The organism is Leptolyngbya sp. FACHB-60, assembly GCF_014695775.1.
GTDB lineage: Bacteria > Cyanobacteriota > Cyanobacteriia > Phormidesmidales > Phormidesmidaceae > Nodosilinea.
The window spans coordinates 1-115,343 of record NZ_JACJOX010000011.1 but is presented as its reverse complement, the minus strand read 5'-3'; the positions used below and the strand labels follow the sequence as shown (position 1 = coordinate 115,343).

106 protein-coding genes, 3 tRNA genes and 1 pseudogene (1 of these 110 running past the window's edge) are annotated in these 115,343 nt (G+C 55.3%); 41 read left to right on the top strand and 69 right to left on the bottom strand.

From position 1 onward, the window contains the following. On the bottom strand, positions 1–242 hold the 5' portion of the coding sequence (rplU, locus tag H6F57_RS03105; RefSeq protein WP_190629501.1) for a 50S ribosomal protein L21. The gene continues 157 nt to the left of window position 1, outside the view; 242 of the gene's 399 nt are visible here — the first part of the coding sequence; its start codon is at positions 240–242; the stop codon falls past the left edge of the window. 291 nt (positions 243–533) lie between these two features. Here rplU and H6F57_RS03100 point away from each other — a divergent pair, with 291 nt between their 5' ends. From H6F57_RS03100 to H6F57_RS03085, 4 genes are all read left to right on the top strand, one after another. Then, positions 534–1,535 (top strand): GDSL-type esterase/lipase family protein, encoded by a 1,002-nt coding sequence (locus H6F57_RS03100; RefSeq protein ID WP_199289865.1) that lies wholly within the window; start codon positions 534–536, stop codon positions 1,533–1,535. A gap of 116 nt (positions 1,536–1,651) precedes the next feature. Further along, on the top strand, positions 1,652–2,695 hold the full coding sequence (locus tag H6F57_RS28260; protein WP_190629500.1) for a DUF4268 domain-containing protein: 1,044 nt from the start codon (positions 1,652–1,654) through the stop codon (positions 2,693–2,695). A gap of 31 nt (positions 2,696–2,726) precedes the next feature. Then, complete coding sequence (locus H6F57_RS03090) at positions 2,727–3,203, top strand: YchJ family protein (protein ID WP_190629499.1); 477 nt, start codon at positions 2,727–2,729, stop codon at positions 3,201–3,203. Between the two features lie 108 nt (positions 3,204–3,311). Continuing rightward, on the top strand, positions 3,312–4,238 hold the full coding sequence (locus H6F57_RS03085; protein WP_190629497.1) for a lysophospholipid acyltransferase family protein: 927 nt from the start codon (positions 3,312–3,314) through the stop codon (positions 4,236–4,238). A gap of 114 nt (positions 4,239–4,352) precedes the next feature. Here the strand turns inward: H6F57_RS03085 and H6F57_RS03080 are convergent. The 3 genes from H6F57_RS03080 to H6F57_RS03070 form a co-directional block, all read right to left on the bottom strand. Next, a tRNA-Thr gene (locus tag H6F57_RS03080) sits at positions 4,353–4,424 on the bottom strand. Positions 4,425–4,437: 13 nt separating this feature from the next. Then, a tRNA-Tyr gene (locus H6F57_RS03075) sits at positions 4,438–4,519 on the bottom strand. 88 nt (positions 4,520–4,607) lie between these two features. Continuing rightward, positions 4,608–4,988: a DUF2203 domain-containing protein gene (locus tag H6F57_RS03070; RefSeq protein WP_190629495.1), complete on the bottom strand. Its 381-nt coding sequence runs from the start codon at positions 4,986–4,988 to the stop codon at positions 4,608–4,610. A 114-nt stretch (positions 4,989–5,102) separates the two neighbouring features. On the opposite strand from H6F57_RS03070, the gene H6F57_RS03065 reads away from it, so the two are divergent. Beyond that, positions 5,103–5,417, top strand: a complete 315-nt coding sequence (locus tag H6F57_RS03065) for a DUF6439 family protein (RefSeq protein WP_190629573.1) — start codon at positions 5,103–5,105, stop codon at positions 5,415–5,417. 26 nt (positions 5,418–5,443) lie between these two features. On the opposite strand, the gene H6F57_RS03060 is transcribed toward H6F57_RS03065, so the two are convergent. The 4 genes from H6F57_RS03060 to H6F57_RS03045 form a co-directional block, all read right to left on the bottom strand. Next, positions 5,444–5,893, bottom strand: a complete 450-nt coding sequence (locus tag H6F57_RS03060; RefSeq protein ID WP_190629493.1) for an ATP-binding protein — start codon at positions 5,891–5,893, stop codon at positions 5,444–5,446. A gap of 499 nt (positions 5,894–6,392) precedes the next feature. Continuing rightward, positions 6,393–7,055 (bottom strand): phycobilisome degradation protein NblB, encoded by a 663-nt coding sequence (gene nblB, locus H6F57_RS03055; protein ID WP_190629491.1) that lies wholly within the window; start codon positions 7,053–7,055, stop codon positions 6,393–6,395. A 159-nt stretch (positions 7,056–7,214) separates the two neighbouring features. Then, the gene (locus tag H6F57_RS03050; protein ID WP_190629489.1) at positions 7,215–7,679 is read right to left on the bottom strand and encodes a CBS domain-containing protein; all 465 of its coding nucleotides are present in this window, start codon (positions 7,677–7,679) and stop codon (positions 7,215–7,217) included. Between the two features lie 83 nt (positions 7,680–7,762). Further along, a complete protein-coding gene (locus tag H6F57_RS03045; RefSeq protein WP_190629487.1) occupies positions 7,763–8,797 on the bottom strand; it encodes a M42 family peptidase in 1,035 nt (344 codons plus the stop codon). Positions 8,798–9,023: 226 nt separating this feature from the next. Here H6F57_RS03045 and H6F57_RS03040 point away from each other — a divergent pair, with 226 nt between their 5' ends. Continuing rightward, positions 9,024–10,385, top strand: coding sequence for a phospholipase D-like domain-containing protein (locus H6F57_RS03040; RefSeq protein WP_199289864.1), 1,362 nt, complete (start codon positions 9,024–9,026; stop codon positions 10,383–10,385). 115 nt (positions 10,386–10,500) lie between these two features. On the opposite strand, the gene H6F57_RS03035 is transcribed toward H6F57_RS03040, so the two are convergent. The 3 genes from H6F57_RS03035 to rsgA form a co-directional block, all read right to left on the bottom strand. Then, positions 10,501–10,809 (bottom strand): isochorismate lyase, encoded by a 309-nt coding sequence (locus tag H6F57_RS03035; protein ID WP_190629486.1) that lies wholly within the window; start codon positions 10,807–10,809, stop codon positions 10,501–10,503. A gap of 5 nt (positions 10,810–10,814) precedes the next feature. Then, positions 10,815–12,371 (bottom strand): gluconokinase, encoded by a 1,557-nt coding sequence (gntK, locus tag H6F57_RS03030; protein WP_190629484.1) that lies wholly within the window; start codon positions 12,369–12,371, stop codon positions 10,815–10,817. Positions 12,372–12,542: 171 nt separating this feature from the next. Beyond that, positions 12,543–13,607, bottom strand: coding sequence for a ribosome small subunit-dependent GTPase A (rsgA, locus tag H6F57_RS03025; RefSeq protein WP_190629481.1), 1,065 nt, complete (start codon positions 13,605–13,607; stop codon positions 12,543–12,545). 335 nt (positions 13,608–13,942) lie between these two features. Between rsgA and H6F57_RS03020 the strand changes: the two genes are divergently transcribed. Further along, positions 13,943–14,386, top strand: coding sequence for a hypothetical protein (locus H6F57_RS03020; RefSeq protein WP_190629479.1), 444 nt, complete (start codon positions 13,943–13,945; stop codon positions 14,384–14,386). Between the two features lie 182 nt (positions 14,387–14,568). Beyond that, the gene (locus H6F57_RS03015) at positions 14,569–15,039 is read left to right on the top strand and encodes a hypothetical protein (protein ID WP_190629477.1); all 471 of its coding nucleotides are present in this window, start codon (positions 14,569–14,571) and stop codon (positions 15,037–15,039) included. A gap of 1,070 nt (positions 15,040–16,109) precedes the next feature. On the opposite strand, the gene H6F57_RS03010 is transcribed toward H6F57_RS03015, so the two are convergent. Then, positions 16,110–17,612 (bottom strand): FAD-dependent oxidoreductase, encoded by a 1,503-nt coding sequence (locus H6F57_RS03010; protein ID WP_190629475.1) that lies wholly within the window; start codon positions 17,610–17,612, stop codon positions 16,110–16,112. 171 nt (positions 17,613–17,783) lie between these two features. Between H6F57_RS03010 and H6F57_RS03005 the strand changes: the two genes are divergently transcribed. Both H6F57_RS03005 and H6F57_RS03000 read left to right on the top strand, forming a co-directional pair. Then, positions 17,784–18,512, top strand: a complete 729-nt coding sequence (locus H6F57_RS03005; protein ID WP_190629473.1) for a tryptophan-rich sensory protein — start codon at positions 17,784–17,786, stop codon at positions 18,510–18,512. A 132-nt stretch (positions 18,513–18,644) separates the two neighbouring features. Further along, entirely contained in the window at positions 18,645–19,289 is a 645-nt protein-coding gene (locus tag H6F57_RS03000) for a Uma2 family endonuclease (protein WP_190629472.1), read from the top strand. A 37-nt stretch (positions 19,290–19,326) separates the two neighbouring features. On the opposite strand, the gene H6F57_RS02995 is transcribed toward H6F57_RS03000, so the two are convergent. The 3 genes from H6F57_RS02995 to H6F57_RS02985 all read right to left on the bottom strand — a co-directional run bounded on the left by H6F57_RS02995 (position 19,327) and on the right by H6F57_RS02985 (position 22,870). Beyond that, positions 19,327–20,649: a pentapeptide repeat-containing protein gene (locus H6F57_RS02995; protein ID WP_190629470.1), complete on the bottom strand. Its 1,323-nt coding sequence runs from the start codon at positions 20,647–20,649 to the stop codon at positions 19,327–19,329. A 205-nt stretch (positions 20,650–20,854) separates the two neighbouring features. Continuing rightward, positions 20,855–22,186: a mechanosensitive ion channel family protein gene (locus H6F57_RS02990; RefSeq protein ID WP_190629468.1), complete on the bottom strand. Its 1,332-nt coding sequence runs from the start codon at positions 22,184–22,186 to the stop codon at positions 20,855–20,857. 144 nt (positions 22,187–22,330) lie between these two features. Beyond that, a complete protein-coding gene (locus H6F57_RS02985; protein ID WP_190629466.1) occupies positions 22,331–22,870 on the bottom strand; it encodes a superoxide dismutase family protein in 540 nt (179 codons plus the stop codon). A gap of 194 nt (positions 22,871–23,064) precedes the next feature. Between H6F57_RS02985 and H6F57_RS02980 the strand changes: the two genes are divergently transcribed. From H6F57_RS02980 to H6F57_RS02965, 4 genes are all read left to right on the top strand, one after another. After that, positions 23,065–26,277: a DEAD/DEAH box helicase gene (locus tag H6F57_RS02980; protein ID WP_190629464.1), complete on the top strand. Its 3,213-nt coding sequence runs from the start codon at positions 23,065–23,067 to the stop codon at positions 26,275–26,277. A 53-nt stretch (positions 26,278–26,330) separates the two neighbouring features. Beyond that, the gene (locus H6F57_RS02975) at positions 26,331–26,540 is read left to right on the top strand and encodes a DUF2281 domain-containing protein (protein ID WP_190629462.1); all 210 of its coding nucleotides are present in this window, start codon (positions 26,331–26,333) and stop codon (positions 26,538–26,540) included. Further along, complete coding sequence (locus H6F57_RS02970; RefSeq protein ID WP_190629459.1) at positions 26,537–26,914, top strand: type II toxin-antitoxin system VapC family toxin; 378 nt, start codon at positions 26,537–26,539, stop codon at positions 26,912–26,914. Before H6F57_RS02975 ends, H6F57_RS02970 begins: the two co-directional genes overlap by 4 nt. 95 nt (positions 26,915–27,009) lie before the next feature. Further along, a complete protein-coding gene (locus H6F57_RS02965) occupies positions 27,010–27,846 on the top strand; it encodes an SWIM zinc finger family protein (RefSeq protein WP_190629457.1) in 837 nt (278 codons plus the stop codon). Positions 27,847–27,914: 68 nt separating this feature from the next. Here H6F57_RS02965 and H6F57_RS02960 read toward each other — a convergent pair whose 3' ends face one another. Then, on the bottom strand, positions 27,915–30,230 hold the full coding sequence (locus tag H6F57_RS02960; RefSeq protein WP_199289863.1) for an FdhF/YdeP family oxidoreductase: 2,316 nt from the start codon (positions 30,228–30,230) through the stop codon (positions 27,915–27,917). 130 nt (positions 30,231–30,360) lie between these two features. Further along, a complete protein-coding gene (locus H6F57_RS02955; protein ID WP_190629455.1) occupies positions 30,361–31,593 on the bottom strand; it encodes a proprotein convertase P-domain-containing protein in 1,233 nt (410 codons plus the stop codon). 544 nt (positions 31,594–32,137) lie between these two features. Here H6F57_RS02955 and H6F57_RS02950 point away from each other — a divergent pair. Both H6F57_RS02950 and H6F57_RS02945 read left to right on the top strand, forming a co-directional pair. Further along, positions 32,138–32,458 (top strand): hypothetical protein, encoded by a 321-nt coding sequence (locus H6F57_RS02950; RefSeq protein WP_190629453.1) that lies wholly within the window; start codon positions 32,138–32,140, stop codon positions 32,456–32,458. Between the two features lie 172 nt (positions 32,459–32,630). After that, entirely contained in the window at positions 32,631–33,317 is a 687-nt protein-coding gene (locus H6F57_RS02945) for an S-layer homology domain-containing protein (protein ID WP_190629451.1), read from the top strand. A gap of 69 nt (positions 33,318–33,386) precedes the next feature. Here H6F57_RS02945 and H6F57_RS02940 read toward each other — a convergent pair whose 3' ends face one another. The 12 genes and pseudogenes from H6F57_RS02940 to H6F57_RS28245 all read right to left on the bottom strand — a co-directional run bounded on the left by H6F57_RS02940 (position 33,387) and on the right by H6F57_RS28245 (position 43,442). Next, a complete protein-coding gene (locus tag H6F57_RS02940) occupies positions 33,387–34,727 on the bottom strand; it encodes a hypothetical protein (RefSeq protein ID WP_190794974.1) in 1,341 nt (446 codons plus the stop codon). A 453-nt stretch (positions 34,728–35,180) separates the two neighbouring features. Continuing rightward, positions 35,181–35,654 carry a hypothetical protein gene (locus H6F57_RS02935; protein ID WP_190629447.1) on the bottom strand — a complete coding sequence of 158 codons (474 nt, stop codon included), beginning with the start codon at positions 35,652–35,654 and terminating at the stop codon, positions 35,181–35,183. Positions 35,655–35,879: 225 nt separating this feature from the next. Then, positions 35,880–35,954 (bottom strand): annotated as a pseudogene (locus H6F57_RS28255) (BrnT family toxin); the annotation flags it as partial. A gap of 191 nt (positions 35,955–36,145) precedes the next feature. Beyond that, positions 36,146–36,886 carry a PTPA-CTERM sorting domain-containing protein gene (locus tag H6F57_RS02930; RefSeq protein WP_190629446.1) on the bottom strand — a complete coding sequence of 247 codons (741 nt, stop codon included), beginning with the start codon at positions 36,884–36,886 and terminating at the stop codon, positions 36,146–36,148. Positions 36,887–37,434: 548 nt separating this feature from the next. Continuing rightward, positions 37,435–37,788, bottom strand: coding sequence for a GFA family protein (locus H6F57_RS28250; protein WP_347279960.1), 354 nt, complete (start codon positions 37,786–37,788; stop codon positions 37,435–37,437). Between the two features lie 204 nt (positions 37,789–37,992). After that, positions 37,993–38,535, bottom strand: coding sequence for a GNAT family N-acetyltransferase (locus H6F57_RS02920; RefSeq protein WP_190629441.1), 543 nt, complete (start codon positions 38,533–38,535; stop codon positions 37,993–37,995). 5 nt (positions 38,536–38,540) lie between these two features. Continuing rightward, positions 38,541–38,939, bottom strand: coding sequence for a DUF2087 domain-containing protein (locus tag H6F57_RS02915; RefSeq protein ID WP_190629439.1), 399 nt, complete (start codon positions 38,937–38,939; stop codon positions 38,541–38,543). 238 nt (positions 38,940–39,177) lie between these two features. After that, positions 39,178–39,804 carry a hypothetical protein gene (locus H6F57_RS02910; protein ID WP_190629437.1) on the bottom strand — a complete coding sequence of 209 codons (627 nt, stop codon included), beginning with the start codon at positions 39,802–39,804 and terminating at the stop codon, positions 39,178–39,180. A 322-nt stretch (positions 39,805–40,126) separates the two neighbouring features. Continuing rightward, positions 40,127–41,098 (bottom strand): class A beta-lactamase, subclass A2, encoded by a 972-nt coding sequence (gene bla / locus H6F57_RS02905; protein ID WP_190629435.1) that lies wholly within the window; start codon positions 41,096–41,098, stop codon positions 40,127–40,129. Between the two features lie 337 nt (positions 41,099–41,435). Continuing rightward, positions 41,436–42,008 carry a hypothetical protein gene (locus H6F57_RS02900; protein WP_206753708.1) on the bottom strand — a complete coding sequence of 191 codons (573 nt, stop codon included), beginning with the start codon at positions 42,006–42,008 and terminating at the stop codon, positions 41,436–41,438. 1 nt (position 42,009) lies between these two features. Beyond that, a complete protein-coding gene (locus H6F57_RS02895) occupies positions 42,010–42,612 on the bottom strand; it encodes a VWA domain-containing protein (protein ID WP_190629431.1) in 603 nt (200 codons plus the stop codon). A 476-nt stretch (positions 42,613–43,088) separates the two neighbouring features. Continuing rightward, the gene (locus H6F57_RS28245; protein ID WP_347279959.1) at positions 43,089–43,442 is read right to left on the bottom strand and encodes a GFA family protein; all 354 of its coding nucleotides are present in this window, start codon (positions 43,440–43,442) and stop codon (positions 43,089–43,091) included. A 394-nt stretch (positions 43,443–43,836) separates the two neighbouring features. Here H6F57_RS28245 and H6F57_RS02885 point away from each other — a divergent pair, with 394 nt between their 5' ends. The 5 genes from H6F57_RS02885 (at position 43,837) to H6F57_RS02865 (ending at position 47,820) form a co-directional block, all read left to right on the top strand. Continuing rightward, complete coding sequence (locus H6F57_RS02885) at positions 43,837–45,159, top strand: hypothetical protein (RefSeq protein ID WP_190629426.1); 1,323 nt, start codon at positions 43,837–43,839, stop codon at positions 45,157–45,159. Positions 45,160–45,534: 375 nt separating this feature from the next. After that, on the top strand, positions 45,535–45,840 hold the full coding sequence (locus H6F57_RS02880) for a hypothetical protein (protein WP_190629424.1): 306 nt from the start codon (positions 45,535–45,537) through the stop codon (positions 45,838–45,840). A gap of 578 nt (positions 45,841–46,418) precedes the next feature. Next, entirely contained in the window at positions 46,419–46,781 is a 363-nt protein-coding gene (locus H6F57_RS02875) for a hypothetical protein (protein WP_190629422.1), read from the top strand. Positions 46,782–46,988: 207 nt separating this feature from the next. Then, the gene (locus tag H6F57_RS02870; RefSeq protein WP_190629420.1) at positions 46,989–47,390 is read left to right on the top strand and encodes a hypothetical protein; all 402 of its coding nucleotides are present in this window, start codon (positions 46,989–46,991) and stop codon (positions 47,388–47,390) included. Positions 47,391–47,397: 7 nt separating this feature from the next. Continuing rightward, positions 47,398–47,820 (top strand): HNH endonuclease signature motif containing protein, encoded by a 423-nt coding sequence (locus H6F57_RS02865; RefSeq protein WP_190629418.1) that lies wholly within the window; start codon positions 47,398–47,400, stop codon positions 47,818–47,820. 32 nt (positions 47,821–47,852) lie between these two features. Here the strand turns inward: H6F57_RS02865 and H6F57_RS02860 are convergent, their stop codons facing one another. From H6F57_RS02860 to H6F57_RS02840, 5 genes are all read right to left on the bottom strand, one after another. Then, complete coding sequence (locus H6F57_RS02860; RefSeq protein WP_190629416.1) at positions 47,853–48,356, bottom strand: plasmid segregation centromere-binding protein ParR; 504 nt, start codon at positions 48,354–48,356, stop codon at positions 47,853–47,855. A gap of 104 nt (positions 48,357–48,460) precedes the next feature. After that, on the bottom strand, positions 48,461–49,600 hold the full coding sequence (locus tag H6F57_RS02855) for a ParM/StbA family protein (RefSeq protein ID WP_190629414.1): 1,140 nt from the start codon (positions 49,598–49,600) through the stop codon (positions 48,461–48,463). Between the two features lie 551 nt (positions 49,601–50,151). Next, positions 50,152–51,786, bottom strand: coding sequence for a chaperonin GroEL (groL, locus tag H6F57_RS02850; RefSeq protein ID WP_190629412.1), 1,635 nt, complete (start codon positions 51,784–51,786; stop codon positions 50,152–50,154). Positions 51,787–52,156: 370 nt separating this feature from the next. After that, positions 52,157–52,468 carry a co-chaperone GroES gene (groES, locus tag H6F57_RS02845; RefSeq protein WP_073609036.1) on the bottom strand — a complete coding sequence of 104 codons (312 nt, stop codon included), beginning with the start codon at positions 52,466–52,468 and terminating at the stop codon, positions 52,157–52,159. 241 nt (positions 52,469–52,709) lie between these two features. Next, complete coding sequence (locus H6F57_RS02840) at positions 52,710–53,054, bottom strand: Dethiobiotin synthetase (protein WP_190629410.1); 345 nt, start codon at positions 53,052–53,054, stop codon at positions 52,710–52,712. Positions 53,055–53,272: 218 nt separating this feature from the next. On the opposite strand from H6F57_RS02840, the gene H6F57_RS02835 reads away from it, so the two are divergent. From H6F57_RS02835 to H6F57_RS02825, 3 genes are all read left to right on the top strand, one after another. After that, positions 53,273–54,469 carry a DegT/DnrJ/EryC1/StrS family aminotransferase gene (locus H6F57_RS02835; protein ID WP_190629408.1) on the top strand — a complete coding sequence of 399 codons (1,197 nt, stop codon included), beginning with the start codon at positions 53,273–53,275 and terminating at the stop codon, positions 54,467–54,469. 113 nt (positions 54,470–54,582) lie between these two features. After that, complete coding sequence (gene crtB, locus H6F57_RS02830) at positions 54,583–55,467, top strand: cyanoexosortase B (protein WP_190629406.1); 885 nt, start codon at positions 54,583–54,585, stop codon at positions 55,465–55,467. Between the two features lie 30 nt (positions 55,468–55,497). Further along, positions 55,498–56,214, top strand: a complete 717-nt coding sequence (locus H6F57_RS02825; RefSeq protein WP_190629405.1) for a cyanoexosortase B system-associated protein — start codon at positions 55,498–55,500, stop codon at positions 56,212–56,214. Here the strand turns inward: H6F57_RS02825 and H6F57_RS02820 are convergent. The 5 genes from H6F57_RS02820 to H6F57_RS02800 form a co-directional block, all read right to left on the bottom strand. Next, positions 56,211–56,435: an NfeD family protein gene (locus H6F57_RS02820; RefSeq protein ID WP_190629403.1), complete on the bottom strand. Its 225-nt coding sequence runs from the start codon at positions 56,433–56,435 to the stop codon at positions 56,211–56,213. The genes H6F57_RS02825 and H6F57_RS02820 overlap by 4 nt on opposite strands. Before the next feature lie 199 nt (positions 56,436–56,634). After that, a complete protein-coding gene (locus H6F57_RS02815; RefSeq protein ID WP_199289862.1) occupies positions 56,635–57,891 on the bottom strand; it encodes a SpoIID/LytB domain-containing protein in 1,257 nt (418 codons plus the stop codon). A 405-nt stretch (positions 57,892–58,296) separates the two neighbouring features. Continuing rightward, entirely contained in the window at positions 58,297–60,213 is a 1,917-nt protein-coding gene (locus tag H6F57_RS02810; RefSeq protein WP_190629401.1) for a hypothetical protein, read from the bottom strand. Between the two features lie 35 nt (positions 60,214–60,248). Continuing rightward, a complete protein-coding gene (locus H6F57_RS02805; protein WP_190629399.1) occupies positions 60,249–60,956 on the bottom strand; it encodes a hypothetical protein in 708 nt (235 codons plus the stop codon). Between the two features lie 171 nt (positions 60,957–61,127). Beyond that, entirely contained in the window at positions 61,128–61,544 is a 417-nt protein-coding gene (locus H6F57_RS02800; protein ID WP_190629397.1) for a nuclear transport factor 2 family protein, read from the bottom strand. A gap of 104 nt (positions 61,545–61,648) precedes the next feature. On the opposite strand from H6F57_RS02800, the gene H6F57_RS02795 reads away from it, so the two are divergent. Next, on the top strand, positions 61,649–62,560 hold the full coding sequence (locus H6F57_RS02795) for an ABC transporter ATP-binding protein (protein ID WP_190629565.1): 912 nt from the start codon (positions 61,649–61,651) through the stop codon (positions 62,558–62,560). A 169-nt stretch (positions 62,561–62,729) separates the two neighbouring features. Here the strand turns inward: H6F57_RS02795 and H6F57_RS02790 are convergent, their stop codons facing one another. Continuing rightward, the gene (locus tag H6F57_RS02790) at positions 62,730–64,046 is read right to left on the bottom strand and encodes a lipid-A-disaccharide synthase (protein ID WP_199289861.1); all 1,317 of its coding nucleotides are present in this window, start codon (positions 64,044–64,046) and stop codon (positions 62,730–62,732) included. Between the two features lie 844 nt (positions 64,047–64,890). Between H6F57_RS02790 and H6F57_RS02785 the strand changes: the two genes are divergently transcribed. Next, positions 64,891–65,697, top strand: a complete 807-nt coding sequence (locus H6F57_RS02785; RefSeq protein WP_190629393.1) for an SDR family NAD(P)-dependent oxidoreductase — start codon at positions 64,891–64,893, stop codon at positions 65,695–65,697. A gap of 81 nt (positions 65,698–65,778) precedes the next feature. Here the strand turns inward: H6F57_RS02785 and H6F57_RS02780 are convergent, their stop codons facing one another. After that, a complete protein-coding gene (locus tag H6F57_RS02780) occupies positions 65,779–66,222 on the bottom strand; it encodes a Fur family transcriptional regulator (RefSeq protein WP_190629391.1) in 444 nt (147 codons plus the stop codon). Between the two features lie 42 nt (positions 66,223–66,264). Here H6F57_RS02780 and H6F57_RS02775 point away from each other — a divergent pair, with 42 nt between their 5' ends. Beyond that, positions 66,265–66,501 (top strand): hypothetical protein, encoded by a 237-nt coding sequence (locus tag H6F57_RS02775; RefSeq protein WP_190629389.1) that lies wholly within the window; start codon positions 66,265–66,267, stop codon positions 66,499–66,501. 468 nt (positions 66,502–66,969) lie between these two features. Next, the gene (locus H6F57_RS02770; RefSeq protein WP_190629563.1) at positions 66,970–67,434 is read left to right on the top strand and encodes a hypothetical protein; all 465 of its coding nucleotides are present in this window, start codon (positions 66,970–66,972) and stop codon (positions 67,432–67,434) included. A 134-nt stretch (positions 67,435–67,568) separates the two neighbouring features. Here the strand turns inward: H6F57_RS02770 and H6F57_RS02765 are convergent, their stop codons facing one another. Continuing rightward, a complete protein-coding gene (locus H6F57_RS02765) occupies positions 67,569–68,696 on the bottom strand; it encodes a sensor histidine kinase (protein WP_190629387.1) in 1,128 nt (375 codons plus the stop codon). A gap of 642 nt (positions 68,697–69,338) precedes the next feature. On the opposite strand from H6F57_RS02765, the gene H6F57_RS02760 reads away from it, so the two are divergent. Next, positions 69,339–71,180 carry a sensor histidine kinase gene (locus H6F57_RS02760; RefSeq protein ID WP_190629385.1) on the top strand — a complete coding sequence of 614 codons (1,842 nt, stop codon included), beginning with the start codon at positions 69,339–69,341 and terminating at the stop codon, positions 71,178–71,180. Between the two features lie 147 nt (positions 71,181–71,327). Further along, positions 71,328–71,810, top strand: coding sequence for a cupin domain-containing protein (locus H6F57_RS02755; protein WP_190629383.1), 483 nt, complete (start codon positions 71,328–71,330; stop codon positions 71,808–71,810). Positions 71,811–71,869: 59 nt separating this feature from the next. On the opposite strand, the gene H6F57_RS02750 is transcribed toward H6F57_RS02755, so the two are convergent. From H6F57_RS02750 to H6F57_RS02720, 7 genes are all read right to left on the bottom strand, one after another. After that, complete coding sequence (locus tag H6F57_RS02750) at positions 71,870–72,775, bottom strand: M48 family metalloprotease (RefSeq protein ID WP_190629381.1); 906 nt, start codon at positions 72,773–72,775, stop codon at positions 71,870–71,872. 133 nt (positions 72,776–72,908) lie between these two features. Continuing rightward, the gene (locus H6F57_RS02745; protein WP_190629380.1) at positions 72,909–73,376 is read right to left on the bottom strand and encodes a nuclear transport factor 2 family protein; all 468 of its coding nucleotides are present in this window, start codon (positions 73,374–73,376) and stop codon (positions 72,909–72,911) included. Positions 73,377–73,524: 148 nt separating this feature from the next. Continuing rightward, positions 73,525–73,968, bottom strand: a complete 444-nt coding sequence (cynS, locus tag H6F57_RS02740) for a cyanase (protein WP_190629377.1) — start codon at positions 73,966–73,968, stop codon at positions 73,525–73,527. Positions 73,969–74,205: 237 nt separating this feature from the next. After that, a complete protein-coding gene (locus H6F57_RS02735; protein ID WP_190629376.1) occupies positions 74,206–75,114 on the bottom strand; it encodes an ABC transporter ATP-binding protein in 909 nt (302 codons plus the stop codon). Beyond that, entirely contained in the window at positions 75,111–75,950 is an 840-nt protein-coding gene (gene ntrB, locus H6F57_RS02730) for a nitrate ABC transporter permease (RefSeq protein WP_190629373.1), read from the bottom strand. Before ntrB ends, H6F57_RS02735 begins: the two co-directional genes overlap by 4 nt. 96 nt (positions 75,951–76,046) lie before the next feature. Next, entirely contained in the window at positions 76,047–77,687 is a 1,641-nt protein-coding gene (locus H6F57_RS02725) for an ABC transporter substrate-binding protein (RefSeq protein ID WP_190629372.1), read from the bottom strand. Positions 77,688–77,911: 224 nt separating this feature from the next. Next, on the bottom strand, positions 77,912–78,697 hold the full coding sequence (locus H6F57_RS02720) for a response regulator (protein ID WP_190629561.1): 786 nt from the start codon (positions 78,695–78,697) through the stop codon (positions 77,912–77,914). Positions 78,698–79,028: 331 nt separating this feature from the next. On the opposite strand from H6F57_RS02720, the gene H6F57_RS02715 reads away from it, so the two are divergent. Both H6F57_RS02715 and H6F57_RS02710 read left to right on the top strand, forming a co-directional pair. Then, positions 79,029–80,246 (top strand): PAS domain-containing sensor histidine kinase, encoded by a 1,218-nt coding sequence (locus tag H6F57_RS02715; RefSeq protein WP_190629558.1) that lies wholly within the window; start codon positions 79,029–79,031, stop codon positions 80,244–80,246. A gap of 151 nt (positions 80,247–80,397) precedes the next feature. Further along, on the top strand, positions 80,398–82,617 hold the full coding sequence (locus tag H6F57_RS02710) for a family 10 glycosylhydrolase (protein ID WP_199289857.1): 2,220 nt from the start codon (positions 80,398–80,400) through the stop codon (positions 82,615–82,617). A gap of 84 nt (positions 82,618–82,701) precedes the next feature. On the opposite strand, the gene H6F57_RS02705 is transcribed toward H6F57_RS02710, so the two are convergent. Beyond that, positions 82,702–83,205 (bottom strand): helix-turn-helix transcriptional regulator, encoded by a 504-nt coding sequence (locus tag H6F57_RS02705; protein WP_190629371.1) that lies wholly within the window; start codon positions 83,203–83,205, stop codon positions 82,702–82,704. Between the two features lie 294 nt (positions 83,206–83,499). Here H6F57_RS02705 and H6F57_RS02700 point away from each other — a divergent pair, with 294 nt between their 5' ends. The 3 genes from H6F57_RS02700 (at position 83,500) to H6F57_RS02690 (ending at position 84,914) form a co-directional block, all read left to right on the top strand. Continuing rightward, positions 83,500–83,751 (top strand): TIGR03643 family protein, encoded by a 252-nt coding sequence (locus H6F57_RS02700; RefSeq protein WP_190629369.1) that lies wholly within the window; start codon positions 83,500–83,502, stop codon positions 83,749–83,751. A 4-nt stretch (positions 83,752–83,755) separates the two neighbouring features. After that, complete coding sequence (locus H6F57_RS02695) at positions 83,756–83,944, top strand: hypothetical protein (protein WP_190629579.1); 189 nt, start codon at positions 83,756–83,758, stop codon at positions 83,942–83,944. 178 nt (positions 83,945–84,122) lie between these two features. Next, positions 84,123–84,914 carry a hypothetical protein gene (locus H6F57_RS02690; RefSeq protein WP_190629367.1) on the top strand — a complete coding sequence of 264 codons (792 nt, stop codon included), beginning with the start codon at positions 84,123–84,125 and terminating at the stop codon, positions 84,912–84,914. A gap of 47 nt (positions 84,915–84,961) precedes the next feature. On the opposite strand, the gene H6F57_RS02685 is transcribed toward H6F57_RS02690, so the two are convergent. The 4 genes from H6F57_RS02685 to H6F57_RS02670 form a co-directional block, all read right to left on the bottom strand. Beyond that, positions 84,962–86,221 carry a glucosyl-3-phosphoglycerate synthase gene (locus H6F57_RS02685; protein ID WP_190629366.1) on the bottom strand — a complete coding sequence of 420 codons (1,260 nt, stop codon included), beginning with the start codon at positions 86,219–86,221 and terminating at the stop codon, positions 84,962–84,964. 113 nt (positions 86,222–86,334) lie between these two features. After that, positions 86,335–87,828, bottom strand: a complete 1,494-nt coding sequence (locus tag H6F57_RS02680) for a glycosyl hydrolase family 57 (protein ID WP_190629364.1) — start codon at positions 87,826–87,828, stop codon at positions 86,335–86,337. A 418-nt stretch (positions 87,829–88,246) separates the two neighbouring features. Beyond that, the gene (locus tag H6F57_RS02675) at positions 88,247–89,263 is read right to left on the bottom strand and encodes an endonuclease/exonuclease/phosphatase family protein (RefSeq protein WP_190629363.1); all 1,017 of its coding nucleotides are present in this window, start codon (positions 89,261–89,263) and stop codon (positions 88,247–88,249) included. Between the two features lie 53 nt (positions 89,264–89,316). Next, positions 89,317–90,642 carry a mechanosensitive ion channel family protein gene (locus tag H6F57_RS02670; protein WP_190629361.1) on the bottom strand — a complete coding sequence of 442 codons (1,326 nt, stop codon included), beginning with the start codon at positions 90,640–90,642 and terminating at the stop codon, positions 89,317–89,319. Between the two features lie 78 nt (positions 90,643–90,720). On the opposite strand from H6F57_RS02670, the gene H6F57_RS02665 reads away from it, so the two are divergent. The 3 genes from H6F57_RS02665 to H6F57_RS02655 all read left to right on the top strand — a co-directional run bounded on the left by H6F57_RS02665 (position 90,721) and on the right by H6F57_RS02655 (position 96,404). Further along, complete coding sequence (locus H6F57_RS02665; protein ID WP_190629359.1) at positions 90,721–91,653, top strand: SDR family oxidoreductase; 933 nt, start codon at positions 90,721–90,723, stop codon at positions 91,651–91,653. 207 nt (positions 91,654–91,860) lie between these two features. Beyond that, positions 91,861–93,060, top strand: a complete 1,200-nt coding sequence (locus tag H6F57_RS02660; RefSeq protein WP_199289855.1) for an efflux RND transporter periplasmic adaptor subunit — start codon at positions 91,861–91,863, stop codon at positions 93,058–93,060. A 119-nt stretch (positions 93,061–93,179) separates the two neighbouring features. After that, positions 93,180–96,404, top strand: a complete 3,225-nt coding sequence (locus tag H6F57_RS02655; protein ID WP_190629355.1) for an efflux RND transporter permease subunit — start codon at positions 93,180–93,182, stop codon at positions 96,402–96,404. 124 nt (positions 96,405–96,528) lie between these two features. On the opposite strand, the gene H6F57_RS02650 is transcribed toward H6F57_RS02655, so the two are convergent. Together H6F57_RS02650 and H6F57_RS02645 are read right to left on the bottom strand one after the other, a co-directional pair. After that, a complete protein-coding gene (locus H6F57_RS02650) occupies positions 96,529–97,731 on the bottom strand; it encodes a bifunctional oligoribonuclease/PAP phosphatase NrnA (protein WP_190629554.1) in 1,203 nt (400 codons plus the stop codon). Between the two features lie 388 nt (positions 97,732–98,119). Next, positions 98,120–98,620 carry an HNH endonuclease gene (locus H6F57_RS02645; RefSeq protein WP_073606362.1) on the bottom strand — a complete coding sequence of 167 codons (501 nt, stop codon included), beginning with the start codon at positions 98,618–98,620 and terminating at the stop codon, positions 98,120–98,122. A 181-nt stretch (positions 98,621–98,801) separates the two neighbouring features. Here H6F57_RS02645 and alr point away from each other — a divergent pair, with 181 nt between their 5' ends. Beyond that, positions 98,802–99,998, top strand: a complete 1,197-nt coding sequence (gene alr, locus H6F57_RS02640) for an alanine racemase (protein WP_190629353.1) — start codon at positions 98,802–98,804, stop codon at positions 99,996–99,998. Here alr and H6F57_RS02635 read toward each other — a convergent pair whose 3' ends face one another. From H6F57_RS02635 to rnhA, 7 genes are all read right to left on the bottom strand, one after another. Continuing rightward, positions 99,999–100,535: a peroxiredoxin family protein gene (locus H6F57_RS02635; RefSeq protein ID WP_190629351.1), complete on the bottom strand. Its 537-nt coding sequence runs from the start codon at positions 100,533–100,535 to the stop codon at positions 99,999–100,001. It abuts the gene before it with no gap. A 57-nt stretch (positions 100,536–100,592) separates the two neighbouring features. Next, on the bottom strand, positions 100,593–101,198 hold the full coding sequence (locus H6F57_RS02630; RefSeq protein WP_190629349.1) for a peroxiredoxin: 606 nt from the start codon (positions 101,196–101,198) through the stop codon (positions 100,593–100,595). A 199-nt stretch (positions 101,199–101,397) separates the two neighbouring features. Continuing rightward, positions 101,398–101,469 (bottom strand) — tRNA-Met (locus H6F57_RS02625). A 179-nt stretch (positions 101,470–101,648) separates the two neighbouring features. Next, the gene (locus H6F57_RS02620; RefSeq protein ID WP_190629348.1) at positions 101,649–103,847 is read right to left on the bottom strand and encodes a peptidoglycan DD-metalloendopeptidase family protein; all 2,199 of its coding nucleotides are present in this window, start codon (positions 103,845–103,847) and stop codon (positions 101,649–101,651) included. Positions 103,848–104,637: 790 nt separating this feature from the next. Beyond that, positions 104,638–105,141, bottom strand: a complete 504-nt coding sequence (locus tag H6F57_RS02615) for a tRNA (cytidine(34)-2'-O)-methyltransferase (protein WP_190629345.1) — start codon at positions 105,139–105,141, stop codon at positions 104,638–104,640. Between the two features lie 240 nt (positions 105,142–105,381). Further along, the gene (gene gshA / locus H6F57_RS02610) at positions 105,382–106,533 is read right to left on the bottom strand and encodes a glutamate--cysteine ligase (protein ID WP_190629343.1); all 1,152 of its coding nucleotides are present in this window, start codon (positions 106,531–106,533) and stop codon (positions 105,382–105,384) included. Between the two features lie 127 nt (positions 106,534–106,660). Beyond that, entirely contained in the window at positions 106,661–107,155 is a 495-nt protein-coding gene (rnhA, locus tag H6F57_RS02605; RefSeq protein WP_190629341.1) for a ribonuclease HI, read from the bottom strand. 168 nt (positions 107,156–107,323) lie between these two features. Between rnhA and H6F57_RS02600 the strand changes: the two genes are divergently transcribed. Beyond that, entirely contained in the window at positions 107,324–107,755 is a 432-nt protein-coding gene (locus H6F57_RS02600) for a hypothetical protein (protein ID WP_190629303.1), read from the top strand. Positions 107,756–107,836: 81 nt separating this feature from the next. Beyond that, positions 107,837–109,807 carry a DNA polymerase III subunit gamma/tau gene (locus H6F57_RS02595; protein ID WP_190629301.1) on the top strand — a complete coding sequence of 657 codons (1,971 nt, stop codon included), beginning with the start codon at positions 107,837–107,839 and terminating at the stop codon, positions 109,805–109,807. 89 nt (positions 109,808–109,896) lie between these two features. Here H6F57_RS02595 and H6F57_RS02590 read toward each other — a convergent pair whose 3' ends face one another. The 6 genes from H6F57_RS02590 to H6F57_RS02565 all read right to left on the bottom strand — a co-directional run bounded on the left by H6F57_RS02590 (position 109,897) and on the right by H6F57_RS02565 (position 115,054). Further along, positions 109,897–110,250, bottom strand: a complete 354-nt coding sequence (locus H6F57_RS02590) for a phenylpyruvate tautomerase MIF-related protein (RefSeq protein WP_190629300.1) — start codon at positions 110,248–110,250, stop codon at positions 109,897–109,899. Positions 110,251–110,384: 134 nt separating this feature from the next. Then, positions 110,385–110,867, bottom strand: coding sequence for a flavin reductase family protein (locus tag H6F57_RS02585; RefSeq protein ID WP_190629298.1), 483 nt, complete (start codon positions 110,865–110,867; stop codon positions 110,385–110,387). Positions 110,868–110,989: 122 nt separating this feature from the next. After that, a complete protein-coding gene (locus H6F57_RS02580) occupies positions 110,990–111,625 on the bottom strand; it encodes a peroxiredoxin (protein ID WP_190629296.1) in 636 nt (211 codons plus the stop codon). A gap of 277 nt (positions 111,626–111,902) precedes the next feature. Further along, on the bottom strand, positions 111,903–112,217 hold the full coding sequence (locus tag H6F57_RS02575) for a DUF6464 family protein (protein WP_190629294.1): 315 nt from the start codon (positions 112,215–112,217) through the stop codon (positions 111,903–111,905). Positions 112,218–112,926: 709 nt separating this feature from the next. Then, on the bottom strand, positions 112,927–113,460 hold the full coding sequence (locus H6F57_RS02570) for a DUF3122 domain-containing protein (RefSeq protein ID WP_190629292.1): 534 nt from the start codon (positions 113,458–113,460) through the stop codon (positions 112,927–112,929). Between the two features lie 106 nt (positions 113,461–113,566). After that, on the bottom strand, positions 113,567–115,054 hold the full coding sequence (locus tag H6F57_RS02565) for a tetratricopeptide repeat protein (RefSeq protein ID WP_190629291.1): 1,488 nt from the start codon (positions 115,052–115,054) through the stop codon (positions 113,567–113,569). Between the last annotated feature and the right edge of the window lie 289 nt (positions 115,055–115,343).

Genomic DNA, 115,343 nt, shown 5'->3' with positions numbered 1-115,343 from the left:
TTGGGCTGCATCTTGTAGACGATAACCTTGCGGCCACGCAGATGGCTGACTACGCTGCCCACCACGGTTGCCCCTTCAACGACGGGCTGACCCACCACTGATTCGCCATCGTTGCTGACAAACAGCACTCGTTCTAAGATGACTTGGTCATCGACATCTAGGGCCAAGCGGTCTACGTCGTAGAAGCGACCCGGCTCTACCCGCAGCTGCTTTCCACTGGTTTCAACAATTGCGTACGTCATTCTTTTACCTCATAACCGCCGTACAGGTGCCAACGACCCCAAGACTGGGGCTCCGCTGGGGGAGGCGTTAGCCTTAGGAACCTGATCCGAGCGCATAAACACAGTCTTTCATTATTACGAAGCAGTTCCAGCTCTGTCAAGGGGGAAGACAGGTTGTCTGGGGCTGCGATCGCGGTGAATTTCGGTTTGTCTGTCGCCTTGCGGCATAGATAGCCCAAGAATGCTGCTATTTCATCCTGATGGGCATCGGGCTGGCCTGGAAAACTGAGTTGGATGTTGAGGCACGTGAGTATGGATGTTTGGCTATTGGCGGCCCAGCTGGCGTTGGGCGGCGGGGTGCTCCCCTTAGTGGCGGATACAGAGGCACCTCTTTACAGAAGAGATATCGCTAGCACGGCGCTGCCCTTAACTAACCCAGAACCGTGCTCCCCTGCTGTCAACCCTAACGATGCTGGGGCCTGCCCCGCAAACGGGGGCAGTATGGCGACGGCAGCCTCGTCGTCGCCTCGGTCGATGGGTGCTGCCCGTATGTCCAGCCCCGAGCAGATTACGACTCCTGGCCGCCGTCCCATCTTTCCCCAGGTCGATCCTGGAGCTCGCCCCGTTACCGGTGCACAACTATACCAGTTTCGTACCGCTGCCCTTCAGGCCGGAGAGATCTACGCACAGGTGGCCCCATACCGCTACATAAACCGGTGGCAGCGGGCGTTTGTCTCCCCTACCCATGGCGACTGGCAGGCGCTGCTGGCGGCAGAGGCGGCCGCTGTGGCCCGCCGCCAGCAGCAGGCCCCGCTAACGGTGATGGTGGGGGATTCGCTGGCGCTATGGCTGCCGATAGACGAGCTACCCGCTGACCAACTGTGGCTGAACCAAAGTATTTCGGGGGAGACCACGACCCACATGCTGGGGCGACTGCACTATTTTGCCGATACCCAGCCCCAAACCATTCACCTGATGGCAGGCATTAACGATCTGAAGAATGGGGTACCTGAGGCTCAGGTGGTCGACAATCTTTACCGAATGATCGCCCGTCTCAAGCAGCAGCATCCCCAGGCGCGATTGGTGGTGTATTCCATTTTGCCAACGCGGCTGCGGGAGGTGTCGAGCGATCGCATTCAGCGAGTCAACCAGCGCTTGGCGGCCCTGGCGGTTCACCAGGGGGCGACCTATGTGGATCTGTACACCAGCTTCAGCGATCGCCAGGGGCTACTGCGGGTAGACCTCACCACCGATGGGCTGCATCTGAGTTCTCAGGGCTACACCCTGTGGCAGGCGGCGCTAGTCAGCTATTAATTGGCTCTATAGTTGGGTGCGTCTCAGAGGAAACGCTGTCAGGATAAGGCATCGCTGTGGGTCGATGGCGCGCCATAATAGGATCAACTATTGCCCTTTGCCAGAGCGAATCACCTGTGCCTAAGCGAGCTGCCAAACCAAAGCTGGGACGACTGCAAAAACTCGACCCTACCGACTATTGGCAGACCCAGGCCGATTTTCAGCAGTGGCTCATTGAGGCAGAGACCCTAGATCTGCTGGGCGAAGCGGCTGGGCTGAGTTTAGACCCACCAGAGACGGATTCCCTCGCTGAGCTGGGCTATGCCCTGCTGAATGAGGCCGACACCGGGTCGCTGGTTTTAGTGGTAGCTCACTTAGAAGAGCCTGACTTACTCGAACTGGGCCAGCTGCTGGCTTGGGCTGCCGCCGAGAATGCTAACGCGGTGCTCTGGGTCGCCCCCGATTTTTCTGAGGCAGCGGCGCTAACTTTTGACTGGCTTAATCAAAGCAGTGAGATCACGTTTTTAGGACTGACCGTAGAGCTCTGGCAGATTGGCAAGGCGGCCATGGCCGCCAACTTTATACCGATGTGCGGAGCTGTAGACGATAGCGAAGCGGATTTAGAAGCCGAAGACACTGAGGACGTTGCCCCCAAGGAGCCGGAGCTACTGACGCCTCTACAACAGCAGAATCTAGAGTTTTGGAGCGGGTTATGCGATCGCATGGATCGCCAGGGCAGTTTGGTTAAGCCCGGTTCGCCCACCCCTGAAGCCACCATTGGCTTTGCCATCGCCCGAGCTGGATTTCGCCTCAACGCCATTCTCGACCGCGACCACGGCAGCCTCTACACCGAGCTGCTGCTCTCAGGCATTGACGCCCAGCCCCACTTTCACCTGCTGGCCGAAGAGCGCGAGGCCATTGTCGACGAAATGGGCCTGCCCCTGATCTGGGACGGCACCGGCGATCAGGCTTGTATGGTGGCTAGCACCCTTGCAGAGGTGGATTTAGACAATCGCGATCGCTGGCCCGATTACCAAGCTTGGTTCTGCGACTGCCTAGAGCGGTTCTACGAAGCCTTCTTTGACCGCATCAAGCGACTCGACGCCAACGGCTATCAGCCCCTGCCCAAGCGGGCGGCTATGACAGATACGCTGGTTTTGCCGGCGCGGCCTCGGGGGTAGAGAGCTAGGAGAGTGGATGGGTGCGTAGCGCATGGGGATAGGAGCTACTGATCGGTGTCCTTGCGGCAGTGGGGACTTTGGGGATTGTTGTCAGCCTTATCTACTAGGTAAGGCTGAGGCACCGACAGCGGCGGCGCTGATGCGATCGCGTTACACGGCCTATTACCAGGGCGACATTGACTATCTGATCGCCACCCATCACCCGACTCAGCGGTACGGGGGGCAGCGGGCCGCCATCGGGCAGAGCGTGGCGACGACCACCTGGTTGGGGCTGCGAGTAATTGCCACCGAGGCTGGACAGGCGGCTGACAGCAAAGGCGTTGTCGAGTTCATTGCCTACTATGCAGACCCTCGACCTGGTCAGGTGCATGAGCGATCGCGCTTTGTGCGGCAAAAACAGCGCTGGTTCTATGTGGACGGAGATGCTCTGCCCCCAGTAGAGCCCAAGCGCAGCGATCCCTGCTGGTGCGGCAGCGGCCAAAAATACAAAGCCTGCCACGGCTGCTGAGGGAAATTTGAAGAATTATCGGAAACGTTAGCCATCCTCTGGGGCGACATTCCATACTCATAGCAATCTTGTCCTGCAGCCTTGTCAGGATGCACCTGGGCCGCTGCTATGACCGACACCCTAAAACCCGCTGAGCTACCCGCTGCATTGACGCCAGAGGCCATTGAGCGGGTGCGGGAGGGGGTAGCCACGTCGCAAAACCCAGCGGTGCGCCAGTGCATTGCGATCGATTTGGACGAGCTGAGTGCGATCGCCCAAGGCACCGCCGATCGGCGCGTGAGCGGTCCCATACGCCGTTGGGTTATGCGCCGCTTTATCAAAGCCTGCTTTCGGGTGCGCATCGAGAATCCAGAGCATATTCCCACCGAGCCCAATGTGCTGACTGCTAACCACCTCAGCCATTTAGACCCGTTCTTGCTGCTGGCCTTTTGCCCCCCCATCCCCTACTACTACATCCTGGGCGATGCCCGCACCCTCTACAACAAATGCTGGAAGCGCTGGCTGATTGGCTGGGCAGGGGGCGTGATTCCCCTAGAGCGCTGGTGGAAGGAAGAAATGGCCGTAATGGCCGCCGCCGACAACGGGCAGGATGATCTCAAACCCCTGGCGGACAAACTTCGAACTCATGTACCCAACGGCAGCTCAATTCAGCAAATGCGGCAAATCGATCAGGCGGTGCAGGCTTTACTGGCCCGTGGCGACGGCGTCATGCTCTTTCCCGAAGGCCGATTGGGAGAACAAGAGGGGCACATGCATACCCTGCGTCGCGGTACCGTGCTCTACGCCATGCGATCGGGGGTACCGATCTACCCGGTGGCGATTATCGGTACCAAAATTCTCTATTTGCGTAAACCAATTACTCTGCGGTTTGGCCCAGCCGTGCATGTGCCCCATCAAGCCCGACCCAAGCGCATCGCCATTGATGCCGCTCTGGCCGAGCTAGAACAAGCTTTTCAGGCGCTATTGCCGTCTCACTATCAAGAGCCCCAGGGGCCGCAGCCATTACGCCACTGGCTGAACCATCTATTCTGGTAAATACTTGCCCTGAGGAATTGAGGGCGATCGAACGGGATCCACCCATCACAGACTGGCAACTAAAACCCTCGCGCCAGTGTGCAGAGCACAACTACTCTAAGCAAAATCTTGGAAAGCCCTTAACGAGATTTGAACTCGTGACCTCTCCCTTACCAAGGGAGTGCTCTACCACTGAGCTATAAGGGCAAGTTGTCGTGGATGGGCCGGGCTGGATTTGAACCAGCGTAGGCGTAGCCAGCGGATTTACAGTCCGCCCCCATTAACCACTCGGGCACCGACCCGCTCTATCCACGATTTTTAATCCTAGCATGGAAGGGGAATTACTTTTGGGCAACTTAAAAAAGTTCTGCCTATTTTTTATTGGTAAGTTTATCGGGCGTAGACAAACCAGGCCAAAGCCCAGCCCAGCAAGAGCCCCAGCCCACCAAACCGCACCGCCTGCCAGAACGGTTCTTGCAGATGCTGCCACGATACAACTCGGCTGGCCAGCTCCAGCTCAAAGTTATCAGCGGCTTCCTGTAAACGAATTACTTCCTGGGCCGAGTGCTGGACGTCCTCCTGCGCACCGTCTGCTGGAATCTGCTGAAGCTGTAGCAAATTAGAGACGCCGACCTTAAGCTGGTGTAGGCGTGCTTCTAGCCCCTCTAGCTGGTGCATAAGCTCCGCGAGAGAACGGGGCGATTCGTCGGCACTGCTGCCTAGGGCGCCTCGCTGGCTGTGAGATTGCTTTTGCCGGTAGCCTAGTTTCATTGTGCAAAATAGAGAAATAGGGATGTCTACCCAGCAGGGCTGCTGGGGCAGGGTATATCTTCTAGTTAACCCCAACTGGTTTCAGTAACTATGGCTTTTTCGTTTGATCCGTCGATGACGCCCCAGGCGATCGCCCGGGCTGCTAAACCGGCTGCTGAGCTAACCGACCTGGAGCTGGCTCAAATACTAGCGGAGCGTTTAGCGGTTAAACCCGCTGACTGGCACCGCCTCAGCCGCGATCGCCGGGTGCGTGCCAGCGAACAGCTGGCTGCGGCCCTAGTATTTTTGCTCAAGCAAAATTCTGAGGAGGCTCTGGTGCGGGTTGAGCAGGCCGCAGGCTGGTTGAATCGCAGTTTGCAAGCGCCCCCCTGCCCTACCCACGGCGATCGCAAAACTCGTCTAGCCGAGCACGGCGGCTCACAAACCTAACCTGTAATATTGCTTGGCGAAATTAATTAGCAAATGAGCGGTAGCCGACGGGGCTGCCGCACTACTTTGCTCAAGTGCAGCTCTCGGCCCTCGTTGTACCAGGTCACCTGGTCAAATATTTGGTAAAGAATATAGAGGCCGCGACCGCATTCTCCAGGGTTGAAGGTGCAGTTGTCATCAACGGCTTCATCGCAGCTACAGGGATGGCTAAACCCGCCCCCTTGGTCAGTAATCACCCACCATAAATGAGATGCTGATGTAGTATATTTAACCGAAATGCACTTAGCCGGATCAAGGCGATTGCCGTGCTTAGCCGCGTTGACAAGAGCTTCCTGTAAGCCTAGCCGCACCTCGGCCTGCCAAGTCGCAGGAACGTCTCTTAGCAAAAGCTCTAGAACAGGCTGCAAATATAGAGTAGAGACGAAACTCAACGTGTCCCACTTTTTCTGCTGTGCAGATGGAGAAGTTGCTATCACTCAGGCCATCTCCAATGTCTTGAGTTTAATAGTGACTAAAACCTCTGACCCGTAGTTCAGAGATTAACCAGTAAAAACGAATGTGTAACGGTCAATAAAATATTTATATTTTTCGTGGCTTGCTCAAAGTTTGCTTTTATGCAAACCCTCTAACAACACTTCCCCAAAAAGTCTTAACCAAAATAGTAGTTAGGCTAGAAACTTGTGGAGATGAAATTGTTGCAAGCGAGCAGTACAACCACTATTTCACTATAGCAAACTTTGCCAGGGCTTCGTCAACGGGAGGTAGCTTTTAAGGCAAACCGCTATTTCAGTACGCCTTTACCTGCATAGGATGCCGGTGAGCAGCATGTTTGAGCCTGCCTAACCTGCGGCACAGCAAACACAACTCTATCTACGCTAAACACGATCGCTAAGGCATGGGAATGCAACCTGAAAAGAAGATTGCGTAATGTTAAGTAACTTAAAAGCGTGAATTTACCTTGGCAAAAATCTTTTTTTAGAGGCCTAGGTGCTGTTTGGCCGTGCTAGCGACAATATCAGACTCATCACTGGTGAGCTGTTGGAGGGCCGATTTAGCATCGGGCTCAGAGAACTGGGCCAGGGACTGCACTAAGCGGTGGCGCACCTGCCAGTCAGGATGGGTGGTGTAGTTGAGCAGCAGTGGGAGGGCACGGCGATCGCCCAGTTCGCCCAGGGCACCAATGGCAGCGGTGGCGATCAGCTCATTGTCTGAGCTTAGAGCCTCTTGCAGGAGGTCAAAGGCCTGGGGCTCGCCCAGCTCACCTAGGGCTGCCACGATGCTAAATTTCACCAGCCACTCGTCGGTGTTGTGGTAAAGCGTAGCTAGCTGAGGGTAGGCACTTTTGAGCTTGAGCCCGCCAATGGTGTCGGCGGCGGCGGCTTGAACATCAGGGTCAGGGTCTTCGGTAAGCGATCGCCGCAGTAAGGGCTCTACGGTGGCTATGTCTTGCTGCCCCAAACTGGCAATCTGGCTAATGGCGGCGTAACGCACTCGAGCATTGCCGTCGTTAGCCGCTAGTTGCACTAGCTCAAAGGCATCGGAGGAGTCCAATTCGCGCATTTGGTTGACCGCCCGCAGCCGATCCCCGTAGTCGTCGGAGTGGAGCAGTTCTCGAACCGAGTTTGGGGTGATAGCCATTTTTGTAGAGATAAATACAAATCTGCTCTCTCTACTATCGGCCATTTTGGGGATCGGCGATAGGGGTAAGGGTGGGGCAGGGAGAGAAGATGAGTGAGGTCAGGGCGATGAGGAGGGTTGATCCCCTTACCGCCTCGTCTTTCCCATCGCCTCATCTTTCTAGGTATAGCTATTGGCCATTTCCCGCACAATGTCGCCTCGGGTGAGGATGCCGACTACCTGGTCGTCAGGATTTACCACAGGCAGACGGCGCACCTGCTTGTCGTGCATCAGGTGGGCGGCTTCGCGGAGGGATTTGTCAGGGGTAATGGTGACGACGTGATCGGTCATGACGTCTTTGACTAGTTGGCCCAGGGCTTTGTGGAGTTCCTGGTTGTACTGGGTGGGGTTCTTTAGATAGATCACGCTGTCGAGCAGCATGATGTAGGCGGGCATGTCGACCCCAGTGGTTTGCCACATCAGATCAGACTCTGACAAAATGCCCACCAGATTGTTGTCTGCGTTGATGACCGGTAGGCCGCCCACGTGGTTGTCGGCCATCAGCTGAATGGCATCCTTGAGCACGGTGTCGGGGGCTACCGAGATCGGGTTTGAGGTCATTACATCCGCGACGGTTTTGGCCATGGGGTTATTTCGATACTGGTTTGATGGGTGAGCTGACGGAATTTATTTCATTCTAGAAAAGGTTGTCGCTAACCGGGGGGCTGTCACAGGTCGTTACAGTAGTGCTCTAGGATGTCGGCGCAGTGGGCGATCGCCCCTAAATGCGCGATTTCATACCCGTGGGTGTTGTGGGTGGGGAAACTGAGGCAGGCGGCCCGCGACACATGGCCAAACTTCATGGCGATCGAGCCATCGCTGCCAAAGCCACTGATGATCGCCATTTGTACCGGCAAGTTGTGCTCTACGGCGGCCCGATGTAGATCGGCGTTTAGCCCCTCATCGTAAAGGCCGTAGGCATCTTGGCTGAGGAGGACAGGTATTTCCCCCGCCTGAATGGGATATTCTGCCGCCAGAGGGCAGATCTCTAGGGCAATTAAGGCTTCTAGGCGGTGACGCTGGGAGAAATAGAGGGCACCGATCGCCCCCACTTCTTCTTTGGCCGAAGCAACCAGATATACGCTTACGGCCGGTGCTTTCAGCCGCTCAGCAAGCATCAGCAAAATTGCCAGAGAGGCTTTGTTGTCGAGGGTATAGCTGGCGATGTGGTTGCCCATGCGAAAGGGCCGCTTGCGGTGCTTGCCCACCACCACCCTGGTGCCGGGGCGAATGCCTGCGGCGGCGAGTTCTTCAGGCGATCGCTTAGTCTCAATCCAGGCAGTCTCCCAGGTGACGGGCTGGCTCTCCTGCTGGGCCTTCTGGGGCGACTCGTGGGAGACGTGGCGTGAGCCAAAGCTCAAAATGCCGCTAATGGTCTGCTGATCCCCGAGCAGATCCATCACACCCTCGCCATAGACCCAGGCAAACGAGCCGCCCAGCTTGCGCACCGACAGCCGACCGTCAGCGTAGATGCTCTTGACCAGGGTGCCGATCTCATCTTTGTGGGCGGTGATTGCAATGGCCCGGCTGTTGTCGCGCCCTGGAATTTTGGCAATGATGTTGTCGGCCTCATCGCGCCAGTGCTCTACCCCCAAGTCGGCCAAGTCAGCCATCAAATGTTGGTTGATTTCGTCCTCCGCACCGCTAGGCGAATGGCACATGACTAGGTCAGAGATTTTGGTAAATAGAGCGTCGTAGGACATGAGTAAAGGTTTCAAAGTTGGAATTCAAGGTTTAGGCAACGACCTTGAACCTGACACCTTAAACCTTAAACCCTTTCTCCAGCCTCGTTAGCCAACGCTTCCCCTTGGGCTTTCTAAAAGCAGAATTATTTTTTTAAAGCTTGTGCATCAATCACGTAAGCCTTTCTGGCCTAAATCTCCTTGGGTGCGCTGGGGGGTCGGGTTTGGGATTGGGCTCCTGCTGTTTGTGGGAGTCAGTAGCCAGTTTCACAGCCAGGCTACGCTGCCCACGCTCGCTCCTCTACCGCAGGATCCGTATATTCGGGCGTACTTTAATCAAAACCAGGCGGCGACCTATACCGACCCCTACCGCAACATTACTCGGCACGGGGATAATTTGGAGCAGGTGGTGATTGACGCGATCGCCACCGCCCAATCGTCGATTGACATTGCTGTGCATGAGTTTTCGCTGCCGGGGATTGCCCATGCCCTCAGCCAGCAAAAGGCAGCTGGGGTAGAGATTCGGGTAGTAGTCGAAAACACCTACAGCACGCCGATGGCAAAGCGGGGGAACCCAGCGGCGATCGCCCAGCTTGATGAGCACGACGAGGCCAAGGCCAGCGACCTGTACGCTTTTATTGACGCCAATCAGGATGGGGTGCTGAGTGACGGGGAGTTGCGCGATCGCGATGCCCTGACCATTCTGGCTGAAGCCGGTATTCCTCTCATTGATGACACCGCCGACGGCAGCAAGGGCAGCGGCCTGATGCACCACAAGTTTATGGTGATTGACGGCCGCATCGTCATTAGCGGCTCGGCGAACTGGACCTTGAGCTGCACCCACGGCGACTTTTCGGATCCCGATAGCCGGGGGAACGCCAACAGTATTTTGGTCATCGACAGTCCACCGCTGGCCCAGCGGTTTCAGACAGAATTTAGCACTATGTGGGGCGACGGCCTCGGTGGCCTACCCGATAGCCTATTTGGCCTGCAAAAACCCTATCGCACCTCGGCTTTGGTCTCGACCCCTGGCTCGGTACTGGAGGTGCAGTTTTCGCCGACCTCAAAGACTCAGCCCTGGGCCCAGAGCGTCAACGGGCTGATTGCCAAAACCCTGGGGCAGGCAACTCAGAGCGTCCACCTGGCCCTGTTTGTATTTTCTGAGCAGGCGATTAGCAACCAGCTGGTACCGGTTGCTAACCGGGGCGTGCCCATCAAAACCCTGATCGACCCTGGCTTTGCCTACCGCAGCTATAGCGAAGGCCTTGACATGCTGGGGATCACGATCCCTGACCACCGCTGCAAGCGAGACAGCAGCGTGCCCTGGGCGAATCCGATTACCACTGTAGGAGTACCGGCTCTGCCCTCTGGCGACAAGCTGCACCACAAGTTTGCGGTGCTCGACCAAAACATTGTGCTGGTCGGCTCGCAAAACTGGAGCCAGGCGGCCAACACCACCAACGACGAAAACCTGCTGGTGATTCGCAATGCCACGGTGGCGGCTCACTTTGAGCGCGAGTTTCAGCGCTTGTACGACGGGGCAGAACTGGGCATGACGCCACAGTTGCAGGGAGCGATCGCCCGACAGCAGGAAAAATGCGGGTTGTAGTCCCTGCCCCTAGGCCACGTTTCTAACCGCGATATTGGGGCAAGGCAGCGACTATCTGGCAGAGCAATGAGTGGGCAAAGGGACTGGAACCAATCGGCCCATCGCCGACTCAGCATCATGTCTTGGTAATGGAGTTTCGTTGCCAGTGCTTCAGTTCTTCAGCGATGAAGTGGTTGACCAGGTCGCGGTACAGGGCTTCGATCGCATCCCCATTCAGCCCTTCTTCCTCGGCCCACGCCCGACGCTGCTGAAGCATGGCCTGAAAGCGATCGGGGGCCTTGACCGCAGTCTCGCTGGTTTTGAACTGAGACGCCGCTTTGACGTAGGCAAAGCGCTGGCCCAGCAGGGCAATCACCTGGCGATCGAGCCGATCAATTTCGGCGCGAATTTCGGCCATGTTTTGGCACTGGTCGGGAGTGTGCATGGGGTTCAGGGTAAGACGATGTTGCCTAACTCGGCTTGTAGGGCGGCGATCGCATCATACTCTCGCTCAAACACTCCGGTCAGGTGCTCAAACACCGGCAATACCTTTTGGTAAACCGTCACATTTTCAGGGATTGGCTGATGGCGGTAGGTTTCGCCAATCATCGCTGTCACTGCATCTAGCGATGGCACTCGGCCCAGGGCATAGAGGCCTAGCACGGCGGCCCCCAAGCATGAGCTTTCGTAGTGTTCAGGAACTGTCACCTCGCGATTAAAGATGTCAGCCATCATCTGCCGCCACAGGGCTGCTTCGGCAAAGCCCCCCGTCGCTTGAATCAGGGTAGCTGGGCCAGCAAAATCTTCTAGCGCCTTGAGCACCAGGTAGAGGTTGTAGACAATGCCCTCCAGTACCGATCGCACCAGGTGCGACTTGGTGTGTTTGACGCTAAGGCCAAAGAACGAGGCCCGCGCGTTGGCATTCCACAGGGGCGCTCGCTCGCCCATTAGGTAGGGGTGAAACAGCAGCCCCTCCGAACCGGGAGACACAGTCCCGGCCATGGTCATCAACAGGCTATAGACGTCTTGGCGCAGGCGTTTGGCGGTAGCTGCCTCGGCATCGGCCAGCTGGTCGCGCACCCAGCGCAGGGCAATGCCGCCGTTATTTACCGCGCCGCCAATTACCCAGTGGTGCTCGGTGAGGGGATAGCAAAACAGGCGCTCTTGGGGGTCGGTGATGGGGCGATCGACTACAGCTCGCACAGCACCGCTTGTGCCTACGGTTACGGCCACTCGGCCCGGGGTCACTGCCCCCACCCCCAGATTCGACAGCACGCCATCGCTGGCCCCAGCAATTAGCGGGGTCTCAACCCGCAGGCCCATGGCCCCAGCCATAACAGGCTTCAGCCCAGTGAGCACGGCGGTGGTGGGCACCAGTTCCGATAGGGATGAGCGATTGACTCCGGCGATCGCCAACGCCTCCGCATCCCAATCCAGCGTGTCTAAATTCAGCAGCCCCATGGCCGTGGCAATGGAATGGTCAACTACATAGCGGCCCAGCAGCCGGTAAAGCAGGAATTCTTTAATTGAAATAAACCGCGCCGCCTGCTGAAACAGTTCGGGCCGCTCGTGGCGCAGCCAGATGAGTTTGACCAGGGGCGACATCGGATGAAGGGGCATGCCCGTGCGCCGATAGACGGCGTGGCCATTCATCTCGGTCTTGATCCGCTTTTCCCAGCCAGCGCTGCGGTTGTCGGCCCAGGTGATGCTGCGGGTGAGAGGCTGGTCGTCGGCATCGACCAAGATCAGGCTGTGCATCGCCGAGCTAAAGCACAGCCCCAACACCTGCGCCGGGTCGAGGGCGTGGGTATCGACCAGCGCCCGTACGGTTTTGACCACAGCAGCGAAAATCTCTTCGGGGTCTTGTTCGGCGGTGGCTATGTTGGGGGTGTAAAGGGGGTAGGTCACCAGAGCTTTACCCACCACCTGCCCCGATTCGGTAAAAAGCACCGACTTGGTGCTGGTGGTGCCAATATCGACCCCGATGATGTAGTTCTGGTTGGTCATAGAGTAATAGCCTGATACAGCAGCGATCGCTCGGTGCACTTCATCAGGCTATACCCCAGCGGCACTGAAGACAAAATCAATGCCGCGTCAAAAAACACCGCAGGCCGCCAGCCCGGGCATACCCAGTAGGTATGCCCGGGCCAACCGGGGTTCACTAGGGAGTGAGCGGCTCTAGCCTTTGTGGCGATCGCGCATCGCCTTGTGAATCGTCTTCCACCGCCGTTTGCTGTTGATAGCAGCGCGGGCATCGTGCCTCTGGTCGAGCCACTGCTGCTCGCGCTGGAGTTTGTGGTAGCTGTGCAGGCGATCGCCGCTTAGATCGCCTGCTGCAACGGCCCCCTCCACCGCACAGCCCGGCTCTCCCTGGTGCCGACAGTCCCTAAACCGACAGTCCTCAGCTAGGGCCTCGATATCGGCAAAGGTGGCCTCTAGCCCCTCGCTAGTGGTCCAGAGCTGTAGCTCGCGCATGCCCGGCGTGTCAATCAGCAGCGCCCCCGATGGCAGGGGCAGCAGGTGTCGCCCGGTGGTGGTGTGCCGTCCGCGGCTGTCATCCTCGCGCACGGTTTGGGTGGTCTGCTGCTGACTGCCCAAAAAGTGGTTGGTCAGCGTAGACTTACCCACCCCCGATGAGCCAATCAGCGCCACGGTTTGCCCCGCCCCTAGGTAAAGGGCGAGCTGTTCTAACCCAACTCCCGTAGCGGCGCTAACGGCGTGAACCGGCACGCCGATGGCCACAGATGCAGCCTGATCGAGGCAATCTGCCAGATTGTCGCAAGTATCGGCTTTATTCAGCACCACAACGGGCACTGCCCTGCTCTCCCAGGCGGCTACCAGGTAGCGCTCAAGGCGGCGCAGGTTGAAGTCGCCGTCGAGACCGGTCACCAAAAACACAGTGTCCACATTAGCGGCCACCACCTGCCCCTCGGTTTTGCCGCCCGCCGCCTTGCGCACAAACTCACTCTGGCGCGGCAGCACCGCATGAATGACGGCGTGGGCACCCTCATCCTGCCGCTGCATGACCACCCAATCGCCCACCGCTGGGAAAGATTGGCTGTCGGCTGTCTGGTGACGAAACTGCCCAGCAATTTCTGCTGACAGTTCTCCTGCTGGGGTTAAGAGCTGGTAGGCACCGCGATGCTCCAGTGCCACTCGGCCCGCTTCAAAACCGGCCTTTGCCCAAGGGGCAAACGCCTGTTCGCAGGTGGTGCTCCACCCGCCTAATTCAGTTAAGTTCAAGGGTTTTTCCTCAGATGAAGCCTGCGTGGGGCAAGGCTTCATGCGGTCGACCCAATATCAGGTGCCGCCTAGCCTTGCCGGAAAAAATGATGGTTGCCGCACAATACCGACTCAGCCATAGGTCACCTCCTTGACAATCACTTAGGGGCTTTGCCCATGACTAGGGCCGCCCACCTTCAAGCCTACAACTCCGATCGCCGCGATCGCGGCAACTCGGTCGACTTTGCAGCAAATCTATAAATATTGGAGAGCTCGCTAAGACTCTGGCTCGTTCAGGGAACACTAGCGCCCAGAGCACTTTCTATAGCAAACTAGCGACTGTTTAAGGGATAGTGATGATCAATGTTACTGCGGCTATCTTGTTAGCGCTTGGCATAACACTAGATTCTTTAGGAGAAAACTATACGCTTTTGGCGGCGATCGGTATTTTGTTCGCCATGGCGTTCTTTCTATTAATGTATCTGCAATATCCGGTTATGTTTACCGGCGCGGCGCGATATCCCTTAGCTAGAAAGTGTTTCCCACTCATCCGTTGGGCTGTCTTTGGCATTTACTTGGTTGACCTGTCTACCACGCTCATGCGCTACTACGACGGTCCTGCCTTGAGCGTTTCTGTCCACGCCTACAGCATTTGGGCTGGGGTTTATTTGGTGGCCTATAGCTTAGCTATTTTGACTGGGCCACCCAAGCAGCGGCGGCGCAAGAAGATTTTTCGCCACTCCCAATGGCGGCGGTGGGAAGGGCAACTGGTTCCCATTCCGATCTCATCGCGGCATTAGGCCAGCATTTAGGAATGTGGGGAGCTTGCATATTGCCCAGGACGTTTGATCGCCAGACTAGAGGATTTGCTGAGTGGGTTGAGAGCTAGCACAACTCGATTCTGAGACTAGTGGAGATGGATTGCGGAATAGCTGACTTATAGAGTGAAGTTATCCCTCAGATGTCCCCCAAGCCTTAAGTCATGTCTGCCTCCACTCCTCGGCAACCCAACCCTGAGGGAAACGATTTTGCCCAATACTTTCCCCATCAAGAGCCCATTCAATATGGGGTTAATGTTCCGGCTCAATCCGGTTCCTCTTGCCCAGACCCTAACCTTCCTAACGCCATGGACCCCATGGGTGCCATCGAAGCCAGGGGCGAAGTCTATCGAAACCTGAAAACCTCCTACGCTCCCTGGTGGGCGGTGATCACCAGTTGGTTAGTGCTGGGGCTACCTGGTTTTTTTCTGGGCGGCCTCGCGATCGCCTTTGGCCTTCAGCAACTCCACGTTTTGCTAGAAGCCTTTACTGATGTCCAGGGCTGGCCAACTTTTTGGAGCAGTATTTTCATGCTGCTGTTGTCCCTACTTCTATTTGGCATGGGAAGTTTGCTCCTGCTGATTCCCATGCGCAGCACTCTGATCAAACTCGACCGTCGGCAAGCTAAACGATAAAAGGCACTGACCTCGTCGATGTGCTCCGTTTCAAAAGCAACCGAAAGTTGCTTTTTGGGGAAACAAACAATATTCACAACGGTTACCAGCAGCACGTTGATTTATCAGTAGAAGGTGCGGAGGGCACTGCTCTCCACACCCTCGGGCAACCAGAAGCTCGGTAACCCCTGCAACCCCTGCCGCACCCAGCGATTAACCGATCGCAGCGCCTGAATATGCGGCCATCGGGAATCACGGGCAAAATCTTAGCGGGCTGCCCCTGCCTCAAGGTCGCAATCACCTGGTTCGCCGCCTCTCGCCCCGTCACATAGGCCTTCTCCTGCGGCCAACGGTCGTAATGGGTGACGATTCAATCATCCGCTATGAGCAGGTTATTGATGGGTGTTTTGGATAACCTCTAACCTCACTATCAGTAACTCTCCTGATCAAGTCGTATCGCGAGGTAACTTACTCTCATCTGACAACCATGCTGTCTGTTAACTCTCAGCTGCACAAAACACCGTTCTAGCCTCATACCATTCTCTAGGAGTAGTCGAAGGCGATAACAAACTTACCCTTTGAGAGAATCGTAACTACTCCTATAGAGCCTGCAAAACGAAGTCTGCCCATGTCCAAAATTGAATGAACAAGTTGATGCAATGCTGAGAAAATAGATATGGCCAAGTCAGTACGTTCCCGATGCAAATGCGGCCAGACTACTACAGTTCAGAACAATTTCTGCAAAGAATGCTGGAGCTTGCTGTGGTGGCAGGCGATCGATCTGTCTATGAAAGGAGAGCTTCGAACCCCTGTTTCTTTAGGATTCGATAGCATAAGCTAGCACAACCATCTCAGGGTCAATGGTTTAGCCGCGTAGTAGGTCGATTTGGATAGATTCGCTATCTTGTGGTCAAAATAGTGGCAAACGTAAGAACCTTTCAGAAGTGACGCGATTCAGCGTGCATCTCAGCTTTGTAAACGTGCTGCATCATTTTCGTCTAACTCGGTGCCAGGAGCGTCGTTCAAAAGCTGCTGTGACAATGGTATTTAGGCCTTGAGATGCTGTAAGGGTGGCCAATGCTCGCCAAGCGCTAGGGTAGCCAAAACTGGGGTAACCCCTGCAACCCCTGCCGCACGAAGCGATTGACCGATCGCAGCGCCTGAATGTGAGGCTCATCAGGAATCACCGGCAAAATCTTGGCGGGCTGCCCCTGACCCAGCGTTGAAACTACCCGGTTTGCGGCTTCCAGCCCCGTCACGTAGGCTTTTTCCTGCGACCAAGAGCCGTGGCGGGTGACAATCCAATCGCCCGCCATAAACAGGTTGTCGAAGCTAGTGGTGGTAGGCAGCAGGTAGCGGTAGCTACCGGGGGCAAAGTGAGTCACCCCCTGGGGAATGCGCACGACGCTGTGATCGACAATTTTGGCCTCGCCAAAGGCGGGAATGCACCCCGCGAGATCCTGCTGCACTTGCTTGAGCACCTGGTCGTCATCCAGCGCCAGGAGCTGGTTGGCGTGGTAGTAGTCGGCCTCAACCACTGTGCCCGGTTCGTCGCGATACTCGTCGTGGATAGCGTTGAGGTCAAAGAATGTCCACCCCGTGGTGGGGTGAAACCCAAAGCAGGCGTTGGAGGGTAGGGGAATATCGACTTTGCGATCGAGCCACAGCCGCGCCGCCAGCACGTCGATCGCTCCCAGGTTGCGAATGTTGCTGAACTCAGGGCGCGCCCTCAACCCCGCCGACTGCTCCACAATTTTCTTTAGCCCGCTGATGCCCACGGCAAACACCACGGCATCGGCCTCAAACACTTCGTCGCCGCAGACTACCGCCGTCACCCGGTTGTCCCCGACCGTCACATCCGACACCCGATGGTTGGCCAAAATTTTGCCCCCCGCCCGCTCGATCGCCTCGGTCCAAGGCCGAAAGATCTGCGCCCCCACTGTGCCCCGACACCAGCGGACATCAAAATCGGGCTGGTGGGCCAGGATGAAGTAGTAGAGCATTCCTAGCGCCGCTGCTGCCGAGCACTGCTCTCCAGGGGCAAACAACCCGACCAGCAGCATCGGCTCAAACGATTCGTGGTAGAGCCGGGCCGATACGCCATACTGGCGAAACAGCTCGCGGGCGGTGATGCGATCGTACTTTTGCCAGGCCTCGTCAGAGTTGTCGAAGTCGATTAGCGCTTGCAGCAAGGGCAGGGCCGAGAGGCGATCGATCAGCGGCAGGCGCTTGAAGTCGGTATAGAGAAACGTGCCTAGCGGTGTCGGCAGGTAGGGCTGCTCCTGAAATAGCGGCGACTCGACCTCTAGCCCGTGGGGCGAATACTGGGCCGATCGCGTCCACTCTGTAAAGGGCTGAATGCCCAAATGGTCGGTGAGGGCAAAAATGTTGCGATACGGGTACCAAAACCCGTGGATGCCCGCCTCGACGGCGCGACCCTGGGGCGTTTGCCAGCCCGCTACCAGTCCACCAGGGTAGGCTCCGGCTTCTAGGAGCGTAACGGCGTAGCCCTGCCGCGCCAGATGATAGGCAGATCCCAATCCGGCCCAGCCTGCCCCGACTATCACCACCCGCTTTTGTGCTGTGTTTTCCATTGTTCTTGCCCCCGTTGCCCATAGACCTCCTTTACTCTATCGGTAGCGATGGCCTGTAGGGGTTAGGATCGGGGGATAGGTATTGCGATCCTCGGCTTTCCTCACCCCCAACCCCTCTCCCCGTGGGAGCAGGGAGCAGAGCTATCTTCATAAACCACTCTTTTTAGGCAGATGAGTAGTAAAAAAATTGTGAAAAGCGGCGTCAACCGGGTGATGGGGGTCAACGAGGCCACCCGCGACACCACCATCCAGACCAATTTGGCCAATCCTAGTTGGGACAAGAAAGCCACTCTGACCTATCTAGGAGCGACGATCGCCCAGGTGGCAGCGATGACCGCATTATTGTGGGCTATGGATGTGGCCTTCGGGTACTTCAACCTGGATGCCCTAGCTCCCTGGACAACAACTGCGATCGCCTGCGCCTTTTTTGCCTTTGTGACGCTGCGATCGCGCCTGTTCTCTCTGCTCGACAATACGCGCAACAGCGGTCGCTACACATCGCTTCAGCGTCCGGGCTGGGCACCGCCACCGTTGGCCTTCCCCATTGTGTGGATGAGTATTGCCGTGCTGCGGGTGGTCTCGGCCTATTTGGTGTGGTCGGCGATGGGGCAAACCTTTTTGAGCTGGCCGCTAATTCTCTACGTGGTGCACCTCAGCCTGGGTGACACCTGGAATACGATTTTCACGGTGGAGGGTCGTTTGGGGGCTGCGGTGCCGATGGTAATTGTGGGGCCGTTGCTCTCGGTGGCGGTGGTCACGGTTGGCTATTTTCAAGTGGTGCCGCTGGCGGGATGGATTATTTTGCCGTCGCTGGTGTGGCTGGCGATCGCTACCGCCCTCTGCATCAGCCTCTGGCGCTTGAACGGCCAGGAACCCCTATATCCAGTCGCATCGGTCTGATTTGGCTATCTTTAAGAGGTAGGTTGGGTGAAACACAGGGCCACCCAACGCTAGCCTGAGTTTTGTTGGGTTCTGCTAGCGTGCTACCCAACCTACAGGTCGACTTTTGTTTTCTCTCTAGTGAAAGCACCCATGGTCACCCTTGAGCTACGCCAGATTGAGGTACCTCTGGGCAAGAGCCTGGTGCTGCGCGACGTGAGCTGGGCCGAGTTCGAAGCCATCTTGGCCGAGCTGGGGAACCACCGCAGCACCCGCATCGCCTATGACAAAGGCTTTTTAGAAATTATGGCCCCTCTGCCAGAGCACGAGTACTTTAAAGAGACCATTGGCGATGCGGTCAAGGACATGGCCGAAGAACTCACTGTGGAGTACGCCAGTTATGGTTCAGCTACCTGGCGGCGCAAGGCTCAGCAAGCAGGCATCGAACCCGACAACTGCTTTTACTTCCAAAATGAAGCGCTGGTGCGCGGCAAGCTAGAGTTTGATCTCGATCGCGACCCACCCCCCGATCTCGCCCTCGAAATCGATCTCACCAGCAAATCACTCGATCGCTTTCCGATCTATGCGCGGCTGGGCGTACCAGAAATCTGGTGCTACGACAGCGGTGTGTTGACGATTTACTTGCTGGAAGGCGATCGCTATGGGGTGTCAGAGCAAAGCCGAGTGTTTCCCACGCTGGATATTCGCGCTCTGCCTCAGCTAATTGAATCGCAGCGATCGGCGGGTCGGCTAGCGCTACGGCGATCGGTCAGAGAATGGGTGAAAGGCCAATCGTAGGGTGCATTCGCGGAGCAATGCACCCTACGAAACCGAATCAAGGTTGAATCATATCTCGGGTCAAACCTATTTTCTCTCCCAGATCCAGCACGTTTGCGGTGAAGTCGTTGACGTTGCCTGCAAAGGTAGCGGCTCCCCCCGCCAGTGTTGTGGTTGCTGCTCCTGCTGCGATCAGCCGTTGGAGGCGTTTGCCAATGCGCTTCGGCTCTTGCTTTTCGGGCTTGTTGAGATCGCCTTCCAGGTCGTCTAGCTCCATGAGCACATCGTCTTTTTGCTCTGGGGGAAAAGTTTGAGCCGAAGTCCGAAGCGCGGCAATGAGCTGGCTGATGGCCTCGTTGTTTTGGTTGATGTAGGCGGTCATTTGCCCCTGGTTGGTACCTGCCACATTGCCCACCGGAGCATAGAAATTTTGGTCGCCCATAGGTCTTAACGCTAAAGTTTGAACTACGCCCATCATCTCTCGATATACCTTGAGTTGCCCTTCGGCTTCCCGTAATGAGAGTTGAACTGAATACAACTGCTTCTCAGTGGTTTCAATATGGCCTTTAAGCTGTTCCAGCTCTACTCCTGTCTCTTCCGCTTCTACTTTCAGGCGGACTATCAAAGCTCCTTCCTTCTCCTCAATGCCTTGGATACCGATATCCTGTTGGGGATATCGCTGTCGTAATTCTTGAAAAGACTGAAAAAAGGCTTTCCAATCGATACCCTCGGTGAAGGTAATGTCAATGGTTTCTAAGGCACTGGCAATGATTTGAAATCGCTGGGCGAATTCACCTGGGGCAAATGTGCTTTCAACGTCTACAGGGAGACGGCCTGAATATTGCTGTTTCTCATCGTCATAAGTGCGAAAAACATAGTCGCATTTTATATTTTCCAAAATAGTTGAGCTGCTGATTTGCCAATCTGCAATGCAAGCACCTGTAAGTGTTGCCTGAGTGAAATTGGTATGGAGTACTTGAGACCCATTGAGGTTGGCACCACTTAGGTTGGCACCACTTAAGTTGGCACCGATGAGATCGGCAGCACTGAGATTGGCACAGGTAAGGTCAGTGTCGATGAGGTCGGCGTATCTAAAGTTGGCGGAGATAAGGTTGGCGGAGGTGATGTCAGCAAAGCGAAGGCCGATGAAGCTGAGATCGGCACCCATGAGAATGGCGGATCTGAAGTTGGCACTGTAGAAGTTTGCGTCGCTTAGGTTTGCACCGAGTAAGTTGGCACCGCTTAGATCAGCGGCGATGAGGTCGGCAGAGCTGAGGTTGGCAGAGCTGAGATCTACCTTAATGTCGGGATTTTTCTTTCTCCACGCATTCCATGTCTTACTACCTTGATTTAGCAAAGCAACCAGTTCTTTATATGCCATCGCTGTTAGGCCTGCATCGTCACCTCACCCTAGACTACGCGCTGCCGCTCATCCGTTCCATATCTTTTTTGTGGCTTGTGGTCAGAAGCTGGTCAGATTTCTTTAAAGCTGTATTGGTGGATCAGCCCAAATCCTGGAAGCTTTGTATGATAGGCATCCTGCCTGTCTTGGCCAGGCAGGCAGGATGCCTATCTCACAAAACTTTTTAGGACTCTTGCTGGTCTGACCCCTCGGCGACGATCGCGCTGATGGTATCGATCGCCCCCTGGCGAAAGGTGAGCGTGTAAATCTCTGTGGGCATTTCGATACCCGCCTCTTGCAAACTCTCTTTAATCGCTTGAGAGGCTGCTGAAGTCACCTGCAAATATGACTGACGGCGAGAATTTACCCAAAACCGCACCTCCAGTTTGACAGTGCTGGGTGCCAAGTCTTGCACCAAAACCAGCGGCGGTGGCTCTGGCTCAACGCCTTTAATCTGTGTAACCGCCTCAACAATCACCTGGCGGGCGGCGTTGATATCGGCATCGTAGTCGATACCAACCACGACATCGCTGCGGCGCACGGGGGAGTCAGTATTGTTGACCACACTCTTTTGAAATACCTGCTGATTGGGGATGTAGACCAGCCGCCCATCGTAGGTGCGCATAGTGGTAGCCCGCAGCTGAATTTGCACCACGGTGCCCTCGTAGCTGCCAATCACCACCTGGTCGCTAATGCGAAACGGGCGGGCTGCCAGCAAAATCACCCCAGAAATATAGTTGCTGAGCACGTCGCGCAGGCTAAAGCCAATCGCCACGCTGGTCAGCCCCAGGGTGCCGAGTAGCGTACCAAAGTTTAGGCCCAGCACCCCCAGGGCTACCACGCTGCCCAGTACCCAAACGCCGCCATAGCAGAGACGGCCAATCAGAATTTCGGTGCCGCGATCGCCCTCAGTTTGCTCGGCCCACAGGCGCCCCACCCGCCGCACACCCTTGGCCACTATCCAGGTCAGACCCACCAGCAAGATCGCCCCCACCAGCGACGGCAGCAGCACAATCGTGTCATCTACTAGCTGCCGAGCCGTTCCGTTGAGCCGTTGCAGTACGTCAACGGCTAAATTGGGTTGGGCCAGCACTCTATTGAGGCGATCGGCCCACTGCTGGGCCAGCTCTTCAACGGTGAGGCCAAAATCGGCGGCATCTTGCTGGGTCACCGTCATTAGCACCCGGTTGTTTACCGTCAGCAGAGCAATCTGGCGCTCATCATCCACCTGCACGGCAACTGGCTTGAGTTCCTGAGCCTGACTCAGCAGCCCAGCGATGCGGCGGTTGATAATCTGGGCGCGATCGCTGGCAGTCAACCCCGTTAAGCTGCCCACCTGAAACACCGGCTGGCCCCGCACCAGCACATCGGCAAAAAACAGCCTATCTTCGGCGCGATCGGGGGTTGGTGCTGGGGATGCAGGCAAGGCCGGCAAAGCAGGAGCTTCCTCAGGGTTGGCCTCATCCTGAGCCTGAAGCCGAGCGCTCGGAACAACGAGGATAAGAACCAGGAGCATTCCCCCTGCCCATGGCCGCCAAATCTGCTGAAAAATGCTAGCCTCTCTCTGGTGTGGCACTCATTTAGGTCATTTCTGACAAACATCTTCTCAATCGGTGGACACGGCCTACCACTCAACCTAAGCCACCGCTTTTCCAGTGCGCTACTTAATCACCGCACAGGCAATGCGCCCGCCGGAACCCCCAATGGGTTGAGAATAGTGGTCATCCTTGTCGGTGTGGATGATCAGCGCCGTGCCATCGTCATCCAGCAGCTTGGCGGCTCCCGCATCGAGGGCCACCAAATCGCTGTATAGCTCTACGTCCACCGTGCCATCGGCGGCGACTACTAGGTTAGGCAAATTGCCTTCATGGGGGCCATCGGGGTTGCGAAACCCGTGGGGCTGGTCGAAGGGGTTCACATGTCCGCCTGCCGATTTAAATGCCGCCAGATCTGAACAGTCCCCTACGGCGTGGAAGTGCATACCGTGGTAGCCGGGAGGCAAATCTTTGGCCTGAATCTTCACCAATACCCCTTTGTGGCCCTGCTCGACCTCTACTGTGCCAATAGCGTTGCCGCTGTTGGCAATTAAATCAGCTTGGGCAATCAGCGCATCGGCATAGGCAGGGCGAGCCAGCAGGGTTAGGGCACCCAGGCACAGGGCCAAACAAAGCAGCTGAAATCGATTGAGAAAGGCAAGCATAGGTCTATCCGTAGTATCTGCGGTAGATCTTAAGGGATTGAATTGCTGGGTAACGGCAGACCCTACGCTTTTAAGGCTTCCGTGGTAAAACTTAAGCATTGCTATATGTGTCAGAACGAGACGGCTAATCGTCTTCTTTGTCGGGGCTAAACGGGTTGGCCTAGCTTCGATCGCACTCCTGTCGGGATGGAATCATGAAAATTCTCCACGGCACTTGGATACCGCAGCCCGCCACCAACTTTGTACAAGCAGGGGCCTTTTACCTGTGGGTAGAAACGGAGGCTAAAAGCCGTCGCCGTCTGTCGTCAGAGACCCATCCCTGCCACCTGCTCGAACCCGACCTAGCAGAGGTGCTCAGCGATGAATTGGGGCTGAAGTCGCCCGATCGCCGCCCGATCGCCACCTTCATCACCCCTCGCACCTTTCTGCTGCCTACGGTGGATGGTCAGCCGCTGCCTTCCCTAGAGCTATCGCGCTATTTAGAAGTAGACATTCCAGAGCGCTTTGACTGGCAATATTGGCAGGTCGATTGCTACCGGCTACCCGTTTTGGCTGATGTGATTAGCCTGCTGAATAATCTGCACTTTCTCGCTGTCTACAATTTGGCGGAGGTGCAACTGGGGGCCGATCTGCTGTTTTGGTACCACTACACCCAGGCTTTTAAGCAGGTGATTCTGCGCGATCAGTATATTCCGGCCCTGAAGTATCGACAGATAGAAGTCCCGGCGACTACTAGGCGTAAAGCCGCGCAGACGAAGGCAACTAAAAAGCAGACGGCAAAATCAGAGCCAGAGTTTGAGATTTATCCGGGATGGGAAATTGTTGGCGATCGCTACAACGACGATCTGCAAACCTACATCGACTACATGCCGCTGCTCTGCGTAGCCGGGTTTGAGGAACCGCCCCAACGGTCATCCCAGACGCCCACCTTCTACGATCGCGCCACCCTGCTGCGCCACTTTTCTGAGTGCTGGCTGAACGAACTGGTGCGGGGTACGGTGTTTCCCCAGAATTTTCTCAAACCAGTAGAAGGCACGCTCATTCAGGATTGCCTACAGGCTGACCTTCAGCGTCCCCAAAAATCGACGGCGGCGCTGGAGCGCTATCAGCAGTGGCAGGGATGGCGCGATCGCATCGTTCGCACCCAAACCGATCAGACCTTTCATCTCTACTTTCACCTGCAAGACCCGGTTAAACCAGAAGAACCCTGGCAGCTTCTCTTTCAGGTCGCCCCCAAACACGACCCGTCCCTCAGAGTCTCTTTGGATGACTACTGGCGCATGCGTCCCAAGCAGCAGGCCCAGGTAAAAACCCAGCTCGGCGGTGACTTTGAGCAGCACTTACTTATGAACCTGGGCTACGCCGCCCGCATCTACCCCGACCTGTGGCGCGGGCTAGAAACGGACGAGCCTGTGGGGATCTATCTGAAGCTCGACACCGCTTTCACCTTCTTGAAAGAATCTGCCTGGGTGCTGGAGGATGCTGGGTACAAGGTGATCGTCCCCGCCTGGTGGACGCCCAAGGGCCGCCAGCGGGCCAAAGTGCGGCTGAGGGCCAAGGGCAAATCCCTCGGCGGCAGCGACAAATCTAAGGGCTACTTTTCCTACGACACCCTGGTGCAGTATCACTACGACCTGGCGATCGGCGATCAGCCCGTCACGGAGCAAGAGTGGCAGCAGCTCGTCAATGCCAAGTCGCCCCTGGTCAAGTTTCGCGGTCAGTGGATGGAGCTAGACCAGGACAAAATGCAGCAAATGCTGGAGTTTTGGCAACAGCAGCAGGCGGAAAACCCCGAGATGAGCCTGCTCGACTTCATGCGCCTGACCAGCGGCGCGACTGACGACAGCCTAGAGGTGGAGTTTGATCGCGACGACGCCCTGACCACTATGCTCACCCAGCTCAGCGACAAAACCCGCCTCGAACTCACCCCCGACCCTGACCAGCTCCAGGGTTCTCTGCGCGACTACCAAAAGCGCGGCCTCTCCTGGCTGCATTACTTAGAAAACCTGGGCTTGAATGGCTGCTTGGCCGACGACATGGGCCTGGGCAAAACCGTGCAGGTGATCGCCCGCCTGATTCAAGAGCGAGAAGAGATGGCCCAGAACGGTAATCAACCCCTGCCGCCAACCCTGCTGATTGCCCCCACCTCCGTTGTCGGCAACTGGTACCACGAGATCGAAAAGTTTGCGCCGCATCTGCGGGCGGTAGTGCACCACGGCGGCGATCGCAACCAAGACACCAAAGCCTTCAAAGCCCTCTGCCGCGACCACGACGTGGTGATCACCTCCTTCACCCTGGCCCGCAAAGACGTCAAGTTGCTAGAGGGTGTTACCTGGCACCGCATCGTGCTCGACGAAGCTCAGAACATCAAAAACCCCAAAACCGCCCAGACTAAGGCCATTCTTAAGCTCAACGCTAACCACCGCCTTGCCCTCACCGGCACCCCGGTCGAAAACCGCCTGATGGATCTGTGGTCAATTTTCAACTTTCTGAATCCCGGTTACCTGGGCACCCAGACCCAGTTTCGCAAACAGTTCGAGCTGCCCATCCAAAAAGAAAACAGCCCCGCCCGCTCCGCCACCCTCAAAAAGCTGGTGGAACCCTTCATTCTGCGGCGGCTCAAAACCGACCAATCGATCATCAAAGACCTGCCCGAAAAGGTCGAGCAAAAGCTATTCTGCAACCTCACCCCCGAGCAGGCCTCTCTGTACGAAGCCGTGCTCAAGGATGTCACCGAACAGCTCGAAACCAGCGAGGGCATCCAGCGCAAAGGGCTCATTCTTGCCACCCTGACCAAGCTGAAGCAAATCTGCAACCACCCCCGCCAGTTTTTGCAGGATGAGAGTGAGTTCTCGCCGGAGCGATCGCACAAGCTCAGCCGCCTGCTGGAAATGCTCGACGAAGTGGTGGCCGAAGGCGAAAGCGCCCTGGTATTCAGCCAGTTTCGCGAAATTGGCGACGCCCTAGAGCACCACCTGCGCCACACCTGCCACTACAACACCTACTACATCCACGGCGGCACCAACCGCCAAAAGCGCGAGCAGATGATCGCTGACTTTCAAAACCCTGACACCGAGCCCGCTATCTTTGTGCTGTCGCTGAAGGCAGCGGGGGTGGGCATCACTCTCACCCAGGCCAACCACGTCTTCCACTTCGATCGCTGGTGGAACCCCGCTGTGGAAGACCAGGCTACCGATCGCGCCTTCCGCATTGGCCAAAAGAAAAATGTCTTCGTCCACAAGTTCGTTGCCATGGGCACGCTGGAAGAACGCATCGACCAAATGATTGAGGATAAGAAAAAGCTGGCCGGTGCGATCGTTGGGGCCGATGAATCGTGGCTGACGGAGCTGGACAACGACGCCTTTAAACAACTGATCGCCCTCAACAAAAACGCCATCATGGATTGATGCCCTGGATATCTTCCATAATTGATCCAGAACCTTCACGCTGGAGGGATATTATGAACATTGAACAGGCCTTGCTAGAGCAGGTACGCTCGCTCACCCCGGCACAACAGCAAGCCGTTTTAGACTTTGCCGCCTTCCTTCGGCAGAAAGTCCCCGTGGCCCTCAAAGAACCTATTCCTGGTCTACACAAAGATATTCCCTATCGGATGGCTGACGATTTCGATGCCCCCCTGCCAGACGAATTTTGGCTGGGAGAATCATGAAACTCCTCCTCGACACCCACACTTTCATCTGGTGGGATAGAGAACCCAATTTGATTCCGCCAGCAACCCTCCAACTCATGCGCCAGTCACAATTGATCCTGAGTCTGGTGTCGCTATGGGAAATTCAAATCAAAACTCAGCTTGGCAAACTCAATCTCAACTTGCCTCTGGTCGATATCGTGGAGCACCATCAGGAAAACGGCATGGCGCTGTTGGCAATCAACCTGCCACACATTCTGGCGCTAGAGCAACTGCCTCAACACCATCGAGATCCATTCGATCGCCTGCTCATTTCCCAAAGTCGCGTTGAATCTACGGCGATAGTCAGCCGCGACGACATCTTCAAACGCTACGACTGCCAACTCATCTGGTAGCTACATCTCCCTGCAGCCTCGAAGCGACTCTCAACCCTGATTTCCTGCCCGATATGTAGGCTCGCTTACAATGAAGCCAAGACTGGAGACTAGCGATGGCAAACTTTAGCCGCACCTGGTGGGGAAAAAACTTTATCGATGCGATCGAGCGCCTGACCGACTCGGGCCGGTTGCAACGGGGTCGCTCCTACGCTAGAGGTGGCAAGGTCAAAAGCTTCGAGATTGACGGCGGACTGGTTACTGCTAAGGTGCGTGGGTCGGTGAACCCCTACTTTGGGGTAACTACAGAACCGACGTACATCACCACCATCGATTTTGCGCCCATCAGCAAAGCCAAGTGGACGGCTGCGATCGCCCTCATCGCCTCCAAAGCCAGCCTAATCTCTCGGCTGCTGCTCAACGAAATTCCTGACAACATCGAAGTCAGCTTCAAAACCTTGGGGCTCAACCTGCTGCCCGCCAGCGACAAAGACTTCAAGACCGAGTGCTCCTGCCCCGACTACAGCAACCCCTGCAAACACATCGCCGGAGTCTATTACCTAATCGCCGCCGAACTCGATCGCGATCCCTTCCTGCTATTCGAGCTGCGGGGTTTGCCCAGGGAAGACCTCAAAGCCGAGCTGGCCAAGTCGCCCCTCGGACAAGCGCTCTCGGCAGAACTTTCGGCCCAGCAGCGGCCCCCCACCCCTGTAGAGCATTACTACACTCAGCCGCAGACCATCAAAGCGTCGTCCCCTAGCCTAAAAGAGTTTTGGCAGGGAGAAAAGCGTCTGCCGCAGACTATTGAGGTAGCCACGCCATCAGCCGTTCCGGCTATATTGGTCAAAAAGCAGGGCGACTTTCCCGCCTTTTGGACTCGCGACAGCTCGTTCATCGAAGCAATGGAGGGTTTGTACGATCGCGTACGCAGCAAAAACAAAGACCGCCTGTAAAATGTAGGGCGGGCACTGCCCACCACTCGTAAGGGCCATTCGACCTGGGATTTCGGCCCATACTTCTTCTATACAGCTCCAGCAAGGACCGCCACAGGCACTCGTTTGTAGGCCGGAGTGCCCGCCCGCTTCTCAATCCGCGCCTTCATCAACACATTTGCTTCGGGGTAAAACATCAGTGCTGCGCCCGATCGCACCTCCCCGTAGATAATCTCAATGTTATCGAGCTGCCCCGCATCGCCCCGCACGCTCACCCGCTGGTGTTCGGCAAAGCCTGCTCGCTGGGCGTCCAAAGGATTCATCAAAATGCAGTGGCGGTGGGGCATGCCCCGATACTCATCGGCTTCCTTATAAACCACCGTGTTGTGCTGGCCATAGCTGCGTCCGGTGATCAATGCCAGCACTAGGGCGGGCTGCTGGGCAGTGAACTCCGGGGGCAAGCCAAAATCTTGCAGAGTGGGCAGCGTCAGGGTAGGCAGCGGGGTTGGCTGCATCTCCGCTTTGCCCGAGGGCGTAGGAAACTTGGGTTCCAAAAGGATCCGCCCGCTAATGGTGAACTCGGCGTTGGTGTCGTCAATGTCGCCAATCTTTTCGTAGCCGGGAATGGTTTGGGCGATGAGCTGGCGCACGTAGCAGGTGTCGTGCAACCGCCGCCAGTCGATTGGCTGGTCACCATGGAGGCGGTGGGCCAGCTCCGCTAAAAAGTCGACTTCGGAAACCAGGTCGGCCTCGGTAAGGTGGGTTTTGCCGGGGCTATTGAGCCGCACAAAGTTGTTGCCCGACTCTACAGTGGTCTTGTGGGGGTTCTCGAACCGGGCGTAGACCGGCACGATGATCGTGTTCTGCCGCGCCAGCCCGTGGAAGTGGCCCTGGTTGGGCTTGGTGGCTAGGTACATAATCGTGTCGATGTTGCTGAGGGCGCGTTTAGCCTGAGTCAGGTCAGGGTTGGCCCCGTAGAGGTTGCCGCCCAGACACAGCAGCGTATCGACCTCACCGCGATCGCTGGCTTCAATCAAAGCGCGGGCATCGTAGCCCGGTTCTCGCTTGAGCGATTTGCCCAGTAGTTTCTCCAGCGCCTCGCGAATGCTGTCTTTGAGGTGGGCCGTCACCCCCATCGAGCCAAAACCCTGCACGTTGGAGTGGCCGCGAATGGGCATCATGCCCGCGCCAGGCTTGCCGACGTTTCCGGTCATCAGGGCGGTATTGGCGATGCTAAAGATGTTGTCGACGCTGTTGGCCTGGTGGGTGATGCCCATGGCCCAGGCAAAGACCACATTTTGGCAGCTATGAATCATCTCCGCAGCGGCGACAATCTCCGTTAGAGTCACGCCACAGGTGGCGATGATCGCCTCCCACCCGGTAGCGGCTACCTGCTCAATCACCGCTTGCCAGTTCTCGGTATGGGCCTTGAGGTAGTCAAACTGCACCCAGCCCCGCTCTAGCAGCACCTTTTGAATGCCCACAAACAGGGCCAGGTCGCTGCCCGGGATCGGCTGCAAAAACAGCGAAGCAATCTCTTCGCCCTGCACCAGCCGCAGCGGATGGGCTGGGGAGCCAAACTTGACCAAACCCACCTCTCTGACCGGGTTGATGGCGAGGACCTTGCCGCCGCGATCGCGCAGTTCGATCAGCTCATTCATCAGCCGGGGATGGTTGGCGGGGGCATTTGACCCCACTAGCACCACACAGTCGGCCTGGCGTAGGCTCTCTAGGCTAACCACTGAGGTGCCCGTGCCAAAGACTTTGTTGAGGCTGACCGTAGAGGGGGCGTGGCACAGGTCAGAACAGTCGGCCAAGTTGTTGGAGCCCAGTGCCCGCACCATCAGCTGGAGCAGAAAGGCCGCCTCGTTGGACGATCGCCCCGAACTGTAGGAGGCCACCCGCTCTGGCGGCAGCGAGAAGGCAGCGGTTGTTAGCTGGTAGATCTCCTCCCAGCTAATCGGTTCGTAGTGGTCAGACCCGGCCCGACGAATCACCGGAAAGCTGAGACGGCCCAGGCGATCGGCCTCGCGGGAGGTGAGCGCTTGCAGTTCTGAGATGGTGTGGCGAGCAAAGAAATGATCGCTCAGGCCCGGTTGCAGCTCTGACGAAATGGCCTGCACGCTTTTCATACAGCGCTGGAGCGGTTCTTCTAGCTCGTTGATAAAGCCGCCGTTTTGCCCCCCGGTGCCCCAGGCGCACGATAGGCAGGCACTTTTGTGGAACAGCGTTTTCCAAATCTGCGGCCCCTGGGGGGAGAGGGTCTTTTGGGCCCAATATTGAATGATCGGCAGGCCACCGCCGATCGCAGGGGCGTTATCAGTGGCGGCTTCACTAGCGGCGCGATCGCTGTTGTTGGCGATAGGGAAAGGCGATTGCTCATCGGTTTGATCAAGTTGGGTCATCGTCAAGCCTCACAGCAGCAGCCATGCCTTCACTATAGCGAGGTTATAAGTGTGACCCCGTCAGGCCGCATTCCATCGGCAGCAACGTGGGGGAAATAGTAGTGGCCCCAAGCAGCGACATTGACCGCGCTTAGTGGGTTTCTACCTGCGGCAGCGTATGGGTACCTAAAATGCCGGCATCGCACATGCGGCACTGCCGACGGCCATAGTTACCCGCCGTATGCACTCCCATCACCGCCAGGGCCAGAGCCGATGGCAGGGTGTAAGCATCTGCGGCAGTGTAGTTCACCGCGTAGCCCAGATCTTCTAGCGAACCCACCGTTAAACGACTGAGCGGATTTGGCCCCAAATTCAAAAAGCCCGTCATCAGCTCATTGCCAAACACGGTTTCTCGCCAGTGGCCATCTCGGGTACCCTGGCCCCCCGTATTCTCTAGCGGTACAGGCGTCATCCCCTGGGCCCCGATCAGCACTGAAAATTCTCGCATCCCGTTTTGACCAACATAGGTCGGGTTGGCCGACCCGGCCCCCACGAGAAGATTCCGAATTTGCCAAATGGTGCCAATCCCAAGCACATGACCCATCTCGTGAATAATCACGTCGAGTAGGCCCCCCTCTGCCTCTAGGCGAGCTAAATCGCCGATGTCAAACTCCATCACTCCGGTGATGGGTAGCCTAGAACCGCTGCGTAGGCGAGTCGGCCCGGCCCGACCTAGCAAACCGTTGGGGCCATCGAGCGACAACCCCCGCGCTTCAATCAAGACATCGTCGATGGTTTCCCCATTGACTACGGCACTGGGCAAATCTCCAATAATGATTTCTGACCACCGGGCAGCAGCAACTTCGAAGACGGCTCGCTGGGTAGCCGTTAGCCCCCCTAAAAAGCGAAGCTGAATGGAGAAATCAGACGGGGTCGGCGGCATCAATGATTGATTACCAACCACCACCTCCAAGGACCAGTGGTTGAGAAATCCTCTGTCTAAAAAGGTTTGGTCTTGAATCTGTAGCGTCCAGGTGCCGTTGGGGTCACTACTTAATAAGGTAGACAAAGGTTGCTGGGGCTGAAATGACCCCTGAAAGGGCGCGGTGCCCTGGGTGATGGGTACTGCGGCCCCATCATCAAAGGTAGTGTCGAAAAAGTTGTCGCCGCTGCCACCCGCATTGCCGACTAGTAAGACAGAGGCCCCACTGGGGGCGATGAGAGAAATTTGCAGATCGCTGGTGTAGGGGTGAACTAAATTGATAGTGATGCTGATGCGCTGGAGCGGTCCAGAGAGGTTGGCGACATCAACTGTGGAGCTAACGTCTGTGGGCGCAAACTGCGAAATCTGTATCGCCGTTTCGTTAGAGAAAACTTGCTTCATAGGGAGCTAGATGCACTTCAAAACTTCAGATGGATGGTACTGCCAAGCTGATGGCTATAGGCGGGGGCAACCAGTTGGGGAATGCGGGAGTTTACTGAGACTGCTCGTATCGCTAACTGAGGTCGAGGCATTGGAAAAGCTATTGAGGCTGGTGAGCAACGCATTGTAATAGGGAGAAACATTGTCTCGTTTGGCCTCAAAGCAATCGCGCAGATTTGTTAATGAAAACAATCCCTGCTCAAACATGGATTGCCCACTACATGAGTTTCGGCGGGCAATGTTGCGTCGCTATCAGTCGATCGCGTTCAGTCATAGCCAAATTCTCTTAACAGCGCTATCCGTCACTATAGCGAGAGCGCTGGAGGCGAGAAACTCGGCCGAAAGTTAGAGAGAGTCCGAGGCAAGTGTCCTCAGCCGAGCGCTTGGGCAAAGGCGAGGCGATCGCAGACAACATTACCTATCAATGCCTTCCGTCTGAGGGAAGACAAAACGTTTTCCTCTTGGCAGGCTATTTATGGAAATGTTACTTGGAGGAGGTTTGTTAATGAACCACTTGAATAAAATTTTGCTTAGCTTTGCCGTTCTAGGTGTGGCAGCTCTCAACACGTCTCCAGCAGCGATAGCCCAAATCGTTGAATTAGGGGATCAAATCGAGTTTGACCTAGGAGGGAACCGCGACCCTGAGTTGCGCCCTCGCCTATCGACTGATGGGGATCAGCTGAATCTTCAAATTGAAGAACAGCCTCAGCCAGAAACCCGCTTACGGTTTGACGGCGATCGTATAGAACTGCGCCAAGAACAGCCTGCGCCCAGAGAACGGCTCAACCTGACCGTACCTATTGAGACCGAAGGGACAGAAGAGTAGTCTGCGATCGCCAAAGATTCAAAGACGCATTTAGAACATCTCGCGTGCCCTAATCCAGTTGAGATGTTTCAGCATGTAGGTTGGGTTGAGCGCACGTAGGCTTTACCTTGTCGCAAAGTAACCCAACCTACCGTTCTCGACCAATTTCTATCTCATCATCGGCTAATCACTCATGCCTATTCAAGCTAAATTTTTGAGCAGATTTATTCCATTCGTGTTCCGCAGCCTGACCGTTGCAACGTTAGCCTCCCTGGTGGCACAGATTCCAGCTCAAGCGCAAACTACGTTTTCAGATGTACCGTCAGATTATTGGGCAGCACAATTCATTCAAGCCCTCGTCGATCGCGGTGTGATTCGAGGCTTTGCCGATGGCAGCTTTCGCCCCAATGATCCGATCACTCGCGCTCAGTTTGCCGTCTTAGTGGATCAAGCATTTGATCAATCGACTGTTCGCAGTGCCGTCCGTTTTCGTGATGTACCTAGCAGCTATTGGGCCGCCAGCGCCATTCAAACTGCTTACGCCGAAGGCTTTCTCAGTGGTTATCCTGGCAATGTCTTTAACCCAGCTCAGCCGATGCCCCGCGCTCAGGTTTTAGTTGCTCTGGCGAGCGGTCTACAGTTTAAGCCGAGTGGAACCAATGCCAGCGTGACGGGTGCCTTCCGTGACTACAATTCAATTCCTTTTTATGCCGATGATGGCGTGGCGGCGACCTTCCGCAACCTCACCGTGAACTATCCCAATATTGATTTTCTCGAACCCAATCGTGCCGCAACCCGTGCTGAAGTTGCGGCCTCAATTTATCAGGGGCTGGTCGCGACTGGCCGTGCTCCTGCGATCGAGTCTCCCTATATTTACTAAGCTAGGGCAAGTTTGAGTGGTGGGGCGGGGTGAGTAACTTGCCGCCCACGCTCTAGACTCCCATATGCCTCATTTTGCGGAGGAGATAGACTGAGTTGCTTGCAGAGCTTGTACTAATACCTCAGCTGCTCGTTCACGATCGGAGGTACCAAACAGCCCTACAACCCAATCCTGTATCTGCGCGAACCGCTGCCCTTGTACCCCAGCCGGTGGCTCAGTATAAGCACGAGCGATCGCAATGAATGCTTCAGCTCGATGCCTCGGATTGGCAATGGATTGAGCCGTTTGCAAAGCAGCATCGAACTGCCCCTGCTGAGCAAATCCCTCTACCACCGAAGGCAGCATCCATGGGATTTCTTCACTCTGGGCCAGCTGCATGGCTTGCTCCGGTTGCCCAGACTCAGCATAGCCCTGCACGATCTCCGGCATAAATCCCTCAAGATTGCCAGTTTGAACGAGTTGCAATGCCTGCTCAGGTTGCCCGGCATCGAGATAGCCGATTGCTACCTCTGACAACATACCTTTGACCTGCTGTGCCTGGACAAACTGCCACGCCTGATCCGGCTGCTTTTCCTGCAAATAGTGTCTGACGATGCCGATCATCACACCGTTACGGTTGGGGTCCGACTCCGCCAGCTTGATAGCCGCCTCTAAATTGTCTGCCGCGGCATAGGCGCTTGCCATATTTCCCAGTGCCGCCTGCCGATAGCTGGTCGGTTGAATTTCCTCGACAATCTGCATGGCCCGCTCGAAGTCGCCGATTTTGGCATAGCCAACAGCTACTTGACCCAGCGCATCTGCATCGGCTTGACTATGGTTGGCATTGGGGACGATGGATTTCCCAGCTTGATAGGCTTCTGCCAGTATCGCCACGGCTTGATCATTCGAACCCACTTGCTGGTAAAGGAGCGCCGCCTCGACGAACTGATTCACGTTGTCGCGGGGAAACGGGTCTGCGGAACGGTTGCGAATTTTGGGAACGGTTTGATCGAGAACCGCGATCGCCCGATCGTTTGCACCTAACTCCGCAAACTGTCGTGCCGTCCAAAGCAGAGCACTTCCCTCTAGTGAAGCCGTTTCGGGGTTTGCGGCATCCATGGTTTCCGCACTTAGAATCGCCTGTTCCAGTACCGCCTTTGCTGGTTCATTGTGCCCTGCTAGAGTCAGATTCATGGCCATACTGTTCAACATTTGTGTTTGGTAGTAGGCACCGTCAGTCTGTTGCGCTTGGGCGATCGCTTCCTCAATCTTTTGCGCTTGGGCGATTGCTTCCTTCAGTAACTCGTCCGCTCGCCGGGATTGTCCTACGTCCAACAAATCAGCTGCAATCTCCGACAGGGCATTTGGGTCACCCATCCCACTAGCTAGCGCGATCGCTAACTCAAACTGCCCCTCATCAGACAATTCCATAGCGCGGTTCATTAACGATTCGGTCGGAGAGGTTCCACTGCTACTACATCCGGTTGCCCCTTGAGCACGGGCGGTTTCAATTGCCTCTGTAACCCGTCGCTTGCCTTCTGCCTCCTGCCCGATCAGCCAATAGCTACCTGCCACCTTTGCCAGAGAATTTGCCTTAAAGCAGGGTCGCATGGCCTCTACTGCCTCTAGGGCCTGCTCGGAAACGGTGGTTGCCTGTTGCGAATCACCCAGCTTTGCATATCGAAAGGCAATGTCTGACAGCAATCTAGCTTGCTGATCGGGAGCAGGTAGGGCGATCGCTTGTCTCGGGGTGAGCATTCCAAGAGCGGGCAGGGCTGCTAGGAGGAGAAGTTTGGCACAGAGCACGTTGGATTTCATAGTGACTTGATAGGAATAGTGAGTTTGAGTAAGAGGCTTATCTAGCAATGCACCCTTGATGCTGAATTAGGCTTGAAACGACGAAAAAAGCCATTTAAGCGACCTTTGAAACAGCCATAGGGTGAGACTGTAAAAGGCAACATTAAGGGCGAATGCCCCAAGACTTCCATAGATATAATCTTCTAGCCCGACCTTGCCCCAACCACTTGTGGGGGAATTAGCTTCCGCATCTTGAACAAACGGTAGGGGAAAGCCTGCCTTTTGCTCGCCAAACCTGCACTGTCCAATTTGGCAGAATTGAGCATCCCTGCAAAGTGTTTCACAATGAGCAGGCTGTTTGTAGCGCAAAGAGGCAATCGTTAACCCCACTGACATCAAGATGATTAGGGTAATCTTGATTCCTTTACGAGCTAAAAGGTTCCTGCTTGTCATTGGGGACTGACTAAGGATGCGAACCTGATATGGATAGCTTAGGGCTACGGAACCTAAGCTATCCTGATCTAACTCAACTCTCATTGAGTTTTCATCTTGGATGGCCATTCAAGAAGCTTTAACCCTAGTCACAAGTGGTGAAGTCAGATCGACTAGATACATTTGATATCTAAGCTCGCTTTTGGTCTTCAGCCTGGTCACGCAACCTGCGTGCATGTTCCTGGCTATCAGTAGTATCAGGTCGGGAACTAACCACCCCAACGGTTTCCCAATAGGTAACAAGTTCTACCCCTGTTTTAGGAAGGTGCTCTGTGGCTGCGGGAGTTTCGATGTCTCAGGGACATCTGCAAAATCAATTTGGTGCTTGCGAATATTTTCAAGGTTTTTCGCTTCGTCCCACTCAAACTGATGAAGGTTGAGTGAATACTAATTAAGCCACTCCCTCATCATCGTGCATTCAATAGGAAACAATATGGTGTAATTGTTCCCCTGATTTCCAACTGCTTGGATGTTGCTTTAGATTAAACTAGGGAGCACCCTGGTTTAACCACAAGATAACGGCCAATTTCGTCTTCATGAAGATACGAGCCAAGAAGAGTTTATTCTAGCTGCGATTTGCCATTGGCTAAAGCTTCTGCCCTGCGTTTACGCCAAATGCCCATGCCCAATCCTAGGAGCCCTGGCAATACGGTTGGAGTAGGAATCATGGCAGGATTGTCCTTAACATCGCCTTCAATTGCAAAGTCTAGCCCTCCAGCAAGCCTGGCCCAAGGCTCTGTGGCATCAAATCTAAATTGGGCACCTCCTTGAGTAGTTCGAGTCCATCCCCAATTATCATCAAGATCAGCACTGGTATCATTCAGGATTGACAATAAATACACTCCTGAGTTCAGACTAAAGGGATTAGACAAAGACAAGGTATAGAAATACACATCGTATTCTGTAATATCTTGATACCCCTGAATACGTTGCACAGAGTAGCTGACATCGCCACTCAAAGTTGTCAAAGGGGCTGTATTTACCAATCCGTCGCTATCAACCCCTTCAATAGTAAATAAACGGACTGAGAAGTTATCGGTAGACGGAGTACGGGTGTTGCTGGGTCCATAAGCTCCACTCCAAAGGATTCGAGTAATGGCAGCATCAGCATTTAAATCGAATCCTGTCCCAAATTCTACTTGAGTTTCACTATCGGGGTCACCACCAAGAAATCCCACTACTTCTAGCGACCGGTTATCGACTAGGGTTGCTGCTTTCGCAGGGGCATTTGCAACCAGGATGGATAGGAAGGCACTTGCGACGATTGAAGTACAGAAAGTACGCCCCAATACATTCATCATTTTAAAGGCTCCTAATTACAGCGGTTGCTAATCTTTCAAGGCGCGAGTTTGCGATGTTCCCTGCTTTCTCCTTGAGGAAGGAGAATTATCAAGAGGCTGATAATACGATCGAGTTGAAGTAGCAACAGAGGCAGTATGGATTGCTGCCCCTGTGTATAAGTACTTAAACACGACGTCTTTATATAACCAGGAAAAATACTTCTATGCTTTAAAAAGCTTCACAAACTAATGTCTTGGGATTGAATGCTGTTTTCTTTTTTAGACAATGCACTGGGATGTGACCTTGGCTTGTCGTCGTTCTCAAGGGATTGCATAGCAATTCAACCTGAAATATTAACAGAGTTAGTAGGTTGAGTTGAGCTAGCGTAGCGGGTTGGCAGTCAAATCCTTCGGAGCTTGTTGGGTTTCCTTCGTCAACCCAACCTATAAGAGATTTGCGATCGCTCTATACGAGTATCTTCGGTGAAGGTTTAAAGGAATATCAAAGCAGTATCTTTGCTTTGCAACTCAATTTGGTTCAGCCCATCGGGCACCAAAGGTATATATCGTTACGCTTGTGTGCCCGGTGAGGGGGACTGGGAAAAGTGTGGCAATTCCTCATTCAGGCAAACCCAGGAGGCTGCGCTTGATGTCCAAATGTCTAGCGCAGGGGAGAAATCGCTTTGCTCGTCAAACGTTGTAAAGCGTATGGATGTGAAATCTGGCATCGCTTCGCCGGTTGTGAATAGGGGACTACCGCAGTTCGGGCAGAAACTTCGCGTTGTCTGAGAGCCACTTGACGCGCGAACAGAGTATTCTTTTGGTGAGCCGGTGACCTTGATTGACTTTGTTGATACGACTACGCCAGATGCGAACGGTGCTCCGCTAGATAGTTGGCAATCACTGCAATGACAATTCAGCATTGCCAGAGGCGCACTGTGACACTCGTAGCGTACGGCACCACAAGCGCAGCCACCTGAAAATGGAACATTCATAAAAGACCTCTTTGCTTGGCTCTTCGTGGAGTCTATTGAGATCTTTAAAGCCTAACGTTCCGCTTCACCCACCGCTGGTAACCTTTCGTTCTCAAGCAACTATCTTAATACGGTCGGTGGGCAAGCGGATTGTTATGCCGTCGCTGCTACAGGACGACTCATCACATAAACTGCATGAATTTTATTGCCAAATTGTCGAGGTTCTGTCTTGCGGATAACCTCAAATCCCAAGCTTTTCCAAAACTGTAAGCCTAACTCGTTGGCTTCAATCGCAGACAATGATACTTGCTTGACTCCCTGTGCTGATACCCAATTTTCAAACGCCTGATAAAACTTTGAACCTAATCCTTGACCTCGTTGCTGGGGACTCAACATCATTAACCCTAACCACCATGTTTGATTGTCTGGGTAGTGTCGAATCGATTCAATCATCCCGATCAGCTCATTCTTTGGATCGAACAACCCCACAATGTATTTGTCCTCTGTCATTTTTCCATCTGGCACAGCATCAAATTCATCACGTGCTGCCGTCGGTGAAGGCGGTTGACCATCGGTTAGAAGAGCAAACTCCGTGCATTGTTCGTAGAGGCTTTGCAGCACTGCCGCATCCCCAAGTTCGAGGAGCTTTGCCGAGTAACCAGGAAGATTTGAAGCAAAACCTGCTAACTCATTCATGCTTGTTATTCATTGCTACGTTTTCTCTCTTCTCGTTGACGTTGTACCTCAGCCAAAACATCACAGGGATGAACGGTTCTGGCTTCTGGCTCTAAGACCAATGCTATTACTGCTTCATTCATCCAGTAGGATGAGCCGGATGGATTTCTGAGGAAAAATTTCAGGTCAATTAGGTAACGCCGTACCGTGACATGATCTAAGCCAGTTGGATCTGTAAATCCTTTCAGCCAGTCTACGAGATGATCATTAACCTCTTTCTCAGAGTATTCTTGCTTTGCGTTAAAACTCGATGCTGCTAACGCCATAAGCAGCTCAGTATCAGAGAACTTCCTAGGTAAATGGTCGATAGGTCCACTACTTAGTAACCTCCCCAGTACCTTCATCACCTGATCCCTTCCGATCACGGATTTCTCCTCTACTTACACTTCCTTTCTTCAAGGTTACACATTTCTTTTATCGAGGCATAACTATGTATTAAGTGTCAGATCTGCTGGATAAGTCCCTTCATGCTCAGCATTATCTGTTAGATTTGCTGGACAACACCCGCTTCTTAAGAAATTAAACATCAAATCTGCCAGTGGAATTTAGTTAGTAGGTTGGGTTGACGTAGGAAACCTAACCTACAAGAGATTTGCGATCGCACTAGCCTCCACCTCCGCCACCATCGCTTACTCTAGGAATTATCTTTATTTCTGTTTTCTCTGCTTGGCAATACTGACAAGCATAAGTAAACAATTCCTGCCCTTCAGTTTCAGCTGTCGCTTTTTCCAAAACCCTAGAAGAGGTCTTGACCATAGTTACTTCGTCACAACTAGAGCATAATCGGAAATCATTTGATGAATCTATGTATGCTCGCAAATGCATAGAGTTTTGGATAGGCTCAGAGCAACAAATCGTACAGTACCAAACTTCAAAGTCAATACTCCCAATTTCTGATGCTAACTGTTCCTTATCTGTCAAAGAATTAACTGGAGCACTTGACTTTGCAAGAGGTTTTTTGCAGGCTATACAGTGGAAAGGTCGAATGGAATGACGTTTTAGAACTATTGCAAACCCCTTTAACAGCGGTCTAGTTAACTCGCGAACCGGTTGAAACAGCGTTGATCCAAAAAATATCAGTGGAATCAAGAATGAGAATGAAGGTGAAAGTATAGGGATCAGAATCAGCAACGATATGGCAAATGCAATATAAATACTTTTATCATGCTCGTCTATACCTTTAATTCTCACATTTGATTTGGGGTCAACAAAGACAGGTTTAAAAACCAAAATTAATCCTATAAAAAGGCTTATGAAGAAGATTAAGTAATACAAAGTATCCTCCTAAAACTTTATTTTTTCTAATCGACCATCTCAAGCCAATCTATCACTCTCTTTAAAGGAGAACCAATTTTTCTCTTTGATTTATATAGAGGTCTTCGCTAACGCTACTGAATAGTGGAATCTAGTTAGTAGGTTGGGTTGGGCTAGCGTTCGTGAAGCGTCTCCCTTAGGGAAAACCTGACACCTGCCGCTGAGATTGTTGGGTTTCCTTCGTTAATCCAACCTACAAGAGATCTGCGATCGCACTAATTGCAGTACTGTTCTGTGCCTATTTGCTCCATTCATCCCATGCTGCTCGCGCAACCTTTGCTATCACTTCTTCGCGTATCGTATCGTTGGCCGTCGAATCTGAAACGAAAACTGCGATTGCTAAATGCTGCCCATTCGGTAGCGTCACAAGTCCCACATCATTTGTTGCGGCCGTCACTCCATCAACGGTGCGCGACGTACCAGTTTTATGTGCTACCACTGTCCCATCAGGCAACAGTCCTTTAATACGTTGTAGACCTGTAGGTGTCTCGGTCATCAACTGTAGTAATAACGCTTGGCTAGATTCTGAAAGCCCTAGCCCTTCATGCAAGGTACGCAATAAGGCGACTGCCCCATCAGGTGTAGCATAGTTGCGGTACTGCACGGCTTTGTCTTGGCCGATTTCCTTTTCCGTGTTGGCAACAACAATGCCATTTACACCGAGGTTACGCAAATGCTGAGTGACGACCTCTGGTCCACCAACTAGCTTTAACAGCACATCACAAGCTGTCCCATCACTTTCAGATACCATGTATTTCAGCAGTTCAGCTAGGCTCAGTTCCACCCCTTGCGGGTTCTCATCTCGAATTGGACTGTGCTGAAGGTCTGAAACGAAATCGCTGGCTTCAACACGAACCTGCTGCTCTAGTCTCAACTTTCCTTGATCGATCTGAGCCAGTACAGCCATTGCGATGGGAAACTTGTAAACACTTTGCATTGGAAATTGCTGATCTCCATTCAAAGTAACTGATTCCCCGGTTTCTAGTACTGTAACTGTAACCCCGACACGCCCTTGAGCAGCCTGAGATATTTGTCCAATTTGATTGCGTAATTCGTTATTTGCATTAGATGCCACAACCTCTTCTAGTGGATCTGTCTGACTGTTTTGGTTGTCTGCTCTGTTGCTGGAATTGTTGCTCGTGCAGCCAGTAGTCAGTAAAGAAAAACAAAATACACAAAGCCAAACGCTTTTAATGGTTGCTCGAATCATCCAACCTAAATTGAAGCAGTGAAGAAGTTAGTAGGTTGGGTTAGCTAGCTCAACCCAACCTACAAGAGATCTGCGATCGCACTAAAACCCCCTGGCAGAAAGGCTTTCAGCTATTGCCTCAGGCCATGCACAAGAAAAAATAATCGTCAACCTGCGGAATGTCGGATATACACGGCTCGTTTCATACACTTCTATCTATGCGGTGTAGAATTTCACCGTTCATCCATATTCTAAATCTGCTATCTGGCTCCCTCGCCCTGCGTCTCCTCTGCCCCAGCAACCGACTCAGCAAGATAACATTGCTTCCTGCTGCGCTTCCTGGTTCCGCAACATCGCCTCAACCAGGCTGACCGCCAACGGAGTGTAGCGCCTCCAAGTAGTCGAGCGCCGCTTCCAACCGCGACTCATATCCGCAGGCAAACTCTTCAAACCAGCGTCCTTCGGTCGATCGGGGCTCAAGTTGCTTCAGCCATGCCTGCGCTTGCCCAGAAAGTTTCGCCCGCCGCTTGAGCCGGAGTTCTTCCAGTCGTCGCTGCTTCTCCTGCGCTTGTTTTTGCCGCCGTTGCTCGGCAGCCTGGAGTTCCTGCTGTTGCTGCATCGCCGCTGCCCGATCGCGTTCCTCATACTGAGATTTCATCTCCGTCAGCAAGGGATTTGATCCAGATTCAACGGGGTGGCTTGACGGAACTGGGCGGGTGGCAGGTTCAGTCGAGTGGTGCAGCAATTTCGTCTGAACAGATTGCCGGGTGTCCTGATCAAGGTCCTGCAACAGGGTATCAAGCGATCGCACCGTTGCCCCTGTATCTATTGCCCCCGTATCCGATCGGACTGGAGTTGAGTTTGTCTGCGCTGTTTCTGGCTTTTCCGCTTCGGCTTTGAGATCGGCAAGCAGTTTATCCACCGCGTCCATATCAATCGCTCACTGCATCCATCAATACTTCCGCGAGGGTCATGTCCGCCATGTCATCCATTGTGATCGTGTCACAAATGTCGAACTTGGCTCCCACGCCTTCCAACTGCTCATCCAATGCCTTAAGAAACTTGGTAACCCCAGAATCCGTCCCTACCTGGATAAACGAGATCGCCAATTCCTCATCTCGCTCCATCTGGCGCGTTGCTTCGATAATCACTTCCATCACCGATCGACGATCGTCCGGTTCGCCATCCGTCACAACCAAGATTGTTTCACCTGCTGGTTTCGTTTTTCCGGCCGCCTTGCGCTGGAAGTAGTTGTTCACAGCATCCATCAGCACCGCAGTCAGATTGGTGGTTCCGACGGGGTCGTTCTCCATGAAGATCTGTTCTACCTTGCTGGAAGTCACATCGTCGTAGCGTTTGAACCGACTGGAGAACAAATAAACCGTAATTCCATCTGGGTCAAACTGCTCACACTTCCGCGCCAGTGCCAGAGTCGATTCTTGAGCAGCGTCCCAGCGGCTTTTTCCACCTGCTTGATCGCAGGTAGACATGCTGCCGCTCTTGTCAAGAATCAACGTATAGTCCCGGTCTTTCATACAACACCTCTCTAACGTAACGTTCTGGTTGGCGCTCAGGCTGGATTTTGCTCTACCAATCTAGCCGCTCGCAGTCCAACCTGGGTAGTCATCTGCAATCCTTTTCCTTGCGGGGGTGAACGAAAATCTCCGCGATAGTGATGGATGAGCAACGAATACTTTGTCTTGCTTCACCCTGCGATGTCTTTTTAGTAAGACGGTAATCGGAAATTAAGGGGCGATCGGTTCAGAATTTGAAGCAATAACTATGTATTAAGTGTCAGATCTGCTGGATAAGACCCTCTATACTCGGCATTATCCGTTAGATTTGCTGGATAACACCCGCTTCTTAAGGAATTAAACATCAAATCTGCCAGTTAAGCTCTGTATTTCGGGGTTTTATTCAGCAAGTTTGAGGGTTAAGCAGGGAAAATGAGGGTGTTATCCGTCAGAAGTGCTGGCTAATACCCCGGTTAGTAGGTTAGGTTGAGCCATCGTTACGCTTGTGTGCCCAGTGAGGGGGACTGCGAAAAGTGTGGTAATTCCTCATTTAGGCAAACCCAGGGGGCTGCGCTTGATGTCCAAATGTCCAGTGCAGGAGAAAAATCGCTTTGGTCGTCAAACGTCGTAAAGCGTATGGATGTGAAATCTGGCATCGCTTCGCCGGTTGTGAACAAGGGGCTACCGCAGTTTGAGCAGAAACTTCGCGTTGTCTGAGAGCCACTTGACGCGCGAACAGAATATTCTTTTGGTGAGCCGGTGACTTTGATGGACTCTGTTGATACGACTACGCCAGATGCGAACGGTGCTCCGCTAGATAGTTGGCAATCACTGCAATGACAATTCAGCATGGCCAGAGGCGCACTGTGACACTCGTAGCGTACGCCACCGCAAGCGCAGCCACCTGAAAATGGAACATTCATAACAGACCTCTTTGCTTAGCTCTCCGTGGAATTTAGTTAGTCGCTTTGGGTTGAGCTAGTGTTCGCGAATCGTCTCCCTCAGGAGGAAATCCAACATCTGCCGCTGAGATTGTTGGGGTTCCTTCGTCAACCCAACCTACAAGAGATCTGCGATCGCACTGGTCGTAACGGCTAAGCTCACCAGACGCAAATAACCTTGACAACTCACTGAGCAACTTGCGGGTTCCAACTCAGCGATTTGTTAGACGTCCCTAGTATCAGGCTTCCTTGCTCAAGATTGCTCTATATTATAACAATATATATATGCAGCAAAGTGTAGAAAATGACTCAAGAGGATAGCGGCTTCTTATTTGTCTGCAATGATCCGACGCATGCCAAGGCGCTAATTAAGTCTATCAGGTGTGACGGAAAATTTAGTGACACGATCAGCAAATTTGAATTTGCCTCTAGCGTTATCGAGCTTTGTTTACACTCTCTTGACGGGAAGAAAGATACTATCACACATGCAAGTATCGCGAGGTTGGGCGGTGCTGCTGCGACTGCTAGACGAAGAGTTTTATTCTCAAACTTTATTTTTTTTAATCCCCCGATAAAATTTACTACTTTAAATGAGGGAGTATTAACTAATTTTGCCGAAAATGTAGTGAAGCCATCAGATGGAGTTGCCAAAAAATTAGAACCAGAACTATGGGAAGCTCTTATTGAGGCAATTAAAAAGTTGCAACCATCTTTAGTGGCCAGTTTTTGTGAGCTTGACAACTTACGTAATATCCTAAATTCATCAATTCAGGATTCAGGCTTACAAGTTGTTGCTCAAGAGAAAGATTCAATTGGATTGGCACTTGACATATTTGGGCTTGATAGGGAAGAAATACTTTTTGCTTGGAGTCCTGTTTCCACAAATAACGAGGTTGCGCCTTATCTTAAAGGCTTGCAAAATACCTTTATACTGGAAGACCCAATGAACTCAAGAGATGCCAGATTCTTTAGTAATTGGCAAGAAATCAGTAACGATATGGTTGGCTCTGCCACTTTTACTAAAGAAGGGCAAAACTTAACTATTTCAAATTTTAATAGGCATAAGGTTGAACAGAATACAGGCGTTGATCTCGTGTATTACCATCACAGATTTGATGCTTATATCATGGTTCAATATAAAAGAATGAAAGTTGAGACTTCCAAAAGATTTAACCGAATTGTATATAGACCTTTACTAGATGAATCTTACAAAAAAGAGATTGAGAAGATGAAGGAGCTTCAAAAAAGCTTTTGCTCATCCGACAATGAAAAAGTGTCTAATTATTTTCAATACAGATTGCACGGTAATCCATTCTATTTCAAACTTTGCTTACCTTTTAGGCTTGAATTAGCATCAACTGATCTCATTAAAGGAATGTATTTCCCGTTGGATTATTGGGAAGTACTAATTGGCTCAGATAAAGTCAGAGGCGAAAATGGAGCTGTTCGTATTGTGTATCAGGAATCCGATAGGCACATTAATAACACTTTATTTATTGAGCTTGTGCAACACGGATGGATTGGGTCAAGGCTAAATGATACTGCAATGATTACGGAAATTATAAAACAATCCTTGGAACGAAAAAGATCTGTAACCTTGGCCCGAAGTAGTGTTGGCCAACGCTAAATCATGGAGGAGAACAACATTTTCCTACAGCCCCTACTCGATCAAGTGAGGGAAACGATCGCCTCAAGCATTTCACTACGGTTGACGAGTTGCTTTTGCGCTAGTACACTCATCCACTAAGCCGTTCGGCCAGAGCGGTTGTTACACAGAACTCGAAAACTTTGGCGCTGCCGGAAGGTGTTACGAGCACCAACCGACAGCTAACCCCGCAAATCTAACCAGCAGATTGCGAGGCTAGGGAGATCGTACCCTAGTCACTCCAGTTTGCACTTCAACTGCGGGTGGCTAGGGTTTTCGCGTTCTGTTTTCCTCACCCTTCCACCCCTTGCGGGGGGCAGGGCTTGCTCACCGCAACCAAAAAAGGAAACAGAACCGATGTTTGAATATCTCGAACCAGACGCCAGCGACAACTCAGAACCCAGCTCCCTGCCGCTGCCACCCAACTCTGGAGCCAAAAACAAAGGGGCTCAGTCTCTAACACCCGAGAAAGTGCGCCACCTGCTCTACGGCAGTTTGGTAGCCATCGATCGCACCATCAAAATCCTCCACTCCCTCGGCTACGCCAACCCCAACGACTGGAGCGACCCCATCCCCGTGCCGCCCAACGGCAGCGAGCCAAAGCACCCTAACGAACCCCAGACCTGGATGGCCATTCTTACCAAAACCATACTGATTGAGTAAGTCTTTTCCTTGCAGCTACCGGGTACCTGCTGTTGTTGGCCAAAATTTGCCTACTGGCAAAGGTACTCGGTAACTGTTTGACAAACCTTAGCGTTCGCGCAGCGTTGCAAAGCAAATCGCGCAGCGTTGCAAAGCAATCTGCGACCTCAGATCATCAATGTGACGGCTCAGCTTAACGATCTACAGGGTCAGATCGCCAATGTGACCTAGCAGATCGACGATCTGAGGGTTCAGCTTAGCAATCTGCGCCCTCAGATCGTTAGTTGCAACCTCCAGCTTGTTAATCTGACCTTGCAGATTGCCATTGCAGCTCAAACTAAAGCGTTGTTGCAGACCCGCTAAGGATTTTTAGCGCTGCATTAATGCTGCTCTCGGCCATTTGGCCGATGTTTGGCTGCGGCTTCCGCTGCGGCGATGCGCGTTTAACCCTCAAGGGCAGCATTAATTTACGCAAAACACCGCCCCAACTGATGCAGAGGCGATTGCCTCAACGCTGCACGCCCATCTCCTGAAAATTCTGCCCTGTCATTGCTACGTCAACCAAGGTCAAACTTTTACCCTATTTGAGGATTTATCCTATGGCTACTATTGATGTAACTCGCCGCCTCCAGACCCGTATTATTCTTCAAGACATCGAATCCTACGAAGGCTTTCGCATCGTAAGAGACTACACCGCCCGCCGCCCAGAAGCTTCCGCCGAGACACTGCAAGCCAACCTAGCCGCGATGCAGGCCAAACAGCAAAAAGAAACTGAACTGGCTGCCATGGCCAAAGCGGCTGCCGACGAAGCCCGCCAAGCCGAGTGGGAATTCCACAACAGCGTTATGGCCATGAAAGAATCGGTGCGGGGTCTGTATGGGCCTGATAGCCACGAAGCCCAGTCAGTCGGCTATAAGAAAAAGTCTGAGCGCAAGCGTCCCCGTCGCCGCCCAGCAGCTTAACGACTGGCACTCACGCTTTAAGCTTACGACCCAAGGCACCTCGGCTTCGTCAAGAGGCCGAGGTGCCTTAGGTTTACCCATGGATACCATTCAAAAGTAATTATCTGCGCTATCCATAAAGCGCTGGAGTTGCGATTTCGCCACTTGACTACAGTGGTAGATATAGAGAGCAGACTACCCGATCTGTCCCTTATAGCGATTCCAACAATGGCCCAAATCACTATCGACATCCCTGACGATCTGGCTCAGCAGCTAGCTCCCTTTCAAAGTCAGTTTTCTGACCTTTTCACTCGGCTCATCGCCACTACCCTGCTCGGCCAGCCTACCCCAGACCAAAGCTCCGCCGCCTCTCCCTCACTGGCCACCTTTGCTACCTACCAAGAAATCCTCGATTTCCTCATCAGCCAGCCTACCTCAGAGCAGATTATCGGCTTCAAAGTCTCTGAGACATCGCAAAGCCGACTGCAAACGCTGCTACAAAGAAATCGCGAGGCCACTCTCACCCCTACCGAATCAGCAGAACTAGATCTCTATGAGCAACTTGACACCCTGATCGGGTTTCTCAAAGCCCGTGCTTTCGCTACCCTCAAGTCGGCTCCCAACAACTAGCACCCCCATGGCTGACTACATTCCAGTAGCTTTGCGGCAGTTAGTTACTCAGCGAGCTTCAGGGGCTTGCGAATATTGCTTGATCCACCAAACCTTTTCCATCTATAGCCATGAGGTAGATCACGCCACTGCTCTCAAACACGGAGGGCGAACGGTTTCAGAGAACTTAGTGCTGGCCTGCCTACCCTGCAATCGCCACAAAGGCTCCGACCTCACCAGCATCGATCCGCTCACAGGTGAAATCACGCCTCTCTTTAACCCGCGTAGCCAAAGCTGGGCAGAGCATTTTCAGCTAGACGGGGGTTACATTCTTGGGCTAACTGCCATTGGGCGAACTACTCTATTTTTGCTCAAGTTCAACGAGCCCAGCCGCCTCCAGCTACGACAAACCCTAGCCGCCCAGGGGCTTTACCCAGGTTTGTCCTTTTAACCATTGCCGTTAGGCCAACTCTTTTTCACCTTCTAAAAATCATCAATCAATCCGCTCAGGCGAGACAGCACGGGATCTTCAGGTACCTCTTCGACCTCTTCTGCATAATGCACATCATCTGAAGCTGGCTGGGGAGACGTCGGAATGGCAGCACCAGAGCCTGCCAGGTGAGCCACCTGGAGAGACAGCTGCGCCAGTTGGGCTTCTAACCGTTCTAGCCGATTCTTCTCTTGGGCAAAAAAACGCTGCTCTACACTGAGCAACTGGGCCTCAAGGCTCTCAATACGTTTGTCTGTATCTGTAGAAGATGGTGGTTGACTAGGATAAGCGTGGTTACTCAGCAAAAGCTGGTGAAGAGCTTCTTTGCAAAGGTTGCTAAAACTCAAGCCCGGCTGTCTAACCAGCTCAGCTTTGACGGCAGCCAATAGATGTTGATCAAACTCACTTTGGCGAAACAGAACCAACTTCTTCGGCTGGCGTAACCACTTCAATACCATCATTCTCATCCTGAAACCATAGTGCCACCCACTGGTCAAAATCTCTTCCCAATCGATGCAGAGTTTGCTTTCCTAAAACACTCATTCAAGCAAACAAAATCAACATTCGATTGAGAAGAGACTAGGCACGGCTAACGCCCAAATCAAGAAGCCTGAGCTGTTGCACGGGCCGCACGGGCTCCTGCCACCTGGGCTTCTCCATAAATATACTGCCCTAGGGCGTTAGCCTGTCGGCTCGGCGTAGCGAGGTGGGCATTGATCTTGGCTTCTTTCAGCAAGCGCTGGATATCTTCCCAAAAGAACTCGCCGCCGCCACCCGTGAGAATGACATCTGTAACCCGCTCTGGCAGCCAAGCCAACAATCGGTTACACATCTCCCGCGAAAAATTCTCTTTGAGGTTAGGCAAAATGTCGTCTAAGTTAGTGGGTCGATTGGCTCCCCGCGGACGGTAGAACCGTTGGCCCTGAGGCTGATTTACAGCAGCGATTAACGCCAAAGACTGGCTGTCGGCTCCCTCAATTTGGGATGCTACCTGCTCATAAAACTGGCTCATAGCAAACGCTTCACTTCTAGAAACGCCACGAGCAAATCTGAAGTTGTCAACCATGATGCAATCTGTGGTTTGATGCCCAATATCCACGATCGCAACGGGCAGCTTGGTAAAGTCAACGTTAATATCTTTCTTCTCTTGCACCTCATTCCATAGAATGCTGCCGTACCCTTCAGGCATGACCCAAACCTTATTGATGTTGATGGTAATCGGTTCACCCCGATAGCTCATCACATGTGGCCCCAGCAGCAAACTCATCAGCTGCTCTTTCTCGCGCTCAAACTGATCCTGAGAATGATAGGGCAGTCCCAGCACTACCGAAATCTCATCCCGCATTTGAAAGTAACCGACACAGGCCAGAACCTTGACTAAAGCATCATTGACTTTAGATTGGCCGACCCCTAAATTAGCGCCAAAATCCTCTGCTAGCTGTCCCATGGCATAGCCGCTGCCCTGGTAAACCATCCAAATGTCAGATAGAGGATCCGTTGCACGGGCCTCGAATGCGCCCCCCTGCACTTGCTCTATCGACAGATGTTTGACATTTGCCGGAATGAAGACAACACCACTCGGATCGCGGCTAATAGAAGTTTTTGTAGAGGTACGCCCCAAATCAACACTGAGAATGGATTTGGACGACACAATGTTTTCCTTAGGTGCTGCGGCATCGCCTGTGGTTCTCACTGGCGATGTCTGGTTCATCGGTATAGAAGCAGCTTGTGACATGGTCATTGATTCTGAACCCTTTATCGAGCATCACAAAAACCACCAACCTTATGACCCCGCAGCAAAGCCAAGTCAAAGATCTTTAGAAACTTTGACGGGGATCAGGTCTTCGACTTGATGGCTAACTGTCCAAGACTCCCAAATCAGCAAAGTGTTCCAGAAAAATTTTTCTTTTTTAAGCTGCACTTCGGCATTCAAATGTCAAGTGTTTAGGTGGCTTTGCGGAAAATCTGTCTATCAGTATTCTCTGACCTTGGCAGGTCAAAAAGAATACAGAGATCCTTCATGAAAGCCGATAACCTCTAAATTCTAGGTCTATTTATTTGATTTCTACAATCATCTATCTGCCGGCAGAATAAGCAAAGAAAAGCTAATGATTTTGGCTTGCGGCTTGCCTGTTTTAATCGGTCTACAGCTCTGCGAATTTGAGGTTTTGAATCCAGCTTGAGCAAGCGCAGTTTCTCACTAAAAAAACGCAAAAAGGGCCCGGCTAATTCAATTAGCCGGGCCCTTTTTGCATACTTCAGACAATCCGAATCTAGACTGCCTGAGCAGGTTTAGTAGTCGAAGTCGCCGCCCATGCCAGCGCCAGCGCCAGCGGCCGGAGCCTTAGGCTCGGGCTTGTCAACCACAATGCATTCGGTGGTTAGCACCATCGAGGCGATGGAGGCCGCGTTTTGCAGCGCCGAACGGGTCACCTTGGCGGGGTCCACAATACCAGCTTCGAACATGTCGATGAACTGGTTGTTGGCCGCGTTATAGCCAATGTTGAAGTCTTTCTCCTTCACCTGCTCAACGATGACGGCTCCGTTGTAGCCCGCATTTTCAGCGATGCGGCTGAGAGGGGCGGTGAGGGCGCGAGTGACAATTTGGGCACCCAGCAGCTCTTCGCCGCTGAGGTTGTCGCTGGCCCAGGCTTCGAGCTGGGGAGCCAGGTGAGCTAGGGTGGTGCCGCCGCCGGGGACGATGCCTTCTTCAACGGCTGCCTTGGTGGCGTTGATGGCGTCTTCGAGGCGCAACTTGCGGTCCTTCATCTCGGTTTCGGTGGCAGCACCGACCTTGATTACGGCTACACCGCCGGAGAGCTTAGCCAGACGCTCTTGCAGCTTTTCTTTGTCGTAGGTCGACTCAGTTTCGTCGATCTGGCGACGGATCTGCTCGCAGCGGGCCTTGACATCCTTCTCGTTGCCTTCGGCGACGATGGTGGTGGTGTCTTTGGTGATAGTGAGACGACGAGCCTGACCCAGCATGTCGAGCTTGGTGTTGTCGAGCTTGAGGCCGGTGTCTTCGGAGATCACCTGGCCGCCAGTTAGCACGGCAATGTCTTCAAGCATGGCCTTGCGGCGATCGCCAAACCCAGGCGCTTTCACCGCAGCCACATTCAGCACGCCGCGCATGCGGTTGACTACCAGAGTGGCCAAAGCCTCTTTCTCAATGTCTTCAGCGATAATCATCAGGGGCTTGCCGGAGCGGGCCACCTGCTCCAGCACAGGCACCAGATCTTGCACCAGGGCAATTTTCTTGTCGGTGATCAGAATGTAGGGCTCATCGAGCACCGCTTCCATGCGCTCGGTGTCGGTGACAAAGTAGGGCGACAGGTAGCCCTTGTCGAAACGCATCCCTTCGGTGACCTCCAGTTCGGTGGTCATCGACTTGCCCTCTTCCAGAGAAATCACGCCTTCGCGACCGACTTTATCCATGGCATTGGCAATCATTTGGCCAACTTCATCGTCGTTACCGGCGGAGATGGCACCCACCTGGGCGATCGACTTGGAATCGCCAACGGGACGGGCGTGCTCAGCAATTTTTTCGACTAGAAATGCGGTGGCTTTGTCGATGCCGCGCTTCAGTGAAATGGCGTTGGCCCCAGCGGCGACGTTGCGCAGACCTTCTTTGACGATCGCATGGCCTAGCACCGTCGCGGTGGTGGTGCCGTCGCCAGCGGCGTCGTTGGTTTTAGAGGCCGCCTGGCGCAGCAGAGAGACGGCGGTATTTTCAATATGATCGTCTAGCTCAATTTCTTTAGCAATGGTGATGCCGTCGTTGACGATTTGGGGTGCGCCATACTTTTTCTCTAGCACCACGTTGCGACCTTTGGGGCCGAGGGTCACGGCTACGGCTTCGGCCAGAATATCGAAGCCACGCTCAAGGGCGCGACGAGCATCTTCGTTGTATGTGATCGTTTTAGCCATTGGTAAATAATCCTCCTAACAAAAGGTGAATTGTTGAACTAACTGCGTTGTGTTTAGAACGTTATTGGGTGTGTCAGGCGTCGGCATAGCCTGAGCTTGGCTCATAACCTGACGCACCAAGCTTGGCTCAAGGAAAGCCCCGAATGGATGGGACATTTCCTTGTGGGCAGAGCCTTAAGATCTAGGATTGGACTTTGTGGGATAGCCGTCTCGGCTGTCCACGATCAGGCAGGATGCCTAACCTACAAACCGTGGATTGAATAAATCCTTAGTCCTCAACGCTATGCCTTCTACGGATTAGTCTGCGATCGCCCCGGTCGATGGTGGGCGCTGCCCACCCTACGGGCCAAAATCGTCAATCCCAATGAGCCTAGCCGAGGGCAGCCAGAATGTCGGACTCGCGCAGCAGCACGTAGTCGTCAGTGCCAAGCTTGATGTCGGTACCGGCGTACTTGGAGTAGAGCACCTTGTCGCCGACTTTGACTTCCACCGGCTGGAACGAGCCGTTGTCATCGCGCTTGCCGGGGCCAACCTGCACCACTTCACCCACCTGGGGCTTTTCCTTAGCGGTGTCGGGTAGCAAAATGCCGCCAGCAGTTTTTTCTTCGGCTTCGCTGACTTTGACCAAAATGCGATCGCCCAGAGGCTTCACAGTAGATACACTCAGGGTGACTGCGGCCATAATGTACCTCCAAAGGTTTGCTTAGTGAATGTTTGAATCGAGACGCGTTAGCACTCCCGCATCCTGAGTGCTAATTTAGCTGCCCAAAAGTTACCTCGGCAATTCTCTGGGAGGTGTGGTTTGCCGAACCTACCCTAGGAGGCTTGCCCTACAAGAGAGGGAAAAGTTTTGAGTTCTTAGTTTTGAGTTCTAGGCCCCAGCCCTAATTAAAAACTCAACATTCAAAACTCAAAACTTTCTTTCACCCTTGCCACTCGCCAAACACAATCGACTGCGCCGCCTTGCCAATTCGCCCTAGGTCTTCATCAAGCAGCGGTGGCCACACAACGCCAGCCTTCTGCCCCTGGGCGTAGAGCTGGCGGCTTTCGTAAGAGAGAATGAAGAGGGCTTGCGTGAGGGTGCGATCGAGGGTGGGCTCGTTCTTTAGGCCTTCAAACAGGGCTTTGAGGGCGAGCAGCAGAGAGGTGACCTGCCCCGGTACGGGCGGTTTGCCCTGGCGCAGGCAGGCGATAAAGGTATCGGGCAGGTCTTCTCTGGTGCCGAGGGTTTGGCGGACGACAAATTCGCGAGAGGTTTCAAAATCCATAGGGGTACGGTAGCTGAATAGGGTGATTTAGCCCCGCGTGTGCTGGTGGTTGCTATTGAGTCGACGCTAAGTTTGACCCAGTTTACCGCCTGGGCGGATTTCAGCAGCATTGAACTATAAACGGTGCCTCGCTTAAGTTGATAAGGCATTGCAGTATGCGGGCAAGCTGAGCGTAACTGGCGATCGCCCGTTGTTCACCCAAACCTACGCAGGTGAGTATGACCATCCCTTCTCCACTGGCAGCTCCTTTGGCGGTTCCGTTTGTCGATTTGACCTGGCAGCATGGGCCGTTGCAGGAAACTATTCAGGGGGTAATTAATGCCGTCATCGCCCAGGGAGACTTTGTGCTGGGCCCGGCATTGGCCGACTTTGAGTCGAACTTTGCCTTGGTCTGCGGCACCCAGTTTGGGGTAGGGGTAGGTTGCGGCACCGATGCGATCGCCCTGGGTCTGATTGCCTGCGGCGTTGCCCCCGGCGATGAGGTGATTTTGCCCGCCAATACCTTTGTAGCGACGCTGATGGGGGTGCTGCGGTCGGGGGCAACGCCTGTGTTTGTGGACTGCGATCGCGCCACCGCTCTCATGGATCTCGATGCTGTCGAGCGCGCCATCACCCCTCGCACTCGCGCCATTGTGCCTGTACACCTCTACGGCCAAATGGTTTCGCCCCACGGACTGCTGAATTTGGCCAACCGCCACCGGCTGATAATTTTTGAAGATGCGGCCCAGGCCCACCTGGCCCAGCACGAGGGCTACACCGCCGGCACCATCGGTTTAGGGGCGGCCTTTAGCTTTTACCCTAGCAAGAATCTTGGTGCGTTAGGCGATGGGGGCATGTTTGTCACAGGAGACAAGCTGATTGCGGAGACGGCGCGATCGCTGCGCAATTACGGTGCCACCAGCAAGTACTATCACACCGAACCCCAGGGCACCAACAGCCGGTTAGACACCCTGCAAGCCGCTGTGCTCAACGTCAAACTGCCCCATTTGCCGGGGTGGAATCAGGCTCGCTATGCGATCGCCCAGCACTACGATCGCCGTCTCGCCCCTCTAGTTGAGCACGGCATTCTCCCCATGCACAACGACGCTGGCCCTGGCCATATCTACCACCTATACGTCGTGCGCATTACGGCTACTTGCCCCCTCCATCGTGCTAACCTCCAGGCGCAGCTTGCCGCCGCTGGCGTGCAAACCGGCATCCACTATCCCATCCCCTGCCATCTGCAACCCGCCTTTAGTGCCCTCGGCTATGGCCCCGGCAGCTTTCCCCAGGCCGAAGCCCTCAGCCAAGAGATTCTCTCCTTGCCGATGTACCCCGGTATGACTCTAGAGCAGGTCGATTACGTCGTAGACGCTATGGTTGAAGCAGTCACCGCCGCTAGAGCTGTCGGTGTTTTGCAAGCCGTGAATGGGTGAAGAAAAGTTTTCAGTTTTGAATTTTGAGTTTTGAATTAAAGCTAGAGTCCAGAACTCAAAACTAAACACTCAAACTCCCCATCTCCCTCATCTTTCCCACATCCCCGCTCCCCATGCCCTCCCTCCGCCGCCACCTCACCCCCCCCTGGGCGATCGCCGCACTCCTAGCGATCCTCTACGGGCCGCTGCTGCTGCACTGGGTCGATGGCTGGCTGAACAAGTCCATCAGCATTCAGCACGAGTACTTTAGCCACGGGCTGTTGGGGCTGCCCTTTGCTGCCTACATTGCCTGGGGTAAGCGTCAGGTCTGGGGCGAACTGCCCAATCGTTGCCATCCCCTAGGTCTGGGTCTGGTAGGGCTAGCGGGGCTGATGTACCTCACCCGCTTGCCCGACTGGATGAATCTCTCGCTGCCGGTGATGCTAGTGGGGCTGTGTCTGGGTCTAAAATCCGTCGCGGGGCTGCGGCTTCAGGCGATTTCTCTCATTTTGGTGGCGCTGGCAACGCCAACTCAGCTGCCCTACCTGATTGAGCCCTACATTTTGCCCTTGCAGCGATTGATTGCGTCGGTGGCGGGGTTCTTGCTGGTGCAGCTTGGCATTCCAGTGACGGTCGAGAATATTTACTTGTTCGTGAATGATCAAACGGTGGAGGTTGCCCCCCACTGCGCTGGGCTCAAGATGCTGTTTACCAGCCTCTACGTCGCCCTGATGTTGGCCTACTGGACTGGGGTCCACAGGTCGCGGCTGAGAACAGTGCTCTTCTTTAGCGGCACGGTGGCCATTAGCGTAGTGGGCAACATTCTCCGCAATACGTTTCTGAGCTACTTCCACGGCACGGGACGCGATGGCGCTTTTGATTGGCTACACGAGAGCTGGGGCGGCGACCTTTACTCGGCCCTAATGCTGCTCACCATCATTCTGCTGCTGCGGCTGATTCAAGAGCGGGTGCCCGATCGCCTCAATCTGGCGGTGCAGTCGCCGTCATCGTCGGTGTAGGTCTGTTATTTGTGGAATGCGATCGCTCCTATGACCCCTCAGCCTTCGTCTGCTAACCTGCTCCCCAGCCGCTGGGTCAACTTAGTTTTGGTGGTTGTGCTTACCGCTCTGGCGGGGATGGCGACTTTGCCCGCCTACCTGAGCGGGCAGTGGCCCTGGGCCAACAGCCCCCAGGTCTCCCAACTCGATCAGCTGCGCGCCCTGCAAACAGAGGGACTGGCCCTGCCCGGCTGGCAGCAAACCACCGTTGAACCCGTCCCCATCAACCGCCAAACCTGGACCTTGGCAGAGTATCGGGCAGACTCTTCTGAGACTCAATCAGCCCCGGTGCAGCAGTTTGCGGTGTTGCTGCACCCCCAGCCCTGGCACAGCAACCAGCCTCAGCTAGAGTGGATTGACCTAGCCGGGGCGCAAAAGTGGCGCATTGAGTCGCGGCGCAGACTCAAGGTTACCTCTCCCCAGGCTGGGTCGGTGGAGGCCAGGTTCTTTCGGGCCTGGGGCGATCGCCAGAGCTTTGCGATCGTGCAGTGGTATGCCATGCCCAGCGGCGGTCATCCGTCACCCAGCCACTGGTTTTGGGCCAACCAGTGGTCTCAGCTCACTCAGCGCAGACTCACCCCCTGGGTGGCGGTGAGTCTGCTGCTGCCCATGGAACCCTTGGGCACGATGGATGCCTATCAATCCCTGGCTGAAAACTTAACAGGGTTAATTCAGCAACAGCTGACCGCCGCTGTCTTCAACACTTAGGCGGGTTCGATGAGCAGGGTATTGCCCTGGCGAGCGATCGGGCGAATGGCATCGCCAGCCTGAAAGCTGTAGCTCGTCAGAGCAGCGCGAGCCGTCCAATACACACCGTTGACGCGCACGACCCACTTCAAACCTGGCTGTTCCACAGAGTGAATCATCCCAACGCCGGGGTAAAATTTACCCTCAAGCATGGCTCTGGCTGGTGTATTCAAGTCAGTCATGGCAAATGTGCCTCCTTTTCTCCCCTCGCTTATCAGTGAAGGTAGAGAGCAAGGTGTGACACATGTAGTACGTTATGTAACAAAAAAGCTCACCCTACGAGGATGAGCTTTAAGGCATCAGCATAAATTTTGGCGTCAGCTAACTACTGGCGAAGGGCAGAGTCTAACCCGCTGCTACTTCGGTTGGTGGTCGATATTCCTACTCCACAACGAGGCGGGAGAGGCTGGTGCCGGGATAGTAGTTGCCCAAAATTTGGGTGTAGTTGTAGCCCTTAGAGGCCAGTTCCATAGCGCCGGTTTGGCTCATGCCGTTGCCGCCGTGAGCAGCCTGCACGATCGCATCCGATGCCGCATAGAGCGATTCGACAATGCCACCGTTGTAGCTAATGAACTCGCCTGTAGTGTTAGCTACCGCCGCCTGGGTCGTATTGGTCTCTTTGGCAATGCCTTTGTAAGCCTGGTAACGCTGGGTATTGTCGAGGTCGTAGGCGCGTTGGGCGTGGCGCACATGGTGCACTAGCGCGTAGGAGCGAGCGGCTACTGCCTGGGCCTTGAGCGCTTCGTCTGGCCAGTCCACATACATTTCGCTGCCGACAACGCTGCTGAGGTAATCGTGCATCAGCACAAAGTTGACGGCCATTAGACCAGAGCCATCGGTGATCATTAGCACGCGGCCTTTGTACCAGCTGTCGCCCACAAAGACATAGCCGCCTTCGCCAGGCTCTAGCCAGGCGGTGTTGCTGAGAGCACAGCTACCGACCGCCATGCCAGACCCCTGTGGTTTGAGAACTAGGCTGCTCTGGGCGGGCAGGTTGCAGTGGTTTTGACCGTTGAGATCCATTAGGTAGCCGTCTACGGAGGTGGCCACCTCTAGGCTGGAGGCGTTTTTAGCCACTGCCACCCGCATTTCTAAGTTGGTGTCAATGGTTTTGCCAGGGTCAAAACTGGTCCCAGCGCTGTTAGGAGCAGGCGGTGCCGAGGGCTGGGGCAGCGATCGCGTTGCGCCAGAGTTAGTGGCTTGGTTAGCGGACGCAGCGGGGGCCTTAGCAGCTGGGCTAGCGGGGGCCGGGGCTGCGGCGGCTGCGGCTGCGGGGGCCGCCGTCGGAGCCTTGGCCGCAGTACTGACCGCCTCGCCGTCGGTAGGAAGCGTGGCCTGCACCAGCAATCGCCGCGCCCGATAAAGATCGACAATGGACTGCCGCACCATGCCCGTGGTTTCCCACAGAACCGGGCTCAGGTTACCGGCCTTAGTATCCCGGCCTCCAAAGGGAGCCGCCGACACCTGCACCAGCAGCAGGCTGGCAAAAACTAACCCACCAAAAACTTTAATTCGGCGGCTCTTATTACCCAATGCCCAAGACCATGACAGTGGCTTGGAACGCAGCGGTTTGACCCGAGCAGACTTGAGTCGTACCGGCCGCAGCTTTGGTCCCTGAGCCTTCCAAAGATCTCTCATGGTGGTTTAACCCAACACCCACGCGTTACGTAATCGAACCATGGCCAAGAAGCCTTTTCCCATCTAAGGATAAGCGTTAAAAAATGCGACGACTCAGACACATTCGTAACATATGCCTAAAGACATAGATTTATAAAGTATGAGTGTATATAGCTTACAAGAAGGCTTTGTAAGTTCTTGCGCAAAGAATCCTTCAGTACCTACGGGTCTGACATCAGGCTTAAAAGCTTTTGGATTAAAGCGTTAACCGAGTGCTGCGTGGGAGTTGGCAACACCATCTTCCCCATAGATTTACATTGTTTAAGGGCGTTCTAAGGGTCATCTAATTCGTCCCACGAAGACGGGTTTTCATCCCTGCAAGTTCCCAAGGCTGAGGAAATGCAGGCTTTTGTCGCCTCAAGTCGCCTATAAAGGTGTGCATTCGTAGTGGCTGTAGGGATGGCCGCCGCTGCCCGTTTGGCTCAGCTGCTGACATCCGTTGGCGCTCAAATCTGAGCCAATGTGAATAAACCAGAGGTCGAAGGGGCGGGGCATGGTTGAGAGAATCTCGGCCAGCTTTTCTTCGGGGGGCGCGGTTGGATTATTGGGCAAGGTCCAAAGAAAAAATTGGGGCGGCACAGCCCACCCGCTGTTTGGGTTGCTGGGGTTGAAATGGCGGTGAATTTCCCAACCGATGCTCAACAGTTCATGACCAATTACCGTAGGCTTTTCTGCTTCGATCTGAGCAGGAAAGCCTATCAGTGCTGGATAGGTGGATTCTGTCTGAATGGTGCGTACAAGTTCGGCTGGTGCAAAGTATTTGGCAAAGGCCAGATTGCTCACAACAAATAGGGCGCTGACCACGCCAGCCATCCAAAACACTTGAACAGTGCGTCGCCCAGAGATTTTTTGCTGGGTGAAGGGAATGCGGAGCGATCGCGGCTGTGCGGTGGTCTCTGGCCAGTAGACGGCCAATAGCCCCCCTACCAACACCATCACACCGGGATGGAACACAAAGTTATACCGATGCCCTCGGGTGATATCCATCCCTAAGCCATAGGTGACCGCAAGAAAGAGGGCGATCGCCGCCAGCACAAACCCGCCCATCAAAAACAGGCCAAACCGGCCATTGTCAGACTGGCTCACCAGGTGTCTGGCTTTCAGCAGCCGCGCCACCATCCCCAGCAGCACGGGCAGCAGCACCAGCACCGACAGCACTACGGCGGTAATGCCCACAACGCCCTGAGCATTGGTGATGGGCGTAATCACCATAAAGATCAGCCCGACGAGGGTCTGGGCGATCGGGTCGAGCCACACCCTCGGCTGGCTGAGGTCAATGGCCAAGTTGGAGGACTGGCTGCTGCCATAGAAATTGAGCAGCACTGGCAGCCACACCAGGCAAGCGGCTAGCGTTCCCAGCATGACCCCGTAAAGCCGTCGCCAGGGGCGCTGCCAGAGGAGTCTAGGCTGGGCCCGCCCCTGGTAAAGGGCCAGGGCCACCAACACCAGGGCCTGGGCCAGCAGCGCCAGCACCGTAAAGTAGTGGGTGGCAAAGGCCAAGGCGTTGATGCCCACCCACAGCAGCGCCAAAGGTAGGGAAATTGGTCGGGGCGCGGCTGCTCCGGGGCGGGGGCGACGCAGGCTCCAGCCCCCTACGGCAAAGCAGACTAGCCCCAATGACACCATCAGGGTGGCCATGCTGTAGTGCCGCGCCTCTTGAGACATAGCCACTCCAAAGGGCGACACGGCCATAAAGGCAGCACCGATTTGCCCCGCCAGCACTGAGCGAAACCCCAACCACCCGGCCAGATACACTGCTGGCGCGCTCAAGGCACCAAACAAAGCGGGCAGGGCACGCGCGGCCCAGGGCAAGGCAACCCCCTGCGCGTCGGGAAAAAGGTTCATCCACAGGTGGGCGATCGCAAAGTAGGCCGGTGGATGGTTATCTTCCTGCATGAGGTAGTGAATGGCTGAGCCTACGCTCGCTTCTGGCCGGGGCTGAAGGGGCGTTAGCAGCTGGTCTAACGAAACCACCTGATCGAGGGGAGCCGAATAGCTGCTGTTGCCCAGGGCGAAGATCATCGTGGCCGCTTCGTCCATCCAGAGGGGCTTGCTCACCAATCCTAAGAAACGAATCGCCAGGGCGAACCCAAACCACAGCAGCATCCAGCAGGCTGTGGGTGGCAGCTGCCATGTTTTGAATAACCGCATAACACCGCCCGAAAACTCCCAAAGCTGATGATACTCTCCAGCCACCGCGCGGAGGCAGTTTGCCCAAGATAAACCCTGGCGATCGCGCCCCTTGAAAAAGCTAGAGGCCAGAAAAATAAGGGCCTCAGCCAAGGCTGAAGCCCTCAAAACTCTAGATAGGCGATCGCTCAAACGGCGACGTCGGACACTGAATTGAGGCCCACAATGTCTTCGTAGGCGGCTGCGATGATGCAAATCGACAGCGGAATGGTGACAAGCAAGCCAAAGCCCAGCAGAATGACACCGCCAATGTTGAGCAAGAAAATCAGCAGCAGCAGCCCAAAGAATGAAAACCACTTTTTGGTGATCAGCTTGCGGCTAGTTTCCATGGCTTGCCAGAAGTCAGCATTTTTGTCGATCACCAGCGGTTGGGCAAATAGATAAGCCACGGCCAGATAAACGCCCGGTAGAATCAGCAGCACAGACCCAATAACGATCAAAACAGTCGAGACGAGCGTGACCAGAAAGATCGGCAAAAACTTGTTAAACCCTCGAAAGAAGTCGTTAAATACCGCATCACGATTGCGCGCAATCTGGAAGGCCACAAAGTAATAGCCTGCGGTGAGCGCCGGGGAAATTATGTTGAAGGCGAGGCTGAGAATGCCGCCGTTGTCGCCGATAGGAGAGAACAAAATAGTGATCTCAGAACTGCCCTCGGCTCTGGTGCCGATAGGAGGGGGCAGAATAGAGATCACAACTTGGATCAGTAGCAGCAGCAGCGTAAACAAAACAAACAGCAGTGCTTTGGCTTTAAAGATCTCCCACCCTCGGCTAAAGTAATCACCGATTCTGACCTCGTAGTCTCGACCGGTCAAATCAGAACTAAAACTACTCATTGTTCTCCGCAATCCCCAAAGATTTTACTTAGTAGGATATCGGTTTCACGTTAAGTGGGGTTGAAATTGCGCCAAAAATTAACCTGAAATCATCTATCTTAAGGTTGATTTGTAACTGGTTCTAATGCCAATGAGAGGCGGTTTTGTTGGACATCGCTGGGGAGATCACCCTCAATCGACCACTGGGCTGCCGTGGTGGTGAATCATATACCACTGTCCGGCCATGCGTTCAAAGCCGTTAGTGGCCATCGATCGCGCTTCTAGGCGGCGGTTCCCAAAGCGATCGGTGCCGGTTTCGCTGCCGCTAATTTGCAGCACGTTCTCAATCAGCACCACGTAGGCCAGGTCGCCGCTGACCTCAACGGTGAGAATGTCGGTGTCGATTTCGAGGTAGCTGGTGTTCTCAAAGATGCGCGCCCAGGCCTCGCGGATCTCGACCCAGCCCTTGAGGGCATCGCGGCCAGGGTGAATGCAGAGGCAGCCCATACCTTTTGACCAGACCGCCTCCATGGCTTCTATATCCTTCTTCTCAAAGGAGCGGTAGAAAGCCTGGTTTGCGGCCAAGACCAGTTCGCGATCGCCAGCCATAGGGTCCTCACTGATAAGATACAGGGGCTTTCCCTGCTTCCCGTCTTGAGCATAACAACGGTAGGGGGAGGCAACCACCTCCGGCAGCAATGTTGCGCACCCTGATGCTAAAACTCGCCAATCTCTGTAAGCGCTACGGTTCTAAGCCGGTTTTGCAAAATCTCAGCCTGAACCTACAGCCGGGGGAAATCTACGGTCTGCTCGGCCCCAACGGTGCTGGAAAAACTACTACCATCAACATCATCTGCGGCTTGCTCAAGGCCGACAGGGGCACCGTCACCATCGGCGATCGTCCCGCCGGAGAGGCCACCAAAGCCTGGGTGGGAGTAATGCCCCAGAGCAACCTGCTCTACGGCAGCCTCACCTGTAGCGACAACCTGTTTTTCTTTGGCCGCCTCTATGGCCTCTCCCGCCAAGACTGTCAGCGACGGGTGAATGTGTGCCTGGAGTCGGTGCAACTTTTAGATAAAAAACACGTCCCCGTCGAGCGCCTCAGCGGCGGCATGCAGCGGCGGCTGAGCATGGCGGCGGCGATTTTGCACCGCCCCAAGCTCGTGATTCTCGACGAACCCACCACCGGGCTCGATATTGAGGCTCGCCAAGAGCTATGGCAGCTAATTCGCCAGTTTAAGTCGATGGGGGTGACGGTGCTGCTCACCTCCCACCTGCTGGATGAGGTCGAGCGCCTGTGCCAGCGGATCGGCATTTTGCGCCAGGGGCAGCTGCTGGCGGAGGGCACCCTAGAGGAACTGCGATCGCGCATTCCCGCCCAGGAGATTGTCACGGTGGAGACGAAGGATGTGCAGGGGGCGATCGCCCGTGCTCAGCAGCTTGGCTACCCCCACCGCACCTACGGCGGTGATCTGGCCTTTTGGGTGCCCGACCAGCTCGAACTTAAGGATCTGCTCGATCGCTTCGACGGCATTCCCCTCGACTCGATCGCCCGTAGCCCGGTCAAGCTAGAGCATGTTTATTTGGAAGTGACTCGGCAGCCTGAGAAACCGCTGGGGGTATAGGGTTCAAGGTATTGGGTATAAGGTTTGTCTCGGATCGTGAACCCTAGATCTAATACCTCCTAGACCTAATACCTAATACCTAATACCCCAATCACCTGCCCATTAAGGTGTTGTCATTGGGTACCCGCTGTGCCAGAGTCACTTTATCCACAGGTTTTTCCACAGATCGCTAATCGCTCGCATCGATTGAGGAATCCGACCTTAGCTCTTCAAGGACGATCGCCGCTAGCTTGGCCGAGGCCCCCGCTGCGCCCCGCACCGATCGCAGATCCTCACGCATCGCCCTCAGTGCGTCTGGATCTGCCAAATACCCCACCACCTCTGCGGCTACAGTTTGGGGGATGATTGGGCCAATGCGCTCGGGTACCACCTCGCGTTTTGCCCAGATGTTGGGCCAGGCAAACAGCCGCCCCTCCTTATATATTTGTCGTAAAACTAGCCCGTTGATTAATTTGGCGAAGCCATCCCCCACTAGAGGCAGGTTGGCCAGCAGGCCCGGAATGCCGTCCCAGGCTTTCATCGCCTCTAGCTTTTGGGTGGCTAGCAGCACCATCATTGGAATACCTAAGGATCCCAATTCTGCGGTGTTGGCCCCTACGGTGGTGAGGCAAAACTGCATCTGGCCCATCACATCGTAGGCAGGGGTGCCCTGCCACAGCAGCACCTCTAGCCCACTGGGAGTTCGCAAGCGGGGCAGGGCGGCATCGGGTTCTACCAGTTCGGCCGATGCGGCCCCCTCAACCAGGCGAATGTCTGGGTTGTGGGCCGCATCGGCAAACTGGGCCAGCGCCTCTAGCGACAGCATCGGCGCTACTGGAATGACGAACTGGGTTTGGGGCCGCAGGCGATGGATGGCCTCGGCGGTGGCCAGAGCGAAGGGCAACCCCACGCTGAGCTTGTTCTTTTTTGAGCCGGGCATGAGGCCAATTAGGTCGTAGTCGGGTTTGAGGTTAAGACGATCGCGCACCGGCTGCCCGTCGGCATCGCCCTGCACATCGGCCATCAGGTCGCCAATTACCTCACACTTGTTGCGAAAATCATCTGGGGCCGCTTCTACAATGTTGGCCGTCATGCAGCCAAAGCGATCGATCCAGCGGTGCCAGCGGGCGTCCCACTCGGCGTAGATGACGGTGCGATAGCCCAGGCGCTTGCCAAACACGACCGGATAGATTTGGTCGCCACCCAAAAACAGCACTACGCCGTGGGGGTGCCAGTCCCAGTTCTCTGCTGTTTTGCCAGACAGTAAAAAGGAGAAGAAATGCTCTGGCCCCTGGACGCGATCGACCCCCGGCAGGCCATGCGCCATCTCGGCCTCGCGTCCGGAAGCGTTGGCACAGGGCGACAGCACCACAGAAATCCGGACTTGACTGTTGTCGGGCAGGTGCGATCGCAGCGATCGCACCACCGGGCGCACCCAGGTCGAAATTTCCCCCGGCCCGTTGGAGAGAATCAAAATATCGTTGGGGGTGGCAGCTGGGGTGGTCATGGGGGCAACGCTCATCGCTGGGAAATACCTTGTTCCGGTACTATCAAATCACCATGATACGGACTCATGTTTACGCCGGGCTGGGGTGCCAGCAATCTAGTGCTTCGACGGCTGTGGGCCGACAGTTTATTGGTTGTAGGGCGATCGCTACAAACCGGCCGAGCAAAGCCCAATCTTTCTCCCCCTAGATTATTGATTCACTACCGCCACTAATGGAGGCCCTGCCTCAAGCGGTAGGGCCTTAGACCGACGCAACCGCCCAGCAGTTTGTTTTTCGCAACACAACAATACGTAACTTAGACTACACGCTTGCTTTCTCAGTTTCAGGTTCCCCGCTTTTACCATTCTCATGGAAGCGGTTGGAGCCCGGAAACTCTTTTGGGGCAGGAATTCTCCATGGGCTATAAAAAGTGGCTCTAGGGAATGCTGGGTTCCCAAATACTACATTTATGAAAATGCTGATAAGCACTGTTACAATCCGGCGACTTCCTTCAGGATCATTGTCGGTGCCTGATCCCGGTGCTAACGTCTGAGTCATGGTTCGGATAACCTTCCAGCAAAGAGAGTTAAAACCATGACCCAACCCGACAGATCATTTCTCTTGGCGCGTTAGGCCAGCGCCCTGTCACTTGGTTCAGATTCAGTGCATAGCTACGCCACCTGCCCTCATCATCTGAACTCAGCACACACCACGGGTAGTTCTGACTCATTCAACATTTTTTGACCTGACTTCACTCACGGCTCTAGTGCTACAGAATTCAGCGCTTCTCTAAACGGCTGACTTTGCTCGCACCTAACTCTAATTACGCTGGCTGAAATATTTCAGACTCAGCAGGAGGTTTCTATGCTTTTTCACGGTAAAACCGCTTTGATTACTGGCGCTTCTCGCGGCATTGGCCGCGCTATCGCCCACTCCCTGGCTCGTCAGGGCATGCAGCGCATTTTGCTCGTTGCTCGCAGTGCCCAACGCCTAGAGGAGGTTGCCGCAGAGGTGCGGCAACTTGGGGCAGAGGCTGTCATTTTGCCCGTAGATTTGACTGATCCGATCGCAGCCAATGTGGTGATTGCCCGCGCCTGGCAGCACCACGGCCCAGTGCATCTGTTGGTGAACTGTGCTGGGGTGGCCCACCAAGCCCCCTTTTTGCAAGCTAAACTGCCCCAGGTACAGTCTGAGATTTCGACCAATTTGATTGGGTTATATACGGTTACCCGCCTGATCGCTCGCCGGATGGCGACTCGTCAGGAGGGCTGTATTGTCAACGTGTCGAGCCTGATGGGTAAGGTGGCGGCCCCAACCATGGCTACCTATTCAGCGACCAAGTTTGCGATCGTGGGCTTTACCCAGGCGCTGCGGGGTGAACTGGCTCCTCACCGGGTCCGCGTAGTAGCCCTGCTGCCCTCGCTGACCGACACCGACATGGTGAAAGGGTTTGAGCGGTTTCGCGGCGTGCAGCCCTCGACCCCAGAGCAAGTGGCTGAGGCCTTGGTGCAGGGGCTGAAGCAAGGCCAGTCTGAAATTTTGGTGGGCTGGCAAAGCCATGCCGTGGTGTGGGCGCAGCGGGTGGTGCCCTGGCTAGTCGATTCTATGGTGCAAATCTTAGCCCCCGCCAAACCGGTGCAACGTCAACAGCGCCCCATTCGTTCTACTTAGCTGGGTTACAAGGTTAGCAGGTTGGAACTTGCCAATTCGCTCACCTGGCAACCCCCAAGGTTTGCCTCAGGACAAACGAGGCTACTTAGTAGGGGCGCTGGTACCAAAGAAATCGATGCGGTAGTCAGTGATCGTAATCCCAGTGCGGGCTTCAATCTGCTGAATTAGGTCGGCGGGCAGGGTGACGTCAATGTCGATGATTTCGTTGGTGTCGAGGCAGTTGACGTGGCTGTGGGAGTCGCTCAGGTGCCCGTAGAGCCGACCATCGGCGCGCTCAACACATTCGATAATGCCCTGCTCGGATAGGGCGTCGAGGTTTTGGTAGACAGAGGTGTGGCCAATCTCGCGGCCCTGCTGATTGAGGCGATCGTAGATTTCGCGGGCAGAGAGGTGGCCCTGGTGCTGCCACAGGAGTTCTAAAATGTAGCGCCGCTGCCGGCTTAGCCGCATGCCAAGGGCCTGGCAGCGCTCAATGGCATCATCCAGACAGGTGATGGGCTTTTTCAGGACAGCTGACTCATCCATGGTGGGGGAGGTTAATTCATACTCAGTACCACTTTAACTTGTTTGAAAGAATCGTGTCTAGAACTACAAAACATCGGAGAACTGCCCCGTGCCCAATACCCCTGGCTGTCGCTCGATTTTAGAAATCTGTGGGTGATTTGCTACCAGTGCAATCAGGAAAAGGCCGAACGGCATTGGTATGAGTATGAGCACTATGTATTTACCCAATACCCAGACCGCTACGGGGATATCGTCTTTGCAAGACTAAGACAGTTGTTGAAGACCCTACGCTATAGCTAGCTTGAGAAAACCTGGCGATCGCCTAAATATCGGCGAGGTCAGTAAGCCTGAATTTAAGATATTAATATAAGCAGCAGTTTTTCTCTAGCCACTAATTAGGATGCAGCCAATTAAGTTAATAAAAAAAACAGCCAAAATCATTTTTTATGCAGATTTTAGTCTGCCAAAGCAATATCGGCGGGAATTGGGTGTGAGCAGTAGACGGCTCCAATCTTCCCTATTGGCTAGGCAATCTCCATCTAACAGTTGATTTCATTCAAACAAAAAATGCCTATCATTTTGAATAAGGTTCAATAGAAATTAACTTGTTGCACGTTAGCTTCTATTGAATAACAGCTTTTAGATGGAAGACTTATCAATATGAACGTTAACGAAAAAAATTACAAATCCGTTTCTGACCAAAATTCGGATCCAAATTACAGGTCTGAATCTGAGCATGAGCCAAATCCTGATAGCAATCCGGATCCTATTACTGGAGAGCACGGGGCTCGCCCGGTGGGTACAGGGGTTGGTGCAGCAGGTGCAGGCACAGTGGGAACTGCCGTCGGGGTCATTGTTGGTGGCCCAATTGGGGGCGCTGTGGGTGCAGTAATCGGCTCGGTAGCCGGTGGTCTGCTGGGTAAGGGAGTGGCTGAGACCCTAGACCCCACGGTTGAAGACGAGTATTGGCGTCACAACTATGCCACCCGCCCCTACGTAGAGGCTGGTCATAGCTATGAAGACTATAGCCCTGCCTATCGCATTGGCTACGAAGGCTACTCAACTTACTCAAAACAGGGATTGTCTTACCAAGACGCTGAACCCCACATGAGACAAAGCTATGAGCAGCATGGTACCCATCGCCTAGGCTGGGACAAAGCAAGGCACGCTAGCCAAGATGCATGGCATCGGCGTGAGCAGAACGTTTCCAACAATGATACTAGCTTCAAGTAGGCGTTAGCTACGATCGTTACACAACACAATTGCGGAGTCCAAAGATTGCTTTGGACTCCGCAATTCGTTTTGATTGTCAGTAAATCAGGTATGGCAACAACCACAGAACGACACAATTTTTATGCTGTGCCCAGCTAAATTTGGGCTGGCAGTTTAACGATGAAGCTAGTTCCTTTGCCTGCTGCGCTTTCAATTTCAATCGTCCCTTCGTGGGCTTCGACAATATTCTTAACTAGGAATAGACCTAATCCCCAGCCGGTCTTTTCTTCAGCAGAGGGAGTCCGACGAAATTGTTGAAAGAGGATGGACTGAGTCTCTGGGGGAATGGGAGGGCCTTGATTGTGAATAGCAAGATAAATGTGTTCGTCAGTCTTGCAAAGCTTGACCGTAACAGGCGAGTCTGAATCGCCATATTTCACGGCGTTGCTGGCCAAGTTTTCGACTACTCGCCGAATTTGTTTGCGGCTGCATCGGCTTGTGATGCTTGAGTCTGAGACGACGACAAACCGATCTCCGTAGGTGAAGTTCAAATCTTCGACCACATCTTTAAGCAATTGATGAAGGTTACATTCCTCAAACTCTAGATTTAAGCCTTGGCCTGCCCGCAGTCGGCTAGCATCGAGCAGATTTTGGATCATGGCATCCATGCGATCGATGGCGCTGATCATTCTTACGGTGATATCAAGATGGGCATCGCCGCGTTCAAACCGGCGCAAAATTAGTTGTGTGCCCATTTTGACAATATTAACCGGACCTCTAAGGTCGTGGGTTAATGTCACCATAAACATTTCTTGAATATCCCTTAGCGTACTGGAAAACTGTGTCGCGGCATCGTTAACAGCTTGCTCAATAGAGTCAATAATAATGTCTCGCTCTCTTGCTTCTAAGAGAACTCCTTCTTCTTCTAAAACCTGAAATATAACCTGGCGAAGAATATGGTATTCCAAAATGAGCTGGCTTACGGTGTAGTCGGCATAACCGGCGCGTTCATGGCCATGCTGCTTGCCAACGTGGGTGCTGCTTAACTTAGTAGTTTCAATTTGTTCAGAGGTTTTGTCAGATTGATCTGAGATTGCATCAGCTAGATGATTTAGGTAAAGGGGCAAAGAGTTGCGTAGAGCTAGGGAATTTTGGTGCGCCGATGCGCTTAGTTCGTCGCGGGTGCGTACTTCCCATATCTCCAGAATTTTTTTAGAATTCTGCTTGAGACGTTCAGCAACTAAGTTCGACATCGTTTGCCCTGAGGATTGAGAAGCAGGCATTCCGGCAACAGTCTAGGTCATGACATATCTTAACAACTCTATCAGGTAGCTTTGCAATAACTCATCACCCATTTGATAGAAGGCGTCGTTAGCAAGTTCATGGGCTGTATGCAAACCCTGATGCAGAATATGGATGGATACAACGAGCGATCTGGTACCAACACGATCGCTTTGAATGTATTTCCTTTTACAGTTTAAAGCTTAAAAGAAATAGCAGGAAAATCCAGCAGTTGCGCAATTTATGGTACTGCTGTTATACGGCAGGTTGGCAAAACTAGCTGAGGATTTGTTAGGGTTAATACTTAAGTACCCGCATTATTTTGAACCAGTGATGCTTGGGAATGCACGAGAGGCGATCGCTGCTTTATCTTGGTTAGATCTCGGCCTTGTCACTTGTTTCGTAAAAATCTGTCTTAAGACTGATGATTGCTGCTTTCGCCCTCAGGAGTAGGAAGCATTGTGGGATGCTTTGTAGCATAATAATCTGACTAGCAACGGTGAGAAGCGGGTGTAGCGTTTGGGTCGCAGGGCGATCGTCGTCTCCTACGATAAACTCCACAGCGTATGCCATACAAATAAATGGTAGACAAAACGCCTAAACGAATTGGCATTATCTTTAACTCGCTTGCTAGGCGCATGCCCTTGGCAGCCCCGCAACCTGCTCCGATCTCGTCTGGTGGTCAGGCGCTTTCGCTGAAGTGGTATCTCGTTTTATTGGTCGCGGGGACGTTGCTGCCGGTGGTGCTGTTTGCCGCCGCAGTTGTGTTAAAGCTGTCAAGCCAGGAGCAGTCGGCTTCTGAGCGGCTGATGCTGCGAGAAGCTCGCAACCTGGCCTCGACTGTAGAGAGCGAATTTTCAAGCACAACTCGAACTCTCCAGGTCTTAGCAACCTCTGAACAGCTTTATCAAGGCGATCTCGACAGCTTTCACAACGAGGCCAAGCGCCTAACGGCGACGCAGCCTACCTGGTTGACAACAATGCTGCTGTCGCCCGACGGACAAGAGATGCTAAACAGCAGGCATTCCTTGAGCAGGCCCTTGTCTTACACCCATGAGCCGAAGAGCCTAGAGCGGCTGATCGAGACCCGTCAGCCTACAGTAGGTGATTTGGGGCAGGGGCAATCAGGGCACGATTTTACCTTTCCGGTGCTTGTGCCCGTTATCCAGCAAGGCAGTTTACAGTACATTCTGACGGCTGTAATTACACCTGAGACTTTGTCTGAAGTTGTGGTTGCTCGTATCCCGGTCGAGGGCGAGTGGACGCGTGTCATTGTCGATGGGGAAGGTATTGTCGTTGCTCGCACCCGCAATCCTGAACGCTTTGTGGGAAAGTCTGGAACACCCTCCTTCTTGCAGCGCGTTGGGTCGGCCAACGAGGGTGTCTATCGCGATACTAGCCTAGAGGGTGAGCAAGTGTATGTCGCCTTCAGTAGGGTTCACAATACCTCTTGGACGGCCGCGGTCACGGTGCCAGTCGATGTCATTCAAAAGCCTGTGCAACGGGCGATGTGGTTGGTGGTTGGGCCGGGTTTGGCGCTGCTTTTGGTGAGCGGTGTGGGGGCTTTCTTGCTGTCGCGCCAGATTTCTCGCAGCATTACTAAGGCTGCTATGGCGGCAGAGGCGCTGGCCAACGGCGACCCTCCCCAAGTGAGCACGCTTTCCATTCGAGAAATTGTTTTGCTAGGGCAATCGCTAGAATTTGCGGCCAACTTGCTATCACAGCGAGAGCAAGAGCGCACTGAAAACCTGATGCGTGCAGAATCTGCTAGAGAAGAAGCGGAGGCGGCCAACCGTATTAAAGATGAATTTTTGGCGGTGCTATCTCACGAGTTGCGCACGCCCCTAAACCCTATTGTTGGTTGGTCTAGTCTGTTGCGCACTGGCCGGTTAGACCCTAAAAAGACAGCGTTTGCCTTAGAGGCGATCGAGCGCAATGCTAAACTGCAAACCCAGCTGATTGAAGATCTTTTAGACGTTACCCGCATTATGCAGGGGAAACTGAATTTCAATATGATGGCGGTTAATGTAGGGGCGATTGTTGAAGCCGCCATCGAAACGGTGCGATTAACCGCAGAAGCCAAGTCCATCACTATTCAGACTGCTTTAGATCTGACTGTGGGGCAAGTTTTAGGCGACCCCACTCGTCTTCAGCAGGTATTTTGGAATTTGCTCAGCAACGCGATTAAATTTACCAATGAAGGCGGTGAAGTGATCGTCCGGCTGTCGAGGATTGGCTCCCAGGCTCAAGTTCAAGTTAGCGATAGCGGCAAAGGCATTCATCCCAATTTTATCGCCCATGTATTTGAATATTTTCGTCAGGAGGATGGCACAACCACCCGCAAATTTGGTGGCTTGGGATTAGGGCTGGCGATCGTGCGAAATCTGGTGGAGCTACACGGCGGTACTGTGCAAGCAGAAAGCCCTGGGGAAGGCCAGGGGGCAACGTTTACCGTGAGGTTGCCGCTGCTAGAGCGTGAGGGTTAATTCGATCGCACCCCCTAGACCTAGCCAGCCAACTGGAGACCTAATTGAGCCAATCCACCGCGAAAATGGAACAGTGAGTTGACGCACAGCCACCCAATCAATCCCAGTGGCGATCGCTAGATCACTGCCCTAATAGAGGACATTTGTATGAGCGAACCTCAAAAACCGATCGCCATCTCCGCTGCTGAAGCTCCGCTGCGAACGAGACCGTCACTTTACCCAGAGCCCTTTGTCTCTAAAATGGCGGGTCGTGAAAAGCGATCGTTGGGCAGTATTTTTGGGCTCTCAAACTTTGGCATTAACCATGTGACATTAGCGCCCGGTGGGGTTTCAGCATTGCGCCATGCCCATGCCACTCAGGATGAGTTTGTTTACATTATTTCAGGCCAACCTACCCTAGTGACTAACGCTGGCGAAACATTGCTGCAACCTGGCATGTGTGCCGGTTTTAAAGCAGGCGATGGCGACGCCCATTGCCTAGTTAATCAAACTAGCGAGGATGTTGTTTACCTGGAGATGGGCGATCGCAGTTCCAACGATAGGGTTTCGTACCCCGATGACGACATTCAATCGGTGCTCACTCCAGGCGGCCAATGGCAATTCAACCACAAAGATGGTGCGCCTTACTGAGCTGAGTCACGCTCAAATCTCGCTATAGCCACTTATGCCAATTCCCGCTGAATTCTTATCTAGGCGCTAGGGCTGAGGGCTTTCTCATCGGTCTTACCGGCGATCGCTTGCTGGGCCATGGCCTTTAATCGCTGAATGCGATCGTCAGTGGAAGGGTGGGTCATAAACAGCGTCATCATCCCTTCCTTAGATAGGGGGTTGATAATGAACATTGCCGAAAAGGCCGGGTTACCGTGGATAGGTACCTTTTGCCCTGTGGCTTCCAGGGTTTCTAGCGCTCGCACCAAAGCTAGAGGGTTGCCGGTGATTTCGGCGGCCCCGGCATCGGCGGCAAACTCTCGCGTTCTCGAAATCGCCATGCGCAGTAGCCCGGCAGCGAAGGGCGCAATGACTAGCAAAAACAGGATGGCGATGGGGCTGTTGCCGCGCCGCCCGCCGGCCCGCGCCACGGGAAAGTACAGCGCCCCCAGGGTGAGAATGCGGCCCAAAAAGGTCAGCGACCCGGCCAGGGTGCCCGCCACCGCCTGGGTGAGGGTGTCGCGATTGCGCACGTGGGTAAGCTCGTGGGCAATCACGGCATCGAGCTCGTCGTCGGGCAATAGCTCGACAATGCCTTTGGTAAGGGCGATCGCTGCGTGATTGGGGTCGCGTCCGGTGGCGAAAGCATTAGACGACTCCGAGGGCACCAGGTAAAGAGTAGGCGTGGGAATGTTGGCGCGATCGCTCAGTTTTTCTAGCCGCGCGTACAGCTCAGGAGCCTCTTCGCGGGGCGTGGGCTGGGCCTTAAATGCTGCCAGCGCCGCCTTATCAGAGTAGTACCATGAGCCAAAGCTGCTCACCGCCGCAAAGCCTAACCCGTAGAGCAAGCCCGTCTCATTGCCGACCAGCAGGTAGCCCGCCAGCACAATCAGCCCGCTGAGCAACGCTAATAGCGCGAAGGTTCTGAACAGATTCATGCCGACCATAGATAGATCGCTCCTCAAGGCCATGGTGTGTGTTTTACAGCATCCCAAAGATGTGCGCCGCTGAAGTCTCCCTAGGGAAAGACATTTGCTTAGCGGATACCTCCGCCCTAGAGTATGGCTAATCGAGCATTGGCTAAACCGGCGAATCGGTTAGCCCTGGATGATCCTGCGGGCGAGGACCAGAGGCATCCCAGAAGAAGCGGCGTTCTTCAGGGGTGATGGGGCGATCGTTGATGCTGGCTTCGCGGCGGCGCATGAGGCCGTTTTCGTCGAACTCCCAGTTTTCGTTGCCGTAGGCGCGATACCACTGGCCGCCGTCATCGTGCCACTCATACTGAAAGCGTACCGAAATGCGGTTGTCGCCAAAGGCCCACACTTCTTTGATCAGGCGGTAGTCGAGTTCTTTATCCCACTTGCGGCGCAAAAAAGCGCGGATGGCGTCGCGGCCCTGGAAGATTTCGGCCCGGTTGCGCCAGTGGCTGTCTTCGGTGTAGGCGAGGGCAACGCGATCGGGGTCGCGGCTATTCCAGGCGTCTTCGGCCATGCGGGCCTTGGCGATCGCGGTCTCTAGCGTAAAGGGGGGGACGACGGGCGTGGGCATAGGGGTGAGGGGTGAGGGGTGGATAGGGAGTGGGGAGATGTCGGTGGGGGAGGTAGGGAGAACGAAAAACGAAAAGGGAGGGTACAGGAAAGGCTGTCGGCGATCGCCAACAGCCCAGAGATTGTGAGTCAGGACACGTAGCCGGGGTCTACCACTTTTTGTAGGGCAGGAATTTGCCGTTCATGATCACTTTGACACGATCGCCCTTCGGGTCCTCGACCTTTTCGACATCGAGGGTGAAGTCAATGGCGCTCATGATGCCGTCGCCAAACTTCTCGTGGATCACGGCCTTCATGGGCATGCCGTAGACCTGCATAATCTCGTAGAAGCGGTAAATCAGCGGGTCGGTGGGGATGACCGGGTCGAGGCCGCCTTTGACAGGGAAATCAGTCAAAGCATCAACGAGGGAGGCGTCGGCACCAAGCGCTTCGATGATTTTGGTGGCCTCTTCGGTTGAGGCGCTGGCCTGGCGGTAGAAAACGGAGGCGAGCCACACTTCATCGCAGCCGGTTTTGGCTTCGAGGTCGGCAAAGCTGAGGCCAGCAGCTTTTTTGGCCGCCAAGAGTTTTTCGGTGATGGGAGAAATAGTCATGTTTGGATCCTCTTAATTACGTCGTTTAGTCAAACAGTGATGCCGGTAGGGTGGGCAATGCCCACCTATGTCCTTAGCGGTTAGCTGATATCCCTTCGCGCTTCAATGAATGGGCAAGTAGCTAAGGTCGGGGGCAGAGTTAGCCTGTGCGAAGGCGCGGTGAAATGGTGGGCATTGCCCACCCTACGGGTTGCTTTGGGTTCATCTATCCACCCCATCACCCATCCACCCCGCCACTCATCCACCCACTCGCTCCGACTCTACTGCGCGGGTTTCACGAAACAGATGGCTCTCCATCTCGGCTTTGAGGCCCTGGTAGGCGGGGTGCTGCTGAATGGTTTCGCGGTTGCGAGGCCGGGGAAAGGGCACCTCTAGGATCTCGTCGATGCGGGCGGCGGGGCCACGGGTCATCATCACAATGCGATCGCTCAGCAGCAAGGCCTCTTCGATGCTGTGGGTAATCATGATCACGGTCTTGCGCTGCTGTTCCCAGATGCGCTCGACTTCCTCTTGCAAGAAGCCTCGGGTGAGGGCGTCGAGGGCACCAAAGGGCTCATCCATCAGCAGCATTTGGGGGTTAATGGCCAGAGCACGGGCAATGCCGACCCGCTGGCGCATGCCACCGGAAAGCTCGTGGGGGTGCTTGCGCTCGGCCCCGGTGAGACCTACCAACTGAATGTGCTCTTTGATGATGCGATCGCGCTTTTTCGCTGAAATCTTAGGGTCTACGGTTTCCACGGCAAACCGCAGATTTTCTTCCACCGTCATCCAGGGCATCAGGGCGTAGTTTTGAAAGACCATGCCCCGGTCTGACCCCGGCCCGGCGATCGGGGCACCATTGAGCAAAATCTCGCCGCTAGTGATCGGGCTGAGGCCCGCAATCATATTCAGCAGGGTCGATTTGCCGCAGCCGGAGGGGCCAATGATCGACACAAAGGTATTCGGCTCAATGTCGAGGTTAATATCTTGAATGGCGACGAAATCGCGGCGGGCTTTGCCGGTGAGCTTGCTGAACAGGTCTTTTTTGCCGGCAAAGACCTTCGCCACGTTGCGAATCGACAGCTGTGCAGTCTGCGATCGCGTTTCTGCCGGATCTATCGTATTTACGGGCGCATTAACGGGATTGTTTACAGGGGCAATACTCATGAGTTTCGACCAAAGGCAACAAATTTTTCAAGAGCAGCAAATAAACTATCGAGCACTAGCCCCGTCAACCCAATGATGAAAATGGCCACCAAAATATTGGGAATCGACAGGTTGTTCCACTCGTTCCAGATGAAGTAGCCCAAGCCTGTGCCCAGCAGCATCTCTGCCGCTACAATCACTAGCCAGGCAATGCCCATGCTGATCCGCAGACCCGACACAATATTGGGCAGCGCCGCTGGAATAATCACCTTAAGAATGGTGCGCAGGCGAGAAGCCCCCAGCGTTTTGGAGACATCCAGGTATTCTTGGTTGACGTTGGCTACCCCAAAGGTGGTGTTGATCAGCGTCGGCCAAATGCTGGAAATAAAAATGATGAAAATGCCGGTTTTCTCAGAGTCGCGCAGCAGGTAGAGACCCAGGGGCAGCCAGGCTAGGGGCGAAATTGGCTTGAGCAGCTGCACGTAGGGGTTAAACGCCTTAAACGCCACCGGCGAAATGCCGATCAAAATGCCCAGGGGCACCGCTACCAGCGACGCCGCAATGTAGCCGATCGCCACTCGCCGCAGGCTAATCAGCAAATTCCAGCCAATGCCCAGGTCGTTGGGGCCATTACGGTAGAAGGGGTTGGTGACCCACCACCAAAACTCTTTGATCGTCTCGGTGGCGGTGGGCACACCCTTCACAAACCAGCCAGATTTAGCCCCAATTTCCCAAAACAGCAGAAAAATGCCGAGGGAGAGCATAAACAGCGCGAATGCTCTCACGTTTTCGTTTTGCCAAAGCGGGGCCTGCCGCTCCGCTATGACCAGTCCGGGCGTGCTGTGACTCGCTGCCATGATTCAATACCTCCTAAAAACTGCGCCGATCGCGAATGTTCTAGCCACCCAGATCACCCTTCAGAAAAGGGCGGAGCTAGTGTGGGCGCAAGGGTCTTACTTCCCAAACTGGTCAACTTGGCCTTTGACGTAGTCTGCCGAAGCCGCCGGGTCAAAGTTGTCAAAAGCCAGGGTTTCGGTGCGATCGGTTTCGACGGGGGGCTCTTGGCCCAGCTCAAGGGCCAGCTCGCGCGCCAGGTCGGTTAAAAAGACCTCTTCACCCACCTGATCGATGTCGCTATCGCTCACGGTGGCGGCGGTGTTGCCTTCACCCATCAGCTCCCAGCGCACTAGCTGCGACGAGATCCACTTAGCGAAGCTCTGCCAGGGGTAGGGGTCAAAGCCAATGCGATCGGGCACCGAGAGGGTGTTGCCCTGGCCATCGTCAAAGTTGCCGGTGAGCACCGCCTCGACCACTTCAACGGGCTGGTTCAAAAAGGCGCGATCGGAGATGGCGGCGGCGATTTCGGATCGATTGGCGGGGTCTTGGGCGTAGGCCGCCGCTTCGATGATGGCCTTATTCAAAGACCGGAAGGAGTTGGGGTGGTTGTTAATCCAGTCGTCGCTGGCGGCAAAGGCGCAGCAGGGATGGCCATCCCACAGGTCTTTGGTGAGCATGTGAATGAACCCGGCCTCTTCATACACCGCCCGCTGGTTGAACGGGTCGGGCATCAGCATGGCGTCGATGTCGCCTGCAATCAGCTGGGCAATGCTGTCCGGCGGGGGCACAGGGCGAATCTGCACATCCACATCGGGGTCGAGGCCGCCCGAGGCCAGGTAGTAGCGCAGCAGCAGATTGTGCATCGAGTAGGGGAAGGGCACCCCAATCACAAAGCCCTTGAAGTCGGCGGGGCCTTCGACGTTGCCCAGGTGGCGCTGAGCGACGGTAATGGCTTGGCCGTTGATGTTTTCGATGCTGGCCAGCTTGACGCCAAAAGCGGCGGAGCCGAGGCCCAGGGTCATGGCGATGGGCATAGGGGCCAGCATATGATAAGCGTCGAGTTCGCCTGCGATCGCCGAATCTCTGACCGCGCCCCAGCTCGGCATCTTCACCACCGAGGCGTTAAAGCCATACTTCTCGTAGAAACCCAGTGGCTCCGACATAATGATCGGCGTGGCGCAGGTAATGGGGATAAAGCCCACCTGAATGTCGGTCTTCTCTAGGTTGCTAGTGTCGATAGGGGCAGCGGTGTCTTCGGCCACTGGCTCCTCACTGCCGCCTGCACAGCTTGCCAGGGTGACCAGAGCCGCCCCCAGCGCCATATTTTTGAGAAACTCGCGACGGGTAGCCCCGCTGTTGCGCACCGAGTCGGCAAAGAACAGTCCGGCCTGGGGGCCAAAGGCCGCTGCGAAAGCATTTTCTAACCCGCCTGCCTGCTCACACAGCGCCAGAATCAGCTTTTCGCGCTTGGGATCGTTGCGGCCCACCCGCTTGAGAAACAGTGCCTTGCGCAGTTCGTAGGTGTTGACGGTGTCGGCGGCGCGCAGCTGGTTTTGCTTGTAGACCCCCATTTTCACCAGGTCGTCGACCATATCGACCGGGTCCTGGGGCATGGTTTCCATAAACCGCGAGTGATCGCCCGTAAAGTGCACTGTGCCGCAATCCCGACAGGGGCGATCGGGCAACATCAGGGAGGGTGATGTGCAGCTCAAACTGCCCCAGTCGTTGAGCGACTTTGCTACTGCTGAAATGACCATAAACAGATAGTTGAACGCGACAAAAACCTTTCCCCGACAACTTAAAAACACAGTTGAGCAATCTAGGCAAAGAATATTTGACTGCCTTCTTTGCTCTACTCTTATCTACGGATCAGATCAAGTTGCTAAGCAGATTACCAAGACCAAATAAAAAGCGCACTGGAGCAAATTTTGCATATGGTAGGACTTTCTTTTGGACTTAGTTTTAAGCCCAAAAATAAGCGCTAATCTGTTAATTCTGATACAGAACTTCGTCTCCATGCTTGGGGAGAAACGCCGTGAAACTGACGAAATTGGCGAGTGAAATAGCCCGCATCGTTATAGCCTGAAGCTTCGGCAATTTGGCGAACGCTGTTGGCAGTAGTGGCCAGCAGCGTTTTGGCCTCGGCCATGCGGCGCTCAATAATCCACTGCTTGATCGTACGCCCGGTGTGTGACTGTACCAAATTAGTCAGGTAGGCCGGGGAGTAGCCCGCATCCTGAGCCACATCGTTGAGGGTAATCGGCTGTCGGTAGCGGGCTTCGATAAAGCAAAAGACGCTGGCCAGCCTGGGGTCGGTGGGGAAGATGTTAGTCGATGAGAGAGGAGGAGGAAGTTCTTGAGGGAGATTTTCCCCGTCGGTGTAAAGCTCTGAGAGCTGCTTCTGGCGATGCAAGCGGCTGTTGATAGCAGCCAAAAATTGCTCGACGGTACAGGGTTTGGTCAAGTAGTCGTCAGCCCCTTGCACCATGCCCCGGCGCAGGTCGGCCATGGTGACCTTGGCGGTGAGAAAGATGAGGGGAATCAGCGCCGTTTGCCTGGTTTTGCGTAGAGCAGAGAGCACCGAATAGCCATCCATATCCGGCATCATGATGTCGCACACCACTAAGTCTGGGGTGTGCTGTTGGGCCATGGCTACCCCGGTGGTGCCGTCACTGGCACCCACGGCACGAAACCCCTCAAACTCTAAGCATTTGAGAAAAAGATGGCGAGTTTGCGTCTCGTCTTCGATGATGAGAATAGTCTTCACAGTCATTCTCGTTGTCAGATTGATGGTGCTTGCTGTGGTGTTTAGGCGCTAGATTTATTAGGTCAAATTGATTGTCAAAATCTGCTGTGATAAGCAAGATTAATACAGCTCATATAGGTATCAAATTCGAGCTGAAATTCAAAAATTTTCAATTTAAATCACAGACGCTTGCCGCTACTATTGAGGGCAGTTAATTGCTCTACAGTTCTGTAGTAAACCTTAGGGGAACTGCCCGTTGTATAGGGTGATACGTTCTCCTTGGCCGACGGGCTGGATTGAGGGTTGACTTTCCCTGGAGCTAGCAAGATGTTTTATGGCGATCGCTCCCAAGATGACCCAAACCTATTGGTTACCCCCTAGAGAGGCTGCTTCTCCCACTGCACCCCTGGGGCCGCTAGAGCACCTGCGCCACCAGCACCAGCTGATTCTCAATGCCGTGGGCGAGGGCATCTACGGGCTGGATATGGCGGGCAACGTCACCTTTGTCAATCCCGCTGCTGCCGCCATGATTGGCTGGTCAACCGACGAGCTGATCGGCCAGTCGATGCACGCAGTGATGCACCATTCCCTGGCCGATGGTCGCCCCTACCAGCGGGAGGCCTGCCCGATCTACGCCGCATTTCAAGACGGCAGTGTGCGGCGGGTGACCAACGAGGTGTTTTGGCGCAAAGACGGCACCAGCTTTCCGGTGGAATATATCAGCACCCCCATGCGTGATGAAGAGGGGCGTCTGATTGGCACGGTGGTGACCTTTCGCGATATTACCCAGCGGCGCTGGGCCGAGGAGATCTTGCAACGGGCTAACGAGGAGCTAGAGCAAAAGGTGCAGGAGCGCACCGCCGAGTTGCAAAACGCCAACCAACAGCTGCGGCAGCTGAGCGACATGCGATCGCGCTTTGTCTCCATGGTCTGCCACGAGTTTCGCAACCCGCTCAACAACATTGCGCTGACGGTGTCGTCGCTCAACCGCTACGACACCCAGCTGCGCCCTGACGAAAAAGCCGACTACCTGCTCACCATCAACGCCAACGTCGAGCGCATGACCCAGATGATCGACGACATTTTGGTGATTGGCAAGATCGAGGCCAAGGTGCTGGAGGTCAACCCCAGACCGTTAGATCTGGTGGCTTTTTGCCAGGAGCTGCTGACCGAAGGCGGCTACCGGCGACCCCAGTGCCCGATTCAGTTTGGCTGCCGCAGTCGTCAGATGTTGGCCTGTTTAGACGAGCGGCTGCTGCGATCGATCCTCAGCAACCTGCTGTCGAACGCAATTCGCTACACCCCAGGCGATCGCCCCATTTGGCTAAAGCTGGCCAAACAGCGAGGCCAGGTCATCATCAAGGTGCAGGATGAGGGCATTGGCATTCCTGCGGGCGATCGCAGGCAGCTGTTTGAGCCCTTTCACCGGGGTCAAAACGTTAGCAACATTCCAGGAACGGGTTTGGGGCTGAGCATTGTGAAACAGTTTGTGCAGCTCCAGCAGGGCACCATCAAGGTCACCAGTCGGGTGGGAGTGGGGACTACCTTCACGGTTAGCCTGCCAGCGTAATGGGCTTACTGAAGAGGTGGCAGAGAGCCTGGAGCTGATCGAATCGCATCTGGATCCGCTCTGTATCGGCTTTGGGGCGATCGCCTTTGGTTCAGTACCGAATGGGCTAGCCTGTGCCACAATTATCGCCGTGTGATGGAGGGATGACATTGTGACACAGCAGTCGGGCAAGGGCCTTTTACTGGTCGCGATGGCCCTTTGGGGGCGATCTTTAGCCATTGCTGGGTTAGTCGGGGTGGGTCTCCCCATGCTGCGGGTTTTTGCCCAGGCCGAGACCCCATCTGGGCAAAACCAGCCTGCCAGCGCCGCCGCCCTCCCCGACAACCTAGGGCTCTTCCTCGAACTCACTGACGATTCTGAGGTAGAGAGCTTTCCCCTGGTTCCCACCGCTGAGCCATCGCCTGCTCCCCGTCCCGGACGGCGGCCCACCGAGGTGCCACTGTCGCCGCCACTGCCTCCCTCCCAGCGGCCCCGGGTAGTTCAGCCCATCAATTCAGACAATGGCACAGTAGAAGCGCCCAGCCCCACCTCGGGTGACCCTGCTGAGCAGATCGCTCCGGCGGTGATTGAGCTATCGCCCACGGGGCGGCCCCCCAGCCCAGTCGTGTTTCTGGCCATGCAGCAGGAACTCAACAACCTGATTGGCCGCTTCGAGAGCGCCCTGATCATGGCCAACTCGCTGGATGCACCCACGGCGCTGGCCCTGCCCGATCGCTCACCCGTGCTCACCGCTGCCGCCGATCAGGTGAATGTGGCCGGGGGCCGGGGAGCTTATCTGCACCCTACCCTAGGCGAGGCCCAGCGGCTTTTAAACGATTGGGATGGGCTGCTGGCGGCCGGTAAGCACAGAGAGGTACGCGATCGCTGGCTAGCCGCCCGCACCGCCCTATGGGAGAACTTCCCCACCGAGCGCCCCATTAACCAGGGGGAGATTCGCGCCATGTGGCTCGATCGCGGCACCATTGTGCGGGCCAAGTCGCCCCAGGGGCTGAGCGAAATTTTCGACAAACTAGCTGCCGCCGGCATCAACACCGTTTTCTTTGAAACTGTGAACGCGGGCTATACCATCTACCCCAGCCAGGTGGCCCCCGAGCAAAATCCCCTTACCCAAGGCTGGGATCCCCTCGCCGCCGCTGTAGATTTGGCTCACCAGCGGGGCATGACCCTGCACGCCTGGGTGTGGGTGTTTGCGGCGGGCAACCAGCGCCACAATCGCTTGCTCAACCAGCCTGCCAACTACCCCGGCCCGCTAATTTCCCGGCACCCCAGCTGGGCCGCCTACGACAACAGCGGCAGCCTGATTCCCCGGGGACAAGACAAGCCTTTCTTAGACCCCGCCAACCCCGAAGTGCGCAGCTACCTCACCCGGCTGATGACCGAAATCGTCACCAATTATGAGGTTGATGGTCTGCACCTCGACTACATTCGCTACCCCTTTCAAGACCCTGGAGCCAACCGCACCTACGGCTATGGCGAAGTTGCTCGCTGGCGCTTTCAGAGCATCACCGGCGTCGATCCCGCCACTATTAATCCCCGGCCCGACAATGCCATGGGGCGCAATCAGCAAATTCAGCAGCAGGTGCTCTGGGAGCGCTGGAACGAGTTTCGCGTGCAGCAAGTCACCTCGTTTGTGCAAACCATCTCCAGCACGTTACGGCGGCAGCACCCCGGCCTGGTGATGTCGGCGGCGGTGTTTGCCAATCCTGAGCACGAGCGACTACAGCGCATTCAGCAAGACTGGGGAGCCTGGGCCAGAGCCGACTACCTCGACTGGATTGTGCTGATGAGTTACGCGGGTGACACCAGCCGCTTTGAGCGCATTGTTTCCCCCTGGCTGGTGAATGAATCCTTTGGCTCAACCCTGGTAATCCCGGCGATTCGGCTGCTGAACCTGTCGAATGCCGCTACCCTCGACCAGATGCAGGCCAGCCGCGACCTGCCCACCCCCGGCTATGCCCTGTTTGCCGCCGCCGATCTAAATACTGAACTAAACACCGTGCTGGCCCAAACCCAGAGTGGCAGCCCACCTGGCCCCACTGCCCCCTACGCCATGGCCGCTAGCCGCTATGCTGCCCTCCAGCGCGAGTGGAGCTGGCTGCTGACCCACCAGCGCCTCTGGATGGATCGCAATGCCTTAGAACCTTGGATTGGCGAGGTCAATGACCTGGGCAGCAAGTTTGACGCCCTGGCCCAAGAGCCATCCCATCGCAATCTGGAAAATGTGAAAGCTGGACTGGCTAGGGTACGCACCTCGGTGAATCAAAGGATGTCGGTGGATACGGCGAATAGTGGCTATAGGCTGCGATCGTGGCAGCATCGGTTAACGACGATCGAACAGTTGCTAGAGCATGGGGAGAAAACTCAGCCCTAGCCAGAAGGTGCATTGAGCAAATAGAACAAATCACTAGCTTTAACTGCGATCCGTTGCTTGTCGCGATCGCTGGGCAGACAGCGGTCAGAGGCTTTGAGGATCTTCGGGTAGAGGCGCGGTGAAGTTGGCGTGTTTAGCTATCAGCTCTAGAAATTTAGCGGTGCTGCGATCAGGGTCATAGACACCGTTTTCCCATTCGCTGACGGTTTGGCGGCGCACGCCCATCTGCTCAGCAAACTCCATTTGGGTAAGGCCCATATGCTTGCGCAGGGCGCGGATGGCATCTTGCTGCCAAATGATTTTGCCGTCTTTTTGCTCGATTTTGTACTGAGCCTCAAACTTGCGAAAGGTAACGGTTTTGGTCTCTACATCAATCTCGTGAACGTGGTAGCCCGCTCCGACCCAGGCTCCAGCCTGGAGAGCGGCGGGGGTGTCGCGGTTACTCCACCAGTTTTTGCGCTCAACAGCTGAGTGAGGTAGCGGGTTCCCGAGCAAGGCCTCAATGTCGGCAAAGGTCAGCAAAACTTCGGCTTTGCCAGAGGTCTTCAGGTGATTGAATAAAGGATAATATTTGCTGCCGGGTTTCATAGGTAGGCGCGATCGCGACTCAATCTCAGCGGTAAACCGTATGACTCTCTATAATGACGCAAAAATTTGACTTAATGACCGCAAAGTTAGCAAGACAGTGAGAATTACTGAGCTGAACAGTTCACCGCATTCCTTAGCACAGCTGTCTTTAGGGGGAAGTGCGATCGCTATTGACGGTCCATCGTTGCTGCTAGCTGATGCCCCTGCGCCAAGCCTTCCCTCTGTTGCGCTGGCCTCCATAGATTCGTTGCGGTAGCAAAGCTGACTCTGCTCGATATCCCCTCCCGATCGCCTATGGCCCGCCCTAAGTTCGACCTACACATCATTGACCGCGTCATCGAAATGGCCTGGGAAGATCGCACATCCTTTGAGGCCATTGAGATTCAGTTCGGGCTAGCAGAGAAACAGGTGATTGCTATCATGCGTTGCTACATGCAGCCCTCAAGTTTTCGCCTGTGGCGCAAGCGGGTGACGGGGCGCAATACCAAGCATCAGCACAAGCGAGACTTTGCCCTAGGTCGGTTTAAGTCGGCTAACCAAAAATAGAGGCGTGGCATCTCATCTGCAGGCCAAGCCCTGCGATCTGTGTCAGGCTCCGGCAACAGTGCGGTACCGCATTCAGTGCGCCCCTGGAGCAACCTGGGTATTGGCCTGCCCCCACTGCCAAAAAACTCAACGCGAGCAAAACGCCAGCTATCGCTATGGCGGTACCTGGAAAGCTCGCCCCAAAAAGAGCTAGCCCCCGCCCATTTCTATGGCCATAGTTGCTTTTCTTTAAACATGAAAGAGAGCTGTAAAATCACGTAGGCTTGTTTCAAGCTTATTAGAAATCTTGGCGATTCTTTACAGACGCAGATTAAACCGGGTTATGTTGGGGGAACTATAGGTATAACCGTAATCGCCTAGTGCAAATAGCCATGAAAACTTCCACAGTTCTGGTGCATTCAACCCTTGCCCAAGCGCCCGCCGCCAGTCGGCCCCAGCTTGATAACCTTTGGATGCTCTCGTCTGGGGGGTTGCTAATGCTATTGCTAGGGTTGGGTGTCTATTCTTACCTGCAAACGCGCCATCTGCTAAAGCAGCTCAAATTTGAATCCTACAAAAATCAAGAGCTGCAAAAAAAGGTCAAGCTAGCTCTCAAAACCATCAGCAAGATGGAGCAAAACCCTGACCTAATTCACTCTCGCGAATTTAACCTCGACTACCTGCGCATGCGCATGGACGAAGAGCATTTCCATACGTCGATTGTGAACCAGCTCAAGGTCAAGGTTAAGCAAAAAATTAGCGTCGCTCTGCGTCCCCGCCAGGCTGAAGAAGGGCTGATTGGTGTTGCCAGCAAGCCCCGCGTGGTGGATGAGATCTTTGACGTTGAGTATGCTCCCCAAGACAACCCGATCGCAAAAAAACGGGTGCTGTTTCGCATTCAAATTAGACTGGCCAAGCTACCGACCCAGGCCACTTCTTCGACCATCGGTCAGCTGGTCGAATGCATTGAAAACTTTATGAGCCCTGATGCCGAAGAAACCCACTGGCAGCCCACTATCCAAGGCCGCATTGCCAACATGCATTGGGATCAAAAAGCCAAGCCCACCCCTCTGCTAGTGATTGAACAATCGAGCGAAGGGGCCAACGTAACATTGCGCAGCCGCAATGAGCTACCGGCCAGCATGAGCAGCACTAGCAACGTGCCCAAAAAGAAACCGGCCTAGGCACGCCATGCCCCGTTGATTACCGACAGGTGATCATGGGCAATTGATTAATAGACGGCGGATGCCATGGCAGTGGCATCCGCCACTGGTGCTGGGGCCGATCGCGCCTGGGCCATATCTGAGAGAATGGCATCGAGTAGCTGCTCACGCAGGTCGGGGATGACAGCTAGGGCACGAGTCCAGTCGGGAATTTGAGTACCGGTGGGGTCGTCGAGGTACTGGTTGCCGGCTTCAAGGATGACCTGTTCAAAGGTTTCGATGGTGATCTCTTCTTGGTGGCGATCGTACTCTAGACCGTTGAAGCGAGCATCGACGAAATACTGACGGGCGAGGTTTTGGGCCTCGCGGCGGTACTTAATCCGCAGGGCGCGAATGTGGTCTTGGCCAATCACCACTTGCTCAGTTTCGGTCAGAGTTCTAAACACCGACTGCAAAATGTCGCGACACATTTTTTGCAGCCCTGAGTTGGTTGAGCTGCCTAGGGTCTGGTGTTTGTGCTCAAAAACGCCCAGGTCAATTTGGGCAATGCGCTTGAGGGCCACGTTGCGATAGACCTCGGCCAGCAGACCTACTTCTAACCCCCAGTTGCCGGGAATGCGGGTTGTCAGCGCTAGGTCGGCGGAGAGGGCAAACTCACCCGAGAGGGGGTAGCGATAGGCGTCGAGATAACGCAGGTAGTCGCGGTAGCCAAACAGCTCCATCAGTGAGGTGATCAGCGGGGTAACAAAAAGCCGGGTCACCCGACCGTGCATGCTGCGGGGATCGCCGCCTACGCGAGCGTAATACGCTTTGCTGAAAGCAATGCCAAAGTCTTGCTCTAGCAGGGGATAGAGCAGCTTGAGGGGGTAGGCGCGATCGTAGGTGACGATGTCGGCATCGTGGAGCGCGATCGCCGCTGCATGCAGAGAAGCCACCCCTAACCCGAGCCACACAGCGCGGCCTTTGCCCTTAAACCGCAGCAGGTCTAGCCCTTTGTCTTTGAGGGTTTGCAGAATGTCGGTAATGCGCGGGCCATTTTCCCACAGGACAAAGGTGGGCTGGGGCAGCGGCTCGAAGAACTGCACCGCATGGCGGTACTGCTCAAAGGTATCGGCATAGAGGCAGACAATGACGTTGTTGACAAACGGGGAGTGGCTGAGGTGGTCGCGAATGGTGGCCAGGGCCGGGCGCTCTAGCTCTTCATAGAGCGATGGAATCAGCACGGCAGTAGGGTTGGTTTGGCTAAGTTCGGTGAGACGCTGCTCTAAACGCTCGAAATCGTATCCCAGGTCGTGGATTGTGGTGATTAGCTCTTGCTTATAGTCCATACCCTGATATCCCTAAATGCTAGGTCTCATCATAGGGATAAGTGGCGATCGCAAGATGTCTGAATCACTACCCGATGCTCGAACATCGCCAGGCGTCTATAGAAGATCGCACCTTAAGCAAAGTCGTGGGCCAATATGGCCTGACCGCGACGGTAGAGTTCCTCGGCGTAGCCCGTCCAGGTGCCCTGACCCCAGTAGCGAAAGCAGCTGGTTTGCAGCAGCAGATTGTGAATTAGGGCATTGCGGTAGCGGTGCTGGCGCTCTAGGGCATCGCCCCGCTCGGGTTGACGAGCCATGGTTTGGTGAAACTGGGCCGACAGGCGCTGCATGGGGTCGAGCACGTTGTCGTAGCCCTGCACCCAGCTGCGATCGCCCGTCCAAGACCCGCCTTCCATTGAAAAATTGCTGTCTTCGGCGCGGAGGGATGCGATCGCCCCCGCCACTGCCTCAGGGCCGCTGGCATCACCCATAGCCTGCCATAGACGGGATTGCCCAACTGCCTGACAGATCGGGAAGGTCTCTGGTCCAGCCCCCGCCGCTGCCAACAGTTCCAGATATTCGGTGCCGTTGAAGCCCACCACGCCCCGATGACCGCCCCCCTGGTCGCGCATTTCGTACCACGATCGCATAAAGGCGCTGGGGAACTCATTCATCATCACGCCACCGTTTTCGCCATCGCTGATTTGGCTGACTAGCTGCGGCACTGTGGCATTGCCGAGGGCAGCTTGGCTCAAGGTCTTGGCCTCCCAGTAGGGCTGCATCTGACCCACCAGCTTGGTGTCAGACCCTTGGGTTTTGATCAGCACCACAATTTCTTCAACTTCGCCCTGGGCGTTGCGGGCGACCAGGCGGTGGGGCAGGTGGGGCTGCGACAGGCCATGCCCCTCTACCGATTCCACCGTGTGCTCTTGCACCAGCATCCAGCGGTAGCCGCAGTCTTTGAGGGTTTTAACAAAGGCGTAGAGCACGTCGGGATGGTTGGGCAGGTGCATCTCTGGTGGTGAGAAACCCCGCACGCGGGCCAGGGCTTCGGCCCCAAACAGAGCGGCAAAGTGGTGCTGCCAGGCGCGAATGTGCAGCTTGAGGTCGGGTACGGGGGTCGAGGGCACCACCGCGTGGCCCCAGCAGGTGCCCAGCCATTCGACGTAGGGTTGGTAGGTGGGGTCACAGGCCAGACGGCGCAGCTTAGCCAAAATATCTTGCCGGTCCATCTGCTGTAGGCCCCACAGCAGCGTGCCCGAGTAGTCGAGCATGACGCGGGGGTTGCAGCCGTTATTCACCAGTTCTGGAATAAAGTCGCCCAGGCGGGCGTAGCAGTAGGCGAAGGTGCCGGCGTTGTGGTTATCCCCGTCGTAAGGGTGCTCAAACATGTACTGGAGGTGGTTGATGAGCTCACCCGTAGCCCCGGCAGGAATGGTGGGCTGGTGCATGTGCAGGGCGATCGCAAAGCCCGCCGAAATATCGGCCAGATTTAGGTTGGTGCGGGGCAAAAACACCGGCTCTGGGTTAGCCATAATACCGGCGATATCGGCCTCTCGACCCGACAGCGGGGGCAGCCCGTCTTCAAGGGCGGGCCAGTCTATTGGGGAGAGCACAGCACCGGTCATAGACACCTCGTAGAAACGATTTACCCAGCAGCGGTGGATAAACCTATGGTCACTATTTAGTGTGACACCGGGCGGAGCACTTATACTAGGGCGATTTACATTTCGTGGTTAGAGTGGGCCAAAGTAGGCGGGCCAAAGCAGATCAGGCTTTTGGTGACTTTGGCGATTCGCGAAGCGTAAAGTCTACGGCATCTCAGAAACGGGGGCTGCCTCGGAACGAGTCTCCGTCCCGGAGTCGCCTCTATGACGACTCAGTGCACCTTGCAACACCAGCGCAATCAAGCCCGCCCGCCCAACTATTAAAAACTTTGAAGCCTCTGAACACTTTGCAGCGGGTAGGGCTTTATAGCCTTAATGCACTATCTAACTGGAACTGATGCCTGAAACTGACACGTTGGCGATTCGCTTGACGACTGCGCTAAACCACTAGCTGGGGGCGAGCCGACTGGGGCGGGTTGAGCTCAATGGTGGCCACCACCTGACCATGATCGGACTGCCAAGGTTCAATCGTTTCATCTAGCAGGGTTTGGTCAAACAGGTGGTCGTTAAACACTGACACATAGGTGACCTGGCCAATGCGATCGCGGTTTTGGACCGAAAATTCTTCGCTCACCATAATGTGGTCAAGGCTGTCGTAGTGGCCGTTGTGAATGTGGGTGTAGTAGTGGTCGCCGTAGCCCAGTCGGGCCTGAATGTCTTTGACCTGATAGAGCAGCACGTCCCACACGGGGGCTTTTTTGCGGTAGGGCCAGGATTCCCACGGGGGCTGCCCAGTTACGATCTGGGTGGTAACGGCGATGTGGTTGTCGTTGACATCGCCCATGACAATTACCGGATAGCGGCGATCGCGCAGCCCCTCCATCAGCAAAAACCGCAGGGCAGTGGCCTCGGCGGTGCGGCGAATCAGCGAGCGGGCATGGCCCTTAGCAATCTCGACCGGGTCGCTGCGATCGACACCGTTGGTCATCATGGGCCGCTTTGACTTCAGGTGCACCACAAACACGGTGCAGTGAATCGTCTCTGTCAGGGCCAGGTCGACCGCTAGTACCGGGTGCGAAAACCGCCGGATGGGGATCTCAGCCCCCTCCAAATCCAGCACGCTCTCGGGCGGAAACTCGTCGTAGACCCGCTGCCGCAAAACCTGAAACCGAGTGGCCAGAGCCACCCCAGGCCCCCGCCCAAACCCCTCGGCCATGACAATCTCGTGCTGCTGGTGATATTCACTGCGGTGCAACGCTTCTTTCAGCGCCCCCCGATGAAACACCTCCTGAAAGCCGCAGATATCGACCTTCATGCGATCGAGCTGAGCCCCAATCCAGGTGAGCTTTTTGAGGTAGTTGACCTGAGAATGGACTTCGCCGGGGTAAAACTCGCGATCAGGCAGCATCAGGTTGTTGAGATTAAACGTGCCGATGCGAAACTGATTGCGTTCCATAGCTGCCAGCTGAATGGGGGTGCGTTTAAGAATAGCGCCGTTGCCGCCAGCGGCTATAGACGCTGCTCAAGGGATGGGGGATTGGGGAGAGGTTCATTGGAGAGGGGCTCGATCGCCATGTCTTCAGGGGCATTGGTTTCGGCAAACTGGGCGTCTTGCAGCGTTAGCTTGATGGCGGCCAACACGTGAGAGGTCACCTGCAAAAACGACTGTTTTCGAGAGTTCACCCAAAACTGCGCCTCAAGGTTCACGGTGCTGGGGGTCAATTCTCGCACCAGCACAATGGGTTCGGGGTCAAGCTCAACCCCCTTAATTTGTTTCATCTGCTGCTGAATGCGGTTAAACAGGTCGGGCAAATCGGCGTCGTGATCAATGCCCACGGTGACGCTGCTGAGGCGCACGGGCGAGGCAGTGTTGTTGGTAATGCTGCTCTGAAACACCTCCTGGTTGGGAATATAGACCAGGCGACCGTCGTAGGTTTGCACGGTGGTAGCCCGCAGCTGAATCTGAGTAACTGTGCCCTCGAAATTGTTGATGACAATTTGGTCGCCAATGCGAAAGGGCCGGGTGGCCAGCAAAATGACCCCAGAGATGTAGTTGCTCAGCACGTCGCGCAGGCTAAAGCCGATGGCAACGCTAGTCAGGCCCAGAGTGCCAAGCAAGGCGGCAAAGTTAAGCCCCATCACGCCCAGGGCCACCACAGAGCCCAGAGTCCACACGCCGCCGTAGCAGAGGCGGCTGATCAGCTCTTCGGTGGTGCGATCGCCCTCGGTTTTTGAGGCCCACACCAGCACGGTGTGGCGCACCAGCGCCGCCAGCAGCCAGGTCAGCACCAGCACCACCAGCGCCCCCAGCAGAGCAGGCAAATTATCTAGGGTATTTCTCGTCAACTGCTGGGCGGTGCCGCGAATGCGGTACGACACTGCCGCTGCTAAATTAGTGCGGGCCATAGCCTGGTTGAGCAGGTTCGCCCAGCGCTGGGCCAGGGTAGCCATATCGGTATCAAAGTCCAGCGCGTCTTGCTGGGTCACGGTCATGATCACCCGCTGGTTGACTTGCAGGGTAGCCAAGTCGCGATCGCCATCCACGTTGACGGTAATGGGGTCTGGGTTATCGGTCTGGTTGAGTAGAGCGGCAATGCGCCGGTTGATTTGCCCTGCCCGGTCGGCTGCGCTAACATCGGGCAACCCCCCCACCTGCAACACGGGCTGCCCCCGCACCAGCACGTCGGCAAAAAATTGTGCCGCTGGGTCTACTGTGGTCTGGGCAAAGGCAGACAGTCTAGCGTGGGGCACCGGCCAGCTTAGGCCTAAGGCCAGTCCTAGGCCAAGCGCCAGCAGCCAAAGCCGCCGCCAATGGTTCTGTCTTCCCCAAGCCATAGTGTTGTTCAACTCCGCTAGGCCCATTACCCGCAATCCCTGCTCGGCAATTCTTCATTCAATCCCATCTCGGGCGCTATGGCACACCCAACCTTGGCCTCAAACCACCGCCGCCTGCTGATTACTGGCGCTAGCGGTTTTTTGGGCTGGCATCTGGCCCGCGCGGCTCAGGCGACTTGGCAGGTCGAGGGCACTTATCACCACCACTCTCCCCCGTTGCCAGGGGTGAAACTGCACTGTATTGATCTCACTGATGCGATCGCCCTCAAAGAGTGGCTCGCGCAGGTCGCCCCCGATGCCGTGATTCACACCGCCGCCCTGTCGCAGCCCAACCGCTGTGAACAGGAGCCTGACCTCTCCTACGCCATGAACGTCGAAGCGACGCGGGTGCTGGCCCAAATTTGCGGCGATTCCGGGACGGATCGCTTCGCGAATCGCCACATTCCCTTTGCTTTTACCTCTACTGACCAGGTGTTTGATGGCCAGGCGGCCCCCTACGACGAAACCTCACCCCCCAGCCCCATCAGCGTTTACGGTCGCCACAAAGTCGAAGCTGAAGCCATCATTCAGACTGCCCATCCCAACGCTGTCATCTGCCGCATGCCGCTGCTGTACGGTCCTCCTAGCCCAACGGCAGAATGCTTTTTGCAGGGGTTTCTACGCACGCTGGAGGCAGGGCAGCCCCTGCACCTGTTTACCGACGAGTTTCGCACCCCGGCCTACGTTGAAGACGCCGCCGCTGGCCTGCTGCTTGCCCTAGAGAAGGCCTCGGGTCTGCTGCACCTTGGCGGCCCCGATCGCCTCAGCCGCTACGACTTTGGCCTGCACTTGGCCGAGGTGTTTGGGTTTGACAAAACTCTGCTGGTGCCGAGCAAGCAGGCTGATGTACCCATGCCCGCCGCCCGTCCGGCGGATGTGTCGTCTGGCAGCCGGCGAGCGATCGACCTGGGGTATCGTCCCCGTGGCGTGGTGGCAGGACTAAGGGCAACCAAAGCCTGGCCTTACCGATAGAGAGTTTAGAACCCAGTCACCGTGGGAAACGTATCGAGGTCAGATAACAGCCCTCGGGATTGGCATCCTCTAAAAGATAGAAGCCCGGCTGAAGATTGTAAAGTAAAGTAAAGCAACAGATTAAGGGAACTAGGTATGGTTGTTGGTCATTTTGGGGGGCCACGACCCTCCCTAAGGCAATTGCCGGGGCTAGTGTTGATCGGAGCAATGGCGATTGCAACGGTAGCCTGTGGCAAACCCATAGAGCCCGCCGCCCAGGCCCAGCCCGAGCAGCAAGAGGGCCCCACCGTCGTTGATACAGCCGTGGCTGCCGCCGCCGAAGATTCGAGCCGCATCTATACCGGTACCACCCGCCCGGCACGAGAAGTTTCGCTGCGATCGCAGGCCGAAGGGCGTCTCCTCTCCCTGACCCGCGATGTCGGTGACACGGTGCAGCAGGGCCAGGTGGTTGCCACCATCGACAACGTGCTGCTGCAAACCGCCGTAGGCGAAGCCCAGGCCGAACTCGCCGCCCGCCAGTTTGAAGTCGCCCAGGCCGAGGCCGAACTCGCGGACATTCGCACCTCCATCGAAGACGCGCGAGTGCGGCTCCAGCAGGCCAGCAACGACGCCCAGCGCCTGGCGACCCTTGCCTCCCAGGGCGCGATCTCAACTCAATCCGCCGAGCAGGCCCAAACCACCCTGCGCACGTCTGAACAGGCCCTGGCCTCGTCTCAAGAACAGGTGCGCACCCGACAACAGGCCGTGGCGGCGGCCCAGCAGCGCGTCGAAGCCCAGCGATCGATCTTGCGCGAGACCCAGCAGCGCCTCTCCTTTGCCAACCTAACTGCGTCATTGTCAGGCGTCGTGCTAGAACGGATTGCTGAACCTGGCGATTTAATCCTGCCTGGAGAGGCTGTTTTAACGCTGGGCGACCTGTCAGAAATTCTGGTTGTCATTCAAGTGGCCGACAGCAACCTCAGCGAATTTAGTGTTGGGCAGTCGGTTGAGATTGCCATTGATGCCTTCCCCGACGACACTTTCACCGGTCAGGTGACGCGCATTTCGCCAGTAGCCGACAGCACTTCGCGGCTGCTGCCCATCGAGATTACCGTAGCTAACCCCAGTAACCGCATCAGCAGCGGTCTGCTGGCCCGAGTTACCAGCAGCGGCAATCAATCCGATGTCGTTGTGGTGCCTGAAAGCGCTTTAGAAACTGCAGAAAACAGCGACAACCAGATCTTTGTCGTCACTGAAGCCGAGGGCGACCCGGTGGTTGAGTCGCGATCGGTGCAGGTGGGCGATCGCGCCGATGGCCGGGTGACCATTCTCTCTGGCCTCACCCCCGGCGAACAGTATGTCGTCCGCAGCAGTCAGCCCCTAGAAGCAGGGCAAACCGTAGAGCTCAGTTTGACCTCCGAGGGCTGAGAAAAGTTTTGAATTTTAAGTTTTGAGTTAAGCGATTCCTAGAGAACTCAAAACTCAACACTCAGCACTCAAAACTACTTCTACCCTCCCATCGCCACGCCCCTCACCCTCCTCCACCCATGACTACCCCCTCCTCCTTTCCCAAGAGCAGCTTTAGCATCAGCGGGCTGGCGATTCGGCGACACATTGGCACTCTGATGCTGACGCTAACCGTCTTCGTGATGGGCTTTTTTATCACCTCGCAGCTGCCGGTAGACCTGCTGCCCTCCATCACCTACCCCCGCATTGGCCTACGGGGAGACACGCCGGGTCTATCGCCCGAGGTGGCTATTGACGAAGTAACCCGCCCCCTAGAAGAAGCACTTTCCGCCACCGAAGGCGTCATTCAAGTGTTTTCTCAAACCCGAGAAGGGCAGGTCAGCATCGACTTATATTTTGAGCCTGGCGGCAATATCGACCAGGCCCTCAACGACGCCACAGCCACTCTCAACCGCGCCCGCAGCACCCTGCCCGAAAGCATCGAGACACCGCGACTATTCAAGGCCGACCCCTCCCAGTTGCCGGTATACGAGATGGCGCTCACCTCTGACCGGCTCAGCTCGCAAGAACTGCGCATTTTTGCTGAGGAAGAACTGGCCCGAGAGCTTCAACAGGTGCCTGGCGTCGCCAGCACTGACGTCTCCGGCGGCGTCAATGAGCAGGTGCAGGTGAACGTCGATCTGCGCCGCCTTCAGGCCGCAGGCATCGCCGTCACCGACATCATCGATGCCCTAGAAGAGCGCAACCAGGATATCTCCGGTGGGCGGCTGCGGGGCGGCAGCGAAGAAAACCTCACCCGACTAGTAGGGCGGTTTGAGTCAGCGGATGAGCTGCAAAATATCCCCATTACTGTACCGGGCACCGACCCGCCCCAGCAGGTGTACTTGCAGGATGTCGCCACCGTCATTGACGGCACCGAGGAGCAGCGAGTCTTCGTCAATTTGAATGGTCAGCCCGCCGTCAAGGTCAGCATTCAAAAGCAGCCCGCTGCCAACACCATCGATGTTGTAGACGGGGTCAAGGCCAAGCTAGAAGAAATGCGTCAGGCTGGCCAAGTGCCCGAGGGGATGGACACAGTCGCCACCCTCGACGAGTCGCGGTTTATTCGCAACTCCATCAATAACGTGACTATGTCGGGGTTGAGCGGGGCTGCCCTGGCGGGGTTGGTGGTGCTGCTGTTTTTGGGTTCTCTGCGGCAAACCTTCATCATTGTTACCGCCATCCCTCTAGCGACGCTGATGGCCCTCATCTTGATGGGGCTGTTTGGTCTGTCGCTCAACGTGTTTAGCTTGGGGGGCCTAGCCCTAGGAGTCGGCATTGTGGTGGATAACTCCATCGTCATGCTAGAAAATATGGCCAAACGGGCCGAAGAACTGGAGCGATCGCGCCACGAGGGGGGCTACAGCGTTCGCGAGGCGATTTTTCAGGCCGAAGCCAGCAGTCAAGAGCTAGAGAGTGCTCTGCTTGCCTCTACGCTGACCAACCTGGTGGCGGTGCTGCCCTTTTTGCTGATTGGGGGGTTCATTGCGCTGATCTTTAATGAGCTGATTTTGACTGTTAGCTTTTCTGTGGCCGCGTCTCTGGTGGTGGGCCTGACGGTAGTGCCTGCCCTAGCCGCACGGTTGATTATGGGGCGGCCAACGCGATCGCTGCAAAGCTGGGGGCCATTCCGCTGGTTTAACAATCGTCTGGAAGGCTTGACTGTGGGCTATGGTCGCTTACTCAGCCGCGTCGTTCAGCGGCGTGTCTTTGTCATTGCCCTAGCGCTGCTGGTGTTTGGCGGCGGCAGCTACTGGATGGTGGGCAAAATTCCTCAGGAGATTTTGCCCCGCATTAACACCGGGCAGGCGCGGGTATTTGCTCGCCTACCTGCGGGCACAACCGTTGAGGGCAACCGACGGGTCATGCAGGCCGTCGATGAGGTGTTGCTCACCCAACCTGAAACCGAATATGTTTTCACCACGGCGGGCGGTTCTCTATTTGGCAGTAATACTAGCGAAAATACTCTGCGGGGCAGCAGCACCATCACCCTCAAACCCGGCACTGACACTGAGGCGTTTGTGGAGCGGGTCAACGGTGAACTGAGCCGTCTTCCCCTAGTGGATACTCGCCTCAACGTCAGTCCTGAATCGGTTCGGGGTCTGGTCTTGAGCAACTCGCCAGTGCGCTCTGACCTGGATGTCGGCCTTCAAGGTGATGATAGCGAGGCTTTGCTTGAGGCAGGCCAGCAGGTGGTTGCTGCCCTAGGTGAACAGGCTACCCTGGCCCGCTTCCGTCCCGAAGGCGAAGACCCCCAGGAAGAGATACGCATTCTGCCCGACTGGGCTCGGGCCGCCGACTTGGGCCTCTCGGCCGCAGATATTGGGGCTACCATTCAAACTGCTTTGAACGGCTCGGTGCCCACTCAGCTCCAGCGGGGCGATCGCCTGGTAGATGTGCAGGTGCAGATCGAGCCCGGCAGCGTGCAGCAGTCGTCTCAGCTGCTCGATATTCCACTCTTTACCGACGGGGGGCAGCGCATTCAGCTTGGCGATATTGCCACGGTTGGTCTGGGGCCAGCGCCGGGCGAAATTCAGCGCATCAACCGGCGGCAGGTTTACCTGATTGGGGGCGACTTAGCTGAGGGAGCTAGCCTAGGGGCAGCCCTGGCTGAGGCGCAGGCCATTCTGGAGGGCATCGATCTGCCTGAGGGCGTGTCTGTGCTGCCAAGTTCCGCCGCCGAAACCAATAGTGAACTACAGAAGTCTTTGGTGGTGCTCGGTGCCCTGGCCGCTTTCCTAGTGTTTGTGGTGATGGCGGTGCAGTACAACTCGCTGATCGACCCTCTGGTGATTATGCTCACCGTGCCTCTGGCCCTAGCAGGGGGGATTTTAGGTCTGTATGTGACTCAGACGGCAATCGGGGCCACAGTGGTGGTGGGGGCGGTGCTGCTAGTGGGTATTGTGGTCAACAACGCCATCATTCTGGTAGAGCTGGCCAACCAGATCTATGAGGCCACCAGCTGCTCGCGCCAAGAGGCCATTCTGCGCGCTGCCCCTCGCCGCCTGCGCCCTATTCTGATGACCACTTGCACAACGGTACTGGGGCTGTTTCCTCTGGCCTTGGGCATTGGCGAGGGGTCAGAGTTTCTGCAACCTCTAGGTGTTGTGGTATTTTCGGGCTTATCGCTAGCCACGGTGCTGACGCTGTTTATCATTCCCTGCTTCTACACCTTGCTGCACGGCGGGTTTGGGTCTGGGGGGCAGAGGGCGATCGCCGAAGACGACTTCACTGAGCCGGTATCGCCTGAAATGTTTCAGTCCTAGGCAACAACCCTGCTCAACGAACAAAACCCCTCACCTAGAGCTAGGTGAGGGGTTTTGTTCTTGTCGCCTGGTCTTGTTAGAGCTTTGCCACTGGTCGACTATGGGCCAAACAAGAGTTCCAGCCCTAATCGGTGTTGATCATGCCTTCTTCAGGGTTGATCAGCCGCCAGAGCTTTTGTTTGATCTGGGTGTCAAAGACTTCCCACTTGAGCCGGTTGAACTCCGAGTTTTCGTAAAAGCCCGACAAAAAGCCCACCGGAATTTCAAAGCCGCCAGCCATCGATCGCCCGCCGCCAAAGAATCGGCCCTCGCTGTCTTGGCCAAAGGCTTCTTTGATAAATTCGTCGGGGTCGAGGGTGATTTTGCTGGTGCGCAGGGAGCCAATCACCACCTCGCGCTCTTCATCCTCGTCGTGGACGATGCCATAGACCACGGCGGTGTGCACGTTTTCTTCGGTCACCAAAAAGTCTGCTGCCTGGGGAATGGCGTCGCGGTCGTCGTAGCGCAGGTAGCCGACCCCGGCGATAGAGACGTTGTTTTGCACCTTGCGGTTGCGCAGCGATCGCTCGATCACATCCATCACCCGCTTTGAGCGCGACGCTTGCAGCACGGCACTCAGCAGCTGACCATCGTAAAACTGGCTCAGGTAGGCCGCCGCCATAAAGTCGCTAGCCCCAGCGTGCATCAGCTGGTTGGTGTCAGCCCGCAGCCCGTGCATGAGAGCGGTGGCACACTTGGTGTGCTTACTGTTGTTGCGATCGAGGTTCAGCAGCCCCTGCTGCAAATACTGGGTCAAGATGGTGGCCGTGGCCCGGATGTGGGGGCGCAGGTCAATGTATTCGGCGTCGAGTTTAGACTGGGGGGCGTGGTGGTCAATTACCAGCACCAGGGGCAGCCCCGCCTCCCGCAGGTGTTCGTAGAGTTGGCTCGTCGTGCCTTGGTTGTCGACTAGCACCAACCCTTGGTAATCAGCCAGGTGAGCCCCATCGGCAGCAGTCAGCCAGCGGCGGGCAGGCAGACCCGTGAGCCGGACGAGGGCGATATTTTCCTGATGGCTAAGGGTGCCCGCGTAGACAATGTCGCACTCGATTTTGTAGTTGGTGGCAATCAGCTTGTAGGCCCAAGCTGACGACAGCGCATCGGGGTCGGGAAAGTCTTGCAGCAGCACCAGGTGGCGATCGCCGCGATGCCCCTCTAGCAGTCGACGCACCGCCTGCACCGGATCTTCGGAGTCGCTGTCGTTTTCAGGGCGGGGCACAAGAGAGATCGTGCCGCTGCCGTTAGGAAAGGTGGTTTCAGCGGTGTCGGAGTCTAAATTGAATGTCATCATGGGCAATTCCTTGTGCGACAGCGCGCTCGATGGTAGATAGACGTAGCCCCTTAGTGCAAAGACAAGGGATAGACCTCAACGGCGTTAGGGGAGCTAACGTCAACCCGCTTGGCTCACCATCGTCTTGATTTAAAAGCGCTGTCGATAGCGCCGTGGCCCTACTTCATTATCGCAAATTGCAGCGGAACTGCTAGAGTCACCCGATAGAGTCTGCTTTTAACGGTCATCAGGTCATGGGATCTCAATCCCCATGACCTTGAGGTAGCACCCCTCAGGATGAAGCTACCGGTAGTCGAGCAGCGTCGCAGCATCGGCTACGCTCAGAGCAATTATTGAGATAGGGCAGTTAGGCGATTCCAACAGCGTAATCATGGGTATAGAGCAATCATGAGATGCCAATGACGTACTTCTTCCACTCCTGGTGTACGCCGCTGTGGATTTGCCGCGTCACCTCAAAGTAGAGGCTGCTATGGGGCTTGCGGGGTTGGCTAAACAGTGGCATATTGGCTTCCCTTGGGGTGCGATTGCCCTTTTTCACGTTGCAGCGTACGCAGGCAGCGACCATATTTTCCCAGGTGTCGCCGCCGCCGCGCGATCGGGGTATCACGTGGTCGAGGGTGAGGCCGTCGCCGCTGTAGGCGCAGTACTGACAGGTGTGGTTGTCGCGCTGGAGCAAGTTGCGCCGAGTGAGTGGTATATCTTTGTAGGGCACCCGTACGTAGTGGCGCAGGCGTATTACCGTCGGCAGCGGAAAGTCAGCGTAGACAAACTTGCCATTATGCTCAACCCGCTCCGCCTTGCCCTTAATAATAAGGACGACAGCCCGACGCCAGCTCGTAATGTTGAGCGGTTCATAGGAGGCGTTGAGCACCAGAACCTTACCCATTCAAATGCGCGGATAATTGGCTAAAGAATATTTGGATTGATGTTAGCACAGAAGCTAAGTTGAGGTTTTTGACCTCTGGTAGACTGTCCTGGAGTCAGTACCTTGGTTAGCGTCAGCCCATCTGCTGGCCAGTTCTGGCGCTATGATGAGGCGCTAGCCCCGGTGGTGAAGGAGGAACACGATGCTGAGTTGGGATCACACTCCAAGCCTGGAACCCATGCGCTGCTGTCGTGCCTGGGTCGAGATCAATCTGGCGGCGCTGCGCCACAATGTGCGCCAGTTTAGGGGACTGTTGCCCGCTACCACCCAACTCATGGCGGTAGTGAAGGCCGATGCCTACGGTCACGGTGCTGTTGTCGTTGCCCAAACGGCGCTGCAAGCTGGGGCCACCTGGCTTGGCGTGGCCACCGTCCCTGAGGGAATTGAGCTGAGGGCCGCAGGCGTTCAGGCACCAGTTTTGGTGATGGGGGCGGTCAACAGCCCTGAAGAAATGCAGGCGATCGCCCATTGGCGACTCCAGCCCACCCTGGTCAACCCCAAGCAGGCCCTAGTTTTTTCCGACACGCTCTCTGGACTAGCTGCTTCCTGTCCGGTGGGAGTGCATCTCAAGATCGACACTGGTATGACCCGCCTGGGGTTTCCCTGGGCTGAGGCCGTAGACTTTGTCCAGTTTGTGCGGCAGTTGCCCCACCTCAAAATCGACAGCCTCTACTCTCACCTGGCCACCGCTGACAGCCCCGACCCCACCATTATGCAGCAGCAGCAGCAGCGGTTTAGGGCGGCGCTAGGGCACCTTCAACAGCAGCAGTTGCTTCCTCCCCGGCTGCACTTGGCCAACACCGCCGCCACCCTGGCTGACCCCACGCTGCACTACGACCTGGTGCGAGTCGGTCTGGGGCTCTATGGCCTCTACCCAGCCCCCCATCTGCAATCGCGGCTCGATCTACAGCCGGTGATGCAGGTCAAAGCCCGCATCACCCATCTCAAGGATGTGCCCGCAGGCACCGGCGTTAGCTACGGCCATCAATACGTGTGCGATCGCCCCCTCCGCCTAGCAGTGGTCGGCATTGGCTACGCCGACGGGGTGCCGCGGGTGCTCTCTAACCGGCTACAGGTTATGGTCAAAGGCCGCCTAGCCCAGCAAATCGGCGCTATCACGATGGATCAGCTCATGCTAGATGTCAGCGATATCCCCAACTTGCAAGAGGGCGATGTCGTCACCCTACTCGGCCGCGACGGGCACCACACCATTGGCCCCGACGATTGGGCTGCCATGGCCAACACCATCAGCTGGGAAATTCTCTGTGGCTTTAAGCACCGTCTGCCCCGCATCGCCGTGGAGCAGCCCCTAGCCGCCTCTACCGCCATCCAGAGCTAGCTAAAGCCTACTTAGAGTGGCTAGCAGCGTTTCCGGCGATGTAGTTGGGTGCAACAGCGAAAACAGGTGGCAGTAGCGTAGTCGCCCCTGAGCGTCTAGCACAAATTGCGCTGGCAGGGGTGCCCCCAGCGCTTGCCCAGTGTGGTAAGTGCGAAAGCTTGCTCCTGTGGGGTCGCACAGCAGCGGCAATCTTAAGCTCAGATCGTCTACTGCCGCCTGAGCTTGACGCTGGGGCTGATTGCCGATCGCCAACACTTCGGCCCCAGCGTTGCGAAACTGGTCGTAGGCCTGATTGAACGCTACCAGCGAAGCGTACCGCTGAGGGCTGTAGGCCATCTCTGTTGGGAGGCGACAAAAGAGCAAGACTACCGGCTGCTTCCCTCGCCAGTTAGCCAGGCGCACGGTGCGCTGGTAGGTGACATCCCACAGGGCAAAGTCGGGGCATATCTGGCCGAGGGGCAGGCCTAATCGAGGGGGCAACGGCAGCCAATAGCGCCAGGGAGTAGCCTGGTTTGGGAGCGGCGCGATCGGGGTCATCAGGCCAAAAAATGACAATACAACAGCGGCATAGCAGGGGCAATCGCCACAGTATCGCTAAACCCCAGCAAAGAATTCCCGTGCCTTGACCGGATCGGGGTTCATGGTTTTATCTCCCGGTTGCCAATCAACCGGGCAGACTTCATCGGGGTTGGCCTGCACATGCTGGATGGCCTGCAAAACCCGCAGGGTTTCATCGACCTTGCGGCCAAAAGCCAGGTTGTTGATAGTGGCATGCTGAAGCACCCCATCTCGGTCGATGATAAACAGCCCCCGTAGCGCTACTCCGCTGTCGGGGTCAAGCACGTTGTAGTCAGCGCTGATGTCTTTCTTAATGTCAGATACCAGGGGATAGTTCAAGTCGCCTACCCCTCCTAGTTTACGCTCAGTTTGGATCCAGGCTAGGTGCGCAAATTCGCTGTCTACAGAGATGCCTAAGATCTCGGTGTTGAGAGCCTCAAACTCATCATAGCGATCGCTAAAGGCTGCAATTTCCGTAGGGCAAACGAAGGTGAAGTCGAGGGGGTAAAAGAACAGAACCACATAGCGGCCCCGGTAGTCGGATAGCTTAACGATTTTGAAATTTTGATCGACTACGGCGGTGGCGCTAAAGTCGGGGGCCATCTGACCTACCCGTAAACAGTCATCTCTCAGATCAGGCATGGGTTAATCCCCTCAAGGTCGTACCACCGGGTGCGCAGTATCATCATAGTACTTAGGCCAGAGAAAACCGCCTCTAGCGTCCGTACTTGGCCTAGCGGTGCCATATTGATATATACCCAAAACCCTTCGACGCTCCACCACAGCCGAACCTTAATCTGGGAAAGGAGCGAAAAAGCTGCGCTGGACAAGTAATTGAAAATGGCTCAGGCGGGATTTGAACCTGCGACCAAGGGCTTATGAGTCCCCTGCTCTACCACTGAGCTACTGAGCCGTAGCATCGATTTTTTTCCGGCTAGGGCATAGCCCTATCAGTCAACCAACAGTTAATGAATCTATCACAAAATTAGCCACTATACCAAGCTGTATCCAGCATTTTTTTGATAGACAAGATCCTACGAAAAACGGGCTGACAGCAATGTCAGCCCGCTTCACTAAACTATGGCCAAATATCTAGCGATCGGGCAGAAAGGCCATGGGATTGACGGTACCGCTGCTAGGCAAATGCACCTCAAAGTGAAGGTGAGGCCCGGTACTGTAGCCTGTGCTGCCCATCTCAGCGATCTGCTGTCCCTGGCGCACCTGTTCACCCTCACGCACCAGTAAACGGCTGTTGTGGGCATAGCGGGTCAGGCTACCGTCGGCGTGACGAATATCTACCAGGTTGCCGTAGCCACCGGAATTCCAACCCGATCGCGCGACAACACCCGGCGCTGCCGCCACAATCGGAGTCCCGACTGGCCCGGCGATGTCAACACCGCGGTGCATGCGGCCCCAACGCCAGCCGTAGCCAGACGTCAGGGTGCCACGGGCAGGCCAAACATAGCCGTTGGAAAGACGAGGTGCTTCGGGTAAAAACTCGTTGGCACCCGGCATCATCGGCATGTTGGGAGATACGGTCTGCCCAACATGCATGCTCGGCGCAACCCGATAAGCATCAGCACCCAGGGGAGCAGCTGCCAGCAGCTGACTAAGAGGAGCTGCGGCATCTACCTGCACAGGCTCATCAACCACGGCCTCAACTGCTGGATTCAGGGCAGTAGCGATCGGCTGCACCTGGTCTTTGGCAGCATCGGTCACTGTCCACTCGGCATCAGCAGCAGACGACACAAGGGTTTGGGCACCCTCCCTAGAGGCTAGAGCTGTTGCGCTAGCAGGTTCAGAGCCACCCACTGCGCTGGAAGCTACAGCTACTGGCTCAGGGCTATGGTACTCCAGAGCGACAGTTGCTGGAGCTGCATTGGTGACACGGCTGCGCTCAAGCTCTTGACGAGCTTCACGAATTCGCGCATTGAGTGCGTCGCGGTTAACCTGGCTGCTATTTGACTCACGAATGCGGGACAAGTGGTCGCGAATGGCCTGCTCACGGGTCCTAGGAGCCGCTGCCAAACCGCTGGAGGATAGGCCAACCGCTTCTTCCGTCGCTGAGGCTAAGGGAATGCTCAGGCTGTCGCCGACAGATAGAGCTTCAGGCTGGTTGACAGCGTTGTTATGGCTGAGAAGCTCATCTAGGGTGAGGCCGTTGCGAGAGGTAATTGACCATAGGGTGTCGCCCGGCTTTACCTGGTAGGACCGTACAGTACCAACTTCAGCGGTTGAAGTCGCCGCAGACGTTAGTGGAGGCAGCGCCGCTACGGTGAAATCTTTCTTGCTCTCTGCAACTGAGGTGCTGGCAGTTTCTGGAGCTAGAGTGCTAACTAAGGTGCTGGCAGTTTCCGGAGCTAGAGTGCTGGCAGCAGCAACGGGTCGTGGCGTCTGAGCGGTAGCAACCGGCTGTTCGCTTGCCTCGTAGAGCGGCAAACTAGCAAAGGACTCAACTGGTTCGGCCGTTGCACTAGCTACCTCGTCAACCCTGGCTATTTGCTGGCTGGCGGCGGCTGGCTGATCGTCGGCGACCGGAGCTGCTGCAGGCTCCTGGATAGCCTCTTGTTCAAGGGTAGGGAGGGCAGCCAGGGGGAGTGAGGAGATGCTGCCGCTAGCGCTACTCTCAAGCTCTTCTGAGGAAAATTTGTCTAGGTTAGCCGCAGCGAGATCTGCTTCAGATAGCTCATCTTCACTCGTGAGAGCCAGAGTCTCTTCTAACTGCCAAGTTTTTTCTAGCTCATCCGCTGAAGGTATGTCGTGGGAGGGTAACAGGCTGCTAGCCGTTGCTAAATCACCACCAACGCCTCCAGCGACACCGGCTTTGAGAGCCAAACGAGAGACGTCAGCGCTAACAGTCAAACTGGCCATGCCTACGGCAGGAACCCGAATAACCTGCCCAACCCGTAATACATCGTCTCCAGCAATGCCGTTAGCCACCTTAATGGCTTGAACATCGGCCTCGTGCTGGGCAGCAATTTTCCAGAGGCTTTCACCTGATTCAACGGTGTGATAAGCCGAGGATGAGGTTGTCTCAGCGGACACCAACTTGGGCGTCGGAGATTGATCTCGCTTCGCCGCAGGTAACACCGTTAGGTTAGGGCCATCGGCAGCTAGGGCTAATTCTGGCTCTGTGAGAAACGGAGCAGACGCTCCGAAAGATAGGGCTAGGCCCAGCATGGCTGCCGAGGTTTGCACTCGACGATAACCTCCTGAAGTCTCAGATTGAGCGCTGCTCAAACTAGAGGGCAGGCAATCAGCTTCAGACTCTTGGGGAACTACGCGTTTCAAGGAACGACCTCCTGTAAACCAGCGCTTAACAACCTAATGAAAGCCCCACAACTCATCGGATGGAGGCACCGCCAGTTGGCAGAAACTCTATCGGTTGAGGAGTGACAAGGCAAGGTGTTAGCAGAAGAACAACAACGGATCGACAGATTAACGCCTTAGCTAGGCAACAATACCCTGCTTTCGGCAACCTAGGCAAGTTTACATGACTTAACACGAAAATCAATACCCAGATGTCCTCTGTCATTTCCCTAAACACTAGGCTCGTGGTCGGGAACTTGATGAGCACAACATAAACGTTTAACCGCAAAAAAAAGTATTTGGCAAGCGTATTGTTTGGGGCTTGACTGGGCCGACTAACTGTAATGCACGCTTGGTTTTGAGGGCCATAAAGCTATTACGGCTAAGGCCGAAAACCCTTGGCTCATAAGGCCGATCGCACCCCTTCTAGATCGGGTGATTGAGCCTCTATAACCAATGGCAGATGTCGAGATCGAGGCTACCTAGATAATCTATATAAATTTCTTATCTCGACTGTACCCGTTTTGTATCGTCGGAAACCACTTATTTGTATTAGCGGCTTTTTAAGGTGATTTCACTCTGAAGAAGCCTTGGGTTGCGGGTTTTGCCCTTTAAGGTCACGGAGTAGCTCGCGCCATAGACTATATAGCTCAGCCCAATGATCTAAAGAGATGACATTACTCGATAGCTATCAACTATTGCCATGGCTGACATAGGTTCCCATATGCCTCTCTCAAATTCTGGTTAGCTCAGCTAGATCTGATGCTCAAGGCTAGGCTAGGTCTCGGTTTTCGGCACTATCTGGGGTGAAGTGTGGATGGAAGAGATGAAGCTGGCGCAGGGTCTCGTAAAGCGCTATGGCGGCGCTCACGGAAAGGTTGAGACTGCGCACAGCGGTTCGATCCATAGGAATGTAGGCGGTTTCGTCACAGGTGGCCAGGACTGTCTTGGGGAGTCCTGCGGTTTCGCTGCCAAACAGGAGCCAGTCATCAGGTCGATAGGTCAATTCTGTATAGCTACATCGCCCAGAGGTACTAAAGCCAATGGTTCGACCTCCCTGCTGGCGCTGCTGAGCAGAGAAAGTATCCCAGTCGGTGTGCAGGGTGAGGTTGACCTGGGGCCAGTAGTCGAGACCAGCTCGCTTGAGGGCGCGATCGCTGAGGTCAAACCCCAGGGGGCCAACGAGGTGTAGGGGAGTGGTCGTGGCGGCACAGGTGCGGGCGATATTCCCCGTATTGGGCGGGATCTGGGGCGTGACTAAAACAATGGTAGGCATAGACAAGAGAACCAAAATAGCAGGCTAGATCAGCGGGTGAGGGATGACTTTAGGACGGCGGTGGAAATGTCTAGGGGATATAGATTTTATTAATACTTCCCTCAGTAGTTTTACTCTGTTCGAAAACTGAGCGAAAAAGCGGGGATCGGGTTCTACTGAAGAAAGCTTTCCTTATTCCACCTATAAGTAAATTTTTACTTAGAAGCCCGCGATCGTGCCGTTAACCCTACGAAACTTCCCCTAGGCGGCGCAGGGTTCGCACAGATCACGGGCCAATATACCCTCGCTAGCGGCTACCTCAGCGATCGCATTTTGTATCACCTGCTGCACTGATTGCCCGGCTTCATGCCGCCGCAGCCAGCGCTGGGCCTCGTTGCCTTCCCGTAGAATCTTCTTCACCGGGCTGAGAAAGCAGCTGAGGCCGTTTGCCTTGGCGATTGGCCATACCTCATCGTAGAGCTGTTGGATCCAATCGCTGGCTAAAATTGGGCGACCGTCTTGCCAATGGCGCAGCTCGGCCTCTAGGCTCTGGCTGGCGGCGGCCATTTCGTTGGCATCGGTGAGGGCAACGAGGTCGTCGTTGCGGCTAGCGCCCGGCAGCTCACTTAGGGTCAGCGGGTCTAACTCTGGATTTTGAATTAGCTGGATCAGACGCGCTTCGAGCAGGGCCGCCACCGCCAGCAGTGCTACAGGGTCACTGATCAAGTCGCAAATGCGCAGCTCTAGGCGGTTGAGGTTGTAGGGGCGGCGATCGCCGTTGGGCCGCACCGATGACCACAGGTGGCGCACGTTTTGCATGGTGCCTGCCGCCAGCTGGGCTTCCATCCACTGGATGTGGTGGGCATGGCTGGTGAACAGGGGCACGTGAGCCGGGGTTTTGGGAAATACCTGCCAGCGGCTGGAGTGGGAACCGGTTGTTTTTCCGCCCAAAAACGGTGATGAGGCGGTGAGGGCCAGGTACAGAGGTGCTTCGACCCGCACCAGGCGACAGGCCCGCATCAAAATTTCTGGATCCGAGATGCCAATGTTTATGTGAACGCTGGCGGTGACTACGGTGGTGCCGTAAGTTTGCTCGATGTAGGCGTGATAGGGATTGCTAGGATCAGAGCGGTAGAAGCGATCGGTATCCCCCAGCGCTAGGGTGCTGCCGGGTACCAGGGTGTAGTTGCCTAGCCCCTTGAGGTACTGACGCAGCTCGTGGCGGGGGCGCACTAGCTCGCATAGCAGTTTCTCGTACTGGCAGAGCGGTGGGGTAGTGTACTCGACGTTGCGGCTGTCGGGCTCACGCACGAAACCATTGAGATCCGCCACAATTCGATCGGAGAGCCCGACCACATCGCCGGTGGGGGTGCCGGTATACATCTCAATTTCAAACCCTTTGGACAGCAGCACGGCATTCCTCGCTGAAGACGGCACACTATATATATTTAGTCAGTTGATCGCTGTTCTCATACTATCGGCAACCCGGTCCCCCGTTTAGGTGGCGGGGGACCGGGTTGTAGACTCCTAAGAAGGGTCGCTAGGAGAGGGCTGCCGTCGTCAGGGCGATCGCGCGTTTGGCGGCATAGGCGCGGGCAATGGTGTCGCAGCGCTCGTTGCCGGGGTCGCCGGAGTGGCCGCGCACGTAGATCCACTGCAAGGGGCGATCGAGGGTCTGGTTTACTTCGGTGGCGACGCTGTCTAAGGCCTCCCACAGATCGCGGTTGAGCACGGGCTTTTTGGCTGAGTTGACCCAGCCGCGCCGCTTCCAGCCAGCGATCCACTGGGTGATGCCCTTGAGGACGTATTCGCTGTCGGTGTGAATGGTGACGGCCTCGGTTTGACCGCTGTCGCGCAGCAGGGTCAGACCGGCGATCGCTGCCTGCATTTCCATGCGGTTGTTGGTGGTGGGAGACTCGCCGCCGCCGATCTCGTGAACCCCGCCATCGACTAGATACAGCACCGTACCCCAGCCGCCGGGGCCAGGGTTGCCGGAACAGGCACCGTCGGTATAAATTCGCTGAATAATGGCCATTGCTTCGATAGAATCCTCAAAAGTCGTTAGTTGAGCCGTGACGCATTTAGGTTCCCAGGGGGCATGCTAAAGGTAAGACCGGATGTCCTCCCCGGACACCCTATATTCAGGTCATGGGCAGGGTGCACCTATTCTCGTCACGGTTATCCCAACGGTGAAGTTAACCCCATGATGCTACGAGAACTAAAAGCTTTTGAGGCTTGCTGGCTAGATCTTAAGGATGTTTATCCCACCAGTGGCCAAGACAACATGCTGATTGCCCACGCCATGGGTCAGCTAGTGGATTGCCTAGCTAAGCCCAACCAGGTCGAGCAAGACCTACCCAGCCATTTGCAGGGGCTTTTTCGGCGGCTGGCGCTGGCCTATTTTCAGGGATACTCTGCCGCTGAGGGGCCGTCTGAGGCAGCTGTAGTCCCCCTGCCCATTCCCCAGCCCAGCCCCCACAGCGATCGCCAGCGGCGGCAAGATATTTCAGCGGCGGTCGAACGCGTCAAAGCTCTGGCCCAGCAGACTCAGTCCCGCATGTGTACCTCTCGGGGGCAGGCCGTCCAGTGTGCCGCCTCAGAGATGGAGACCCTGATTATTGAATTTTCAGACTGACGGCCCCAGCCTTGCTCCAACCTAATCAAGAGAGTTAAGTTAACCCTCCAGAGATAGGAGCGGGCACGGTATCTTAGTGCTATGGCCTACGAACCGCTGCACCACAAGTATCGCCCCCAGACCTTTGGCGCTCTGGTGGGGCAAGATGCGATCGCAACTACCCTCACCAGCGCCCTCAACCAGCAGCGCATTGCCCCTGCCTACCTATTTTGCGGCCCCCGGGGCACGGGCAAAACCTCCAGCGCCCGCATTTTGGCCAAGTCGCTCAACTGCATCGCCCAAGATCACCCCACCCCAAACCCCTGCGGTATCTGCGAAACCTGTCGCTCGATCACCAACGGCTCGGCTCTCGACTTCATTGAAATTGACGCCGCTAGCAACACCGGCGTTGATAACATCCGTGAGCTGATCGAGCGCGCCCAGTTCGCCCCTGTGCAGTGTCGGTACAAGGTTTATGTGGTTGACGAGTGTCACATGCTCAGTACGGCGGCGTTTAATGCGTTGCTCAAGACCTTGGAGGAACCGCCCAGCAATGTGGTGTTCATCCTCGCGACTACCGACCCCCAACGGGTGCTGCCGACGATTATTTCTCGCTGCCAGCGGTTTGACTACCGGCGCATTCCTCTAGAGCCAATGATCGTTCACCTACGAAAAATTGCTGACCAGGAGGCGATCGCTATTAGCGACGAAGCCCTGCGTCTGGTGGCTCAGGTTTCCCAAGGGGGGCTGCGCGATGCCCAGAGTCTGCTCGATCAGCTCAGTCTGCTAGCGCCTCCTGTGGAAGCCGATGCGGTGTGGGACTTGGTGGGGGCCGTACCCGAGCGCGATCTGCTGGCCCTGGTGCAGGCCATCCTTAGCGACGACGGCACTGCCGTGCTCGACGGTGCCCGCAAGCTCATGGATCGGGGCCGGGAGCCGCTGATTGTGCTGCAAAACCTGGCCGGGTTCTACCGCGATTTGTTGATTGCTAAGACGGCAGGCGATCGCCACGACCTAGTAGCCATCACCCCGCCCACCTGGGCCGACATGCAAACCCTGGTGCAAGCTCTCGATCCAACCCTGTTTCTGCTGGGGCAACAGCACCTGCGCAGCGCTGAGGGACAGGTCAAAAACACCACCCAGCCTCGGCTGTGGCTAGAGGTAACGCTGCTGGGGTTGCTGCCCTCAACGCTGGCGGGGCAAGCCGGTGGAACCATGGGTGTTGGGCGGTCTGGAGGCGCGATCGCCCCTATACCTGCACCGAGCCCTACACCCCAGCCAGCACCATCGGTTGTCAGTCCACCGTTGTCAGTGCCGCCGCCCGCCCCTTCAGACATGGCACTGCCGCCGGGAACTGCCAATGGGGCAGCGCCAACGCCAGCCCCTGTGCCTGCCGCCGCATCAAATTCTCCCCCCAGCAATGACCACGAAGCGCCGTCCGCTGCTGAAGCCACCCCATCCCCTAACCTGGGGCAGCTGTGGCTTCAGGTGATAGCCGTGCTAGAGCCCCTAGGCACCCGTGCCCTGATGCAGCAGCAGGGCAGCCTGCTGTTTTTTGACGGGGTGGTGGCCCGAGTGGGCATCAGCTCTAGGCCGCTGTTTAAGATGGCCCAGGGCCGAGTCGAGAATGTAGAGGCAGCCTTTCGGCAGGTGCTCAACCACAAAGTGCAGGTTTCCCTAGAGGTGCTGCCCGACCCAAAGCCTGAGGCCCCAGCCCCCAACATTTCCCAGGCGCCGGGGCAGCAAAATACCACCCCACCGCCGCCAGTTGTTCTCAGTCCTCCGCCCTCGCCTGTCATTTCAGCGCCCTCAGCAGAAGCATCAGCAGAACCGGCCGCAACTCCTGATCCTCCTCTCCCGGCAGACACCAGTCCTGCGGCTCCTGCGCCATCATCCCTGCCTGCGATCGCCAGCGACTTTGACCGAGCCGTAAAAAACTTTGCCCATTTCTTTAATGGGCAGGTGGTCGATTTGAACGATGACCTGAGTCCCGGGCTCGACCCAACGCCGCTAAAGCCCTCTGAGGCAGCAGCTAAGCAGCCCTCCCACGCCGACAAAGATGTGCCGTTTTAGGGAGTGCGATCGCTACCTACGAAATCTCAACCTGGCGTTAAACAGGCACTGGCGTTAAGCAGGCAGGATTCGGCATCTAATGGTTTCGTTTAGCCAAAGGTGCCGCCGTTCCAGCCCCACATGGCACCAGGGGCATCGGCAAACTCGATATAGGTACGATTTTTGGCTACTCCCAGAGCGGTCTCAAGCTGGGTGCAAAACTCCTCGCTCATAGCTCGGGTTTTGGCACTACCCATAGTGCCCACGCTTTTGATCTCGACGTAGCACACGGGCTCTGTAGTACCGCCAAAGGTCATGGGTATGTTGGCTTCAAAAGCCGTCATCACGTAGGATTCTGGCTTGCCCAAGTGGCTGGCCAAACTGGCGGAAAGCTCCTTTAGTAGCCCTTCGACCTCGGCCTTGTCGGGAGAGGAGACAGATGTTTGGACTTTGATCAGAGGCATGGGTGTGGTGTAGGGAGTGAGGAAGATGGGGCGGGTGGGAGAGATGGGGAGTGAGAAGAGTTTTGAGTGTGAATTTAAGCTTTACTGCTACAACTCAACACTCAAAACTGAGAACTTAAAACTCATCAACCTATCTACCCGCCATAGTTCCAGCCGGTGCTTTCGAGCAGGAGGGGGTCGCCTTCGCGGTGAATGGCAGCACCGACCACTTCGCCCACAAACACCGTGTGGTCACCGTGCTCTACAGCGCCCACCACCCGACATTCCACATAGCCAAGGGTGTCTTTAATGATGGGGCAGCCGGTTTCAGGGCCAGGGTAAAACTCGATGTCTTCAAACTTGTTGCCCACCCGGCGCAAGGGTTTAAAGAAGTTTTGGGCCAGATCTTTCTGCCCAGCTTCTAAAAAGCTGAGGGCAAACACGCCGCTGGATTTCACCATGGCGTGGGAGGCGGAGTCATTTTTGACGCAGTTCACCACCAGGGGGGGCTGAAAGGAGGCCTGCATTACCCAGCTTGCCGTGAAGCCGTTGAGGTCATCTCCATCTTTAACACCACAGATGTAGAGCCCATGGGGAATCTTGCGCAAAAGGGTTTTCTTAGCTTGCTCGTCTAGCACAGGATACCTACAGAATGCAGCTTTAGGGGCAGTGTAATACAGCTTTTGCCCCCGACTCTACCCAATTGGTCATAAAAAAGGCGCACTGCTGTGCGCCTAGTGTGGTGTGTGATGCCCTGACCCTATTTGTTGGGTTGGGGAGTCATGCGCAGGTAGGGCTTGATTTCGGTTACGCCCTTAGGGAAGCGCTGCTTAGCTTCTTCGGTGGGGATGGCGGGAGACACTACAACGTCCTCGCCATCTTTCCAGTCGACGGGGGTAGCGACGCTGTAGTTGTCGGTGAGCTGTAGCGAGTCAATCACCCGCAGAATCTCAGCGAAGTTGCGTCCGGTGCTCGGCGGATAAGTAATGGTCAGCCGCAGCTTTTTGCTGGGGTCAATGACGAACACGCTGCGCACGGTCACTTTGGCGTTGGCGTTGGGGTGAATCATGCCGTAGAGGTCGGCGACCTTTTTGTCGTCGTCGGCAATGATAGGGTAGTTGACGGTCACGCCCTGGGTCTCGTTAATGTCGCCAATCCAGCCCTGGTGGGAGTCAGCGCTATCTACGCTGAGGGCAATGACTTTGGCGTTGCGCTTGTCAAACTCGGGCTTGAGTCTGGCCACGCTGCCCAACTCAGTGGTGCACACGGGGGTGTAGTCAGCGGGGTGCGAAAACAGCACTACCCAGCTATCGCCAGCCCAGCTATAAAAGTCAATCTCACCCTCGCTGGTTTGCTGGGTGAAGTTAGGTACCTGATCGCCAAGTTGAAGCGCCATCTCAAATCTCCGTTTAATCTCGACAGGGTGCAAAAAAGTTGCTCAGCGTTCACGTTCGCTATTCTCCCATAAACCCCGGTATTCCGGTCGGGGTTTAGAGGATTATCTTAAGGATTGTATCGCAGGCTCTGGGGCTAGGTGCGATTGCCTAATTACCCCTGCTTGCCAATGTCCCTCGCCCACAAAACAAACACCCAGGGACATGCCCCAGGTGTTTCGTAAATCGTTGCTCGACCCCATAGTTGGGAAATGGTTAGGGACCTCCCATTGGTTGCGCCTAGATCTGGCGGTCAAAGACTTTGGGCGCATAGGCACTACACCCGTCGCAAGGCCCCATAGGATTCATCGCGCAGCGCAGGTAGGGCGATCGCGCATTTAAGTCACAGGTGATGTCGCCGAGCATGTAGCCCATGCCATCGACGTAGTGCATATCGCTATTGCCATCAAGCAGCTTAAGCATGCCCTGACCAAAGGCGGTCGGCATCGTTGAAGCGTTGCTGCACTTTTCATCTCGGTCAGCCCGCACGCTCAGGTATGCCGACACCAGGGCTGGGGTAAGACCGACAACGAAAATTAAAACAATAACGAGCATGAACCTATTCTTTAGGAGATTAGCAAGGTCATCCTAACTCGATGAATTGGCAGACCAGCCCAATGGCGATCGGGATTGGTACGTACCGTTGCGTTAATTAATTTTTCGTAACATTGGCTGGCCAAGGCCGCTCCTCCCCCTTGCGCTAAATCAATAGCGTGAATCACCACCAGCTAAGGCTCCAGATATCTGCAACCGAGAGACGACGACTTTGCATTTAAAAGGTTCCCGACTGTAGATATTATTGGATGAATTTATGGTTAAACTTTGAAGGAGAACGGTTTTTGGCGCAGTTCTTACCCAAAATCGCCTTGTTTTCCTATCGCCTGAACAAGATCCTGAACTTTTCAGAACTTTCATGTATTGGCGGATCTTGGTTTATAGCCGATTATCAAAACATCCTGTAGACTCGCGTGTGCTCCAAAGCTAAGACCGGGTAGGGCCACAGGACATTGTGGAGGTTCGCTCCTCAGTGATAGCGCCTTACCCGGCTTTTTATTCTTTAAAGTCTGAATATCTAAATCCTGCCTCTGTCGAGCTGACGCTGGCGCTAATCTCCCCTCAACCTAGCCCTGAGCGCAAAGACGACGGCTACCATCCGCAAGCCTAGAGGTATGGGTGGTAATAGCTGATGATGACTTTGGCGATCGCGGTGGTTTCTCTCAACCCCTTCGCTAGGCTTTTCAATCTCATAGCTCGCTGTGTTCGGTTACTCCGTCGTGCTGGCAGCTTCAGACATGGCGTAGAGTTGCAGCCATTCTTCTACCACGTAGGGCGCCGTAACTAGTCGGGCCGTGCCCCCACCCCGCAGCGGCACCCGCAGCGTCAGCGGAATCGGGCGCTGAACATCGGCCAGCACGGCATCTATTTGGTATTGAGCAACCCCATCGGGCAGCGCTTGGGTTTGAGGATCAAGCTGGTGCGGCGCTTGCCATTGGGCGCTAGTGCCGGTTTTAATGGCCAGGTCACGATTGGGATCTGTAACCCCCTGCCCCGGAAAGCCTACCAAACGCAGGTAGGTACCTTGAAAAATACCCTCGGTGTAACGCTTAAACACCGTGGCCTGCCAAGCTAAATTGGTCTGGTCACGCAGGCTCTGGCGCGAACGGTAGGTCGTTTGCCCAGGCTGCTCGTGGTAAGTGTGAATAGATGCCAGGGCTGGCTCGGCCAGCGCCAGCAGCAGCAAACAGCCCAGCAGGAGGGCCAGAATTGTCAGCCGCAGGGCACGCCAGAGGTGATGCATGGGGGGATGAGGGTAGGGAAGATGAGGAGATGGAGAAGGGCGGCCACATTGTTAGCGGCTACGCCCATTATCTCCCCCATCATCCTCACCCTCCTCATCTTCCCTACTACAACTGGCTCATCTGATTCAGCGTCTGTCGATAGCCCGCAGCTTCCCCCTGCTGTAAAAAGAGCTGGGCGGCTTGCTCAAAGTCGCGGCGGGCACCGGCATCATCTCCCAAACGGGCGCGCACCACCCCTCGGTTGTAAAACAGTCTTGGGTCGGCGCTATTGGAAGCGCTCACAATGGCCTGGGTGAGGTCTTGATAGGCATCTTGGGGCTGGTTCACCTGAAGGTAAGCCGAGCCGCGAGCCGAGTAGGCCTCTAGGTAGCTGGGTTGTGCCGCGAGGGCCTGACTGTAGTCATCGATCGCACCAAAAACATCCCCCATAGACAGGCGGGCGTCGCCCCGAGCCTTAAAAGCCTCTGCGTAGGCGGGGTCGAGGAATAGCGCTTCGGTGTAGTCTGCGATCGCGGCGGTTGCATCCCCCGCTTTCAGCAGCGCATCGCCTTTTTGTTTGTAGGCCATGGCCGAGTCAGGATTGAGCTGTAGCACCTGGGCAAAGTCTTGCTGGGCCCCGCCTAGGTCGCCCTGTCTGGCTCGAACGCTGCCCCGGCTCATGTAGGCTTCGGACAGTTCGGGGTTGAGTGCAAGGGCACGATCTAAATCCTGTAAAGCCCGATTAGGTCGCCCCTGGCGGAAATAAACGTAGCTGCGGTTGAGGTAGGCCCGGGCCAGCTCAGGGTCACGGTTGACGGCCTCGTTGAGGTCGCTCAAGGCCGCATCAAACAACCCTAAGTGGTAATAGGCCACCCCACGCCCCATATAGGCTCGCGGCAAATCGCCATTCAGCTCAATGGCCTGGCTGAAGTCAGCCACGGCTGCGGTGTAGTTGTTGACCTGCTCCAAGGCAAAGCCCCGCAGTACGTAGGCTGTCGGATTGTCGGGCGTAAGCTCAATGGCGGTGGAAAAATCTTCAATGGCGAGATCGTAACGGCCCTGCTCGCTGTCAATTAGGCCGCGGTAGAGGTAAGCACCTACGGCGTCTGGGTTGAGCTCAAGGGCAGCGTTGAAATCGGTCTGGGCCTGGCTAGACTCACCCTGGCGGTAGTAAACGCTGCCTCGGGCAAAGAGGGCGTTGGTGTTGCTCGGCTCAAGGCTGAGGGCCTGATTGAGGTCGATGAGGGCGCGATTGTAGTCGCCCTGCTCAGAGTAAATTAGGCCTCGGTAGAGGTAGGCGTTGGCCAGGCTAGAATCCTGTTCGATCGCCAGGTCAAAGGCTTCGAGGGCGGCGGTGTAGTCACCGCTGTTGTAGCGTTCGACTCCCAGGTTATAGGCACCAATGGCGGATAGACCGGGCTCAGTTGCTTCCGGGTCAGGTGTTTCAGGCTCAGCGGGAGCGGGCTCAAAGCCTTCAAGATCCAACTCCTCGGGTTCAACAACCCCCGGCTCCATACCCTCAGGTTCAGCGGGAGTTTGGGCATAGCCCCTCCCAGGAGTGGCCCCGATCATTAGGCTCAGACCCAACAGCAAAATGGCATAACGCAGTTTCATTGCTTCCCCTCCACCGACGGTGTTTGCAGATTCAGTAGGCTGGTGCTGCCCTTAAGCAGATTATTTTGTCAGCATACCCACCCACGCCCCTGGGGCTAATGATAGGCCAGCTTTTGTGGGTTGCAATCGCGATTTCTGAAGTTTTAAGCCTCTGCCTAAGCCTTGATCTACAACTAAGAGCTGATTTCTAAAGAAAACCTAAAATTTGAGGAGTCGATAGGAGGTGGCATTTTTAGGCTGGAGTTGTAGCCAAGCTTCAAAATTATGAGCAAGCTTCCCACAGTCACCA

Bases quoted from the DNA above. Each gene is read 5' to 3' on its own strand.
- H6F57_RS02935 (WP_190629447.1), bottom strand. From the start codon at position 35,654: ATGGCCATCCAAGATGAAAACTCAATGAGAGTTGAGTTAGATCAGGAT.
- H6F57_RS02885 (WP_190629426.1), top strand. From the start codon at position 43,837: ATGACTCAAGAGGATAGCGGCTTCTTATTTGTCTGCAATGATCCGACG.
- H6F57_RS03045 (WP_190629487.1), bottom strand. From the start codon at position 8,797: ATGTCCTACGACGCTCTATTTACCAAAATCTCTGACCTAGTCATGTGC.
- bla (WP_190629435.1), bottom strand. From the start codon at position 41,098: ATGATTCGAGCAACCATTAAAAGCGTTTGGCTTTGTGTATTTTGTTTT.
- H6F57_RS03010 (WP_190629475.1), bottom strand. From the start codon at position 17,612: ATGGAAAACACAGCACAAAAGCGGGTGGTGATAGTCGGGGCAGGCTGG.
- cynS (WP_190629377.1), bottom strand. From the start codon at position 73,968: ATGACTATTTCTCCCATCACCGAAAAACTCTTGGCGGCCAAAAAAGCT.
- H6F57_RS02790 (WP_199289861.1), bottom strand. From the start codon at position 64,046: ATGACCACCCCAGCTGCCACCCCCAACGATATTTTGATTCTCTCCAAC.
- H6F57_RS02805 (WP_190629399.1), bottom strand. From the start codon at position 60,956: ATGAGTAGTTTTAGTTCTGATTTGACCGGTCGAGACTACGAGGTCAGA.
- H6F57_RS03020 (WP_190629479.1), top strand. From the start codon at position 13,943: ATGATCAATGTTACTGCGGCTATCTTGTTAGCGCTTGGCATAACACTA.
- H6F57_RS02895 (WP_190629431.1), bottom strand. From the start codon at position 42,612: ATGAAAGACCGGGACTATACGTTGATTCTTGACAAGAGCGGCAGCATG.
- H6F57_RS02820 (WP_190629403.1), bottom strand. From the start codon at position 56,435: ATGACTGACTTGAATACACCAGCCAGAGCCATGCTTGAGGGTAAATTT.
- H6F57_RS02795 (WP_190629565.1), top strand. From the start codon at position 61,649: ATGCTAAAACTCGCCAATCTCTGTAAGCGCTACGGTTCTAAGCCGGTT.
- H6F57_RS02635 (WP_190629351.1), bottom strand. From the start codon at position 100,535: ATGACCCCGATCGCGCCGCTCCCAAACCAGGCTACTCCCTGGCGCTAT.
- H6F57_RS02825 (WP_190629405.1), top strand. From the start codon at position 55,498: ATGACCCCTCAGCCTTCGTCTGCTAACCTGCTCCCCAGCCGCTGGGTC.
- H6F57_RS02570 (WP_190629292.1), bottom strand. From the start codon at position 113,460: ATGCATCACCTCTGGCGTGCCCTGCGGCTGACAATTCTGGCCCTCCTG.
- H6F57_RS03085 (WP_190629497.1), top strand. From the start codon at position 3,312: ATGACCGACACCCTAAAACCCGCTGAGCTACCCGCTGCATTGACGCCA.
- H6F57_RS02575 (WP_190629294.1), bottom strand. From the start codon at position 112,217: ATGCTCGTTATTGTTTTAATTTTCGTTGTCGGTCTTACCCCAGCCCTG.
- H6F57_RS02930 (WP_190629446.1), bottom strand. From the start codon at position 36,886: ATGATGAATGTATTGGGGCGTACTTTCTGTACTTCAATCGTCGCAAGT.
- H6F57_RS02900 (WP_206753708.1), bottom strand. From the start codon at position 42,008: ATGGACGCGGTGGATAAACTGCTTGCCGATCTCAAAGCCGAAGCGGAA.
- rnhA (WP_190629341.1), bottom strand. From the start codon at position 107,155: ATGGCCATTATTCAGCGAATTTATACCGACGGTGCCTGTTCCGGCAAC.
- H6F57_RS02565 (WP_190629291.1), bottom strand. From the start codon at position 115,054: ATGAAACTGCGTTATGCCATTTTGCTGTTGGGTCTGAGCCTAATGATC.
- groES (WP_073609036.1), bottom strand. From the start codon at position 52,468: ATGGCCGCAGTCACCCTGAGTGTATCTACTGTGAAGCCTCTGGGCGAT.
- H6F57_RS02700 (WP_190629369.1), top strand. From the start codon at position 83,500: ATGGCCCGCCCTAAGTTCGACCTACACATCATTGACCGCGTCATCGAA.
- H6F57_RS02990 (WP_190629468.1), bottom strand. From the start codon at position 22,186: ATGCTCCTGGTTCTTATCCTCGTTGTTCCGAGCGCTCGGCTTCAGGCT.
- H6F57_RS02705 (WP_190629371.1), bottom strand. From the start codon at position 83,205: ATGAAACCCGGCAGCAAATATTATCCTTTATTCAATCACCTGAAGACC.
- H6F57_RS03035 (WP_190629486.1), bottom strand. From the start codon at position 10,809: ATGCACACTCCCGACCAGTGCCAAAACATGGCCGAAATTCGCGCCGAA.
- H6F57_RS02840 (WP_190629410.1), bottom strand. From the start codon at position 53,054: ATGGATTTTGAAACCTCTCGCGAATTTGTCGTCCGCCAAACCCTCGGC.
- H6F57_RS02980 (WP_190629464.1), top strand. From the start codon at position 23,065: ATGAAAATTCTCCACGGCACTTGGATACCGCAGCCCGCCACCAACTTT.
- H6F57_RS02815 (WP_199289862.1), bottom strand. From the start codon at position 57,891: ATGAGAGATCTTTGGAAGGCTCAGGGACCAAAGCTGCGGCCGGTACGA.
- H6F57_RS02835 (WP_190629408.1), top strand. From the start codon at position 53,273: ATGACCATCCCTTCTCCACTGGCAGCTCCTTTGGCGGTTCCGTTTGTC.
- H6F57_RS02960 (WP_199289863.1), bottom strand. From the start codon at position 30,230: ATGACCCAACTTGATCAAACCGATGAGCAATCGCCTTTCCCTATCGCC.
- H6F57_RS02780 (WP_190629391.1), bottom strand. From the start codon at position 66,222: ATGGATGAGTCAGCTGTCCTGAAAAAGCCCATCACCTGTCTGGATGAT.
- nblB (WP_190629491.1), bottom strand. From the start codon at position 7,055: ATGGCTATCACCCCAAACTCGGTTCGAGAACTGCTCCACTCCGACGAC.
- H6F57_RS02580 (WP_190629296.1), bottom strand. From the start codon at position 111,625: ATGGCGCTTCAACTTGGCGATCAGGTACCTAACTTCACCCAGCAAACC.
- H6F57_RS02670 (WP_190629361.1), bottom strand. From the start codon at position 90,642: ATGGCTTGGGGAAGACAGAACCATTGGCGGCGGCTTTGGCTGCTGGCG.
- H6F57_RS02680 (WP_190629364.1), bottom strand. From the start codon at position 87,828: ATGACCGGTGCTGTGCTCTCCCCAATAGACTGGCCCGCCCTTGAAGAC.
- H6F57_RS03065 (WP_190629573.1), top strand. From the start codon at position 5,103: ATGACGCCCCAGGCGATCGCCCGGGCTGCTAAACCGGCTGCTGAGCTA.
- H6F57_RS02785 (WP_190629393.1), top strand. From the start codon at position 64,891: ATGCTTTTTCACGGTAAAACCGCTTTGATTACTGGCGCTTCTCGCGGC.
- H6F57_RS28245 (WP_347279959.1), bottom strand. From the start codon at position 43,442: ATGCTGAATTGTCATTGCAGTGATTGCCAACTATCTAGCGGAGCACCG.
- H6F57_RS02650 (WP_190629554.1), bottom strand. From the start codon at position 97,731: ATGACATTCAATTTAGACTCCGACACCGCTGAAACCACCTTTCCTAAC.
- H6F57_RS02725 (WP_190629372.1), bottom strand. From the start codon at position 77,687: ATGGTCATTTCAGCAGTAGCAAAGTCGCTCAACGACTGGGGCAGTTTG.
- H6F57_RS02685 (WP_190629366.1), bottom strand. From the start codon at position 86,221: ATGGACTATAAGCAAGAGCTAATCACCACAATCCACGACCTGGGATAC.
- H6F57_RS02865 (WP_190629418.1), top strand. From the start codon at position 47,398: ATGGCTGACTACATTCCAGTAGCTTTGCGGCAGTTAGTTACTCAGCGA.
- H6F57_RS03000 (WP_190629472.1), top strand. From the start codon at position 18,645: ATGGTCACCCTTGAGCTACGCCAGATTGAGGTACCTCTGGGCAAGAGC.
- H6F57_RS02965 (WP_190629457.1), top strand. From the start codon at position 27,010: ATGGCAAACTTTAGCCGCACCTGGTGGGGAAAAAACTTTATCGATGCG.
- H6F57_RS02590 (WP_190629300.1), bottom strand. From the start codon at position 110,250: ATGCCTCTGATCAAAGTCCAAACATCTGTCTCCTCTCCCGACAAGGCC.
- H6F57_RS28250 (WP_347279960.1), bottom strand. From the start codon at position 37,788: ATGCTGAATTGTCATTGCAGTGATTGCCAACTATCTAGCGGAGCACCG.
- H6F57_RS02735 (WP_190629376.1), bottom strand. From the start codon at position 75,114: ATGAGTATTGCCCCTGTAAACAATCCCGTTAATGCGCCCGTAAATACG.
- H6F57_RS02750 (WP_190629381.1), bottom strand. From the start codon at position 72,775: ATGGTCGGCATGAATCTGTTCAGAACCTTCGCGCTATTAGCGTTGCTC.
- H6F57_RS02665 (WP_190629359.1), top strand. From the start codon at position 90,721: ATGGCACACCCAACCTTGGCCTCAAACCACCGCCGCCTGCTGATTACT.
- alr (WP_190629353.1), top strand. From the start codon at position 98,802: ATGCTGAGTTGGGATCACACTCCAAGCCTGGAACCCATGCGCTGCTGT.
- ntrB (WP_190629373.1), bottom strand. From the start codon at position 75,950: ATGGCAGCGAGTCACAGCACGCCCGGACTGGTCATAGCGGAGCGGCAG.
- groL (WP_190629412.1), bottom strand. From the start codon at position 51,786: ATGGCTAAAACGATCACATACAACGAAGATGCTCGTCGCGCCCTTGAG.
- H6F57_RS03015 (WP_190629477.1), top strand. From the start codon at position 14,569: ATGTCTGCCTCCACTCCTCGGCAACCCAACCCTGAGGGAAACGATTTT.
- H6F57_RS02955 (WP_190629455.1), bottom strand. From the start codon at position 31,593: ATGAAGCAAGTTTTCTCTAACGAAACGGCGATACAGATTTCGCAGTTT.
- H6F57_RS02880 (WP_190629424.1), top strand. From the start codon at position 45,535: ATGTTTGAATATCTCGAACCAGACGCCAGCGACAACTCAGAACCCAGC.
- H6F57_RS02940 (WP_190794974.1), bottom strand. From the start codon at position 34,727: ATGGAATTGTCTGATGAGGGGCAGTTTGAGTTAGCGATCGCGCTAGCT.
- H6F57_RS03050 (WP_190629489.1), bottom strand. From the start codon at position 7,679: ATGGCCAAAACCGTCGCGGATGTAATGACCTCAAACCCGATCTCGGTA.
- gntK (WP_190629484.1), bottom strand. From the start codon at position 12,371: ATGACCAACCAGAACTACATCATCGGGGTCGATATTGGCACCACCAGC.
- H6F57_RS02920 (WP_190629441.1), bottom strand. From the start codon at position 38,535: ATGAATGAGTTAGCAGGTTTTGCTTCAAATCTTCCTGGTTACTCGGCA.
- H6F57_RS02950 (WP_190629453.1), top strand. From the start codon at position 32,138: ATGAACCACTTGAATAAAATTTTGCTTAGCTTTGCCGTTCTAGGTGTG.
- crtB (WP_190629406.1), top strand. From the start codon at position 54,583: ATGCCCTCCCTCCGCCGCCACCTCACCCCCCCCTGGGCGATCGCCGCA.
- H6F57_RS02615 (WP_190629345.1), bottom strand. From the start codon at position 105,141: ATGCCTACCATTGTTTTAGTCACGCCCCAGATCCCGCCCAATACGGGG.
- H6F57_RS02975 (WP_190629462.1), top strand. From the start codon at position 26,331: ATGAACATTGAACAGGCCTTGCTAGAGCAGGTACGCTCGCTCACCCCG.
- H6F57_RS02995 (WP_190629470.1), bottom strand. From the start codon at position 20,649: ATGGCATATAAAGAACTGGTTGCTTTGCTAAATCAAGGTAGTAAGACA.
- H6F57_RS03090 (WP_190629499.1), top strand. From the start codon at position 2,727: ATGGGGATAGGAGCTACTGATCGGTGTCCTTGCGGCAGTGGGGACTTT.
- H6F57_RS02630 (WP_190629349.1), bottom strand. From the start codon at position 101,198: ATGCCTGATCTGAGAGATGACTGTTTACGGGTAGGTCAGATGGCCCCC.
- H6F57_RS02970 (WP_190629459.1), top strand. From the start codon at position 26,537: ATGAAACTCCTCCTCGACACCCACACTTTCATCTGGTGGGATAGAGAA.
- H6F57_RS02675 (WP_190629363.1), bottom strand. From the start codon at position 89,263: ATGGAACGCAATCAGTTTCGCATCGGCACGTTTAATCTCAACAACCTG.
- H6F57_RS02755 (WP_190629383.1), top strand. From the start codon at position 71,328: ATGAGCGAACCTCAAAAACCGATCGCCATCTCCGCTGCTGAAGCTCCG.
- H6F57_RS02655 (WP_190629355.1), top strand. From the start codon at position 93,180: ATGACTACCCCCTCCTCCTTTCCCAAGAGCAGCTTTAGCATCAGCGGG.
- H6F57_RS02660 (WP_199289855.1), top strand. From the start codon at position 91,861: ATGGCGATTGCAACGGTAGCCTGTGGCAAACCCATAGAGCCCGCCGCC.
- H6F57_RS02595 (WP_190629301.1), top strand. From the start codon at position 107,837: ATGGCCTACGAACCGCTGCACCACAAGTATCGCCCCCAGACCTTTGGC.
- H6F57_RS02945 (WP_190629451.1), top strand. From the start codon at position 32,631: ATGCCTATTCAAGCTAAATTTTTGAGCAGATTTATTCCATTCGTGTTC.
- H6F57_RS02645 (WP_073606362.1), bottom strand. From the start codon at position 98,620: ATGGGTAAGGTTCTGGTGCTCAACGCCTCCTATGAACCGCTCAACATT.
- H6F57_RS03005 (WP_190629473.1), top strand. From the start codon at position 17,784: ATGAGTAGTAAAAAAATTGTGAAAAGCGGCGTCAACCGGGTGATGGGG.
- H6F57_RS02715 (WP_190629558.1), top strand. From the start codon at position 79,029: ATGACCCAAACCTATTGGTTACCCCCTAGAGAGGCTGCTTCTCCCACT.
- H6F57_RS02855 (WP_190629414.1), bottom strand. From the start codon at position 49,600: ATGACCATGTCACAAGCTGCTTCTATACCGATGAACCAGACATCGCCA.
- H6F57_RS02690 (WP_190629367.1), top strand. From the start codon at position 84,123: ATGAAAACTTCCACAGTTCTGGTGCATTCAACCCTTGCCCAAGCGCCC.
- H6F57_RS02875 (WP_190629422.1), top strand. From the start codon at position 46,419: ATGGCTACTATTGATGTAACTCGCCGCCTCCAGACCCGTATTATTCTT.
- H6F57_RS02600 (WP_190629303.1), top strand. From the start codon at position 107,324: ATGATGCTACGAGAACTAAAAGCTTTTGAGGCTTGCTGGCTAGATCTT.
- H6F57_RS02800 (WP_190629397.1), bottom strand. From the start codon at position 61,544: ATGGCTGGCGATCGCGAACTGGTCTTGGCCGCAAACCAGGCTTTCTAC.
- H6F57_RS03100 (WP_199289865.1), top strand. From the start codon at position 534: ATGGATGTTTGGCTATTGGCGGCCCAGCTGGCGTTGGGCGGCGGGGTG.
- H6F57_RS02870 (WP_190629420.1), top strand. From the start codon at position 46,989: ATGGCCCAAATCACTATCGACATCCCTGACGATCTGGCTCAGCAGCTA.
- H6F57_RS02985 (WP_190629466.1), bottom strand. From the start codon at position 22,870: ATGCTTGCCTTTCTCAATCGATTTCAGCTGCTTTGTTTGGCCCTGTGC.
- H6F57_RS03070 (WP_190629495.1), bottom strand. From the start codon at position 4,988: ATGAAACTAGGCTACCGGCAAAAGCAATCTCACAGCCAGCGAGGCGCC.
- H6F57_RS02745 (WP_190629380.1), bottom strand. From the start codon at position 73,376: ATGCCCACGCCCGTCGTCCCCCCCTTTACGCTAGAGACCGCGATCGCC.
- H6F57_RS02765 (WP_190629387.1), bottom strand. From the start codon at position 68,696: ATGCCTGCTTCTCAATCCTCAGGGCAAACGATGTCGAACTTAGTTGCT.